The organism is Streptomyces sp. NPDC054783 (assembly GCF_053611725.1).
Map to the genome: position 1 here is coordinate 1 of NZ_JBSHAY010000034.1, position 87,664 is coordinate 87,664.

General features: G+C 71.3%; 62 protein-coding genes. 47 read left to right on the forward strand and 15 right to left on the reverse strand.

Annotated features, from left to right (window positions below; genetic code table 11):
* From ACWGJ5_RS38140 to ACWGJ5_RS38150, 3 genes are all read left to right on the forward strand, one after another.
* A partial coding sequence (locus tag ACWGJ5_RS38140) for a 3-dehydroquinate synthase II (RefSeq protein WP_453314206.1) occupies positions 1 to 441 on the forward strand: 441 nt, incomplete at its 5' end.
* Positions 442 to 544: 103 nt separating this feature from the next.
* Complete coding sequence (locus ACWGJ5_RS38145) at positions 545 to 1,855, forward strand: aspartate kinase (RefSeq protein WP_453314207.1); 1,311 nt, start codon at positions 545 to 547, stop codon at positions 1,853 to 1,855.
* Between the two features lie 16 nt (positions 1,856 to 1,871).
* Positions 1,872 to 3,104, forward strand: a complete 1,233-nt coding sequence (locus tag ACWGJ5_RS38150) for a cytochrome P450 (RefSeq protein ID WP_453314208.1) — start codon at positions 1,872 to 1,874, stop codon at positions 3,102 to 3,104.
* A 360-nt stretch (positions 3,105 to 3,464) separates the two neighbouring features.
* On the opposite strand, the gene ACWGJ5_RS38155 is transcribed toward ACWGJ5_RS38150, so the two are convergent.
* Positions 3,465 to 4,115, reverse strand: coding sequence for a ScbR family autoregulator-binding transcription factor (locus ACWGJ5_RS38155; protein ID WP_453314209.1), 651 nt, complete (start codon positions 4,113 to 4,115; stop codon positions 3,465 to 3,467).
* A gap of 167 nt (positions 4,116 to 4,282) precedes the next feature.
* Here ACWGJ5_RS38155 and ACWGJ5_RS38160 point away from each other — a divergent pair, with 167 nt between their 5' ends.
* On the forward strand, positions 4,283 to 5,332 hold the full coding sequence (locus tag ACWGJ5_RS38160; protein WP_453314210.1) for a ScbA/BarX family gamma-butyrolactone biosynthesis protein: 1,050 nt from the start codon (positions 4,283 to 4,285) through the stop codon (positions 5,330 to 5,332).
* A gap of 84 nt (positions 5,333 to 5,416) precedes the next feature.
* Here the strand turns inward: ACWGJ5_RS38160 and ACWGJ5_RS38165 are convergent, their stop codons facing one another.
* Positions 5,417 to 5,977, reverse strand: a complete 561-nt coding sequence (locus ACWGJ5_RS38165; RefSeq protein ID WP_453314211.1) for a TetR family transcriptional regulator — start codon at positions 5,975 to 5,977, stop codon at positions 5,417 to 5,419.
* A 121-nt stretch (positions 5,978 to 6,098) separates the two neighbouring features.
* On the opposite strand from ACWGJ5_RS38165, the gene ACWGJ5_RS38170 reads away from it, so the two are divergent.
* A complete protein-coding gene (locus tag ACWGJ5_RS38170; protein ID WP_453314212.1) occupies positions 6,099 to 7,304 on the forward strand; it encodes an acyl-CoA dehydrogenase family protein in 1,206 nt (401 codons plus the stop codon).
* On the forward strand, positions 7,301 to 8,002 hold the full coding sequence (locus ACWGJ5_RS38175) for an HAD family hydrolase (RefSeq protein WP_453314213.1): 702 nt from the start codon (positions 7,301 to 7,303) through the stop codon (positions 8,000 to 8,002). The genes ACWGJ5_RS38170 and ACWGJ5_RS38175 overlap by 4 nt, the downstream gene beginning before the upstream one ends.
* Before the next feature lie 358 nt (positions 8,003 to 8,360).
* Here ACWGJ5_RS38175 and ACWGJ5_RS38180 read toward each other — a convergent pair whose 3' ends face one another.
* The 4 genes from ACWGJ5_RS38180 to ACWGJ5_RS38195 all read right to left on the reverse strand — a co-directional run bounded on the left by ACWGJ5_RS38180 (position 8,361) and on the right by ACWGJ5_RS38195 (position 11,945).
* Positions 8,361 to 9,362 (reverse strand): amidohydrolase family protein, encoded by a 1,002-nt coding sequence (locus ACWGJ5_RS38180; protein ID WP_453314214.1) that lies wholly within the window; start codon positions 9,360 to 9,362, stop codon positions 8,361 to 8,363.
* Positions 9,245 to 9,796, reverse strand: coding sequence for a DUF6308 family protein (locus ACWGJ5_RS38185; RefSeq protein WP_453314215.1), 552 nt, complete (start codon positions 9,794 to 9,796; stop codon positions 9,245 to 9,247). Before ACWGJ5_RS38185 ends, ACWGJ5_RS38180 begins: the two co-directional genes overlap by 118 nt.
* Before the next feature lie 190 nt (positions 9,797 to 9,986).
* Positions 9,987 to 10,889, reverse strand: a complete 903-nt coding sequence (locus ACWGJ5_RS38190; protein ID WP_453314216.1) for an RNA repair domain-containing protein — start codon at positions 10,887 to 10,889, stop codon at positions 9,987 to 9,989.
* A gap of 168 nt (positions 10,890 to 11,057) precedes the next feature.
* On the reverse strand, positions 11,058 to 11,945 hold the full coding sequence (locus ACWGJ5_RS38195; protein WP_453314217.1) for a squalene/phytoene synthase family protein: 888 nt from the start codon (positions 11,943 to 11,945) through the stop codon (positions 11,058 to 11,060).
* Between the two features lie 1,059 nt (positions 11,946 to 13,004).
* Here ACWGJ5_RS38195 and ACWGJ5_RS38200 point away from each other — a divergent pair.
* Both ACWGJ5_RS38200 and ACWGJ5_RS38205 read left to right on the forward strand, forming a co-directional pair.
* Entirely contained in the window at positions 13,005 to 14,051 is a 1,047-nt protein-coding gene (locus ACWGJ5_RS38200) for a pyridoxamine 5'-phosphate oxidase family protein (protein ID WP_453314218.1), read from the forward strand.
* 464 nt (positions 14,052 to 14,515) lie between these two features.
* Complete coding sequence (locus ACWGJ5_RS38205; protein WP_453314219.1) at positions 14,516 to 15,124, forward strand: SMI1/KNR4 family protein; 609 nt, start codon at positions 14,516 to 14,518, stop codon at positions 15,122 to 15,124.
* Between the two features lie 74 nt (positions 15,125 to 15,198).
* Here the strand turns inward: ACWGJ5_RS38205 and ACWGJ5_RS38210 are convergent, their stop codons facing one another.
* From ACWGJ5_RS38210 to ACWGJ5_RS38220, 3 genes are all read right to left on the reverse strand, one after another.
* Positions 15,199 to 19,491 (reverse strand): golvesin C-terminal-like domain-containing protein, encoded by a 4,293-nt coding sequence (locus ACWGJ5_RS38210; protein WP_453314220.1) that lies wholly within the window; start codon positions 19,489 to 19,491, stop codon positions 15,199 to 15,201.
* Positions 19,492 to 19,714: 223 nt separating this feature from the next.
* A complete protein-coding gene (locus ACWGJ5_RS38215; protein ID WP_453314221.1) occupies positions 19,715 to 19,951 on the reverse strand; it encodes an ABC transporter permease in 237 nt (78 codons plus the stop codon).
* 489 nt (positions 19,952 to 20,440) lie between these two features.
* Positions 20,441 to 20,713 (reverse strand): hypothetical protein, encoded by a 273-nt coding sequence (locus ACWGJ5_RS38220; protein ID WP_453314222.1) that lies wholly within the window; start codon positions 20,711 to 20,713, stop codon positions 20,441 to 20,443.
* An 821-nt stretch (positions 20,714 to 21,534) separates the two neighbouring features.
* Here ACWGJ5_RS38220 and ACWGJ5_RS38225 point away from each other — a divergent pair.
* Positions 21,535 to 22,347, forward strand: a complete 813-nt coding sequence (locus tag ACWGJ5_RS38225) for a DUF427 domain-containing protein (protein ID WP_453314223.1) — start codon at positions 21,535 to 21,537, stop codon at positions 22,345 to 22,347.
* A gap of 54 nt (positions 22,348 to 22,401) precedes the next feature.
* On the opposite strand, the gene ACWGJ5_RS38230 is transcribed toward ACWGJ5_RS38225, so the two are convergent.
* Positions 22,402 to 23,535 carry an FAD-dependent oxidoreductase gene (locus ACWGJ5_RS38230; protein ID WP_453314224.1) on the reverse strand — a complete coding sequence of 378 codons (1,134 nt, stop codon included), beginning with the start codon at positions 23,533 to 23,535 and terminating at the stop codon, positions 22,402 to 22,404.
* 620 nt (positions 23,536 to 24,155) lie between these two features.
* Between ACWGJ5_RS38230 and ACWGJ5_RS38235 the strand changes: the two genes are divergently transcribed.
* From ACWGJ5_RS38235 to ACWGJ5_RS38250, 4 genes are all read left to right on the forward strand, one after another.
* Positions 24,156 to 24,488: a hypothetical protein gene (locus ACWGJ5_RS38235; protein WP_453314225.1), complete on the forward strand. Its 333-nt coding sequence runs from the start codon at positions 24,156 to 24,158 to the stop codon at positions 24,486 to 24,488.
* 475 nt (positions 24,489 to 24,963) lie between these two features.
* Positions 24,964 to 26,610 (forward strand): PucR family transcriptional regulator, encoded by a 1,647-nt coding sequence (locus ACWGJ5_RS38240; RefSeq protein ID WP_453314226.1) that lies wholly within the window; start codon positions 24,964 to 24,966, stop codon positions 26,608 to 26,610.
* Between the two features lie 255 nt (positions 26,611 to 26,865).
* Positions 26,866 to 28,221 carry a diaminopimelate decarboxylase gene (locus ACWGJ5_RS38245; RefSeq protein WP_453314227.1) on the forward strand — a complete coding sequence of 452 codons (1,356 nt, stop codon included), beginning with the start codon at positions 26,866 to 26,868 and terminating at the stop codon, positions 28,219 to 28,221.
* A gap of 9 nt (positions 28,222 to 28,230) precedes the next feature.
* Positions 28,231 to 28,437, forward strand: a complete 207-nt coding sequence (locus ACWGJ5_RS38250; protein ID WP_228625797.1) for a hypothetical protein — start codon at positions 28,231 to 28,233, stop codon at positions 28,435 to 28,437.
* 65 nt (positions 28,438 to 28,502) lie between these two features.
* Here ACWGJ5_RS38250 and ACWGJ5_RS38255 read toward each other — a convergent pair whose 3' ends face one another.
* A complete protein-coding gene (locus tag ACWGJ5_RS38255; RefSeq protein WP_453314228.1) occupies positions 28,503 to 30,761 on the reverse strand; it encodes a SpoIIE family protein phosphatase in 2,259 nt (752 codons plus the stop codon).
* A 402-nt stretch (positions 30,762 to 31,163) separates the two neighbouring features.
* Here ACWGJ5_RS38255 and ACWGJ5_RS38260 point away from each other — a divergent pair, with 402 nt between their 5' ends.
* From ACWGJ5_RS38260 to ACWGJ5_RS38290, 7 genes are all read left to right on the forward strand, one after another.
* Positions 31,164 to 32,750 carry a Na+/H+ antiporter gene (locus ACWGJ5_RS38260; RefSeq protein WP_453314229.1) on the forward strand — a complete coding sequence of 529 codons (1,587 nt, stop codon included), beginning with the start codon at positions 31,164 to 31,166 and terminating at the stop codon, positions 32,748 to 32,750.
* A 200-nt stretch (positions 32,751 to 32,950) separates the two neighbouring features.
* Positions 32,951 to 33,937 (forward strand): hypothetical protein, encoded by a 987-nt coding sequence (locus ACWGJ5_RS38265; protein WP_453314230.1) that lies wholly within the window; start codon positions 32,951 to 32,953, stop codon positions 33,935 to 33,937.
* 50 nt (positions 33,938 to 33,987) lie between these two features.
* Entirely contained in the window at positions 33,988 to 35,835 is a 1,848-nt protein-coding gene (locus ACWGJ5_RS38270; protein WP_453314231.1) for an HSP90 family protein, read from the forward strand.
* A gap of 2 nt (positions 35,836 to 35,837) precedes the next feature.
* Positions 35,838 to 38,771 carry a hypothetical protein gene (locus ACWGJ5_RS38275; RefSeq protein WP_453314232.1) on the forward strand — a complete coding sequence of 978 codons (2,934 nt, stop codon included), beginning with the start codon at positions 35,838 to 35,840 and terminating at the stop codon, positions 38,769 to 38,771.
* A gap of 172 nt (positions 38,772 to 38,943) precedes the next feature.
* On the forward strand, positions 38,944 to 39,276 hold the full coding sequence (locus ACWGJ5_RS38280; RefSeq protein ID WP_453314233.1) for a hypothetical protein: 333 nt from the start codon (positions 38,944 to 38,946) through the stop codon (positions 39,274 to 39,276).
* A 1-nt stretch (position 39,277) separates the two neighbouring features.
* Positions 39,278 to 40,306, forward strand: coding sequence for a hypothetical protein (locus ACWGJ5_RS38285; RefSeq protein ID WP_453314234.1), 1,029 nt, complete (start codon positions 39,278 to 39,280; stop codon positions 40,304 to 40,306).
* Positions 40,303 to 42,024, forward strand: a complete 1,722-nt coding sequence (locus tag ACWGJ5_RS38290) for a hypothetical protein (protein WP_453314235.1) — start codon at positions 40,303 to 40,305, stop codon at positions 42,022 to 42,024. Before ACWGJ5_RS38285 ends, ACWGJ5_RS38290 begins: the two co-directional genes overlap by 4 nt.
* Here the strand turns inward: ACWGJ5_RS38290 and ACWGJ5_RS38295 are convergent.
* Positions 42,005 to 43,708: an APC family permease gene (locus ACWGJ5_RS38295; protein ID WP_453314236.1), complete on the reverse strand. Its 1,704-nt coding sequence runs from the start codon at positions 43,706 to 43,708 to the stop codon at positions 42,005 to 42,007. The two genes, ACWGJ5_RS38290 and ACWGJ5_RS38295, sit on opposite strands and share 20 nt — an antisense overlap.
* A 386-nt stretch (positions 43,709 to 44,094) precedes the next feature.
* Between ACWGJ5_RS38295 and ACWGJ5_RS38300 the strand changes: the two genes are divergently transcribed.
* From ACWGJ5_RS38300 to ACWGJ5_RS38400, 21 genes are all read left to right on the forward strand, one after another.
* Positions 44,095 to 45,879, forward strand: a complete 1,785-nt coding sequence (locus ACWGJ5_RS38300; RefSeq protein ID WP_453314237.1) for a peptidoglycan-binding protein — start codon at positions 44,095 to 44,097, stop codon at positions 45,877 to 45,879.
* A 30-nt stretch (positions 45,880 to 45,909) separates the two neighbouring features.
* The gene (locus ACWGJ5_RS38305; RefSeq protein WP_453314238.1) at positions 45,910 to 46,203 is read left to right on the forward strand and encodes a hypothetical protein; all 294 of its coding nucleotides are present in this window, start codon (positions 45,910 to 45,912) and stop codon (positions 46,201 to 46,203) included.
* Positions 46,204 to 46,593: 390 nt separating this feature from the next.
* Entirely contained in the window at positions 46,594 to 48,441 is a 1,848-nt protein-coding gene (locus ACWGJ5_RS38310) for a phage tail sheath family protein (RefSeq protein WP_453314239.1), read from the forward strand.
* Between the two features lie 25 nt (positions 48,442 to 48,466).
* A complete protein-coding gene (locus tag ACWGJ5_RS38315) occupies positions 48,467 to 48,991 on the forward strand; it encodes a phage tail protein (RefSeq protein ID WP_453314240.1) in 525 nt (174 codons plus the stop codon).
* Positions 48,992 to 49,051: 60 nt separating this feature from the next.
* Entirely contained in the window at positions 49,052 to 49,756 is a 705-nt protein-coding gene (locus ACWGJ5_RS38320) for a T4 family baseplate hub assembly chaperone (protein ID WP_453314241.1), read from the forward strand.
* Entirely contained in the window at positions 49,749 to 50,534 is a 786-nt protein-coding gene (locus ACWGJ5_RS38325) for a hypothetical protein (protein WP_453314242.1), read from the forward strand. Before ACWGJ5_RS38320 ends, ACWGJ5_RS38325 begins: the two co-directional genes overlap by 8 nt.
* Positions 50,531 to 51,148 (forward strand): DUF4255 domain-containing protein, encoded by a 618-nt coding sequence (locus ACWGJ5_RS38330; protein ID WP_453314243.1) that lies wholly within the window; start codon positions 50,531 to 50,533, stop codon positions 51,146 to 51,148. The genes ACWGJ5_RS38325 and ACWGJ5_RS38330 overlap by 4 nt, the downstream gene beginning before the upstream one ends.
* 21 nt (positions 51,149 to 51,169) lie before the next feature.
* The gene (locus ACWGJ5_RS38335) at positions 51,170 to 53,188 is read left to right on the forward strand and encodes an AAA family ATPase (protein ID WP_453314244.1); all 2,019 of its coding nucleotides are present in this window, start codon (positions 51,170 to 51,172) and stop codon (positions 53,186 to 53,188) included.
* Between the two features lie 32 nt (positions 53,189 to 53,220).
* The gene (locus ACWGJ5_RS38340) at positions 53,221 to 53,565 is read left to right on the forward strand and encodes a hypothetical protein (RefSeq protein ID WP_453314245.1); all 345 of its coding nucleotides are present in this window, start codon (positions 53,221 to 53,223) and stop codon (positions 53,563 to 53,565) included.
* Positions 53,562 to 60,047, forward strand: coding sequence for an eCIS core domain-containing protein (locus tag ACWGJ5_RS38345; protein ID WP_453314246.1), 6,486 nt, complete (start codon positions 53,562 to 53,564; stop codon positions 60,045 to 60,047). Before ACWGJ5_RS38340 ends, ACWGJ5_RS38345 begins: the two co-directional genes overlap by 4 nt.
* Before the next feature lie 402 nt (positions 60,048 to 60,449).
* Positions 60,450 to 61,100 (forward strand): CIS tube protein, encoded by a 651-nt coding sequence (locus ACWGJ5_RS38350; RefSeq protein WP_453314247.1) that lies wholly within the window; start codon positions 60,450 to 60,452, stop codon positions 61,098 to 61,100.
* Positions 61,101 to 61,105: 5 nt separating this feature from the next.
* The gene (locus tag ACWGJ5_RS38355) at positions 61,106 to 61,471 is read left to right on the forward strand and encodes a hypothetical protein (RefSeq protein WP_228625756.1); all 366 of its coding nucleotides are present in this window, start codon (positions 61,106 to 61,108) and stop codon (positions 61,469 to 61,471) included.
* Positions 61,464 to 62,609 carry a hypothetical protein gene (locus tag ACWGJ5_RS38360; RefSeq protein ID WP_453314248.1) on the forward strand — a complete coding sequence of 382 codons (1,146 nt, stop codon included), beginning with the start codon at positions 61,464 to 61,466 and terminating at the stop codon, positions 62,607 to 62,609. Before ACWGJ5_RS38355 ends, ACWGJ5_RS38360 begins: the two co-directional genes overlap by 8 nt.
* Before the next feature lie 10 nt (positions 62,610 to 62,619).
* A complete protein-coding gene (locus ACWGJ5_RS38365) occupies positions 62,620 to 63,132 on the forward strand; it encodes a phage baseplate assembly protein V (protein WP_453314249.1) in 513 nt (170 codons plus the stop codon).
* Positions 63,133 to 63,159: 27 nt separating this feature from the next.
* Positions 63,160 to 63,492: a PAAR-like protein gene (locus ACWGJ5_RS38370; protein WP_453314250.1), complete on the forward strand. Its 333-nt coding sequence runs from the start codon at positions 63,160 to 63,162 to the stop codon at positions 63,490 to 63,492.
* On the forward strand, positions 63,489 to 63,962 hold the full coding sequence (locus ACWGJ5_RS38375; protein WP_453314251.1) for a GPW/gp25 family protein: 474 nt from the start codon (positions 63,489 to 63,491) through the stop codon (positions 63,960 to 63,962). The genes ACWGJ5_RS38370 and ACWGJ5_RS38375 overlap by 4 nt, the downstream gene beginning before the upstream one ends.
* A complete protein-coding gene (locus ACWGJ5_RS38380; protein WP_453314252.1) occupies positions 63,959 to 67,162 on the forward strand; it encodes a putative baseplate assembly protein in 3,204 nt (1,067 codons plus the stop codon). The genes ACWGJ5_RS38375 and ACWGJ5_RS38380 overlap by 4 nt, the downstream gene beginning before the upstream one ends.
* Complete coding sequence (locus tag ACWGJ5_RS38385) at positions 67,159 to 71,052, forward strand: putative baseplate assembly protein (protein ID WP_453314253.1); 3,894 nt, start codon at positions 67,159 to 67,161, stop codon at positions 71,050 to 71,052. Before ACWGJ5_RS38380 ends, ACWGJ5_RS38385 begins: the two co-directional genes overlap by 4 nt.
* Entirely contained in the window at positions 71,049 to 73,247 is a 2,199-nt protein-coding gene (locus ACWGJ5_RS38390) for a hypothetical protein (protein WP_453314254.1), read from the forward strand. The genes ACWGJ5_RS38385 and ACWGJ5_RS38390 overlap by 4 nt, the downstream gene beginning before the upstream one ends.
* A 65-nt stretch (positions 73,248 to 73,312) precedes the next feature.
* Positions 73,313 to 74,800 (forward strand): DUF6519 domain-containing protein, encoded by a 1,488-nt coding sequence (locus tag ACWGJ5_RS38395; protein ID WP_453314264.1) that lies wholly within the window; start codon positions 73,313 to 73,315, stop codon positions 74,798 to 74,800.
* A gap of 11 nt (positions 74,801 to 74,811) precedes the next feature.
* The gene (locus tag ACWGJ5_RS38400) at positions 74,812 to 75,657 is read left to right on the forward strand and encodes a peptidoglycan recognition protein family protein (RefSeq protein WP_453314255.1); all 846 of its coding nucleotides are present in this window, start codon (positions 74,812 to 74,814) and stop codon (positions 75,655 to 75,657) included.
* 16 nt (positions 75,658 to 75,673) lie between these two features.
* Here the strand turns inward: ACWGJ5_RS38400 and ACWGJ5_RS38405 are convergent, their stop codons facing one another.
* Positions 75,674 to 75,904, reverse strand: a complete 231-nt coding sequence (locus ACWGJ5_RS38405; protein WP_453314256.1) for a hypothetical protein — start codon at positions 75,902 to 75,904, stop codon at positions 75,674 to 75,676.
* A complete protein-coding gene (locus ACWGJ5_RS38410; protein WP_228625738.1) occupies positions 75,901 to 76,536 on the reverse strand; it encodes a ParA family protein in 636 nt (211 codons plus the stop codon). The genes ACWGJ5_RS38405 and ACWGJ5_RS38410 overlap by 4 nt, the downstream gene beginning before the upstream one ends.
* Positions 76,537 to 76,770: 234 nt before the next feature.
* Here ACWGJ5_RS38410 and ACWGJ5_RS38415 point away from each other — a divergent pair, with 234 nt between their 5' ends.
* A complete protein-coding gene (locus tag ACWGJ5_RS38415; protein ID WP_453314257.1) occupies positions 76,771 to 78,516 on the forward strand; it encodes a TIGR03767 family metallophosphoesterase in 1,746 nt (581 codons plus the stop codon).
* A 403-nt stretch (positions 78,517 to 78,919) separates the two neighbouring features.
* On the opposite strand, the gene ACWGJ5_RS38420 is transcribed toward ACWGJ5_RS38415, so the two are convergent.
* On the reverse strand, positions 78,920 to 79,945 hold the full coding sequence (locus ACWGJ5_RS38420; protein ID WP_453314258.1) for a LacI family DNA-binding transcriptional regulator: 1,026 nt from the start codon (positions 79,943 to 79,945) through the stop codon (positions 78,920 to 78,922).
* A 481-nt stretch (positions 79,946 to 80,426) separates the two neighbouring features.
* On the opposite strand from ACWGJ5_RS38420, the gene ACWGJ5_RS38425 reads away from it, so the two are divergent.
* The 5 genes from ACWGJ5_RS38425 (at position 80,427) to fusA (ending at position 87,639) form a co-directional block, all read left to right on the forward strand.
* Positions 80,427 to 82,016: a sugar ABC transporter ATP-binding protein gene (locus ACWGJ5_RS38425; RefSeq protein WP_453314259.1), complete on the forward strand. Its 1,590-nt coding sequence runs from the start codon at positions 80,427 to 80,429 to the stop codon at positions 82,014 to 82,016.
* A complete protein-coding gene (locus ACWGJ5_RS38430) occupies positions 82,013 to 83,107 on the forward strand; it encodes an ABC transporter permease (protein ID WP_453314260.1) in 1,095 nt (364 codons plus the stop codon). Before ACWGJ5_RS38425 ends, ACWGJ5_RS38430 begins: the two co-directional genes overlap by 4 nt.
* 67 nt (positions 83,108 to 83,174) lie before the next feature.
* On the forward strand, positions 83,175 to 84,182 hold the full coding sequence (locus tag ACWGJ5_RS38435; protein ID WP_453314261.1) for a substrate-binding domain-containing protein: 1,008 nt from the start codon (positions 83,175 to 83,177) through the stop codon (positions 84,180 to 84,182).
* 100 nt (positions 84,183 to 84,282) lie between these two features.
* On the forward strand, positions 84,283 to 85,281 hold the full coding sequence (locus tag ACWGJ5_RS38440; protein ID WP_453314262.1) for a nucleotidyl transferase AbiEii/AbiGii toxin family protein: 999 nt from the start codon (positions 84,283 to 84,285) through the stop codon (positions 85,279 to 85,281).
* Positions 85,282 to 85,581: 300 nt separating this feature from the next.
* Positions 85,582 to 87,639, forward strand: coding sequence for an elongation factor G (gene fusA / locus ACWGJ5_RS38445; protein ID WP_453314263.1), 2,058 nt, complete (start codon positions 85,582 to 85,584; stop codon positions 87,637 to 87,639).
* Positions 87,640 to 87,664 lie beyond the last annotated feature (25 nt).

An 87,664-nucleotide genomic window follows, 5' to 3' on the forward strand; every position in this document is an offset into this window, starting at 1 on the left:
CTGGGTTCGTATTCGAGTGGTCTGATGCTCGTCAGCAGTGAGACGCACCCGTTGCCGTATATGCCGACTCGTCCGTTCCGGGTGAATGCGGCTGCGTTGTCGACGTACACGCTGACTCCGGGTAACCGGACTCAGTATCTGTCCGAGCTGCATTGTGGTTCGGAGATCCTGGCGGTGAGCACGGATGGCAGTGTGCGGACGGTGATTGTGGGCCGGATCAAGATGGAGTCCCGTCCGATGCTGCGGATCGAGGCGCGTACGTCTTCTGGTCAGTTGGTGGACATGGTGGGTCAGGACGACTGGCATGTCCGGGCGCTCGGTCCGGGCGGCAGCGTGCACAACTTCACCGAGCTGCGCAAGGGCGACATCATCCTCGGTCACACCATGACCGACCAGCGGCACGTCGGCTACGCGATCCACGAGTTCCTCCACGAGCAGTAGGGCCCGAGCCGCTGACGCGGTCGCCCGGGGCATCGGCCCGTCAGCGAGGCGCTCGACCGACGTCCTCCACGTCCCATGGATCTGAAGGAAGAGAGTGCGTGAGATGGCGCTCATTGTGCAGAAGTACGGCGGGACCTCGGTGGCGACACCGGAAAAGGTCGTTGCTGTGGCCAGACAGATCCGCGCGGCGCGGGCGGAGGGGCATGAGGTCGTGGCGGTGGTGTCCGCCATGGGTGGTGCCACCGACGAACTGCTGCGTCTGGCGGCGGCGGTGACGGATCGTCCCGATCCGCGTGAGCTCGACGGTCTGCTGTCCACGGGTGAGGCCGCCTCCGCCGCGCTGTTGTCGATCGCGTTGAATTATGAGGGCGTGGCCAGCGGGTCGTTCAGTGGTGCGGAGGCGGGCATCCGTACCGATCAGCGTCATGGCCGGGCGGGGATCGTGGGGGTGGACCCGGGGCGGCTGCGGGAGGATCTCGGCAAGGGGGTGGTGCCTGTTGTCGCGGGTTTTCAGGGTGAGGCGGTTCTCACCGGGGCCCGTACCACGTTGGGCCGCGGTGGTTCGGACACTACCGGGGTTGCGCTGGCCGCCGCGCTCGGTGCGGATTACTGCGAGATCGTCACGGATGTCGCCGGTGTCTATACGGCCGATCCCCGTGCGGTGGTCGGGGCCCGGCGTCATAGTGTCCTGTCCTACGACGAGATGGCCGAACTCGCGGTCAGTGGTGCCAAGGTGCTCGCCGCGGATTCCGTGGATTACGCCCGTACCCACGGTGTCTGTCTGAAGGTGCGCTCCAACCGCACCGCGATCGGCCCGCAGACCTGGATCGGCCACAGCAGGCACGCCGCGGCCCAGGCCTCCGGCGAACCCGAGGCGCTCGCCGGCGACGTCCCCGCGATCGCGGGGGTGGCGAGTCAGGGCAACCTGGTGCGCTGCGTGCTGCGGCGGATCACCCCGGACCACGCCATGTGCGTCCTGCGGGGCTTCGCCGAACGCGACGTCGAGGTGGAGCTGCGCCGCTACGGCAACCTCGGCACCGAGGAGGTCGGCGACCTGTCGATCGTCCTCCCTGCGGACACCGTGGACACGGCGCGGACGCTGCTGGGCGACGGCGGCCACGGCACCCGCTGCGAGGAGGTGCACTGGACCGCGAACCTGGCCAGGCTCTCGGTGGTCGGCCTCGGCATCGGCCGGCGCGGCGACGCGCCGACCCGGTTGCTCGAAGCCCTGCGCGCGGTCGGCGCCGTCGGTACCGACCTCCACGTCACCTCCAACCGGCTCAGCGTCCTGACCGGCGAGAGCGGCCTCGCCGAGGCCACCCGGGTCGTGCACGACGCCTTCGTGGCCGGGCCGCCGACCACCGACCGCAGGTACCTGAGCGACGCTGTGCCCGCGCTGGCCGTGGCCGGCTGAACCCGAGGCATCCGACATGGAATTCGATCCCACATCCGACGGTCAACTGGCCGATCCGTACCCGGTCTTCGCGTGGATGCGTGCGCAATGCCCGGTGCTCCACGATGGGGACAGGGACCTATGGGTCGTCACCCGGCACGACGACGTGATGCGGGTGCTGCACGATCCCGGCACGTTCTCCTCGGAGAGCGCGGTGCGGGTCACCGCGGGGCCCGAGTCCGACGAGGTCAAGCAGGTCATGGCGGAGGGCTGGTCGCTGACGCCGAACCTGACCGAGAGCGACGGTGAGGAGCACACCCGGCTGCGGGTGGCCGTCAACCGGGTTTTCACCCCGAGGCGGGTGGCCGAGCTGGAGCCGTTCATCCGGGCCACCGCGCAGGAGCTGATCGGCCGGTTCGCCGCTGCCGGCTCGACGGACATCATCGAGAGCTATGCGTGGCCGCTGCCGCTGGCCGTCATGGCGCAGATCCTGGGGATCCCCACCGAGGACGTGCCGCGGATGCGTCAGTGGAGCCACAACTGGCTGAAGCTGTCCGTCGGCACGGGTCCGCAGGCCGAGCGGGCCGAGTGGGCCCGCGACGTCGTCACCATGCAGCACTACGTGATGTCGCTGCTCCAGGAGCCGGGCCGGGTCGTTGGGGGCGGGCTCATCTCCTCCCTGGCGGCCGGCACGGACGAGCACGCGCTCGACACGGTGGAGCTGATGCGCATCGTGATGAACCTGATCATCGCGGGGCACGTCACGGTCACCCGCGCCATCGGCAACGGCCTGGTCACCCTGCTGGAGAGCCCGGACCAGCTCGCGGCCCTGCGTACTGGTGGGGCACCCGTCGAGGCGATGGTCGAGGAGATCCTGCGGTACGAGTCCCCCGTCCAGGGCCTGTTCCGCACCGTGACCCGGGAGACCGAACTCGGCGGCAGGCACCTCGTGCCCGGGGACCGCGTGATGGTCCACTTCGGCTCCGCCAACCGGGACGGGTGCGTGATCGGGGACCCGGACGAGTTCGCCCTGCGCAGCAGGCCGGGCAGGCACCAACTGGCCTTCGGCCGCGGCATCCACGCTTGCCTGGGCGCCTCGCTGGCCCGCCTCCAACTGCGGATAGCCATTCCGCTGCTGTTCGACCGGCTCCCCGGACTCCGGCCGGGGCCCGCCGACTCCCGCACCCGCGAACGGCTCGTCATCGCCCGCGGATACGACGAGCTCCAACTCCACTGGGACGTCGCAGAAACGCCGGTGACGACGTCATGACTGCACAGTAGGAACCACCTGTCGCCGCCGGAGCTCGCCGAGTTCGGCGTCGCCGAGGCGATCAGCCTGCCGGAGCGCAACAACGTCCCACACCACATCCCGGTCGGCGCCCATTGAACCACCCGGCTGCCCCGTACCCCCCCGGCGGGGCGGCCGGGTTCCCCACCGCACCGAAGAACAACGGCACGGCAGCACACGGCACACCCGACAGAGCAGGCCCGGGACATCCGGGTCTGCTCCGTGCTGTTCGGCGGGCCGGGCGCGGGGAGTGCGGTGGAACGCACGGATCCCGCCGACCGGAAGGCGCCCGGTGGCCGGCGGGGTGGGGGTTCGGATCAGACGGCGGGGTGGGGGTGCGGATCAGACGGCGGTGGAGTGGCCGGGCAGGACGGCGTCGACGATCTCGCCGACGCGCTCCTTGAGGTCCTGGCGGTCGCTCTGGACCCAGGAGATGTGCTGGGCACCGAAGAATGCGGAGATCAGGATGCGGGCGTAGCTCTCGGGCGACAGTCCGGGTCGCAGCTCGCCGGCCTCGTCGGCCTGGGTGAGCAGGCCGGTGAGCAGGGTCTCGAAGTCGACGTACGGCGCCGGCAGGGTGGCCCCGATGTAGGAGCGCTCGATCTGCAGCCGCGCGCCCGCCTGGATCACCCGGTCGTCCCGGAAGGCGGTGGCCGTCCGTTGCAGGGCCTCCACGACCGTCCTGAGCGGCGAGAGACCGAGCTCGAGCGCCGGGTCGACGATCAGCGGCAGTCGGCGGTAGAACTCCTGCACCACGGCCTCCGCCAGGGCCTCCTTGTTGGCGAAGTGGAAGTAGATGGCCCCCTTGGTCAGCCCGGCGTGTTCCGCGACGTCGAGGATCGTCACGCCCGGGAAGCCCTTCTCGGCGAAGACCGCGGCGGCGGACTCCAGCACGGACTGCCGGGTCTGGAGCGCCCGGTCCTGCTTGAGTCGCGCTCCCTTGGCGTTCGTCACCGCGTGGTGCTCGCCTCTGCTTTCCTGACGTGTGGCCACTTGTGGATCTCCTTGTGCATGCGGCTGAGCCCTCGGACTGTGTCAGGCCACCCCGCGGCCGGACAGGACTGTTGAGAATACCTTCCCGAAGGTTTATTCTACTCGGGCGAACAAGACACCACGCCGCAGTGGTTGCGGCGTGTGCTAGCTGACCTCCGGGGGACGTTATGCGAGCAAGTCACGATCCGCTATCCGGTCAGACCGACAGTTCCGCACACACCTCTGACGATCCCGGTCATCGGCTCAGTTACCAGCAGACCGTTCCGCGCCACCTGGTCCACCGCGCAGCCGTCTCCGAGGTGTTCCTCACCGACGCCCGTCCGCTGGGCGACGGCCGGTTCCTGGTCGCCGCCCAGTGGCCCCGGGACCATGCGCTGTACTACCCGGCCGGTGACGGCCACGTCGATCCGTTGCTCTTCGCCGAGACCATCCGCCAGTCCATGGTCTATCTGACGCACGCCTATTACGGCGTACCGTTCACGCACTGCTTCGTCGGCAGCGATTTCGACTTCGAGATCACCGAGCCCGAACTGCTCCGGGTCGGGGCCACGCCGCTCCAACCGGTGCTGCACGCGCGCTGGACAGATCTGGGCAGCCAGCCGCCGCACCGGACGTCGCTGCGCGTGGACGTGGAGCTGTCGATCGCCGGGCGAGCCTGCGGCCGCGGTTCGATCTCCGCGATCGCGCTGGACACGAAGCGGTACCGGGTGCTGCGGTACCGCGGGGCGGGTGCCGCCACCGAGCCCGGGGCGCAGAACTGGGCGAGGCCGGGGAACCGGCTGCCCGCCGCGCGCGTGGGCCGCCTGCGGGGCAGGGACTGCGTGCTCGAGCAGGTCACGGCCGGCGAGCGGGCCTGGCAGATGCGCGCGGCGCTGGACCACGCCGTGCTGTTCGACCACCCGACCGACCACATTCCGCTGATGGTCCTGTTGGAGGGCTTCCGCCAGCTCGGGCACCTGCTGATGCGGGAGTGCGCTGCGGGCGGCTGGCCGGAGGGGCCCGTGCCCGTGCTGACGGGCGTGCAGGTCTCCTGTGTGGCCTTCGCCGAGCTGTACGCCCCTGTCGAGTTCCAGATCCACGATGACTTCGGCCGGCCCGGGGAACTGCGGGTGGACGCCGTCCAGGCCGGCCGCCGGGTGGCGACCGCCGAGATGGCCTGGGCTCTTCCGGGGGTCGCGGAGGAGCGGGTGCTGGTGCCCGGGGCCGCCAAGGCCTGACCTGCCGGGGCGCTCGGTGGGCATGCGCCGGGCACCCCGGTCACTGCTCCGGGCCGGACAGGTCACTGCTCCGGGCCGGACAGGTCACTGCTCCGGGCCGGACAGGACGGGAATCAGTTGCCGGATGTCGTCCACCTGGCGAACCAGCTGTGCAGCGTCAGGCCAGCACGAGTTCACCCAGGCGCCCAGCAGAACCACCACCGCGAGATCCGCCACACGTTCGGGCTGGTCGGCGTGGACCGCGAGCTGCCGGGCGATCTCGCGGATGTGTTCCAACACCTGAGGCGTCTCGCCGTTGCTCCAGCCCTCCTCCAGTACCAGTCGGAGGCCGGCCCGCACGCGGGGATCGGCCTCGATCTGCTCGGCGACCGCGGTGACCAGCCGGCCCAGCCGCACCGGGGTTCCGTCGGCCGCCTGCGTGGCCGCCGCCAGCACCTCGGCGAGCACCTCCTCCAGATGCGCCACCAGCGCGTCGGCGAGCGCCTGTTTGGACTGGAAGTGCCCGTAGAGGGCGCCTTTCGTCAGGCCCGTCCGATCCGCTACCCGCTGCAGATTGGCCAATGCGAACCCTCGCTGCAGGAACTCCGACGCGGCAGCATCGATGATCAGGTCGTGCGTGCGCAGTGCGCGAGCCTGGCGGACCACTCGTTACCTCCGAACCGAGAAAATCACGCTGCAAAGATACCTCCATGAAGGAATTTTTACACCCGTTTCGGTCCTTCATCCAGTTGCCGACCGGGTTGCCGACCGAGAGAGGCACACGAGCATGACCGTCATCGACGTTCCAGCGCCAGCGGCGGCTCCAGCACCGGCGGTCGGGCCGCCGCCCGTCCCACTGGCCCGTGTCACCGCCCTCGCCGCCATCGAGGCCGGCGCGGCGGACGAGGCCCGCCGGCTCTCTTCCGTCGTGACCGGGGCACTGACCGGCGCAGGCTTCGTGCGGCACTTCGTACCCAGGCGCTGGGGCGGGACGGAGGGCACCTACCGGGAAATCGTCGACCGGACGGCGGCGCTCGGCGACGCCTGCGCCTCGGCCGCCTGGTGCGCCGGCCTGTACGCGGCGCACGGCCGCTTCGCCGCGTACCTGCCCGAGCCGGGGCAGCGCGACCTGTGGGGATCGGGCCCGGACATCCGGATCGCGGCCGGCCTCATGCCGCCCACCGGCACCGCCGTCCCCGTTGACGGCGGCTGGCGGCTGGACGGCGAGTGGGCCTGCGTCAGCGGCGGCGATCACGCCGACTGGGTGCTGCTCGCCGCCCTGGAACAAGCCCCCGATCCCGCGGCCCGGTCGCGCGAGGCCGGCCGCTCCGCCCCGCCCGCCGCCCGGGTGTGCGCGCTCCCCGCCCGGGACATCACGCTCCTCGACACCTGGAACTCCACCGGCCTGCGCGGAACGGGCAGTAATACCGTGACGGTGGACGGTGCCTGGGTGCCCGGCCACCGCACCCTCCCGTTCGCCGACCTGCTCGTGGGCCGGCCCGGACCAGGGCGCGCCCGCTGCCACACCGTACCGGCCATGCTCGGCGGCCCTTCGCTGCTCGCCGCGGCCGCCATTGGCGCCGCCCGCCACGCTCTCGCGGCCTGGACCGACTGGGCCACCGGGCCTGCCCCGCACGGCACGCCGCTGGAGACCGACGCCGCGGCCCGGTACGCGCTGGCCCGCTCCGCCGCCGAGACGGATGCGGCCCGGCTGCTGCTGGAGGCCGCCGCAGACCGCGCCGACAGCACCGATCCCGCTGACGCCCCGGCCCTCGCGCAGGCCGTCGCCAGCAACCGCCGCGACACCGCCGTGGCCACCGACCTGCTGGTCACCGCCGTCGAGCGGCTGTTCCGCACCGGCGGGATCCACTGCCGCGAGCGCGGCGGCGAACTCCAGCGCTGCTGGCGGGACGTGCACACCATCGCCGCGCACGGCGCGTTGCGCCTCGAACCGGCGGCGGACGCCTACGCCGCTGCGGTGGCCGGACGGTGACGCCGCCCTGTCGGCGGCCGGTCGGCACCGGCTATCTGGTCTTCGCCGACGTGGACGAGACGGTGATCCGCCGCAGGAGCCCCCTGGAGTTCCTCGACCACCACTTCGCGGAACGCCATGGCCGGGCGGGCCGGCGCTATGCGGCCGCCGTCTGCGCCGACCTGAACGCCGCCGTTGCGGCCGGGAGTTCTCGGGAGGAGGTTAACCGCCGCTACTACGTGGCCTGGCGCGGGGAGCGCCTCGCGGACGTCCGGCGCTCCGGGCGCGACTGGTACCTGCAGCGCTGCGAGGAACCCGGGTTCTTCGTCGGCGAGACCGTGGCCGCGCTGCACCGCCACCGCGCGGCCTCGGCCGAACTGGCCCTGGTCTCCGGCTCGTTCGCGGCGCTCCTGCACCCGCTCGCCGAGGAACTCGGCGCGGCCCACGTGCTGGCCGCCGAGCCCGCGATCGAGAGCGGGGTGCTGACCGGGGAACTCGTCGGACCCCCGATGATCGGGGAGGGCAAGCGCCGGGCGGTACGCGCCCTGCTCGCCCGCCGTCCCGCCATCGACCCGGGCGACTGCCACGCCTACGGCGACCACGTCTCGGACCTGCCGATGCTCCAGGAGGTCGGCCACCCCACGGTCGTGGGCGGTTCGCCCGAACTGCTGGCGCTGCTGCCCGGCGCGAACCGGCTCGGGGAGCGCGTGGGAGTGTGACGGGGGCGTGCGGTCAGGCTCCCGGCAGCTGGTCGACGCGGGCGAACCTGTGGCCGCGGCCGACATGAGCCGGCTGTAGCACCGCACGACCGCTCCCGGCGGCCCACGGCGTACCTGAGTCGTGGGCCCCGCCGCACATCATGGGATCGGCCAACTGCGGGCAGCCTGCTCACCACCCGCTGGTGCGGCTGCTGATCCCCGCGCAGCTCGAAGATCCGGGTGTGCGGGCGGCTGGCTGCCCGGCGACCGTCCTCGCCCCCGACGTTCGCTACCGCTTCGTCATCGGCACGTCCACCCTTACGACTGCGCCCGACCACGCTGTTGGCAGGGGTCGACCGTCACCCCCGTAGAGTCCCTTTCACAGTCCGAACAGCGATGCCGCGTTGTCGTGGCATACGGCCCGCAGCCACTGCTGTCCGAGGTCCAGGCGTTCCAGGGCGTGGAGCTGGTGGACGTAGGGGTAGGGGATGTTGGGGAAGTCGGAGCCGAGCAGGACGCGGTCGCCAAGGCCGGCGAGCCGGGGCAGCGCATGGCGGGGGAACGGCATGAAGTCCTCGGCGAAGTCGGTGAACGTCATCGTCGTGTCGAGCCGTACCTGGTCGTACCGTTCGGCGAGGCCGAGGAACTCCTCGTACTCGGGCATCCCCAGGTGCGCGACGACCAGCCGCAGCCTCGGGTGCCGCGCCAGTACGCGCGCGATCGGTTCGGGACCGGTGTGCTTGCCGGGCGCGGGTCCGGAGCCGCAGTGGATCACCACGGGAATCCGCGCCTCGGCCAGCAACCCCCAGGCCCGCTGGAGAAGTTCGTCGGCCGGGTCGTAGGCCCCCACCTGTACATGCGCCTTGAACACGCGCGCGCCCGCTTCGACGGCCTCGCAGACGTACGTCTCGACACCCGGCTCGGGGTAGAGGGTCGCGGTGTGCAGACAGTCGGGGGTTCGGCGGGCGAAGTCGGCCGCCCATCCGTTCAGCCACCGGGCCATGCCGGGTTTGTGCGGGTAGAGCATCGCGGTGAAGGCCCGTACGCCGAACTCCCGGAGCACGGCCGTGCGTTCCGCCTCCCCACTCCGGTAGGAGATCGGCCACTCGATGCCCCCGATCAGTGGTCCGCTCGTGTCGAAGTAGTCCCAGACCTTGTGCAGGACACGCTCGGGCATGAAGTGCGTGTGGACGTCGACCAGCCCGGGCAGACCGAGCCGGCCCCAGAAAGCACGGACCTCATCGGCCTGTTCGCCGTCCGAGGTCACGTCCTCACTCGTGGTCCCTGGCACACCCGTGGCTGCACCCGGCCTCGGTGATCCGGCACTGTCGGGTTCGGTGGAGCCGGCAGCGGCGAGGGGTGCCTTGCGGTGATCGTCCATGCCGCCCACGATCGACCTCGGTGAGGGAGCGGGTCCACCCCCGGCCGCAGTGGGCGGGTGAGGGATGCGTCACCCTGGCCGCGGCGGTGAGGTGCCGTATACGGCCTCCGCCCCCGTGCCCTGACGATCCAGGTCGACGGCCCCACGGGACCACCCGTTGAGTCGGCAGGGCGACACCGGCTGTTCCGCCGTGCGCGTCGGAGATGCCCGCCGGCGCCCGTGTCCGTCGTGGCCGGGAGGACTCGGATGTCGTGGACCGGGATCAAGTGGGGCCCCTTGCGGGCCAGGAGCATGCCCGCGATCCCCGGGCCGCTGCCGGCAGGCTTCTCCGCCACTGCCCAGGCGCTCGAAGTGCGCGCCAGAGCAGGAGAGGTCGCCGCTCGAGCGTCGGCGAGTGACGTACGCGACGAGCAGGTGCGCTGCCCTCTCGTCATCCCGTACACCGGCTGGGACCCGTGCGCGCCCGACAGCGACTACCGCGGCTCAGCGCCGGGGCCAACTGCTCGGCGAGCCCGGGCTGGTGGGGTGGATCCGCGAGCACGGCATGCACGTCAGCGGCGGCTCGGGCACGCTGCCCGTGCGACCTGCATCCCTGGCGGCGCATCGCCCCACCCGGCTATGGCCTCACCTGTCGGTGATCGTGGAGAGCCATGCCGTGTCCTCCGGGCCAGGCGCTTCGAGGCCGGGTGCGGTCAGCCGGCGGACCTCGCCCGTGCGCAGGGCGACCGTGGCCCGTGGCCGCATCGGCCCGTGACCCCTGCGCGAGAGCAGGACGAGTTCCCAGACCGTCGCCGTCATGGCCTCGAGCCGGGTGGCGCAGTCGGCGCCGACTCGTCGCGGATCCCGGGTCCGGCCCAGGGACAGATGTGGGGTGAAGTTCTTGGTGAGCCCATGACGGCGCGGGAACCGCTGCTGCAGTTCGTGGTGCAGGTCCGCCCACGGCGCCTGGCCGGCCGCCGTCGGGTCGAGCCACACGGCGAAGTACTCCCTCTGCTGGAAAATCCGCACCCCGTCCAGCCGGGCGGTGAAGACCGGCGTCTCGGCCGTCGCCGCGGCGAGCAGCGGGGCGGCCCGCTCGAAGTCGGACTCCGGCACGAAGCCGAAGAGGACATTGACGTGCGGCGGCCAGCGGTGGATCTGCGGATCGTAATCCCGGCGGATGTCCTGGATCGGCGGCCACAGCTCCGCCGGCGGGATCCAGGCCACCGCCGTGCGGGCCGTCGGGGACAGGCCGAGGACGCCGACGGGTTCTCCTCTGTCGAAGCTCGGGTCCGCCTGCGGGTTGCGCACCCGCCCGGCCCCCGACGCGTCGATGCGGTCCACCCCCGTGGCCCGGTCCCAGACCACCTCGCCGTCCGCCTCGATGAACATCACCCGGTGCCACGGGATGTCGCCCCCGGGCACGAAGGAAGGCAGCGCGATGCGTTTGAAGGCGCCCCCGCGCTGGCTGATCCCCAGCACGAACCGGGCCGGGTTGAACCGTGGGTCCCAGCGGACCCGGTGGTAGATCTCGTCGCTGGTTCGCATCACGCCTCCACTCCCGCCGCCACACCTCCTCCTCCAGGGTGCGCCCACCCTGTCCTCGACGGTTGCACCTCACTCGTCGCGACCCATCAGGTGCGGTCCGTGAGGGAGTCGGTGTGTGCCGAGGCGGGTCGTCTCGTCAGCGGCACGTTCAGCGGCGCGCGATACCGGTCAGTACGGGCGCGCGAGAACGCGTAGCGTCCTGCCCAGCGGCGGGTTCGCGGAACCGCGCAGCACCCCGGCGCCCCGTGCGAGCACGGCTTCCGCCGTGAGCAGTTCGATCTCCACCAGCGCACCCGCGAGCCTTCGGCCGTCGGCCAGGGCCACCGCCGGAAGCTCCCTTGCGGCCAGCAAGGCGGCGCGTGCGGTGGTGACCTGCTCGGCTATCAGCTCTTCCAGGGCCGAGCCGCCGGCACCGGCGGCCATGCCGTCCATGGTGACCCCGAACCGTTCCATCGTGTCGACCGGGATGCCCACGCGTCCTTCCCGCGCGTCCTCGGCGAGGTCGTTGACGAAGTCGAGCCGCTGACTGCCCTCGATGAAAGTCCGGCATGCGGCCCGGTACCGCAGATCGTCGCCTTCCGGTGTGAGCAGTCCCGCGACGAGCATGAAGGCGGGGTACGAGTAGGCGTCCACGTATGCCTGGAAGTCGGCCTCGGTGGCGAAGCCCGCGAAATGCAGTTCGGCCGTGGCGGTGTCCAGGTACGTCTCCACGATCTCGTGCAGCTGCGGATGGGCGGCCACGGTGTGCACGAGTGCACGGAGCAGCGGGTTGTCACTCGTCCCCGTCCGCACCGCCTCACGCACCTGCCGCTCCCAGGTCGCCCACGCCGTCTCGCGCTGCGGCAGGGGGCCGGTGTCCAGGAGGTTGTCCCCGTGGTGCATCACGGCGGTTGCCGCCACCACGTGCGGCAGCAACGGCCGTGGCAGCAGCAGCCTGGCCGCCAGGTACGCGGTGCGCCGGAAGCGTCGTACCAGCTGCCGCTGACGGTTGTAGTCCTCACGCAACCCCGGCTCCCGGACACCGGCCGCGTCCAGGCTCTTCGTCCACCCTCGCATGGGTTGATCGTAGGGCGCGGACGCGTCACTCCGGCACCGTCCGAAGACCGCCTCGGACAGGTTGCGGAGCTGTTCACCAGAACCGAAGTGCTGCCGCGGCGCTGCACGGACACCGACGCCGCCGGGCTCGCCGCCCGCGTCGCCGAGGTCGAGCGCGCCGTCCGGAGCCTGCAGGGCCGGTGGCAGGGGCTGGGGGCCGGTCCGGGACGGGGCATGGCTCGCAGCGCAGCAGGAACCGGTTGCACAGAACCCATATCGCCCTTTGGCGAGCAAGGGGGCGGGCGGCTCGAAAGCGGCGGCGGCCGAGATCGGGGACCGCAACGGTGTCGTCGGCGCAGGCGGGGGCCACGTTCATTGCGTCGGCGCGGGCGCGGTCGGGCGCACGGTGTCGTGGGTGACGGACCAGGCAGCACCCGAGCTGTCCTCCCCTCCGGTACGGCGATCACGGCGATTACGGCGATCCCTCCGGTACGGCGATCACGGCGATTACGGCGATTCGTGACCGACCGCCGGGAACCATGATCTTCCCGGCTGCGGACAGTGCCGCATGAATCGGGGGTTTGCGGATGCGCCGGGGAGCGGCCCCTTGTGCATCCATCCCCGCCGGGTATGGTCTGAGACCGGCTCGGCCAGGCGGTCGTGCACTGTTGAACCGTGAGGATGTGTCAGCCCGGGGCGGAAAGTCGGCCCGTGTGGCTCGGACTTCCGGCTGTCTGCCCGCGGAGGTGGCATGGAGCGACAGGCTGCTCACCGGGTGAACCGGGGCCTCGACTCCCACACCGGCCGCTGTCGGCGGCCACGGCGGAGTCGGGATCCGCGGCGGTCTCCGACGGCTTGGCGAGGGGGACGGACGGTGAGCTGCCCGGCGCCGTGGGACGGTTCGCCCCGTGGCATCGCCGTGACGCCGTCCGCCCGGACCCCCGGTCATGCTCCACAGCGGGCCCGACACCTATGCGCGGGTCGGGATCCCTCCCGGCGGTCACAGCACGACTCCGTCGTAGGACTGGTCGCGGCCGCGCCCGGCCACGGCACCAGCGCCTGAAGGAGACACAGAGGAACGTGGACGGTCACCTGAACCTGGACGGGCATCCCGGCCGCGACCGGAACGAGGACCCGGGCCGAGAGCCTGTCCCGGGCCCTGCCGTGGGGCGGCGTGGTGGGACGGAGTCAGGTCCCGAGGGGAGGGCCGCGGCGCCCCCGGGCGTCGACACCGGGCCGCCGCAGGACGGGCAGGACGGGCAGGACGGGCAGGACGGGCAGGCGGGGCAGGACGGGCAGGACGGCGAAAAGGCGGCCGCGTCCGGGGCCGAGGGGGCCGGCCTGGTCCGTGACGGCGACGGCGCTCCGATCCAGCACCAGAGGGTCCACGTACCGGACGCCCGCCGCGTCCGGCCCTCCTCCCACCCCGACCGCCCGGGCAGTGACGGCGAGCACCGGCTCCAGGAGCGCATGGGCACCACGGACCGTGCCGCCAAGTTCTACGACGAGCAGGTGCTCGACCGGCTCAACCGGCGGATGCGGGAGTTCGCGGCGCGGCAGGAGATGTTCTTCCTTGCCACCTCCGACCGCCACGGGGAGTGCGACAACACCTTCCGGGCCGGCCCTCCCGGCTTCGTCCAGGTCTTCGACGACAGGACGCTGGCCTACCCCGAGTACCGCGGCAACGGCGTCCTCGCCAGCCTCGGCAACATCCAGGAGAATCCACACGTCGGCATTCTCATGATCGACTTCCTTGGGGACCGGATCGGCCTCCACGTCAACGGCCGGGCCCGGGTCCTCTCCGACGAAGAGATGCGCCGCGAACGCCCGGACCTGCCGGTCGACCCCGCCCCCGGCCGCCGGGCCCGGCTGTGGGTGGAGGTCACGGTGGAGGAGGCGTACATCCACTGCGCCAAGCACATCCCGCACCTTCGGAAGGTGCCGGCACGCGGGGACCGCGCATGGGGCACGGACGACACCAAGCGCAAGGGCGGTGACTTCTTCGGCGCGGCGGCCGAGGCAGCCGACCGCGCTCCGGACGAGCGTCCGCGCCGCGAGGCCGGCGACCCCCCGTCAAGGGCATCGGCCCCGCCTCACGCCGCCCGGTCGGCCGGAAGGGCCTGGTGACCGGAGTCGCCCGTGCGCGAACACGACCGTGTCGTCGAATCCCCTCGGACACGGAGTTGCCCAACTGCGCCCTGCTTCTTGGGCGTTGGAACGCTCGGCGCTCTGCCGCTCGGTCCTGAACGGCCGCCGGGTGCTGGTGCCGAATCTCCGTCGACGCATGGCGGAGCGAGGGGCGCAGCGGTCGACAGGGATTCAAGGGCGCCGGCGAGCAGCGCCTGCCCGATTCCGGCCGCCCGGTTGTGCTCCCTGCTGGTCGCTGTCGGACGGCAGTGGGCAAGCGGGCAGAACGTCCTGCACTGCTCGATCAATTGTCAGCGGGGCGGTACGGGTGCGGCGGCCCGAGGCCAACCGGACACAGCGGTCGGGACGGTCGTGGGCCCGGGCAACCGCCGTCACAGGCCGACCGGTCACAGCACGGCTCCGGTCGCGGCCGGTGAAGCGGTGCACATGGTATAGAGGTAATCATGGGAACCGATATACCTGGCCTTGCCCAACTGTGGCGCACCTTCGAGAACTGGCTGGCCGAGCACGCTCCCGGGGACTATGAGTCCCTGCTGCCGGGTTGTTCGGAGGAAGATATCAAGCGCCTGGAAGCCGGCCTTGGCTTCTCCGTCCACGAGGACGTGAGGACAACCCTCGGACTTCATAACGGCGTGACCATGCGGAGCGCCAGTACCGAGCCGGGAGCGTTCCTTCTCGGCTACAGCCTCCTGGACGTCGACGGCATTCTGGCAGCCCACCGGGATCTCGTCTCGATGGTGGAGGATGCGCGTGAGGAGGGCGAAGAGGATCTGGTGGTCGGTCACATCGCCGACAGCAAGTGGGTTCCTCTTGCTCAGAACATGTCCGGTGACCTGCTGTTCGTGGACCACCGGTATCACTGTGCGGGAGAGCTGGGGGAGATATCGTTCGGTGATCCCGAGTACCGGATGTTGTGGCCGCGTATGGATCTCATGATGGCAGATCTGTGCAGCTCGGTTGAGACCCGGACTCCGGTAACGGCCGTGCCCCGCGTCCCTTCTGTGCATGAAGGGCGAATGCTGGAGTGGCATGTCCGATCGGCTCAGGGGTAACCCGTAGCGGGTATGGGACGGCCCGCTGGATGTGGAAGCATCCAGCGGGCCGCTTGTGCGAGTTGGTCCTCAGGTCAGCTGATGTCGCAGATCTGGCTGAGATCGCAGGATTCGTAACCGGTGTTGACGTAGTACGCGTCGGAGTCCAACAGTCTCACCCCAGTGGTGAACCGGCCGAGCTTACCGCCGGCCGCCGTGTTCTGGGAGGTCGTGATCGCGGCCCGTCCGCAGATCTCGTTCCATGTCGGATAGGCGTAGTTCTCGTCGAGCTTCAGCGTGTAGGTGCCGTTGGTGTTTTTCACCGCGTACATCTGCACGCACGACTTGCCCGAGGCCAGCGTCATGCCGCCGCTCTCGCGTGACTTGGCAAAGGGGTATTCGTCGCAGCTTCTGCCGATTGCCTTCGGGTTCGGGTTCCACTCGGCCACCGCAAGCATGCACATCTTGTCGCGGTTGTCCTTTGCGGCCGCGTCATCCGCGAGGCGGTGAAGCGGCTTGTTGTACTTCTTGCTTCCCGGGTGGGATGCCAGCTTCTCCTGCATAATATAGTAGTAAGCCGCGGCGGCCGGGTACTTGTCGCGTTCGAGGTACATGGTCGGGGCAACCTTGGGGAAGACGCACCCGGTGTTTCCGCCGACCTTATTGTCGCAACGGATGGAGAAGGCATTGTCTTTCCACTCGTTGTTCGCTGTGGCGGAGGCCCCAGGGGCGCTCCAGCTGGTGTTCCAGTCCAGACCCAGCGTTGCCTCGCCTCCGGCGACCTTGTTCCAGCTGTAGGTGTCGGTCCGGGAGGCTGTGTGGGCGTCCCCTTGCGTCCAGGTGGTGCTGCCGCTCCAGGCGCCCGGCGGGGATGCGGTGCAGTCGCTCATGGCCCAACAGTCCTCGAAGTACGTGTCCAGTGTGGCGGAGGGCACGCCGACCAGGTCCGGCAGGGAGAACTCCGTCCAGGTGGTGAACTGCTGCGAAGTCGGGTTGAGCAGGATCTCCTGGACGACCTTGACGTTTCCGCCGCCGATGACCTCGCCGTCACTGTTCGTGGCCTTGAGGGCGTAGCCGCCTCGCAGACAGCCTTGGGTGCGTGTGTACTGGAAGTCGGATCCGGGAGCGGTCTTGCACCAGGGAACCGGCTCAGAGCTTGCCGTGGGGCTCTGGGTGGATTTCGGTGAGGCCTTTCCGGTCGGGCTCTTCGGCAGCTTGCTCCACGGCCGGTAGGGGCCTACGCAGAGCTTCACTCCGTGACTGCTCCTGGAGCAGGCGTTGGTGTCACCGCCCGCGCCGGTGGCCCGCTGGGTGTTCCTGACGGTGGCGGCGGTCAAGCCTTCGGGTGTGGGTGCCGGGGCATCTTCGGGCTTTTGAGCCGTGACGTCGTCGACATCCGGGGTGTTTGGGTTCTCCGCCGGGAAGTCGATCTCGGGCATTCCGCTGAAGTCGCCAGGCACGAAGGCGACCGCGCCCCAGGCCACGTCCTTGTCGGCGGTGCCGTTCGCCGTGGAGTTGGACAGCTGCACCTCCGGCGCCTGGTCCTTGAAGTTGTAGGCGCCCAGGGACACCCACTGGTTCGACTCGTGGGCGCCTTGGTCGATGGTCTTGGTGACGGTGCCGAAGGGTGTGATGATCTTGTAGGTGGCGTTGGAGACCTGCGCCCCCGTGTCCGGGACGTGTGCGTAGACCTTGGCCCCGCCGCCGGAGACGGCCGAATTCAGCTTCCAGTCACCGAGGACGGTCATGCTTCCGGCGTCGCCGCCGAGATGGTCGCCGTCGCGGGCGTGGGCGTACCAGAAGTGACCGCCGTAGCCGCCACCGACCTGGTGCAGGTCGGCCTTCGCGTTGAAGTGCGTGCCCAGGGTGTCCGCGTAGAACGTGAACTGGAAGCTGCCGGAAGAGGTGATCTGTCCGCAGTCGCTCCACGTCTCCGTTCCGTTCGGCACCGAGGCCACCACCTGTGCGCCGCTTGGTGCACCGGAGCAGACCGGGGCGCCGTTCTTCAGGCGGTAGCCACGCCCGGGCTCCGGGATCAGGGTCTGATACTTGATCAGTTCGTGCCCGCACTCGGTGGCGCAGTTCGTCTTCCACGTGGCGTTCGGCTTGTTGAACCAGAACTGCGCGTAGCACTCTTCGGTGCCGCAGTTGGGCGGGGTGGCCGGGTCGCAGTTGTTGTCGCTGTTGCAGAAGGTGCTGAGCGGAGGTGAGACCTGGCTGCGTGCGGCCGTGGTGTTCCACCAGGCCGGCCGGAAGCCCGCCGAGGAGAATCCGGACTCACCGGGCCAGTCCTGGCGGCCGTCGGTGGCGTAGGAGTAGCCGGTGTCGATGGACCAGGCGGCCCAGCCCATCACCTTCTCCTCGTACGGCCAGTCCTGCGGGTGCGCGGCGTCGTGGTTGGCTTCGGTGCCGTCCACGTCCGTGTCCATGAAGGGGTGACCCCAGCTCTTCTTGTAGAGGGGGTTGGCGGGGTTGTTGTACCAGCCGAGCCCCCAGTGTCCGCCGTGTTTCGAGGCGTCGGAGGGCGGATTGAAGCCGAGGTTGTAGTTCCAGACCGCGGTGAACCAGTTCTCCACGTAGGAGGGGTCGTCGTTGTTGACGGTGATCTTCTGGCCGTCCGTGTGGACCTCGTTCCACTTGTCGGCGAGGATCTTCAGGGAGGCGGCGATGTTGGTCGCGTAGTCGATGGCGACTGCCTTCTGCAGGGTGGGCGACAGGCTCGTCTCTCCGGGCTTCTCGTGGCCCTTGAGGCGCATGCCGTCGGTGACCTGACCGACGCCGTAGCCGCAGTCGGACTTGTCCCAGTTGATGTTCCAGTACGAGTCCGGGTTCCCCGGATCGATCTGGTGCCCGTAGTAGCCGTCGACGGCCGCGAGCGGGTTGCCCATCTGCCCGGGGATGGAGCCGGATTCGGCCTGCCACAGGTTGGATTCCTGGGCCATGATGCCGAGCATCACGTTGGCCGGGATACGCGCGTCCTTCGGGCCGGTCAGTGTGGGGACCTTGAACAGGCCCTGCGGGTCGATCGTGCTCATCCCGGTCTGGCTGCGGTAGCCGCCCTGGCGGAGGTAACTGGCGTGCAGATCACCGCGTATGGCCATGTCGACGGCCCACTCGACCTGGTTGGGAGTGGGCTGCAGCGCCTGAGCGTTGACGTCGTTGCGGGAGACGGAGCACCAGCGGTCCGGATCGGTCGGGTCGTGCGACACGATGGCCGTCACGGTCCGCGCCGGCTGCAGGTGCCTGCCCGAGCCGGCGCCGGCTGCCGCACGCGCCTTGTCGACCGAGGCGAGGGCGGGGGACAGACCGTTCCCGGCGGTGGCCGGCAGCGCGGGCGTGACCTGCTGGCTGAGCTTCTCGCCGGTGCCTGTGGCGGTGGAGGTCACCGTCATGGGCGGGGTCGCTTTCTGCATGCCCGGTGCCGCCGTTGTGTGCTGCGATGCGGGCTCGGTTCTTGTGAAGCCCTTTCCGGCGTTCTCGATCCGGTCGACGCCCGCGCGCAGCCCTGGGGTGAGGACCGGGTTGACGGCGAGCCGGCCCAGGCTGGAGATGTCCGTGTCCACCGGCGCGTTGATCCGGGTGATGCCGCTGCCCTGCGTTCGTGCGGCGCCGTACGGGTGCCCGACGAGGAACACCTGCGCCGAACCGCCGCGCGCCAGGTCCAGGTCACCCAGCTTGCCGCCGGCGACGACAGCCACCTTGCCGTTCGCGCTCCACAGCCGGGCACGCGCGTGCTCGCTGCCGTCGCGCTCGACGAAGGCGACCTTGCCGCCCTTGACCGGGTGGATGTCGAACGGCACGCCACCGGCCGTGAGCAGGTCCTTGACCTTGCCCTGGCGGTCGAGGCGGACGAGATGGCGGCCGAGGGCACCGATCGCACCGTCCTTGACCGGCACGGCGCTGGTGACCTCGCCCTTGGTGGCCGACTTGCTCAGCGTCCTGCCGGCGGTGTTCACGGTCACGACGCGGGTCCGGGTCGCGGACGGGTCGTTCATGTCGCGGAACGCGGTGAACGCGGCCGTGTGCGTATCGGGATTGCAGGACGGGTCGAAGTACGCCAGCGACGCCGTGAACGGCAGCTTGGTCACCTTGCCCGAGGACAGGTTCACTATCGCCGTGAACGCGCCGCCCTGCATCAGGTCCGGCTTGTTCGTGAAGGTACGCGGTGCGTAGACGACAGCGGCGTGGTCGTGGTCGATCACGCACTGGTTGCCGATCCACGAGTCCGCGGGCATGCCCGGCTCGCTCAGGCTCGCGACCGTCTTCCAGGCGTACGCCTTGGCGCTGTCGGCGACGAGGATTCTCAGCCCGTCGCTGTCCGGGGCTGCCGTGACAGCGCGGTCCTTGCTGGTATTCCAGCCCTTTCCGAGCTTCTTGTCCGGGTCCACGATCCGTCCGGACGGTGCTGGTTTGCCGTGGTCCCGTGCGGGCCCTGCGTGCGGCGCGGCTAGTGCTGGAGTGGACTGTATGAGGCTGCCGGTCAGCGCGGCGCACGTGACCAGGGCGGCCCAGTGTGCGCGTGTCCGTGTTCTGGGTCTCAAGAGAGGTTCTTCCCGTTTGTCGTTGAGGTTCCCGTGCCCTTGTGGGCACGACTCGGCCCGGCCGTGGCAGTCACGAGGCTGTGAACGCCCGGGCGGAAGCTTTCTTCGGGGAGGTTCGGCCGGTGGCGTCGAGGAACTGGGCGAGGATGTGCCGGGACCGTGCGCCCAGGGCGCGGCGCTGTCCTGTCTCACCGGTGCGTTCCGGGACGGCCACGAGGTTCGTGTTCGCGATACCGGCCGCGCCGATGACCGGGCCGACGGCGGCGAGCAGCAGGAACAGCTGACCGGGATCCCGGTTCACGCCCATGCGCAGGCCTTTCTGATCGGGCGGGGGCACGGCGTGCAGGTCTGCGGGGCGATCGGGGCGCAGGGCGACGGGGGCCTCGTGGGCGACAGCGCCACGCGCTGGTGTGTGGCATCGTGCCGGCGGTTGAACAGCCGTCCCTGCCGCAGCCGTGGTTGCGCGGCTTCGACGGCGCCCGCGGAGGCGGCCGTCCCAAGTGGCTCGAACTCGTTGTGCTCGCGGGCGACGTCGTGCACGGTGGTCTCGGCCGCGGCCGGTTTGCTGAACCGGTTGTCGATCCGTGACGCCGCGGTGGCGGCAAACCGCGGACAGCGACGAGGGAGCCGACGCCGAGCGGGGTGCCGAGGGCGGTCAGGGCAGCGCGTGCCGGACGCTGGAGAAGTCGGGCGGTCGATTCGGACGCCGCGTCCCGCCAGTGCAATCGTGATCGCTGGTCAGGGGTGCTCCGGTTACCACGTCGACCGGGGCGCGGTCGGCGGATGGTGTCGCGCATCACGAGAGCACCGCCCGCTGTTCGGGACCGGTGAGGATGCCGTCCTGCCGGCAACCGCCCTCAGGGATCTTCTTGCCCTGATGACTCGACGGCGCCTTCTCCGCCCTGGGAGGCAGTGCCTTACGGCCCGTCAGTACGGCGACCGCAGCCGACGACAGGTCCGGGCCCCGCGGACGCTCCGTGGTGTCCGGAGGCAGTTCGTACCCGTACTCGGCAGCGGCCACAGGGGTGCTGGGCCCATACCGGCGCCACCAGGCACGCTCGATCACCACCGAGTTCTGGTAGGTCTGCGCAGTGGCGCCGCCCGCCCTGTGAGTGGCGAAGGGTGACGAGGGACAGGCGGACAGGATGACGGTCGCCGTACCGGCCGCCGCCGAGGACGCAAGCCGGCGCGGGCGCCTGCCGCTAGGCGTAGTGAGAGGACGCATTGTTGTTCTTCGGCGTCGCGTCCAGGTTGTGGCTGGACGAGCGGCCGTAGGCGTGCGGAATGAACCGAGCCCCGCCCCGTACCGGACGGTCGTGCCGAGCGGCCGGAGCCGCAGCGGCAACCCCGATGCTTCTCAAGCGCGTGAGGCCCCCCTCATGCTGATGCAAGCCAGACGGGGGACAAACGCACAGTGAGGTGCAGGCGTGCTTGGTGTATCCCCGTTGATGGTCAAGCGTCCGCGGAGGCTGGAGTGGTCTGGTCCATCCCGCCGGACGCGACGTCACTCTAACCACGGCATGTGCACGACAGGCAAGTCTTTACTGGGGTATTGGCGGGAAAGCTGCTCGTTGATCGTCTGTCAAGGACGGCATCAGGGATGGTCAACGCTCCTGACTGGGAGGTCGGTGTGACCCAGCGGTGAAGGATGTGGCTGCGAGGGGGGAGGGGGGCTGGCCTGTTTTCGACGGCCACTGTGATCCTCGGCCTGAGGAGCAGGAGGCATCCGTGATCCCGCTTGGCGTCGGCGAGGTTCGAGCATGGCGCCGTCGGTGTCGTCGTGCCTCGGTCGGCACTGTGCCTGTCGGACGACGGCAGCGGTGGCCGTTCGCGCGTCTGCCGGAGAAGCTGGACGTACGGAAGCGGCCGAGCGGACTGAGGTGATCGCCGATGGCGGATGAGAGTGTGGACTACCCGGGTCTCATCGTCCCGGTCGGGCATGTCGAGCCGGTGCCGCGGCGTATCCGTGCGCAGGTCGGCGGCCGGTGCGTATTCGACACCCGGCGCGCGTTGTACGTGTGGGAGTGGCCCGGCTATCCGCAGTACAGCATTCCGCTGCGGGATCTGGCCGAGGGCGTCCTGACCGACGACGGCCGCGCCGGCCGGCTGAGCCCCGGCCCCGCACGGCGGCACTCGCTGCACGTCGGCTCCGAGGTCCGTGAGGGTGCGGCGTGGGTCTGGGGCGAGGGAGCCCCGGAGGTACTCATCGGCAGCGCCCGTTTCCGGTGGGACGCGATCGACGCGTGGTACGAGGAGGAAGAGCAGGTCTTCGTGCACCCGAGGAGCCCTTACACCCGGGTGGACGCGCTGCGCTCGTCCAGCAGCGTGCGCGTCGAGGTGGACGGCACCGTCCTTGCGGACGCGCCGTCCACGGTGAAGCTCTTCGAAACCGGCCTCCCGACCCGTTACTACGTGGAGCGTGCCTATGTCGACTGGACCCTGCTGCGTTCCTCGGAGACGGTGACGGCGTGCCCGTACAAGGGAAGGACCAGCGGGTATTGGTCGTTCGTGAACGGGGCCGCCGTCGTCCATGACGATCTCGCCTGGGCGTACGACTTCCCGACGGTGTCGTGCGCCGCCATCGCCGGGATGGTCGCCTTCTACAACGAGCACGTTGACCTGTACGTGGACGACGACCTGCGCCCGCGGCCCACCACCCTCTCGCGGGCTCAGTGGGACAAGCAGCAGCGGGCACGTTCCTGAGCCGCTCGCCGGCGCCCACGGATCAGGGTGGACGGCAGGTCCGTGGTGGAAGGCCTATTGCGACTGATCCTGTCGGGTGAACGCGGCGATCAGGCCGTGGGCTGTGTTGTCGTCGGAGTCGGACCCGTGCATCTCGGCACCTTCGAATGCAGACTCGGCGCTGCGGGGGAACATGGCGTGCTCGTACTCGGTGAGCGCGGCCTCGATGTCGTCGGGGTACGCGGCGAGAGCCTTGCCGAGTTCGGCGCCGTCGAGCATGGCCAGGTTGGCGCCTTCGCCGTTCGGGGCCGCGAGGTGGGCGGCGTCGCCGAGCAGGGTCACCCCCGGCACCCGGTCCCACCGGTGCCCGGTCGGCAGGGCGTGGAGGGGGCGCAGGACCGGCGTGGTGTCGCTGTCGGTGATCAGCGCGGTGAGCTCCGGAGCCCAGTCGTCGAACTCCGCCGCTATCCGCGCGGTGGCCGCGGCGGCATGGGTGAAATCGATGGCGGCGAACCAGTCCTGAGGCTCGGACAGCCCCACGTAGGCGTGCAGGGTGTCGCCCTTTTCCCGGTGCGCGAAGATCTCCCTGCCCGGCGTGGGCGCGATCATCGACCCGCTGCCGACCGCCTTCGCGGCGGCTGGGTGCCGGGTGTCGGCGTCGAACAGGTAGGTCTCGACCACCGACTTGCCGACGTACTCGGGCGTGGCGGTGGAGAGCAGCGGCCGTACCCGTGACCACGCGCCGTCCGCGCCGACCAGCAGGCTGGTGACGACGGTGCCGCCGCCTGTGAACGTCACCTCGTGGCGGCCGTCGCCGAGGGCACGGGTGCCGCCGGCCTTGTGCCCCCACTTGACGGCGTCGGCCGGGAGCGAGTCGAGCAGGAGCTGTCGCAGCTCGCCGCGTTGCACCTCAGGGCGTCCGCCCGTGCCGTCATCGGCTTTGTCGAACAGGACGGTCCCGTTCGGATCGAGGACCCGCATTGCCTGACGGCCCTCCAGGATGAGGCCCCTGAACTCGTCCATCAAGCCCGCCGCCTCGAGAGCGAGTTGGCCGTTGTAGTCGTGGATGTCGAGCATCCCGCCCTGCGAACGCGCGGCCGGGGAGGGCTCCGCCTCGTACACCGTGGCCGGTATTCCGTGGACGTGCAGGACACGGGCGAGCGTGAGGCCGCCGAGCCCGGCGCCGATGATCGTGACGTCAGTGGTCATGGAGCTTCCTTCTTGATCGCGGACCGCTGGGCGGGCCCCGGGCAGGTCAGGCCTGGAGCGTCGTTCCAGCAGGTCGGGACGATGCGATGTCGGTGGCTGGTGCCGTTGATGTTCGGCGCCAACCAGCTCCAAGGTCCCGGCAGCCACCGACAGATCACCGACAGATCACTGACAGATCACCGGCGACCTCCGACAGCCGGCCGACACAGGCCCGCTCCCGACGTACCGGTGGGGCACGGGGCAGACCTCCAAAGGCTCGTCCGACCGGTCGGCCCAGCACCACCAGACATGCCGACCGGTACACCGCCACGGCGTCCGGGAGGTCCGGCGGCCATCGTCCTCCCGCCGAGAGAGGACGAAGCCGCCGAAGCTCATGGGCCGGCTGCACTCGGGACCGGGCGGAGGGTCGTCGGTCATGCCGCGCACCCTGATGGAGCGACCGCTTCGGCCCGCAGCAACTTGGGTAGGGGGTCTGCCTTGGGCTCGTGTGCCCGTACCTGCGCCGAGGGTCCGCAGGCGTCCGCGCTCGTCCGCTGTCGTACGCCCACGGCGCCGGGCCGGGCCCGGGTGAGGCGCTCGGGACCCGGGCCGACTCCATGGATCGCGAGACGATGCCCACCATGGAGCGCGAGTTCGGACTCGGGCTGCTGTGCGACCTGGTGGAGCGGGCCCGGCATCGTGTGACACCTCACCTCGTCACCGTGCTGGACGAGGCCGGCGGCGGCAAGACCCGCATCCTCACCGAGTTCGCCCGAGCCGTCCAGGAGCATGTGCACCTGACCAGCTTCCAGGTGGGCCGGGCCCCGCTGACCTGGCGGGACAGCACCTTCGCCCTCCAGACGGAGAGGGTCTCCGCAGTGTGCGGGGTGGAGCCGGAGGACTCCCTGCCCGAGGCGCTGGACAAGCCGGCCTGGCCTCCGATGAGCGGGTGCACCGATTACTGGTCTGTCTGAGGATCCGCAGACGGAGCCGGACTCCTGGTGGCACTTCTCGAACGCACCGTACTGGACCGGCCGTTGGTGCTCGTGATCGACGACCTGCACCGCGCGGACAACGAGTTGCACGACTTCGTCAGTGGGTTCGCCGACCTCTCCCGCGTGCCGTTGCCGGTGGTGGCCTCCTTCCGGCCCGAGCTGCTGCAGCGGCGGGCCGACCGGGGCGGCGGCAAGCACCGTTTCACCTCGATGCCTTGGGAGTCGCTGTCGGACGACGCGGTCGACAAGCTCTTGGCCATGGCGTCGGAGCCCGCGGCGCGGGTGGGGCCGCCGGCTACGGGTACCCGCGAGCCACGCACCGACCCCAGGCGGCGCCGGCCCGTTCCCTGGCCCGTAGCCGCGTTCGACGTTGAGTGCACGCGTGGTGTGTGGTGTCGTACCTCCCGACAGCGCGTGCCGGACCGTGCCCGGACGCGCGCGGGAAGGGGGGACCGTGCCGGATCTTCGGGCGTCCTCGGGGTGGAGCGCCGCCGCCGAGTCCCGGGTGACCTTGGAGCAGTTGCTGTCCGTCGTCGGCACCGGAGCCGTGGAACTGGACACGGCACCCGGCGGTCTCGCGGTGGCCGTCACGGGTGTCGCCGTACTTGACGCGCTGGACCCCGGCGTCCGGCCGCGCGAACTGCTGCTCGCCGTCGGTGTGGACGCGGGCTCGGCCCACGCGGTGGACGTGCTGCGCCGGGCCGGTGAGGCGGGCGCCGCGGGTGTGGTGTTCGGGTCGGACCGACGTGGCGGGGCCGCGGAGGCGCTGCGCTCGGCCGCCCGGGAGACCGGTACGGCGGTGCTGTTCCGCACCCCCTGGTGCTCCTGGGCCCAGCTGGTCGGTGTGCTGCGGGCCGGGCTCGCCTCGGCCGGGGGCCCGCCGCTGCCCGCCGCCCCGGACCTCGCCCCGGGCGACCTCAACGGACTGGCCGACGCGGTGGCCGCCCTCGTCGGTGGCGCGGTGACCGTCGAGGACACCGAGTCACGCGTGCTGGCGTACTCCTCGACCGAGGAGGACGTGGACGACATCCGACGGCTGACCATCCTCGGCCGCCGCGTGCCGCCCTGGCGCGTCTCGGCGATGCGGGAGGCGGGGTTCTTCGCCGCCCTGTGGGGGACGGACGACGTCCTGTACCGGCGGGCCCAGGGGGAGGATCCCGAGCGCCTGGTATGCGCTGTGCGGGCGGGCGGTGAGGTCCTGGGGTCCTTGTGGGTGGCCGCGGTCACTGGCCGGCCCCTGGCCCCGGACGCGTCCGAGGTGCTGCGCGCGGCTGCCCGGACTGCCGCCGCGCACCTGCTTCACCATCGCACCCGCGGTGCGGACAGCCGTTTGGTGGAGGACGCGGCGCGCGCTCTGCTGGAGGGCCGCGGTTCGCCCGAGGTGCTGGCGGAGCGGGCCGCGCTGCAGGTCCAGGCGCCGTGCGCCGCCCTGGCCGTGGCAGCCGCGGCCGCGGACGGCGACCCGTCCCGGTGGCACGCGCTGCTCGGGCTGCACTGCGCCGCGTTCGGGCACCGGGCCGTGGTGGTACCGGCGGGCGGCCGGCTGCTGGTGCTGGTCAGCTCGCTCGACCCCGACCCGGAGCGGGCCGACGGCGAGGTGGAGCGGCTGGGCACGTCGCTGGTCGCGCGGGCCTCGGCGGCCACCGGGACGCAACTGCGCGTGGGGCTCGGCGAGGTGGTGCCGGGGCTGGCGCTGGCGGCCGAGTCCCGCCGGTCGGCCGAGCTGGCCCTGCGAGCCCTGACGTACGCCGGGGGGCCGCGTGCCGTCGGCCGGACCGCGGACGTCGCGGACACGGTCGGCGTCATGCAGGTCATGGAGGCGCTGCGCGAGGTGCCGTTGGCGCGGGGGACGTCGGTGGCGCGGCTGGCCGCGCACGACGCGGAGAGCGGCGGGCGGCTGGTGGAGACGCTGCGCGCCTACCTGGACCACTTCGGTGACGTGGCCGCCGCCTCGCGTGCGCTCGCGATCCACCCCAACAGCCTGCGCTACCGGCTGCGCCGGATCACCCAGGTCTGCGGGCTCGACCTGGAGAGCGCGGACGCACGTCTGCTGGCGCAGCTGGAGTTACGGCTGCGGGAGAACGGCACAGGGAAGGAGTGAAGGCGGCGCCCCGCTGCCACCCGCGCGCGCGCACCACGGCGGAAGCCGCTTTCGTGTGCGCGCACCAACGTGGGGCACCGCTTTCGTGAGCGCGCACAACGGCGCGGCCCGGAGTGTGCGATCGCCCGGCCCGGCCGCCGTGGCGGCGGCCCTGTTCCTGCCGACGCGACGAAGACACGGCCGGTGCGCGACGAGCAGCCTGGACATCAGCCGGGACTTGGCCCGGACCCCGTAACCGACTCCGGAAGGCTCGTCATGACCGCTGTGTCCCCCGCCGCCGCACGGCGCGAACGCATCCTCCAACAGGCAGTGGAACAGGGGCTGTTGGAACCGGAGGCGTCCCGGCTCGTCGCGTTCGTCGACCTCGACGGTGTGGCCGCGACCGTATCGGACCTGTACGACGCCTTCGCCGACACCCCCGGCGCCCTGCACGCGTTCGCCGCGAAGGCCAACTGCCTGGTGCCGGTGCTGAGGGAGCTGAACGGTCTCGGTATGGGCTGCGAGGTCGCCACCGCCGGGGAGCTGGCCCGGGCGCTGGCGGCCGGATTCCGGCCCGAGCGGATCGTGTTCGACTCGCCGGCCAAGACGAACGACGAGCTTCGGCGGGCGCTGGCGCTGGGGGTGGCCGTCAACGTGGACAGCTTCCAGGAGCTGGAGCGGATCGACCGGATCCTCGAACGCCGCCCTTCCCGCTCACAGATCGGGGTGCGGGTGAACCCGCAGGTGGGTGGTGGCAGCATCGCCGCGATGAGCACGGCCACGAGCACCTCCAAGTTCGGTGTGCCGCTGGCGGACCCGGGCAGCCGCGAGCGGCTGGTGCGGGCGTTCGGCGAGCACCCGTGGCTGACCTGGGTGCACGCGCACACAGGATCGCAGGGCTGCCCGCTCCCCCTGATCGCGGAGGGGGTGGCGCAGGCGGTCGGGTTCGCCGAGCAGGTGGACGCGGTGTACGGAGCCGGCCGGATCGTCGGCATCGACATCGGCGGCGGGCTCCCGGTGAACTTCGCCGGTGATGAGGTCACGCCGTCCTTCGCCGCGTATGCCGGACATCTGAAGAAGTCCGCGCCGCAGCTCTTCGCGGACCGCCGCTACCGCATCGTCACCGAGTTCGGGCGGTCCGTGCTGGCGAAGAACGGGTTCATGGCCGCGTACGTCGAGTACACCAAGACCTCCGGTGACCGGCCGATCGCCGTCACCCACGCCGGTGTCCAGGTCGCCACCCGGACCGTGTTCGCGCCGGACGCCTGGCCACTGCGGATCGAGGCGCATGACGCGTCCGGCCGAGCCAAGCGGGGGCCGCTCGTGCGCCAGGACGTCGCGGGCCCCGCCTGCTTCGCCGGGGACCTGCTGGCCGGCGACCGTGCGCTGCCGCTGCTCGAGCCCGGCGACCTCGTCGTCGTACCGGACACCGGCGCCTACTACTTCTCGACGCCGTTCCACTACAACAGCCTTCCCGAACCCGCGGTGCACGGCGTCCGGGCGGACACGGACGGCCGGATCCGGTTCACGCTCCTGCGTCCCGCACAGGATCCGTGGGACGTGCCCGGGCACGACGGTGTGGCCGTGGCGGACCTCGAACCGGTGGCCGTGCCGGCCCGCGACGCCCGGTAGGGGGCGAGCGTGAGCCGGAGCGAACGCGAGCGGCCCGAGGGGGACGGGCCGCTCCTGACCCAGCGTGCGGCGATCGTGTTCCTGCTGGCCGCGTTGGCCGGTGTCGGCGCCACCGTGCTGGCGGCCCTGGCCGGCGACGCGTGGCCGGTCGCCGTGAGCGTCGGCTGCGGCACCGCGGCCACGGCCGTGCTGTTCTTCAAGGAGATCATCGGCTAGGGGGACGGGCGCCGAAGATTGCCGGGTGGTCTACGCGAGCAGCCGGCGCGCCAGGTGGGACAAGCTCACAGCTTGAGGCCGAACCATGTCGTCTTCCCCTCGTCCGTGGGGCGGACGCCCCAGGCGTCGGCGAGGGCGCGGACGAGGAGCAGGCCGCGGCCGCACTCGTCGTCCGCGGCCGCGACACGCGGCTGGGGCAGGTGGGGGCTGCGGTCGCTGATCTCCACGGTGAGGTCGGTGTCCGTGCGGCACAGGTGCAGGGTGATCGGGCCCTCCGCGTGCTGGACGGAGTTGGTGAGGATCTCGGAGAGCAGGAGGCGTGCGTTGTCCATGCGGTCGGTGCAGCCCCAGGCACTGAGCGTCTTGTCGAGGAAGTCGCGGCCCGCCGGAACGGACTCCGGTACCGAGGGCAGGCCCGTCGCGGCCGTGGCCAGCGGAGCCTCGGGCAACCGGGTCAGCAGGAGCGTGACGTCGTCATGGCCGTCGGCGTCCGGGAGCATGGTCGACAGGACGTGGTCGGCGGCGGCTTCCAGGTCGGGAGCTGTGGCCGCGAGTTTGTCCAGGGTGGCCACCAAGTGGATGAGCTGGTCCTCGATGTCGGTGCCCGGGGTCTCGATCAGACCGTCCGTGTAGAGCACGAGGGTGGCGCCGCGGGCGATCGTCGTGCAGCACTGTTCGTAGATCACGCCGCCGACGCCGAGGGGCGCGTTCACCGGCGTGGGAAGCGTCTGGGTACTTTCACCGGGAACGGTGACAAGAACCGGCAAGTGCCCGGCCGAGCATATGGTCACCTCGCCCGCGTCGGCGGCGATGGTCAGATAGCAGCAGGTGACCAGTTGGTCGGGGACGTCGAGGTCGGCGACCACGGCTTCCATGGCCTGCATCAGCTGCCGGGGCTGCAACCCGGTCTTTGCCAAAGCATGTGCGGCGGACCGGAGTTGGCCCATGACGGCTGCGGCCTCGAGTCCCCGGCCCATCACATCGCCGATCAGCACACCGACCCGGCCGGCGCCCAGCGGGATCAGGTCGAACCAGTCACCGCCGACACCGGCGCCCTGTGTCGCCGGCCGGTAGCGGCTGGCGGTGGTGAGGCCCGGGATGGCGGGCGGGGTGCCCATCAGACTGCGCTGCAGCGTGAGGGCGATGTGCCGCTGCTGCTCGTACAACTCCGTCAACTCCGCCTCGGCACGTTTCCGGTCGCTGATGTCCCGGACGATCGCGCAGGCTCCGACGACCGCCCCGCTGCGAGCGCGGGTCGGCCACAAGGTGACGTCGACGTCGAGCAGCGTGCCGGCTTTGGTGAGGCGCAGTGTCTCGAAGTGCTCGACCTTCTCGCCCTTGCGCAACCGTTCCAGGAGCACGGTGACCTCGTGGTCCCGATCGGACGGTGCCAGCATGGACACGTGCCGCCCCAGCACCTCGGAGGCCGTGAACCCGTACAGCCGCTGGGCCGCGGCGTTCCAGTACGTGATGTGACCGTCGAGCGTCTTGGCGAGGATGGCGTCCTGCGAGGACTCCACGAGCGCGGCGAGTTCGTTGATGCGCTCTTCGGCGGCTTTGCGTTCGCTGACGTCGCGTACGGCGGCGGAGACGAGGAGGCCGTCGGCGGTCTCCAGGGGGCTGAGGCTGATCTCGACGGGGAACTCGGTGCCGTCTTTGCGTAGTCCGTACAGTTCGAGTCCGGCGCCCATGGGGCGTACCTGTTGGTTGTGGGCGTAGGCGTTGCGGTGTTCGGTGTGGTGGGTGCGGAAGCGGCCTGGGACGAGGAGTTCGACGGGGCGGCCGAGGAGTTCTTCGCGGCGGTAGCCGAAGAGCGCTTCGGTCTGGGCGTTGACGAGCCGGATCGCTCCGGCGTCGTCGACGATGACCATGGCGTCCGGCGCCGCCTCCAGCAGGCCGCGGAACCTTTCCTCGGCGGCTTTGCGTTCGCTGACGTCGCGTACGGCGGCGGAGACGAGGAGGCCGTCGGCGGTCTCCAGGGGGCTGAGGCTGATTTCGACGGGGAACTCGGTGCCGTCTTTGCGTAGTCCGTACAGTTCGAGTCCGGCGCCCATGGGGCGTACCTGTTGGTTGTGGGCGTAGGCGTTGCGGTGTTCGGTGTGGTGGGTGCGGAAGCGGCCTGGGACGAGGAGTTCGACGGGGCGGCCGAGGAGTTCTTCGCGGCGGTAGCCGAAGAGCGCTTCGGTCTGGGCGTTGACGAGCCGGATCGCTCCGGCGTCGTCGACGATGACCATGGCGTCCGGCGCCGCCTCCAGCAGGCCGCGGAATTTCTCCTCCGCGGCTCCCGGCGTACCTGTCCGGCTCTCGGCGCTGCACCAACACATAGGCTGTCCCACCACGCCGGCGGGATCGGGTGGAACTGCTCCGGCCAAGCCACTCATTTACGTCCTCGCCCCGGGCTCACGATGAGAACGGTCATCTCATCGGAACAAGGACGGCTCCGCGACGGTATGTCGCTTAGTGGCTGCACAACGGTCGAACGTGTCCGCCGAAGGCGAACCGGTGACCACTCCAAGGCGGCGTCCGCCCGGTCGCACAAGAGCGTGTGGGGCCTCTCGGATGCGGCACGTTCGGTCTGGTCGGCGGCCGACGCGGTTTCACGGCCGGCGCCGGGGCACCGGGCGGTCGCTGCTCCCAGTCGGCTGCGTCACCGCCGCACGTCGGTTACGTTGGTAAAGCACCTGGCCAGAGGGGGGTAACAAGCCGTAACCCACCGAGGACGCTCCATGACCGGCGTGATCGTCGTGCTGCTGCTGGTGGTCCTGGCCACCGCTGTGGCGACCGGTGCCCGGCGCTGGAGCCTGCCCGCCCCCTCGCTCCTCGTGATCGCGGGTCTGGTCGTGGGTCTGATGCCCTGGGTTCCCGAGGTCCGCCTGCCGCCTCACGTGATCAACGTGCTGGTGCTGCCGCCGCTGCTCTACGCCTCGGCCGGGGAAATCTCCGTCCGCGACCTGCGCACCGTGTGGCGGCCCGTGACGGGCCTGGTCTTCGGCCTGGTCCTCGCCTCGGCCCTCGCCGTCGGGTACGTGGCCCATGCGATCACGCCGCTCACCGCCGCGACCGCGTTCATCCTCGGTTCCGTCCTGGCCAGTACCGACCCCGTGGCCGTGACCGCGCTCGGCCGGCGCCTGTCACTCCCACCGGGCGTGCAGGCCATGGTGCAGGCGGAAAGCCTGTTCAACGACGCCACCTCGCTGGTCCTGTACAAGGTCGCCGTGGCCACCGTGGTGTCCGGCAGTACCATCAGCGTGCCCGGGACCGCCCTGCAGTTCCTGATCCTTGCAGGCGGCGGAGCCCTCATCGGGGCGGCGCTCGCCGCAGTGGTGACCCTGATCCGAAGACGGACCGACGACCCCATGCTGGAGACCGTCATCGCGTTGGTCACGCCCTACGCCTCCTACGTCATCGCGGAGCAGTCGCACACCTCCGGCGTGACCGCCGTCATCGTGTCCGGGGTCGTCCTCGGCAGCACCGGCCACAAGCTCGGCGACGCCCCCGTCCGCCTCCAGGTCCGCGCCATCTACGACACCGTGACCTTCCTGCTGGAGAGTGTCGTCTTCGCCCTGATCGGGCTCGAGCTGCCTTCGGCCGTCCGTCATCTCGCGCGCGACGAGCACGGCTGGCCGCTGTGGGTGCCGGTGATCGCCTTCACTCTGCTGGCGATCCGCCTGCTGTGGATCTTCCCGCTGTCCGCCCTGATCCACCACCGGCACAGGGAGAGCGACAACCGCCTCTCCTGGCGGGTTCCGGCGGTCCTGTCCTGGGCGGGGACCCGAGGCGTCATGCCGCTGGCAGCCGCGCTCTCCATCCCCCTGGTCACCCACACAGGGGCGCCGCTGCCGCACCGGGCGCTCATTCTCACGCTCACCACCGGGACCGTCGCGCTCACCCTCGTCTTCCAGGGATTCACCCTGGCCCCCGTCGTCCGCCGCTCCGGCATCGCTCTGGAACCGGAGCACACCGCCCGCGAGGAGGCCCGGACCCGCCGGCACATCGCCCACGCCGCTCTCGACGAGCTCAAGCTGCTCGGCGATCCGGATCAGCTCGCCGATCTGGGCGCCGCCGCCGAGGCCGCCCTGAAACAGGCCCGTCACCAGCTGGAAGCGCGCATCCACCAGGTCGAAGACGCCCACTACAGCGACCCGGACGCCCGCCCCGCCGACGCCTACCGCGAGATACGCCGGACACTCATCGCCATCGAGGCGGCCGAGCTCCATCGCCTCTACGAAGCGAACAAGATCAGCAACGCCACCCGGCGCCGGATCCAGCACGAACTCGACCTCGAAGAAGCCAGCCTCCGCCCCCGCGACTGACGGCCGGCTTCAGCACCCCGCTCATACGCCGATGGGGCACAGGACAAGACCGCGGCAGCGGTACGACTCGAGTTCAGTTGTCCAAGGCGGAGCCGGCCTTGCCGAACCCGCGACCACCCGTGGAAACCCTGTGGAAGCGGTGTCGGTGGTGCCGCCTATGCTGCACCCGAAGATCACGCGGAACCTGGGGAGGGCGCGGCATGTTCGACAAGCTGTTCGGCAGGGGTGGGGGGAGACCGGCGGCGGATCCGTACGCCCTTCCCGTCCCGCGAAGGCAGAAGAACGGGATGTACACGCCGCGCGCGCTGGGAGACGCGCGGGTGCTCGCGCTGGTGGAGGCGGCCGGCGCGGGTGACTGGGCGGCGGTCAGGGCGGCGCTCGACCCCTTCGATCTCGGCCGCGACCATCAAGTCCTCGGTGAGCTGGCGGACCTGGACGGTGTGCAGGACTGGATCGCCCGGGCCGTCGAGGAGGACAAGGAGCACCGGGCGACGGCCCTGCTGATATCCGGGGCGCGTCACATCAACTGGGGCTGGGAGGCGCGCACCCGCGCGCTGGCCGTGGACGTCACGCCGGAACAGTGGCGGGTGTTCCACGAGCGGCTCCACATCGCCGAGGAGCAGCTGTTCGAGGCCGCCGAGTTGCGGCCGGAATGGGTCACGCCGTGGTGCCGCCTCCTCACCTCCGGCCGCGGCATGTCGCTGGGCCCCGCCGTCAACGAGACCCGGCGCGACGCCGCCCTGCGCCGCGACCCGCTGGACCTGGACACCCACGTCGAGTGGGTGTCGCAGTTGCAGCCCCGGTGGGGCGGCGAGCCGGGCCAGGCCCTGGCGTTCGCCCGGGAGGCGTTCGCCGGGGCTCCCGAGGGCCATCGCCTCGGCTGCGTGATCGCCATCGCGCACATCGAGGACTGGGTCGAGTCCGACCGTGGCAACTGCCTCATCACCCCCGAGATCCAGGACGAGTTGCTGGAAGCGGCCGAGCGCAGCATCCTCCATCCCGCCTACGTGCGTCGCCCGGGCTGGCAGCAGGACTTCAACATGTTCGCCATGGCCCTGTCCCTGGCCGCCGAGCGCATCGCGTTGCCGCGCGTCTTCCACGAACTGCAAGGTGCCTACACCTCGTGGCCGTGGAGGTACATGGCGAAGCCGGAAGAGATGTACGCCCGCGCCCGGCGCAACGCCTGAACCCGTCACCCCGCCCGCCGCCCGTCGCTCACCTCACCCCGGACTGCCCGATGACCCTGCCCGAAACCCCGTTGAGCCCGGCCGGCGCCGACCGCACCTTCCAGGTGGATCTGCGCGGCCTCGTCGACCTCCTCTCCCACCACCTCTACTCCAGCCCCCGCGTCTACCTGCGCGAACTCCTGCAGAACGCGGTGGACGCGCTGACCGCCCGGCACAGCCTCGAACCGGGCGCCGTCGCCGACGCGTTCGGCATCCGCCTGTACGCCGACGGTTCGGTGGTACGGGTGGAGGACGACGGTGTCGGTCTCACCGAGGCCGACGTGCACACCTTCCTCGCCACGATCGGCCGCAGCAGCAAGCGCGCCGACGGCATCGCCGAGCAACGCGCCGACTTCATCGGCCAGTTCGGCATCGGCCTGCTCTCCTGCTTCCTGGTCGCGGACGAGATCCACGTCCTGAGCCGTTCCGCCCGCACCCCCGACGCCCCCGCCGTGGAGTGGCGCGGCCGCGGCGACGGCAGCTACTCCGTCCGCACCCTGCCCGCCTCCGCCCGCCCCCAGCCCGGCACCACCGTCACGCTGACGCCCCGCGCCGACGCGGGCGAATGGACCCGGCCGCGCCAAGTGCAGGCGCTCGCCCGGCACTTCGGCTCCCTGCTGCGCCACCCCGTGACCTTCGACGGCGGTACGGGCGGCCCGGGCTCGGCCGTCAATCCCGAGCCCGCCCCCTGGGCGCGCACCTACCCCACGCCGGGAGCCCGCTCCCGCGCGCTGGCCGCGTACGGCGAAGAGGTCTTCGGGTTCACGCCGCTGGACACCATCGAGCTGGACCTGCCGGCCGTGGGCCTGAAGGGCATCGCGTGCGTGCTGCCCGAGGCGGTGCCGGCCGGGCGCCGCCACGGCCACCGCGTGCACGTCAAGGGCATGCTGCTGTCAGAGCAGGCCCAGGAGATCCTGCCCGAGTGGGCGTTCTTCGTCCGCTGCGTCGTCGACGCCGAGAGCCTGCGCCCGACGGCGTCCCGCGAGTCCCTGTACGAGGACGACACCCTCGCCGCGGTCCGAGACGCCCTGGCCGAACGGCTGCGCGCGTGGATCGCCCGGACCGCCGCCAGCGACCCGGAGCTCCTCGGCCGCTTCCTCCAGGCCCACCACCTGGCCGTGAAGTCGCTGGCGGTGCACGACGACGAGATCCTGCGGATGCTGCTGCCGTGGCTGCCCTTCGAGACCACCGACGGACACGCCACGCTGGACGAGTTCGCGCGCACCCACCGCACCGTGCTCGTGACGTCCAGCGTGGAGGAGTTCCGGCAGGTCGCGGCGATCGCCTCGGCCGCCGGGCTCGGCGTCGTCAACGGCGGTTACACCTACGACCGCGAACTGGTCCACCGGCTGCCGGAGATCAGGCCGGAGGTCGGCGTCGCCGACCTCGATCCGGCGACACTCACCGCCCACCTCGACCCCGTCGACCGGGAGACGGAACTGGCCGCCGCGGCCTACCTCGCCCTGGCCCGCGACGCCCTCGCCGTCTTCGACTGCGACGTCGCGCTGCGCACCTTCCAGCCCGCCTCCGCCCCGGCCCTCCTCCTCGACAGCCGGGAGGCCCGGCACGAGCGCACCCGTTCCCAGCTCGCCCGCGAGCAGCAGGGAGGCCTGTGGGGTGACATCCTCGGCCACCTGCGTCAGGAGGCCCCGCGGGCCCAGCTGATCCTCAACCAGCTCAATCCGCTGGTCCGTACGGCCGTCACCATCGACGAACCCGAACTGGCCCGCACCAGCGCCGAAGCCCTCTACGGGCAGGCCGCGATGCTGTCCCGGCGCCCGCTCCGGCCCGCCGAATCGAGCCTCATCAACCGCTCCTTCCTCGACCTTCTCGCCCACGCCCTCCGCAAGGACAGCTGACGATGCCGACCGCACCCCAGACCACCGACGAGCTGTACCAGGCGCTACGGGAGAACGACCGGCGCCCCTACGGACGTACCCGCACCGTCACGGCCGAGGAACTGGCCGACGCAGCCGAGCAGTTCGCGGAGCCCGTCCCGCTCGTCGACGCGTTCCTCGCACTCCAGAAGGCGTACAACTACGGCTCCGAACCCAGGAAGTCACCCGTCGTCTTCGCCCGCCTGCTCACCCTCTTCGACGAGCAGCCCGACGTCTTCGACGAGCGCCTGCGCCACCTGCTGTTCTGGCGGTTCAAATGGGTGGCCCACGCCCTGCGCCAGCTGCCCGAGATACCGCTGGCCAGCCTGCGCCAATGGCTGACGGAGATGCGCGACCGGTACGAGAAGGCCGGCCTCGAACTCCAGCCCTACTACGGACAGGCGTACCAGCTCGCCGCCCACGTCGGCGAGGACACCACGCTCGCCTACGAGCTGTGGGCGGGCCGTACCCGCACCAGGCTCAGCGACTGCGAGGCCTGCGAGATCTGCGAGCGCGCTCTGCACCACCTCGCGGCGGGCGACGACGAGCGGGCGCTGCGCACCTGGGAGCCCGTCCTGGCCGGGAAGGAATCCTGCCAGGAGGAGCCCGCCCGCTCGGTCTCGTACGCGCTGCTTCCCCTGCTGCGCACCGGCAGCACCGACCGGGCCCGCGAGCTGCACCTGGCCGGTTACCGTGGCTGCCGCCGCAATCCGTCGATGTCCGGGGAGGTCGGCCGGCACCTGGAGTTCTGCGCGCTGACCGGCAACGAGGCACGCGGTCTGGAACTGCTCGCCGAGAACCGGAGCCTGTTCGACGACGTCGACTCGCCGCTGGACCTCCTCGACTTCCTCACCGGAGTGGAGGTCCTCCTCCAGCGCGTAGAATTCCTGGGCCACGGCGAACTGCCGGCCGCCGGATACGCGGGCCGCACCTGGACGGTGGCCGGACTGTGCGCCGAGGTGCGTGGCCGCGCCGGCGACCTCGCCGCCCGCTTCGACGCCCGCAACGGAACCACGGCCCACACCGACCGGCGCAGCACCCGCCTGGACCGTGCGCCCCTCCTGGACGCACTGGAACTCACCCTGCGCGCCCGCGGCCTCGACGACGTGGCCCCGGCCGCCCCGGCAGCCGCGCCCGCCGCCCGCACGGCCGCCGCCGTTCCCGAGCCGCTGCCCGAACTCATCGCCCGGGCACGGGGGTTGGACGAGCAGGGGCATCCGGACGCGGCGGCCTGCTGGGCACGGCTGCGCACGCTCGTCGCCGCCCCCGACTACGCCCACCCCGACGACCCGGCCGTGGGACCGCTCGTACAGCTGCGCGCGGACCTGCTGGCCGACGAGGCGGGCCGGGCGGGCGAGAAGGACGGGGCCGACGAAGCCGCCGCCCTGTACGAGGAGGCCGCGAGCCTGTACGACGAGGCCGGAGCGCCCGGTCACGCGGCGCTCGCCCGCGCCTGCGTCCTGCTCCCCGCGGGCGGGATCCCCGCCGATCATGCCGACGGAGCCGAGGCGAAGGCCGCCGCGCTGACCGCCGCACACGCGGCCCTCGTCCGACTGCACGAGGAGACGCCCGGCCTCGCCCCGTACCAGGAGGCCCGCATGCTACGGCTGCGGGCGACCGCGCTCGGCCTGCGTCTGCAGACGTCGGGGGACGAGGAGCATCTCGCGCCGGTCCTCGCCGAGGTGGACCTGCTGCTCGCCTTTGCCACCCGACACGACATCGCCGGACAGGTCTCAGGCGCCCTCATGCTGCGGGCCAGTACGTACGCCCTCTCCGGCGATCTGCCCACCGCGGTCACGGAGACCGACGCCCTCCTCGACCGGCTGAGGGCGCACGGCCCCGCCTGGCACCTGCCCCGCACGCTCGGCCTGCGCGCCCGGATCCGGCTCGGCCTCAGGGACGCGCAGACCGCGCACGCGGACCTGACCGAGAGCCTGCGCCTGGCCGCCGACTGGCCGTCCGCCACGGTCGACACCGCCCGCCTGCACGGTGATCTGGCCGAGGCCTGCCTGCACCTGGGCCGCCCCGACGAGGCACTGCGGCACCTGACACGCTCCGCGGAGCTGGAACTGCGCCACGGCAGCCGGACGGACGCGTTCTGCTCCTACAGCAACGCCGCCCAGCTCAGCCTCGACCTGGGCCGCGTCGAGGACTGCATCGCTCTGCTCGACTCCCTCCTGGCCGAACCGGACGTCGCCGCCGGTGAGCTGGACGACCGGCTCGTCGCCCAGCTGCGCCTGACCCGCGCCCGCGCGCTGCACGCGGGCGCGGACCTCAAGGCCGCCACGGCGGAGTTCGCCGCCCTCGCGGCCGAGTCGGCCGGCTGGGACGACGACCCCGGGAGCCACGCCGTGATCGCCGCGGAGACCGCCGTACTCCTCGCCGAATCCGGCGAGTTCGGCCGGGCCCGCGAGGCCGCGAACCAGGCCCTCGCCGCCCACGTCCGGGTCCCGCGCTACGAGCAGCTCAGCAGCTGCCTGCGTGAACTGGCCCGCCTCCAGGCCCAGCAGCAGGGTTCCGAGGGCCTGGCCGGCGCCCTCGCCTTCCTCGCCGACGCGGGCAGGATCGCCGATGAGGCCCGCGCCGCGGGGTACGAGGTCCGCGACCGCTCCCTGGAGCCTGCCCTGGCCTACGAACACGGACGGGTCAACGCCTACGCCCGTGAGTACGAGACCGCCCTGGCTGCCCTGGACAAGGCCCTCACCCTGCTCGGCGAACCGGGACCCGACGCGGACCACGCCGGCGAGTGGGCCGAGTGCGTCCGTCTCGCGGGCGCTGTGGAGGGCATCTACCTGGAGCGCCCCGCCCCTGCCCGCAGCCGCCTCGACGCGGCGGTCTCCCGCCTCACTGCCCTTGGCCACACCGAGGAGACCGAGCCGCTGACCTCCCTGGCGGCCCGGCTGCGCGACAAGGGGTGATGCGGCGGGTGCCTTCCCGATGCCGTTGCCGCCGGGCCGGGGCCGGGGCGGGCTGATCACCCCGGGGCGGCTTGCCCCGGTGAGTACGCTGGTACGGGCGTTGACGCGGGGACCTGCGCAACCGGCTTCGGCGTCCTGGTGGTGGACCTGAGTTCGAGGCGGGGGCGTTGGCATGGCTACGAGGATCTCGGTGACCGTCAAGGGGCTGACCGGTCTGGACGATCTGGACCGGATGCTTGAAGAGCTGGCGGCGGAGACCGGTCTGTCGTGGCGCTCGTCGGCCGTCGACCAGGGCAAGGTGCTGACCGGCGGTATCGTCGAGATCGTCCTCGTGGCCGCGGTCGGCAAGGCGACCGAGATGACCGTGTCGGCCGCGGTGGACGCCGTGAAACGGGTTGTCGAGCGCTGGCGCAGCGAGCGGCTGGATCCGCCCGAGACCTCGGTCGGCACCGAGTCCGTACCCGACTCCGCGGCCCAGCCGGCGGCGGAAGGGCTGGACGGCTGAGATGGCGTCCCGTGCGGTGGTCATAGGACCGGCGAGGTACGCCGTCGGTTCGGGGTTGGACAGCCATCCGCCGATCGGCGAGAGCGCGCGTATGTACGGCGAGGTTCTCGCGGGCGACGAGATGTGGGGTGCCGACTGCTGCCGGGTCCTGACCGAGGACGAGGTCCAGACTTCTGACGGCGTGATGAGGGCGTTGCAGGAGGCCGCGGACGAGACGGGTCCCGACGACATCTTCCTGGTGGTGTATGTCGGCCACGGTCAGTACTGGAGTGATGTTCCCGGCGCGCAGGTCCATCTCTCCGTGGGCTCGTCCCACCGGGACAAGCCATGGACATGGCTCTCCAGTTGGTATGTCTACCGCGTCATGCGCAAGGCCAGGGCGAGGCTGAAGGTCCTGATCGCCGACTGCTGTTACTCGAACCTGCTGCCCCAGCTGGGGGAGGAGTCCGTCCTTCCCGGAGTCCTGGGCGCGCTGGACGAGGGCACCTGTGTGTTCACGGCCGTCAAGAACGCCAGTTTCGCACCTGCTGACGGTTGCTCGGCCCTGCCGGGGAATCTCGCCAAGTGCACACCGTTCAGCGGGCATCTGCTGCACATACTGCAAGACGGCACGAAGGACCACAATCACCAGCTCACCATCGGCCTCCTACGGGAGGCGGTGAAGAAGGAGATGGAGAACTGCACAGGTGCCCAGCACCAGGTACCGAGGATGTCGCTGAACGACGCCCGTGACGGCACTCCGCTCTTCACCAACCAGATGGAGCTCAAGAAGCGCGATCCGGTCCCGCAACTCCCGGTCGAGCCCGCGGACTGGGTCAAGACGTTGATGATGGACCGGGACTCCCGCCTCGAAGAACTGCTGAAGGACGAGCGGAAGACCGGCGACGTGGTGGCACTGCTCAGCTCCAGGCCGGACGAGGCCAGCCGGCATCTCGCGCGGCACATCGACGTCAGGGCCAACCAGGCGTTCAGCTCGCCCCATGCCTTTGCCCGCTACTGGAACCAGGTGGAGAAGGCACTGCGCGTATGACGGAGGGCCAGAAAGCCGCGGGCTCCGCCAGGGCCAGGAGTTCCGAGGGTGACGGTACGGCGGAGCCGTGGGGTTTTGGCTATGAATGGGTGACCAAGTGCTCGGTCGCCGCCTTCAAGGAGCGCATGCAGGCCATGCGGGAGGGCGAGCGGCCCGTCACCGAGAGCAGCGAGAAGCCCCGGCCCGCCAACGCGATCAGGGCGCTGCACGCGTTCGCCATGCTCAGCACCATCGACCGGCTCATCGAGTGCGCGGTGAGTTTCGACTACCGGGACGCCGTCAACATGGTGGCCACGGCGGCGCTGAGCCGGAACATCATGCACGCCGCGGAACTCGCCATCCGGCAATGGGATGCCGAGCGTGCCGGTGAGGGCGGGCACCCGCGGCTGACGGACGGCGTCATCCACGACATCGCCTGCCAGCGCACGGTGCTCGACGTCGCCGTCTTCGTCCGGGAGTGCCGTCGCGCCGGGAAGAGCGAGCTGGTGGACAAGACGCTGCGCGTGTTCACCACACCGAGTTCGGGGCGGACCAACCTCGACAAGGCCCTCCTCTACATCGCGCTCCGGGACGAGAGGTGCGCGGAAGAAGCCGCCGAGCTCCTCCGTCAGACCCTCGTCGCGATCACCGAGCACGTACATGTGCCGCCGCAAGTCTCGTACACCATTCCCAGGGAGTTCCAGGATCTCGCCGGCGCGCTGCACCAGCTCAGTCCCTCCGAGCGGATCCTGGAGGAGTGGGTCGACGCACAGTTGCGGATTCCGGATCACGTACCCGGGACGAGACGGATCGTCGCCCATCTGATCGCCACCCGGACCGACAGTCCCGACACTCTGGTGGAGCATGTCGGCACCCGGCTGTCCCAGCATGACATCGCGGAGATCTGCGGCCAGTTGGCCAGGCAGGGGGCCGCCGAGAAGTGCGTGCTGATCCGCGAGCACGCCGCGTCCCGCGACAACGTGGAGCACCTGGCGGAGATCGTCATCGCCTGGCACCGCTCAGAGGCCCTCACCAGGACGACCAAGGACCTGCTCGCCGACATCGTGGCCAGGGGGACGGCACGAGCGGCCGGGCCGCGTTCGCCGGTGGAACTCGACTACCTGGACACGGTACTGGGCAACTTCAACGCCCAGCCGGAATGCAGGAGGCTGCTTCGCATCGCCGCCGCGGTGCACACCGACGGCCGCTCCGGAGCCGATCTGGCCGGTCTGCTGGTCAGGATCGAGCGGCCGAGGGACCGCAACCGTGCGGCGCAGACGATCGCCCAGCGACTGGCCGCGCGCGTCCTCGAACAGGGCGCCGACGCCGGGCTCTTCGTCGAGTACGTCACTGGGCTGCGGGGCCACGGCCGCGCCGAGGCCGTCGATCTGGCCTGCAAGGAACTGGCGGACCCCTCCGACCCGGTCGGCGTGATCCGGGGTTCGGGTGCGGTCATCGCCGAGATCGCCGCCTGCCTGTACGGCGCGGCGCTGCCCCGCGACGGCTGGGACCTGCTCGAACGATGCCTGGAGAACGAGCAGCGTGTCACCCCTCAGGACGTGGCGCTGGTCGTCGACCGGCTGCGCACCAGCACCATGGAGGAAGAGGACAGGTATTTCCTGCTCCGTGCCACGGTGGGCCGCTGGTCCGACGCGAACCGCCGGGAGGAGGCGGTCGGGGAGCTGCGTGGCAGGGGATTCGAGGCGGAGGCCACGGAAGTCATTCGTTCGCTGCGCTAGCGGCCGCGGCGGGTCGGCCGGTGCCCGGAGTCGGCAGCATGGGCGCCACTTCGGCCATGTGGCGTCTGGACGCGTCGACCAGGCCCTCGAAGGCGGCGAGCGCCGCGGCGACGGCCAGGAAGCCCCCGAGGAGCTTGGGGAGCACACCGACCGAGGAATCGCCCAGCAGCGTCAGCAGCGTCAGCACCGCGAGATGACCGATCAGCCAGAGCGCGGCCTGGGCGGCGGGGCTGGTGCGCCAGTGCCGGAACAGTGTCACGTGCACCTTCGCGTCGTACATCCGGCCGAAGGCGGGCAGCCACCGGGCGAGGATCGGCAGGCACAGCAGCAGGGCGCAGCCCACCGTGAGTGTCGCCATGCCCCGCCACAGGGGGGCCCAGCCCGCCCCGTAGAGGATCAGTGCGATCAGCGCGAAACCGGCCCGCGCCAGGACCTCGCGGACGCCGCGCCGCAGGGGGGACCAGCCGGTCAGGTGGTCGCGGAGCGACACGAGGACGACGCCCGGGACGGCGTAGACGACCAGTGTCAGGACTCCGGTGATCGCGACGAGGGAGCTCCAGCTGCCGCCGACCGCCAGTAACGCGATGCTCGCGACGAAGAAGTCGACGACCAGGACCAGCCAGTACACGTCGTACCGCCGTTTCAGGGACGCCTTGCGGGCGGTCTGCAGCCCGCGGTGCGTGAGATGGGCCCGGCTGAGCGCTGCCACCTCGCGGGTGAGCGCATGGGCGAAGACGAGCCCCGCGCCCATGGGTGAGATCACGGCGCCGATCCTGAGCAGCCACCAGAGCCACCACAGGGAGAGGGCGTAGGCGAACTGGGCATAGGGCGACGGCTCGGTGCCGGCCGGATTCCAGTAGGACGCCTGATACTTCGTGAAGACGACCTGCAGCGATATGTACAGGACCATCGCCCCGCTGATCGTTCCGAAGACCGCCCTGCGGAGTCGGGCCGCCTCACCGATTCCCCGACCCCACCGCTTGATGTTCCCGGCGAAGTCCAGCGGTCCCTGGAAGCCGACGTAGGCGAAGATCACGCCGCTGCCGACGACCGCTGCCAGGGCGGCGCCGGCACCTTTTCCAGTGCCGCCACCCGCGTGGGGACTGCGGTGGTCGAAGCCGGCCGCGATCAGCAGTGCGACGGTCAGGACGGGGATGACGACCTTCACCACCGTCAGCCAGGAGTTGATCCTGAAGAAGATCCGCGGGGCCACCAGATTCACCGCGGAGATCGCCGCCATGAACACCAGGGCGTAGCCCCAGCCTTTGAGGGTGAGCGCCTGGGAAGAGTCCAGGAGCCCGTGGACCTTCCAGGACAGGCCCCTGGTCATCGCGACGGCCTCACTGGAGAGGTTGATCGCGTAGAAGATCCACAGGCCGGCCGCGACCACCGTCGCCACCAGCGCGCCGCTGCTCTGCAGCGGCAGGAATATCAACCCGCCGGTCTTGGGGGCGACGGTGCCCAACTCGACCATGACCGCGGCGATCAGCAGCATGAGCAGGCCGCCGAACACCCAGGCCAGGTAGGCGTCCGAACCGGCCCGGCGGAACGCGTCGTCCGCTCCCAGCAGCCAGCCGGAACCGATCATGCCGCCGGCCGCCAGGCCGACGAGGTGGAACACCGACAGCCGCCGCTGCTCGTCCTCGTCCTCGGCGCGCACCGGCGGTCGGCCCTGAGGTCTCACTTCCCGGACACTCATCCGTCCTGTTCCCCCGCGTAGCGTCGGCAGATCCTCACGCACAGTGGCGAACAGGGTACTGGCCGGTGCGGGCCGGGGATACGGCGTTCCGTCCCGCACCCACCTGTTGTGTCAGAAAGGACTCTGGTGTCGAACTCGCCTTCGCCGGACAGAAGTTGTGCCATGTGTCGACGCCGGCGGCCACCGAACCCCGGCCGTCTCCTCGCCCACGTGGAAGAGATGTGAAGACCGCCCGAGCGGACACATGAAAACCGATGAAAGTCCTGAGGGCTGCGTGACGTTGGGGCTGGGGTGCGGCTTTACTAGGAGTTACCCGTGGACCATCGCCAGGCAGAGGCATGGTGGGGATCCGGGTAACGGGAGGACTGTCGATGGCTTACGCCAAGGGGTATGACGTGTCCGACTTCCAGTCGGGCATTCCGGGGGACGCGGGCTTCGTCTTCATCAAGGCGACCGAGGGAGCGCACACCGAACAGAGCGGCTACAAGCGGAAGTTGGCGGACGCGCGACGCCGCGGACTGGTCGTCGGGCACTACCACTTCCTGCACGCGGAGAACCCGGTGGCGGACGAGGTGGACCACTTCTGCCGGGTGGTCGGCCATGTGCCGCAGGGCGAGCTGCTGGTGCTGGACTTCGAGCCGTACGGCCAGAACGTGAGTGACGCGCACGCGACCCAGGTGAAGAACCAGTGGCTGGCAGCGGTGAAGCGGCACTACCCGGACAACCGGGTCGGCCTCTACGCCAACCGCGACTACTGGTTCCGGACGGATGACAACGCGGGCGACTTCCTCTGGATAGCGGACTACGTCACACCGGGCGCGCCCAGGATCCGGGCTCCGTGGAAGTTCCATCAGTACACCGAACGGCCGATGGACATCGACGTGTACCACGGCACCATGCAGCAGCTGAGGGAGTGGGCGGGCGCCGCGGCGTCGAAGCCGGGCCCCGCGCCACGGCCGCAGCCCAAACCCACACCGCATCCGAAACCCCAACAGCCCTGGCACGGACTGGAGTTGGTACGGCGCGCCGAATGGGGTGCCCGACCCTGGCGGGAGCCGAACGGGTCGATCCCGTACCACGAGCCGCGCAAGGGCGTGAAGGTCCACTACCTGGGCACGTCCTACACCTTCGGTCCGCACTCCACCTGTGCGGCCTATGTGCGACGCATCCAGAACGGGCACATGGACTTCGACAAGTGGTCCGACATCGGCTACAGCTTCGTGGTCTGCGAGCACGGCGTGGTCTTCGAAGGCCGGGGACTGGAGCGACGCAACAGCGCCAACGGGAACGTGCCGCTCAACGAGGCGCACTACGCCGTCTGCGCGCTGGTCGGATCCTCCGGGTCCACCACGCCCACCTGGGAGCAGCTCAACGGCCTGCGGGACGCGATCGAGTACTGCCAGAAGCACGGCCCGGCGGGCCCGGAGATCAAGGGCCATCGGGACGGGTATGCCACCGCCTGTCCCGGCCCGACGCTCTACGCGTGGGTGCGCGAGGGAGCGCCGCGGCCGTCGGGCTCGGGCACCAGCCCCGAGCCGCAGCCCAAGCCGCAGCCGAAACCGCAGCCCAAGCCGCAGCCCAAGCCACAGCCGAAACCGCAGCCTGAGCAGCCGACACGCCGTCAAGTCACCCTCGGCGGACTGCGCTACGGCTTCGGTGCCAAGGGCATGCACGTCACAGCAGTCGGCCGCGCGCTGGTCGGCGCCGGGTTCGGCAAGCACTACCACGAGGGCCCCGGCCCCGAGTGGACGGATGCCGACACCCTCAACTACGCGGACTACCAACGCAGTCAGGGCTACTCCGGCGCCGACGCCGACGGCGTCCCCGGCGAGCGTTCACTGCGTGCCCTGCTGCACGGGGCGATCCCGCTGGCCACGGTCGTGCACGGCAAGGTGGTCGACTCGGCGCGGCGCGACCCGGGCGCCCCGCAGGGCGCGACCAGCAACCCGGACCACGTCCTCACCGTCGAACTCGCCCTGGCCGACGAGGGGTTGCTCGACCGCACATGGGTCGACGGCTCCTTCGGCACCAAGTCCGTCGCCGCCTACTCGGAGCTCCAGAAGCGCTACGGCTACACCGGGATGATGGCCGACGGCATCCCCGGCAAGGACTCGCTGACCAGGCTCGGCCACGCGCACGGCTTCGCCGTCGAGTGACCTTTTGCCGCGAATGACTGAGGAACCGTCATGTACCAGATAGCCCTGTCCCTCTGGCGTACCTTCGTGCCCTACCTGGTGGCCTTCGTCGTGCTGCAGGCCGCCCGGTTGGGCATCCACCTGAACAACGCCACCGTGAACTCCGCGCTCACCACCGGCTTCGGCACGGTCTACTACGCGGTCTTCCGCGTGCTCGAGCACCGCTACGGCGCCCGCTGGGGCTGGTTCCTCGGAGCGGCCAAGCCGCCGTCCTACGCACCCGCGGGTGCTGCCGCCTCCAGCAGCCACGCGATCGACTACACCAAGCTCCCGGAAGGGGGCTGATTCCCCATCAACTGGCTTCGATCCAGGGACAGTTGTGAAGAAAGTTGGGTCGAGGCGTGCAGATATCAGTTCCCGGTCGGAAATGAGCAGGACTGGCCGGATGGAGTCCTTGACCGGTGCGCAATCGGACCGTGAGACTCGTTCTGCACTCAGGCACCAGGGACTTCATGCAGTACCAGCGCAACGCCTCCGCGGTACAGGTGCCGTGGAGGCTGCGACGGGGGAATCAGGTAACGGCCGCACTGGGCCTCTTCCAGTGCTCGTGTACATGTCGTGACTCCGCGCTCGTTCGGCGGCGGTCACAGCGCACCGCGCACCGACCGTCGGTTCGCGCGTGTCTTCCTCCTTCTTCTTCATGTCCCCGGGTGCGACAAGGGAATGGAGGGGGAATTGACGACGACACCGACCTATCCCGGCGTCTACATCGAGGAACTGCCGAGCAGCGTCCGTACGATCGGCACCGTGACCACCTCGGTCACCGCCTTCGTGGGCCGCACCCGGCGGGGACCGGTGGACCGGCCTGTGACCATCACCAGCTTCGCCGACTACGAGCGGCAGTTCGGCGGCCTCGACCCGCAGAGCCCGGTCAGCTACGCCGTGCAGCAGTTCTTCGTCAACGGCGGCACGGTCGCCGTCATCGTTCGCGCGGTGGCGGCCGGCACGGGCAAGTCGGCGACGGTGACGCTGCACTCGACCGAGAGCAGCACCGAGACCCCGGTCCTGGAGGTCACCGCCGAGCAGCCCGGCGCCTGGGGCGCGGGCCTGCGGCTCCTCGTGGACTACGACACCACCGCTCCGGACAGCACCTTCAACCTGCGGGTCTTCGACGTCACCGGCGGTGTCAACGAGTTCTTCTCCGGGCTGTCGGTCAAGGCCGGCGACTCCAACTTCGCCGAGACCGTGGTCAACGACGGCTCCGACGCCATCAGGGTGAAGGTGCTCGCCGAGCAGCGCCCGGACCCGGTGGGCACCGTCTCCAAGCCCTTCGCCGCCACCCTGCCCGACCTCACGCAGCAGATCGAGGTCAAGATCGGGAGCGTCCGGCGCACCTTCCGCATCTACGACGCCGAGCAGGACGGCAAGGCCCCGGTCACCGTCACCGACCTCGCCCTACTGCTGGAGCGCAAGCTGCGCGCGCTGCCGGACGCCCCCGGCAAGCGCGTCTTCACGGGGACCACCGTCACCGCCTTCGGCAAGCGCCTGCAGATCGTGGCCGGTTCCACCGACCCCGCCGACTCCGTGCGCTTCGTCGGCGAGGCCGCCAACAACCTCGGCCTGGAGGGCGGCGTCAACCCGCCGGTCTTCGCGCTGGCAGGCGGCGAGGACGGCGGAGCGCCAGGCCCGACCGACCTCATCGGCAGCGAGCCGGAGAAGAGCGGCATGCAGGCGCTGCGCGACGTCCAGGACGTCAACCTCCTGGTGCTGCCCGAGATTTCGGCCTACCCGGACATCGAGGACCAGCTCACCGTGCTCTCGGCGGCGCAGGCGCTGGCCGAGGAGAAACGGCTCTTCGTCATCGCCGACGCCCCGCAGACCTGGTCGAGCGTGGACGCGGCGCGGGCCGGTCTGTCCGCCTTCGACCCGGTGCGCAGCGACCACTCGGCGCTCTACTTCCCGCAGGTGGAGCTGACCGACCCGCTCACCGGCCGACTGCGCTCCTTCCCGCCGTCCGGCAGCGTCGCCGGGGTCTACGCCCGCACCGACGCCGCGCGCGGGGTGTGGAAGGCGCCGGCCGGGACGGAGACCCCGCTCTCCGGGGTGCGGGCGCTGGGCGTCAAGCTCACCGACAAGGAGAACGGGCTGCTCAACCCGCTGGGGCTGAACTGCGCGCGGACCTTCCCCGTCGTGGGCCCGGTGGTGTGGGGTGCGCGGACGCTGGCGGGTTCGGACGTGCTGCAGTCCGAGTGGAAGTACGTCCCGGTGCGGCGGCTGGCGCTGTTCATCGAGGAGAGCCTCTACCGCGGGCTGCGATGGGTGGTCTTCGAGCCGAACGACGAGCGGCTGTGGTCGCAGATCCGGCTCAACGTCGAGGCCTTCCTGCAGAAGCTCTTCCAGCAGGGGGCGTTCCAGGGGACGACTCCGCGCTCGTCGTACTTCGTCAAGTGCGACAGCTCGACCACCACACAGGCGGACATCGACCGCGGAGTGGTCAATGTGCTGGTCGGCTTCGCGCCGGTGAAGCCAGCGGAGTTCGTGGTCGTCCAGATCGAGCAGATGGCCGGGCAGTTCGAGGCATAGGTTCAGGGGTTAGGAAGCAGCTTTCATGGCCGAGTTCACCGTCAATCCGCAGCGATTCGACCCCTACAAGAACTTCAAGTTCCTGGTGGTCTGGGACGGCCGGGTGGTCGCCGGCATCAGCAAGATCAGCCCGATGAAGCGGACCACCGAGGTGGTCAAGCACCGCAACGGCGGCGACCCCAGTTCGCCGCGGAAGTCCCCGGGCCGCACCGAGTTCGAGGCGATAACCCTGGAGCGCGGGGTCACCCACGACCCGGAGTTCGACCGCTGGGCCAACAAGGTCTGGCAGGTCGGCGCCGGTCCGGGCTCCGAGGTCTCGCTCGCCGACTTCCGCAAGGACCTGGTCATCCAGGTGCTCAACGAGGCCGGACAGGTGGCCGTCGCGCACAAGGTGTTCCGGGCCTGGCCGAGCGAGTACCAGGTGCTCGGCGAGTTGGACGCCAACGCCAACGCGGTCGCCATCCAGAGCCTCAAGCTGGAGTGCGAGGGCTGGGACCGGGACTGGTCGGTCCCGGAGCCGCAGGAACCCACGTACACCAACCCGGCATAGCCGACTGTGCTTTCGCAACGTTCGGCCGGCGCATCCGTCGACTCGGCCACCCTGTTGGCCGTGTGGGAGGCGGGGGTGGCCGCGGGGTACGCCAAGCGTGCCCTGCTGCTGCACTCCGCAGCCCGGCCGGCGGCGGACAGCGAGGAACTGCTGTCGGTCCCCGTCGGGCGCCGCGACACCGATCTGTTCGCGCTGCGACGCGAACTCTTCGGGGAGCGGCTGGAGGTGCGCGTGACGTGCCGTGACTGCGGCGAGGAGATGGAGTTCGCGCTAGGGGTGCAGGACGTCATCGGCGCCGGTACGGCCGAGGTCGCGGACGGACCGCTGGCCGTCGAGGCCGACGGCTGGACGGTGCGGTTCCGGCTGCCGACGGCCGGGGACCTGGCCGTCGTGGAGGCATCGCCTTCCGCGGATGCCGGTGCCGATCTGGTCGCCCGGTGCGTGCTGCACGCCGAACGTTCCGGAACCGAGGTGGCGGCCGACGCGCTGCCCGAGCACGTGCGGCAGCGCGTCGCCCAGGCCGCGGCCGAGGCCGACCCGGGGGCCGACGTCCGGCTCAACCTGGCCTGCCCGGCCTGCGGTCACCCGGCCACCGCCGAACTGGACATCGCCTCGTACCTGTGGGCCGAACTGGACGCCTGGGCGCGGGACACCCTGCAGGACGTCCACCTGCTCGCCGGCCACTACGGCTGGAGCGAGAACGAGATCCTGGCGCTCAGCCCGCTGCGGCGCCGCTACTACCTGGAGCTGTGTGCGGATGCCTGACCACTTCGACCGCCTGGTGGGGCGGACCGCTCCCGCGGCCGCGCCCTCCGGCGGCGCGGACGGCGCGGCGGACACCGGTGTGGTGCGGGTGCGCCCGCGCCTGCCGGGCCCGTTCGAGCGCATGGACGCCCTCGGAGCGCGTGTCGACCCGTTCGCACCGGACTTCGAGGAGCGCGAGCCGGCTGATCCCGCGCGACGAGCCGACTCAACGACCGTGCGCTACACGGCGGTTGAGGCAGCACCGCGTCGCGACCTGGCGCCCGTCCGGCCTGCGGTCCGGCAGCTGCCGTCGGCGCTGCGCGAGCAGACCGCTCCGCAGCGCGGAGTGCTGATTCCCGCCGCCGTACCGCAGCCCGCCCCCGAACCGTCCGTCGGCCCCGCCCGGCGGTCCGCCGCGGAGGACGGGCGCGGTGACCCGTCGCGACGAGCGACGGACTCCGGGCGGCCGACCGCGGAGACGGCGGTCCGACGCGAGTCCTCCGTGGCTCGGCAGGACACCGCCCAACGCCCCGTCGCCGCCGTTCCCGCACAGACCGCCCGCCCCGCGGCCCGCCCGGCCGCCCCCGTCGCCGGACGCCAGTCCGCCCGCGACACCACCGGGCGGCGCACGCCCGAGCGGACCGTGCACATCAGCATCGCCCGACTGGAGGTCCGCGCCGCCTCACGCGGTGGCGCGGTCGCAGCTCCGCGCCCGTCCGAGCGCGCGCAGCGGTCCGGTCGTCCGTCGCCCGTGCTGAGCCTGGAGAAGTACCTGTCCCGCGGGGAGGCCCAGCGATGAGCAACACCCTCGCCGTGGCCACGGTCACCGAGGCACTGCGCCAGCAGATCGCGCAGTCGCTGGCGCCCGACATCCCGTTCGCCGTCGACGTCGGCGCACGCAAGCCGCCGACGGACCCGCCGGCCGAGCCGACGATCACCGTCTTCCTGTACCAGGTGACGCCGAACGCCTCGCTGCGCAACATGGACGCGCCCACCCGAGCGGCCGACGGCACCGTGCTCACCCGGCCCTCGGCCGCCCTCGACCTGCACTACCTGATCAGCTTCTACGGCGACGAGGCCGAACTGGTCCCGCAGCGCCTGCTGGGCTGCGTGGTGCGCACCCTGCACGAGAACCCGGTGCTGTCCAGGGCGATGATCGAGGCCGCCGCCGAGCAGCCCTACCTCCAGGGCACCGACCTGGCCGACTCCCCGCAGCGGGTGCGCTTCACACCCACCGCCCTGGACATCGACGACACGTCCAAGCTCTGGGGGATGCTCTACCAGAACAACACCCCCTACGCCCTCTCCCTCATCTACCAGGGCATCGCCGTGATGATCGACGGCCGTGCGACACCGGTCGAGCCCAAGCCCGTCAAGACCCGCACCGTGCACGCCGTGCCGGAAGTCGGCTGAGGCGGGAGCGGAGTCACGGCCATGGGAGGGGAGAAGGCGAAAGTGCCCGGCGGCGGCGATCTGCACCACAAGGCGCTGTCCGTGGCGGTGGAGGCGGTGCTGGCCCGCCTGGACGCGCACGCGTCCGGACGCGAGGGCGGCGGCACCGCCGGCTCCGGGCTGCCCGCCTGCCCTGAGCCGGAGCCCGGCAGCGCCCTGGACACCCTCTGCTCCTGCTTCGGCCTGAGCCCCTTCGAGCGCGACATCCTCGTCCTGGCCGCCGCAGCCGAGCTGGACTCCACCACCGCGAGCCGGTGCGCCGCAGCCGGCGGTGAACCGGCGCGGCCGTACCCGACCTTCTCCCTCGCCCTGGCCGCCCTGGACGACGCCCACTGGAGCGCGCTCGCCCCGGTCGGCCCGCTGCGCCGCTGGCGGTTGCTCGAACTCGACGACCGGGACGGGTCCGTGGCCCTCACCGCCTCGCGGCTCCGGATCGACGAGCGGATCCTGCACTTCCTCGTCGGTGTCGACTACCTGGACGTCCGCCTGCACGGGCTGCTGAGCCGGATTGCCACGCCGACTGAGGACCTGCCCCCCGCGCACGAGGGCACCGCACGTGAGCTGTCCGCGTGTTGGGCCGCGGCCGAGCTGGACGCGCTGCCGCACGTAGAGCTGGTCGGGGCCGACCGGCAGACCCGCTGGGAGATCGCCGCCGCCGCGGCCCGGGAGTCCGGGCTCACCCTGTACGCGGTCTCCGCCGAGGACCTCCCGACCGATCCCGGCGACCGAGACCAACTCGCCCGGTTGTGGCAGCGGGAGGCGGTGCTGCTGCCCGCGGCGCTGCTGGTGGAGTCGCACGACGGTGCGTCGGTCTCGCTGGGCGAGGCGCCGTCCGGGCTGTCCGCCCGGGACACCTCGGCCGCCGTCGACGCCCTGACCGCCGGGCTCGCCGTACCGCTGGTGCTCTCCGCCGACGACCCGCGTCCGGCGACCGCTCGCGCCCGCGCCGAGCGGGTGACCGTTCCGGCGCTCGGCGTGGAGGAACAACTGGACGTCTGGGCGGAAGCGTTGGGCGATCTGCCGGATGTCACCGAGATCGGACTGCGCGGGCTGGTCGCCCAGTTCTCGCTGCCCGCGCACGTCATCCGCTCGGCGGCCACCTCGGTTCGGCGTTCGTCGGACGACGGCGAAGGCGGCAGCGATCCGACCCAACTGGCGTGGCGCGCCGGTTTGGTGGAGGCCCGCATGGCCCTCGACGAGCTCGGCCGCCGGGTCGAGCCGCGCGCCGGCTGGGACGATCTGGTGGTCGCCGAACGACAGCGGGCGACCCTCCGCGAGATCGTCGCCCACGTACGCCGCCGGGGCACCGTCCACCAGGAGTGGGGTTTCGAGAGCGTGCTGCGCCGCGGACTCGGCGTCACCGCGCTCTTCGCGGGCGGATCCGGCACCGGAAAGACGCTGGCCGCCGAGGTGATGGCGGGCGAGCTGGGCGTGGACCTCTTCGTCATCGACCTCTCGCAGGTCGTCAGCAAGTACATCGGTGAGACGGAGAAGAACCTCCGCCGGGTCTTCGACGCGGCCGAGCGCGGCGGCGCCCTGCTGCTCTTCGACGAGGCCGACTCGCTCTTCGGCAAGCGCAGCGAGGTCAAGGACAGCCACGACCGGTACGCCAACCTGGAGGTCAGCTACCTCCTGATGCGCATGGAGGCCTACCGCGGCCTTGCCGTCCTCACCACCAACATGAAGAAGGCCCTGGACAACGCCTTCATGCGACGGATCCGCTTCGTCGTCGACTTCCCCTTCCCCTCCGTGCCGGAGCGCGCCGAGATCTGGCGCCGCGTCATACCGGACCGGACGCCGACGGAGGGCCTGGACCCCGAGCGGCTCGCCCAACTCACCGTCGCCGGCGGTTCGATCCGCAACATCGCGCTGGCCGGTGCCTTCCTCGCCGCCGAGGAGGGCAGCCCGGTGCGCATGCGGCACATGCTCGCCGCGGCGCGCACCGAGTACCTCAAACTCGAACGCTCCCTGACGCCTTCGGAGGTGGACGGGTGGGTCTGAACGGCGTACATGACATACACGGCGTACCGGACGTGGACCGCGTGACTGCGGACAAGCGGCAGGCGCCCCTCCCCGCCGCGCCGACGGCGATCCGCATCGACATCGGTGAACTCGCCTTCGACGGCTTCGTCTTGACCCCGCGTGACGCCGAGCGCGTCCGCGAGGCGTTCCACGGCGAGCTGGACCGGCTGGTCCGCGAGCGCGGAGTCCCGGCCGCCCTGCTCGCCGACGGCGACCGCGCACTCGACCTCCTCTCCGGGCTGCCCGAGCTGCCCGCCACCGGCAACCCACGCCGCCTCGGCGAGGCCCTCGCCCGCGCGGTCCACGCCGGCCTGTCCGGTGCCGGTGCCGCGAACGACCGCAGGGGGCGCCGTTGAGCAGCACCCACGCGCCCGCGCAGAGCCGCCAGAGCAGCAGCGGCAGCAACAAGCAGAAGGCCCGCAAGCCGCAGCGCTCCGCCCGCACGCCCGAGCCCAAGGAGATCATCAGCGGGGCCGGCCACCCCCTCGACCCAGGCATCCGCAGGGAGCTGGAGGCGCGCCTCGGCCACGACTTCAGCCGCGTCCGCGTGCACACCGACGAGGACTCCGCCGCGCTGGCCGACCTGGTCGGCGCCGACGCCGTCACCGTCGGCCAGGAGATCTTCTTCCGCAAGGGTGCCTTCCGCCCCGGCACCGAGGACGGCCGCCGCCTGCTCTCCCACGAGCTGCTGCACACCGTCCAGGCGCCCGACCAGCCCGGGCGGCTGCGCGCAGGCCGCGACTTCGGCGGCGTCAGCCTGCCGACCGACGCCGTCGAGCAGCAGGCCGAACAGGGCGCGCGCGGCACGGACACGGAAACGCCCGAGGTGACCCGCGATGCCTCCGCCACGCCCGGCTGGCTCCGCTACGCCCGCGTCGACGCCGACCGGCTCCGCAGCGAACGCCTGGACCCGGCGACCCTGGTGGACCGGCTGACCGCCGGCATCCTCCGCTCCCTGCGCGGCGACCCCACCGACTCCTCCGGCCGCGTACGCAAACAACTGGTCCGGTTCGCACCGGAGTTGGAGCAGGCGGTGCTCGCCAGGCTCGAACTCCGTCTGCCGTCCTCCGACTACCAGCGCGTGCTCGCCCTCGCCGAGCAGACCTCGCACCTGCCAGAGGGGGTGGACACCCCGCTCGCCCCGGTCCCGGTCACGGACACGGTCGACCGGACCGAGGCCGAGCACGACCAGGACGACGCACGGGAACGCGATCACCGCGAGACCGAGCAGGAGGACCGCGAGGACGCGGCCGAGGGGCGTCGCCGCGAGCACCGGCGCCCGGACGGTTCCTCCCGGGAGCCGGAAGAGGGCCGGGGCCGGCAGTGGCCCGAGCAGGAGCAGCAGTACGAGGAAGAGCACCCGCAGCAGCGCGACCACCAGGAGGAGCTGAAGAAGCGCAAGCCCTCCAGGCAGCGCAGGCGCGCAAGGCAGGACTCCCAGCAACAGGGCGGGACTTCCTCCTCCTCGTCCGACACCGGGGCCGACGCCTCGGCGTCCTCCGAGTCCTCGGCATCCTTCGGGGCCACCGCCGGCCAGTCCGCATCCGCCCGGCCCGACGCGGCCACCGGGGACCAGGCGCAGGCAGCCCAGCCGGGTCAGGACCAGGCACAGGGCACAACCGCCGCCCAGCAGCAGGCCGACGGCCAGGACGCCCAGGACAGGAACCGCAAGGACCAGCAGGATCGGCAGGCCCAGCAGGATCTGCAGGACAAGAAGGACCAGCAGGCCCAGCAGCAGAAGACCGAAGAGAACAAGGACCCCAAGGACAAGCCCGCCGCAGCGAAGGCCGAGGGCTCGCCGGAGCACGAGCGGAACTCCGCGGCCAAGCAGCCCGTCGCCGGCAGCAAGCCGCACAACCCGGACCACCTGCCCACCCCGCAGCCCGGTCCCGTGCGCCCGGAGGAGGTCGACAAGACCGCCGAGGACCGCGACGGCTCGCTCGCCCGCCACGGCGTCCTCGAGGACGACGAGGAGCACGGCGAACATCCCGAGCAGGAGCAGCCCGAGGGCCTGGAGCCGGGCGCCGACGGCGAGGTCGACGGTCCGCACGGCGGCGAGAAGCCGGGCGCCACCGGTGCGGCGGAGACCGCGCTCAAGCCGGAGGACTTCGTCCCCTCCGCCGACCTCGACGTCTCCGCCGTCCCGACGGCCGACCGGATTCACCTGCCCGCCGACGGTTCCGCCCCGGGCCCCGCCGAGGTCCCCGGCTTCCCGGCTCCGCCCCCGACCAAGGCGGAGAAGGTCCAGGCTGCGCGCGAGAGCGAGCGCGAGGACGACGAGCCCGCCGAGCCCTCCACCGCGACGGCCCCGCCCGCTCCGGGGCGCCGTACTCCGCAGTCGGCCCCGCAGCCGGGCCCCGTCGCGGAGAACGAGGCCGGGGACCGTACCGGGCACGACCTCCAGACCGAGAAGCCGGCCGAGCAGGAGGTCGGCCCGGACCCCGAGCACGCCCAACCCGCCGCCGACGCCTCCCCGGCCGCGAAGCCGGAAGCCGAGACGGACCGACCTGCGGACGGTACGTCAGCACAGGGTCTCCAGAGCGAGGAGGGCGCCGCCCCCACCCCCGCCCAGCAGGAGAGCGCCACCGAGCACAACGAGCGCCAGGAGGCCGAGCACGGCCCGGCCCCCGCGACCCCGGCCTCCGCCCGCGCCTCCGCACGGCCCGCATCGGCGCTGCACTCGCCCCAACCGGCGGGCGCCCCACAGGGATCGGGCCACACCGTGAGCCCGGCCCCGGGCCGCGCACCTGTCCCCGTCGCTGCCGCCGCCGGCCCGGCCGGCGCATCCGAGCCGTCGGCTGCGGTCGCGGGACCGGGAGCCGGGCCCGACGCTGCCGCTCCGGCCCGCGCCGCCGCGAAGTCCCCCGCCCTCGGACCCGCCGACCAGCAGTCCGACGCCCCGGGCGCCCTCGGCGCCCAGCCCGCTCCCGGCGCCTCGCTCGAACCGGGTGGCGGCGCCTGCGCGGGTTCCCCGCAGCCCAGCACCGAGGCCGACAAACCCGAAGGCAGCGGCGGTGGTTGCGGAGGCGGAGGCGGCGGCGCCCAGGAGCAGAAGAGCCCGGCCCCGCCCAACGTCTCCGACCAGGAGCCGCAGGCCGCTCTGGGTACGGCCGCGAGCGTGCCGCCGGACCAGACGGTCACCGTCCTCGACGGCGCCGACGGAGCGGTCGACCACTCCATCGGCCGGCAGCAGGCCCAGCTCAAGGCCGCCCCACCGACCGCGCAGCGCCCCTCCGGCGCGCCCCAGACCCTGTCCGGCAACCCGCCGGAGGAGGCCGTGGCCCCGCAGGTGTCGGGCCAGCTGGAGCGGGTGGCCCCGCCCGGACAGGGCGAGCAGCAGAAGGCCGACGGCCGGCAGGTCGAGGGCCAGAACCCGGCCCAGCAGGTCCAGACCCCCAACGTCCCGGACACCAACGCGGGCCAAGCCGACGCGCACGACGTCCAGAACATGCAGGACGCGGTCAACGACGTCCCCTCCACCGACCCCGGGCTGAACGTCACCGTCGGCCCGGCCCCGCAGGTGCAGCTGACAGGCGACGCCGACCCGAAGCTGACGGACCAGCAGGCCGGCAAGTACAACGACAAGACGTCCGAGATCCAGGACACCGGCCGCCAGGACGCGGCCAAGCCGCTGGGCGAGGACCACATCTACCCCGATGTCCCCCAGGAGACCCTGAAGGGCAACGTTCCCGGGGGCGCCGGCGGCCAGGGCGGCGGTGGTCAGGGCAAGGCCGGTGCGCAGCTGAAGCCCGGCGAGGCGACCGTCGTCCAGCAGCAGCGCGGCCCGCAGATCAAGCAGGCGATCGGCCAGGGCCAGGGCCAGGTGGGCAGTGCCCAGGCCAAGAACAAGCAGCAGCAGGCCGACGCGCGCAAGCAGAACCAGTCGGACATCGACAAGGAGACCGAGGACAACGCCAGGAGGCAGACCGACAAGCGCGGCGAGGTAGGCGTCCAGGCCAAGCAGGCGCGCGACGACTGGCGCTCCGAGCAGGACGAGAAGATCGCCGACTCCGACAAGCAGGCGGATCAGTCGCACTCGGAGAACAACCAGAAGATCCTCTCCAAGCGCGACGACAGCAACAAGCAGGTCAAGGACCGGCAGACCAGCGACAACAAGAAGATCCAGGACAACCGTGAGCAGGCGCAGCAGAAGGCCCGGGACGAGAAGGAGAAGAAGAAGCACGAGTCCTCGGGCTGGTTCGGCTGGATCACGTCCAAGATCAAGGATGCCTTCAACGCCCTGCTGTCCGCGGTAACCAAGATCTTCGACTTCTTCCGCAAGCTGGTCAACGACATCATCGACGGCTTCAAGAAGTTCGCGGACTCGGTCATCGACACCTGCCGCAAGCTTGCCGTGGCACTGATCAAGGTCGTCGCCGATGCGCTGATCAAGATCTGCGACGTCCTGCTCGCCGCGTTCCCGGCGTTGCGTGACAAGTTCCGCAAGGCCATCGAGGCCCTGCGCGACGCCGCCATCGCGGCGGTCAACGCCCTGGCCGACGCGCTCAAGGCAGCGGTCAACGCGCTCCTCGACGCGCTGGGCGCCGCACTCAACGCGCTGCTGAAGCTGGCCGAGGCCACCCTCAAGGCCATCATCAACCAGGTCCGGGCGGCGGTCGAGGCCGCGATCAACTTCGTCAAGGCGGCCATCGCCGCGCTCGGCCAACTCGCGGCGCTGATCGCGGACATCGCCCCGGACCCGGGCGGCTGGCTGCACAAGATGGGCGCCGCCGCGATGGACGGCATCCAGCATCACCTCTGGGGCGCGATCAAGACGGCGGTGAAGGCCTGGTTCGACCAGAAGGTCGAGTCCATCGTCGGCTTGACGTCCACCCTCCTGAACATCCTCGTCAAGGGCTGTATCTCCCTCAAGAAGATCGGCCAGATGGCCTGGAAGGCGATCATCTCCGCCCTCCCGATGATGCTCGCGCAGATCATCATCGAAAAGGTCATCTCGATGATCGTGCCCGCGGCCGGGGCGATCCTGACGATCATTCAGGGTCTCATGGCAGCCTGGGGAACCGTCAGCAAGATCATCGCCGCCTTCGGCAAGTTCTTCGCCTTCCTGAAGGCGGTGAAGGCGGGCCCGGCCGCCTGCCTCTTCGCCGAGGCGGTCGCAGCGGGTGTCGTCGCCCTTCTCGAGTTCGTCTCTCAATACCTCCTCTCCAAGCTCAAGGGCGCCGGAAAGGCGGTCGGCTCCAAGCTCAAGTCCCTGGCCCAGAAGATCATGAAGGCCCTCGCGAAGGCCGGCAAGGGCGCCAGGAAGGCCGTGGGCACCGCGGTCAACCGCGCCCGCACGGGCCTCCGCAACGCGATGTCCTCAGTCCGCGAACGCTTCCCGTCCCGCCGCCGCCCCGCCGAGTCCCCCCTCGGCGAGCATCCCCACGAGCGCCCGGGCGAGCCCCATGCGACGCCCCGTCATCCGGAGGAGGAGCGTCCCCAGACGCACCACCCCGAAGAGCGGCCGACCGACACCAAGCGCCCGGCCGAGCACGAGGACCCCAAGTCCACGAAGCCCCACGAGCAGGAGCCCAAGCCGTCCAAGCCCCACAAGCCGGAGGAGTCGAAGAAGCCGAGTGAGCCCGAGAAGCCGAAGGAGCCTTCGCGGCCCCGCCGTCCGGTCTCCCGCGTAGGCCAAGCCCTCAACCGCGCCAAGGGAGCCGTCAAGGGCGCCCTCGCCAAGGCCCGCAACGCGGCTCGCGCCTTGGGCCGCAAACTCAAGAACAGCAGGCTCGGCAGCGCCATCCGCAACGGCGCACACAAGGTCTACGACGCCTACAAGCGCAAGCGCGACCAGTTGCGCGACTGGTGGAACAAGCGTAAGGAGCAGCGCAGGCAACGTCACGAGGAGCGCGACAAGCACGAGAATTCGCCTCAGTCCAAGCTTGAGCGTCTCGAGCGTATCGTTTCCCGCATTCGACCCGCGCTCGGAGGACTCCTCAGAAAAGGCATTTTCGCGGCCGTCCTCCGGCCGACCCTGTCTGCCATGCAGCGATGGTACAGGCTGACCTCGCTGGATATGAGGGGAGCCGAGCGCGGCGGGATTTGGGCGGTTCTGAATCCCGAAAAGAAATCCAACGAATGGGCCCGGCGAGGTGACGGTGAACTTGTCGACCCGTCCGAAGTTGGACAGGACGAGCAAAATAAGAACAGAAGTAAAAAGTCTCAACGAAACCAGCAGAAGAGCGAAAATCCGCAGGGTCAGCCGGATCCTGTCGACCCGCACGAGGTGCACAAGCATGCAAGTGATGCCCTTGCAAGGGCAAAGGCGGACGGCAAGCCCGGCTACCAGATCGAGATGCTGAATAACGTATTGAGTAGGGCTGCCGATGCAAAAATGGCCATTGAGGACAAGGAGCTTGGATTTACGAGGGAGGAGATCGAAGAGGAGCGTCGGAAGCTGGAAGCGGCGATGGAGGACTACTCCAAGCACTTCAAGCGGAGCGACGTGGATCCGAAGGCTGCGCAGAAAGAGCGGGAGGATCAGGAGCATCGGCGAAGGGTCGACAATGCTCATCATATGCCACCCCGTGAGTATAGTGGGGGAAAGCATTGGAAGGGGAAGACGGATGAAGCCCGCAGGAATGCCAGCAGGAATGGCGGGGCCGGTCAATTTAGCGCGAGTTTGACGGAAGCGGATGTGAAGAAGCTTGAACGGGAGGCGCATCTGACCGGGACAAGAGTCACATCTCAAGGTTCGGTGTACGGCTGGAAGAAGTTTGACTTCCAGATCGGATGGGATAATGGAGAGCCGGCTTACTGGCTTCGCGCGGAACTGACCGACCTCGATAATGAGACCCCGACTATTCATTCGCACCCAAGAAAAGAGATGGGCTAATATGATTAGAATGATGCCCTTGAGGATTCCTTCGGGGTGGGTGGTTGTCTTCAATAAGTTTGTAGAACTTCCGGCCTTGGCGGAGCTGGCGCCAGGGGATAGGGATGCCTATCTAAGTCAAGATCTCCTTTCGATGATGAAAATGGCATACTCTGGGGACGGTTGGCGGACTCAGGTAAATTCATTGATCATCGACCTCGGATGGTATACCCCTGGCGGGTCCGGCGGTTTCTATCGACTTTGCGTCCTCAGAGGGTCCTGGGATGATGTGTTGATTACTGTTGAAGATGTCGACCAGTATGCCATCAGGGATTGTATCGATCTAATCTTGGAGCGCCTTTCCAATGGGGTTTCCGTGGATGATGTAGCCTCCGAAATAAACCAACTCAGTGGTGGACAGCCATGACCGGATATGCGGACATACCCAAACCCATCCGCTCCGGCCTGGTCATCATCGACCCCCAGCGCGGAACGCCCAAGGAGATCATCGTTCTCCAGTTCAACCCGGACAGCCTGGAGCGGAGCATCGCGCCGCAGGCGGCCGGGGCCGACAACCAGTCGGGGGACCGGACGGAGGCGTTGCGGCTCAAGGGGCCGGCCGTTGAGACGTGGAAGTTGACCGCGGAGATCGACGCGACCGATCAGTTGGATGTGGCGGCGCCGAACGGGATTCATCCGCAGCTCGCCGTGCTGGAGATGCTGGTGAGCCCGTCGAGCGCCAGTCTGCGTCAGCTCGAGGCGCTCGCGGCCCGCGGCACGTTGGAGATCACCCCGGTCGAGGCCCCGCTGACGCTCTTCACGTGGGGCAACAAGCGGGTCGTACCCGTCAGGCTCACGGAGTTCTCGATCACCGAGGAGGCGTTCGACGTCGACCTCAACCCGATCAGGGCTCAAGTGGCGATCACACTGCGTGTTCTGACGGTCAGTGATCTGCCCGTCAGCAACCGGGGGTACGAGCTCTACCTCGCGTACCTGGCGCAGAAGGAGCGGCTGGCAGGTCCCCGGCGACTCAGCGCGCTGGGTCTCAGCGGAAGCGGACTGGGAGGGGTCTGATCACCATGGCGTCGCTGGAGAACCCACTGGACGCGGTCGCGCTCGCACAGGCGACCACCGCCTATCCGCGGTCGAGCCGCTACTACGGGCTGGGCACCGCCCGGTTCACGGAAGCGGACGGTCACGAAGTCACCTATCTGCGTCGCCGCCTGCTCCCCGCCCCGGAGGGCATGGCGGACCTGACCACCCACACCGTCAGCACCGGCGACCGCCCCGACCTCCTCGGCGCCCGCTACCTGGGCAACGCCGAGCAGTGGTGGCGGATCGCTGACGCCAATCCCGTACTGGATCCACGGGAGTTGACCAGTGAGCCGGGCCGTCGGATCCGCATCACGCTGCCCTCGGGCGTGCCCGGAGGGGCGAATGGCTGAGAACGGTCCGATCACGACCGGGCCGATCCATCTGACGCTGATGATGGGCCCACAGCTGGCCGTGCCCGTCGCGCAGGAGGTCGCGGACTCGCTCCTGTCCGTGCAGGTGACGGTGGCGTCGGGGCAGCGCAGCGGCTTCCAGCTGGCGTTCGACCTGGCGAAGGACAGCCTGATCAGCAACATTCTGCTGCCCGGCGGCCACTTCGATCCCAAGACGCGCGTCATCCTCACGGTCACGGTCCAGGGCACCCCCACCGTGCTCATGGACGGTGTGATCATTCGTCAGGAGGTCGGGATCTCCAACCAGCCCGGCCAGTCGACGCTCACCGTCACCGGCGAGGATCTCACCGTCCTGATGGACCTGGAGGAGCGCGCCGCCGTCCCGTACCCGGCGATGTCCCCGGCCGCCCGCGTGCACGCGATCATCGCCCAGTACGCGCAGTACGGGATCACCCCGCTGGTCGTCCCGGAGCTGATCCCGCAGACGCCGATGCCGACGCAGCGTGTGGACTTCCAGAAGGGGACCGACCTCGCCTACGTCAACCAGCTGGCGCAGGCGAACGGTTACGCCTTCTACCTCGACCCCGGACCCGTTCCCGGGCAGAGCCGCGCCTACTGGGGGCCGGAGGTCCGCCTCGGTGAGCCGCAGCACGCGCTGAACGTCAACATGGACGGGCTGTCCAACGTCGACCAGCTGACCTTCGCCTTCGACGGCACGGCGCGGGAGCAGCCGGAGGCGCGCATTCAGCTGCCGGCCACCCGCGTCTCCTCCATCCTGCCGGTGCCCGAAGTGAGCATCCTGCGGCCGCAGCTGGCCCAGCGCCCGGCGCCCGCGCTGAAGAAGACGGTGATCGCGGACACCGCCAAGAAGGACAGCGGGCAGGGCATCGCCGAGGCGCTCGCCAAGGCGGCGGAGTCCGCCGACGCCGTCACCGGCTCCGGCCAGCTGGATGTCGTCCGGTACGGATACCTGTTGCGCGCCCGCGAGTTGGTCGGCGTCCGCGGCGCCGGCATCACCTACGACGGCCGGTACTACGTCAAGTCAGTGACCCACAACCTGCAACGGGGCTCGTACACGCAGAACTTCACCCTTGCTCGCGAGGGGCTGATCGCGCTCGAGCCGACGGTCGTCCCCTAGGAGACAGAGAATGGCTGCTGAACCCACCCGCTACCTCGGCAAGTACCGGGGCACCGTGGTGAGCAACGCCGACCCCATGCGCGTGGGCCGACTGCAGGTCCAGGTCCCGGACGTGCTCGGCGACGTGCCCTCGACCTGGGCCATGCCGTGCTTCCCGCTGGCCGGCCCCGGGATGGGGCAGTTCCATCTGCCGCCGGTGGGCTCGGGTGTGTGGGTGGAGTTCGAGCAGGGCGACCCCAGCTACCCGATCTGGACGGGGTGCTGGTACGGAGCGGCGCACGAGGTGCCCGAGGACGCGGTCACCGCCACCAACAATCCGAACGTGGTGCTCCAGACGCCCGGCCTGCGCCAGATCGTCCTCTCCGACGAACCAGGCGGAAAGGGCATCACCCTCAAGCACCCCTCCGGCGCGTCGATCGTCATCGACGACACGGGGGTGCACATCAGCAACGGTCAGGGCGCGGTGATCTCCCTCGTGGGGCCGACCGTGACCATCAACAACGACGCGCTCAGCGTCACCTGAATTCCGACGGGGGAAGGCCAAGTTCACGTGTCCGGAAATCTTGTCACCATCGGTGCCACGGTGATGTGCCCGCACGGCGGTCAGGCGAACGTCCTGCCCGCCCAGTCGCGGGTGCTCGTCGACGGCAGCCCGGCCGCCACCGAGGCCGACGTCTACACGGTGACCGGCTGCACCTTCACCGCCGGTGGAAATCCCCACCCCTGCACGACGATCCGCTGGACGGGGGCCTCCGCACGCATCCGCATCAACAACTCGCCCGCCCTGCTCCAGGACTCGACGGCGCTCTGCAACACGGCCGCCGGCGCGCCGCAGGGCCCGCCGAACGTCACCATCGTGCAGCAGCGGGTGGTGGGACGATGAGCCCGCGCAGCCGCCGAACCGCGGCAGCGGGCGCGGCCGCCCCGGCCGGAACCCACGCCGAGCGCGTCATCCAGCTGCCCGCTCCGCAGCCGTACCCGTCCCGCACGGACATCGCCTTCCCCTTCCATGTCGACAACCGCGGCCGCACCGCGGACACCGACTACGACGGGCACGTGCGGGACATGATCGAGCAGCTGCTCTTCACCAGCCCGGGGGAGCGGGTCATGCGCCCCGACTTCGGCTGCGGGCTGCTCGACCTGGTCTTCGCGCCCAACAGCCCCGAGCTGGCCTCGGCGCTCCAGCTCTCCGTCCAGGCCGCCCTGCAACGCTGGCTCGGTGACGTGATCGAGGTGGACGCGCTCGACGTGGTCAGCGAGGAGAACGTGGTGCGGGTGCACCTGGCCTATACGGTCCGGCGCACCGGGACGCGCCGTACCGATGTGTTCGAGGGGAGCGGGGGAGCCGCGTGAGCAGCGCAGACTGCCGAACCGACCAGCGCCGCGGAGCCGTCCGTGCCGCACGCCTGCACGGCGTGGACGAGGTGGAGGCGAGCGACGACGGCCGTACGCTCGTCGTCACCTTCCTCGGCAAGGCACCGGGTCATCTGACACACCATCACATCCGCATCGAGGGCGGCCGCCGCATCCGGGACATCCGCGCTCTGGCGGTCGAGATCGTCCGCGAGGACGACCCCGAGCTCGACGACCGGATGTTCGTCACCCTGGACAAGGCGGGGGACACGTCGCCCTACCGCCTCCGCGTCGTCGAGACCGACGCCTTCGGCCGGCCCGGGACACAGCCGCGCCGGGGCTTCGACGTCCGCTACGCCGCCGTCCAGTTCACCTTCACCCAGGGCGGGCCCAGCCCGTACGACTGCGGGGAGGACGAGGAGGACTGCGCCCCGAAGTACGCCCGTCACCCGGTCATCGACTACACCGCGCGCGACTACGACAGCCTGCGCCGGCTGATCCTGGACCGGATGAGCCTGACCGCGCCCGGCTGGGTCGAGCGCCACGCCCCGGACGTCGGCACGGCCCTGGTCGAACTGCTGGCCTACACGGGCGACCAACTCTCCTACCACCAGGACGCGGTGGCCACCGAGGCGTATCTCGCAACGGCCCGCCGTCGGGTCTCGGTCCGCCGTCACGTCCGTCTGATCGACTACGCGATGCACGACGGCTGCAATGCCCGTACGTTCGTAGCGCTGCAGACAGACCGCCAACTGACGCTTCCCAAAGGCGAGTACCGCTTCGCGGCCATCGACGTGTCACGTCTCGGCCCGCAGGAGCGCCCCGACTTCGGCACGGTCGTCGCGGACGAGGACCTGGACGCCCTCGCCGACCTGCCCGTCGGCCTGGAGGTCTTCGAACCGCTGAACCCGGGTGCCGACCTCGCTCTCCGCCCCGAGCACAACGAGATCCGCTTCTGGACCTGGGGCGAGGAGGAGTGCGTCCTGCCCAGGGGCGCCACCTCGGCGACGCTCATGGACACCCCGAAGCGCGGGCTCAAGCTCAAGCCCGGCGATCTGCTCGTCCTGGAGGAGGTCCTCGGCCCGCGCACCGGAACGCCCGCCGGCGCCGACCCGACGCACCGCCAGGTCGTCCGCCTCGCGTCGGTCACGCCGGGTGAGGACGAGCTCTACGAGCAGCCCGTCCTGGAGGTGACGTGGAGCCAGGGCGACGCCCTGACCTTCCCGTTGTGCCTGTCCGCCCGCGGCGGACTCGACTGCGCACTCATCACGGACGTCAGCGTCGCCCGCGGCAACGCCGTCCTGGTCGACCACGGCCGTTCGCTGACCTTCTGCAACGGCGCCCCCGAGCGCTTCGCCGTCCCGCCCGCGCCCGCCGAACTCAGGCCCTGCGGTCCCACCGCCTTCGGCTGCTCCGACGAGCGCACCCAGGGCAGCCCCGCCGGCGAGGCGGTCCACGCCCTGCTCGACCAGACCCGCCGCGGGCGGCCGATGACCCCGGACCAGGTGCGCGAGCTGGAACCGCTCCTGGGCGCGGACGCCGTCGCCCGCGCGGGCATATCCGTCGTCCTCGCCCCCGGCACCACGGTCGAGGAACGCGTCCAGCCCTCCACCGCCGACGCCCAGGCCTCGGCCCTGGAGACGCTCCTCGCCCAGTCCACCTACCCGGCGATCGCCCCCCGGTTCCGCCCGCTCCTGCGCCACACCCCCGTCACCCAGGCCACCCCCTACCCCGACCCCGCTCGTATCGCCGCGGGCCAGGCCGCCCGTCTGGCAGCCATACCCACCCGGCTGCGCGAGCGGATCGAAGAGCTGTGGCGCCGCGCCGAGGAGGGCGAGCCGCCCACCGAGGGCGAGGTCGACGAGCTGACCCTGGTCTTCGGCGCCCCTACGATCCGGCGCCTGCACATCGACGAACACCCCGGCCGGGCCCTGCGCGAGCTCTACGACCGCCGGACCCGCCTCCTCGCCGGCAAGCTCCGCCGCCTGGAGGTGCTCACCGCCCGCGCCCACGCGGGCACGGTCCTCAACCGCTACGTGGCCTGGGAGATCGCCCAGAGCTGGGGCGAGCGCTACGCCGCCGAGCTGGAACCGGGCGACCCGGTCCTCGCCGGACCGGCCGCCGACGGCCTGCACCAGGACCCGCGCACCGCGCTGCCCGCCGTCCGCGCCCAGGCCGGCGACGGAGTGTGGACTCCCCGCCGCGACCTGCTCGCCGACGGCCCGCGCGGCCACCACGTGGTCGGCGAAGTCGAGGACGACGGGCGCCTGGCCCTCCGCTTCGGCGACGGCAAGCACGGCGCGCCGCCCCCGCCCGGCGCCACGCTGGAGGTCGCCTACCGCGTCGGCAACGGCGCATCGGGCAACGTCGGCGCCGAGGCGATCAACCACCTCGTCGTCTGCCGCGGCAGCGACGACAACGGCCGCGGCGCGCGTTCCCGCCGAGCCGCCTTCGAGGCGGTCACGGCGGTCCGCAACCCGCTCCCCGCCGTCGGCGGCACCGAGCCCGAGGCGGTCGACGAGGTCCGCCGGCTCGCCCCGCTCGCCCCGCACCGCGAGCTCAGGCGCGCCATCACCCCCGGCGACTACGCGGCCCTGGCCGCACAGGTCCCGGGCGTGCGCCGGGCCGCCGCCGAACTGCGGTGGACCGGCAGCGGCCAGGAAATGCACGTGGCCGTCGAGGCGGTGCAGCGCCCAAGAGCCACGGTGGCGGGAGGGCCCGCCGGAGCCGTCGACTTCCCCGAGCCCGGCGAGGCACTGCTGCAGGCCGTCGAGCACAACCTGCTGCCGTACCGCCGCATCGGCCACGAGCTCGTGGTGCGCCCCGCGCTCCAGGTCCCGGTCGACCTCGCGCTGTCGGTCTGTGCGGACCCGGCCCACCAGGTCGGCCACGTGCTGGCCGAGGTGCGCCGGGTGCTGGGCAACCGCCGGCTGCCCGACGGCGGGCTCGGCTTCTTCCACCCGGACGCACTGACCTTCGGCGAGCCGGTCCGGGTCAGCCGCCTGGTCGCCGCCGTGGCGGCCGTACCCGGGGTGCTCAGCGCCAAGGTGACGCGACTGCGGCGCCTCTTCCGCACCGACCAGGGCGAGTTGGCGGCCGGGTTCCTGCCGGTCGGCGCGCTCGAAGTCGCCGCTTGCGACAACGACTCCGCCCGGCCCGAGAACGGCCGGCTCACCATCGAGATCGGAGGTGGCCGATGACCGGCAACCCGTGCAACTGCGGTTGCGATCGCGGCGGAGCCGACCCGGCGACGCCGGTCGAGGTGTTCAACCCGCCCGGCCTGGACGCGGTCCGCTACCGGGTGGGGGAGTACGGGCGCTTCGTCTCCGCGATGCTCGACCGGCTCTCCGGCCCGGCCTACCCCGCCCTGCGGGGCCTCACCGTGCGCACCCCGGACGACCCGGCGATCGCGCTGGTCGACGCCGCCGCCGTGGTCGGCGACGTGCTCACCTTCTACTCGGAGCGGATCGCCAACGAGGGCTATCTGCGCACCGCCACCGAGGAGGGCTCGCTCGCCCTGCTCGGCGGCCTGGTCGGCCACAAGCCCCGTCCGGGCGTCGCCGCCGAGACGTATCTGGCGTACACAGTGGACCGCGATCCGCGCAGCGGCCAGGAGACCACGGTCGTCGTCCCGCGCGGCACGCGCTCGCAGAGCGTCCCGGGCCAGGGCGAGGAGCCCCAGTCCTTCGAGACCGTCGAGGACCTCACCGCCCGCTGGTCCTGGAACGAACTCAAGGTGCTCCAGCGCCGCCCCTACCAGCTGTCGGCGGCCCAACTCGCCAAGCGCAAGCGGCTGTTCGCCGCCGGGACGACCAACAACATCAAACAGGGCGACCAGCTGCTGTTCATCTTCAGCGCCGACCGCGCCGCCGACCGCAGCCAGCGCGTGCTGCTCACGGTCCCCGGCGTCAGTGTCGACCGGGAGAGCGGAACCACGGCCATCGGCCTGCCGCAGGCCTCGCTGCCCTCCCTCCAGGGCATCAAGGCCGAGCTCACCCGCTGGATCACCGACGGCGGAGAGCACAACCCCAACCCCTGGCCCGAACACAGCCGTATCGTCAGCGACTTCGACGACCAGGTGCTGGCCCCGCTCCGCGGCGAGCTGGACACCCTCGACACCCCGCCGAAGCTCGCCGACCGGCTGACCCGGACCCTCGCCCGGCTGCGCGAGGCCAAGGCCTACGGACAGGACTACCGGGACGTCTCCGACTGGTTCGAGGCCCTGGACACCGAACTGACCCGGCTGCGTGCGCAGGCCCTCGGCCTGCAACCGCCGCAGCCCGCCGCCGGTACGGGCACACACACCGCCGCGGCGGCGGCCCTGCCAGGCGTGGCATCGGCCTCCGGGGCTCCCGGCAGCGAGCCGGGGGACTGCCCCGCCGATGCCATCGACCCGGCCCTGTCCGGGCTCGGCCCGCTGCTCTCCGCCCTGCGCACCCCGCCGGCGAGCCTCCCCTCGGACGCCCGCGCCCTGTCCCGCGATCCGGAGCGCAGCTACGCCCCCGGCTCCGACCTCGGCGCCGGGCTGCTCACCGCGCTCGATCCGCGGCTGGATGACGGCCTCTACTCCGCCTGGGCCAACGTCGACCTCGGTGCACCCCTCGCACTGCTCGACGCCCAGGCCATGCGGGTCACCGGGACGCCGTTCGGCGCCACCGCCCCGCTCAAGCCGGTCTACGACGGGACCGGCCGGGTCGTCCGCTACACCGACTGGCCGCTCACCGGCTCCAAGCTCACCGGCATGCGCGTCGACTACGACACGGACGGCGCCACGCCCCGCCGCGCGGAGTTCAGCTACGTCGAGGCCGGCGGATCGGTGAGCATCAACTTCACCCTCCCCGGCGACGACGGCACCCACGACTTCGGCCCCGGCCGGATCGAACTCTCCACCACCGGCAACGAGTCGGCGCTGCGCCGGGCCCTCGAGGCCGGCCAGGAGCCGGGTGTCACCGCACGCCTGCAGGCCCACCTCCCGGAGCGCGACCTCTTCGTCTCCCGCCCCGGCGACGACGGCCGTATCCACGTCACCATCACCGCGACCGGCACCACCGACGAGGGCGACGGCAACGGCCCCAACCCGCCACTGCCCCAGCCGCTCGACTTCCACCTCGCACCCGGCGACCAGCCGACGGGCACCCAGGGCGCGTACCAGATCACGGTGAAGCGATCCGCCGACGACGGCCCGGCCTCCGTCGAGGTCACCCTCGCCGCCCAACTCGGCCTGACCGCACGCAACGTGCTCGCGCTCGACGCGGTCTACGAGGGCATCGCCCCCGGCAGCTGGGTCGCCGTCGACCGCCCCCGCAAGGGCGTCACCGGCGGCGTCCCCGGTGACCCCAGGCTCTCCAGGGTCATCACCCGGGTGAGCGGGGTGCGCGTGCTCTCCCGCGCGGACTTCGGCATCACCGGCAAGGTCACCGAGCTGACCCTCGAGGACCCGTGGCTGGACGACAAGGACACCCTGCTCTCGCACATCCGCGACACCAGCGTCTACGCCCGCGGCGAGAGCTTCCAGCTGGCCGACGAGCCGCTCACCGACGACGTCGGCGGCGACCTGATCGACCTCGCCCAGCTCCACCACGGCCTGGCTCCCGGCCGCTGGATCGTCGTGTCCGGCGAACGGACCGACATCCCCGGCACCCCCGGCGTGCACGGCAGCGAGCTGGCCATGATCTCCCAGGCGGTCCAGGCCGTGGACCCGGCCCTGCCCGGCGACACCGTCCGCACCACCCTCATGCTCACCGCCCCGCTCGCCCACCGCTACCAGCGCTCCACGGTGACGATCTACGGCAACGTGGTCCGCGCCACCCAGGGCGCCACCCGCGACGAGCCGATCGGCAGCGGCGACGCGAGCAAGGCCGGCCAGAGCTTCGTCCTGTGGCAGGCCCCGCTCACCTGGCTGGCGTCCGACACCCCGGAGGGCGCGGCGAGCACCCTCCGCATCCGCGTCGACGGAGTCCTGTGGCACGAGGTGGACACCCTGGCCGCGGCCGGCCCGCACGACCGCGTCTACACCACGAGCACCACCGAGGACGGCCGGATCCGGGTCACCTTCGGCGACGGCATCCACGGCCGCCGCCTGCCGAGCGGCCACGAGAACGTCCGGGCCACCTACCGGACCGGCATCGGCAGGTCCGCCAACGTCGCCGCCGGCAGGATCACCCAGCTGGCCACGCGCCCGCTCGGCGTGACCGGGGTGACCAACCCGCTGCCGGCCACCGGCGGAGCCGACCCCGAGGGCGCGGCGGGCGCCACCGACACACGCGCCCTCACCCGCGGCTTCACCCCGCGGCGCCGCCAGGTCCCGCTGGCCGTCTCGGCCCTGGACCGCCTGGTCTCCGTCCCCGACTACGAGGACTTCACCCGGGCCCGGGCCGGCATCGGCCGCGCCAAGGCGGCCCAGCTCTACGACGGCCGACGCCAGTTGGTGCATGTCACGGTCGCCGGCGTGGACGACATCCCGATCGCCCCCGACTCCGGTCTGCTGACCTCTCTGCGCGCCTCGCTCGCCGAGTACGGGGACCTCCGGCTGCCGGTGCAGGTGGCGGTCCGCGAGAAGGTCCTGCTGCTCCTCGCCGCGCAGGTGACGGTCGGCCGGGACTACGACTGGGAGCAGGTCGAGCCCCTCCTGCGTTCCGCCCTCCTCGCGCGCTTCGGCTTCGACGCGCGCGAACTGGCCCAGCCCGCCTACCTCTCGGAGGTGCTGGCCACCGCCCACTCCGTCCCCGGCGTCGACCACGTCGAGGTCACCGCCTTCACCGGCGTCCCGAGCGACCTCTCCCCGCAGGGACTGGAGCGACTCGGCGACCGACTCGCCGCACCCCAGGACGTGGTGGCGGCGCAGCCCGCCCGCCACCACGTCGAACGCCACCGGGTGACCGGCCCGGCGGAGGAGACCCTGACCGACATCGCGGCCCTGTACGGCATCTCCCTCGTCGAACTGCTCCGCCTCAACCCCGACCTCACCGGAACCCAGCCCCTGGGGGCGGGCCGCAGCGTGGTCGTCTTCCGCGGGATCCGCCCGGCGCAGCTCGCCGTGGTCTCCCCGGACCTGCCGGACACCCTGATCCTCAAGGAGGCCTCCGCATGAGCCGGGACCCCGACGGCCTGCTCGACCTGCTCCCGGACTGGTACCGCATCCGCGACACCGAGTCCGGCGAGCCGCTGCGGGCGCTGCTCGCGGTCATCTCCGAGCAGATCGACCTGATCCGCACCACCGTCGAGCGGCAGTACGACGACTGGTTCGTGGAGACCGCCGCCGACTGGGTCCTGCCCTACCTGGGCGACCTCGTCGGGTACCAGGTGCTCCCCGGCTACCAGGACACGCTGAGCACCGACCCCGGTCTGGCCGCCCGCCTCGCCCCGCGCCGCGACGTGGCCGACACGGTCGCGAACCGCCGCCGCAAGGGCACGCTGGCCGTACTGGAGGAGATCTGCGCGGCCACCGCCGACTGGCCGGCCCGCGCGGTGGAGTTCTCCCGGCTCCTGGCCACCAGCCAGCCGGTGCGCCTCTTCCGCGCCGACGAGACGTCCGCCGACCGCCGCCGCCTGCGCCGTGGCCGCCTAGCCGACCTCCGCGACGGCGCCGCCCTCGACCTGCTCGGCAGCCCCTTCGACACCTCGGCTCGCACCGCCGACGTACGCCGCGCCGCCTCGACCCGCCGCCAGGGCGGGGTCACCCCGGCCGGCGTGGGGCTCTTCGTCTGGCGGCTCAAGCCGTACGCGATCTCCCGCGGCCCGGCCTACTGCCTCGACCGGGCCCGCAACCACTACACCTTCTCCATCCTCGGCAACGACACCCCGCTCGTCACCCTCCCCGAGCCGGAGCCCTCGGCGACGCACATCGCCACCGTCGACAACGTCCCGGGTTACATCACGCGCCGTCAACTCACCGGCCGGCTCAGCGACTTCTACGGCCCGGGCAGGAGCTTCGCCATCTGGCGCGACGACGACTTCAGCCCCGTCCCGCTCTCCGACATCGTGGTGGCCGACCTCTCCGGCTGGCACTACCGGCCCAAGTACGGCCAGGTCGCCGTCGACCCCGAGCTCGGGCGGATCGCCTTCGGCGCGCGCTCGGCGCCCACGCGCGGCGTCTGGGTCAGCTATCAGTACGCGTTCTCCGACGACATGGGCGGCGGCCAGTACCCGCGCGACCGGTTCACCCCTCCCGAGGCCGCCGTCTACCGGGTCGGCCCGGGCTGCCGTTTCGAGCGGATCACCGACGCCTACGAGCAGTGGCGCACCGACAAGTCCGCGGGCACGACCGGGTGCGAGGCGATCATCCAGATCACCCACAGCGGCGCCTACCAGGAGCAGTTGGACTTCGCCCTCGACCCCGAGGACCGCCTCGAACTGCGCGCCGCCGAGGGCACCCGCCCGGTGATCCGCCTGCTCGACTGGTACGGCAACCGCCCCGACGCCCTCAACGTCCGTGGCACCGGAGGCACGTCGGGCGACAGCCGGGGCGGCCGCATGGTCCTGGACGGCCTTCTCGTCACCGGCCGCGGCGTCAACGTCACCGGCCCGCTGGGCGAGCTGGTCATCCGGCACTGCACCCTGGTCCCGGGCTGGTCGCTCACCGACCACTGCGCACCGCACTCGCCCGAGGAGCCCAGCCTGGTCCTCGACCGCACCACGGCCTGCGTCCAGATCGAGCGGTCGATCCTCGGCACCATCCAGGTCGTCGGCGACGAGGTCGACGACGACCCGCTGCCGATCCACATCGCCGACAGCATCCTGGACGCCACCGCCTCCGGCCTCGAGGCGCTCTCCGCCCCCGACTGCCGGCACGCCCACGCCGTCCTGCACGCCTACCGCACCACCGTGATCGGCGAGGTGCACACGCACGCCGTCGAGACCGCCGAGGACTGCGTCTTCACCGGCCGGATGAACGTCGCCCGCCGCTCGGTCGGCTGCCTCCGCTTCAGCTACGTGCCGCCAGGCTCGCGCACCCCGCGCCGCTACCGCTGCCAGCCGGACCTGGTCCGCGAGGCCGTCCGGGAACTCGTCGAGAGCGGCCGGACGGCCCCCGCGGACGCCCCCGCACTGGCCGCCGCCGAGACCGACCGGGTCCGCCCGCGCTTCACCAGCCTGCGCTACGGCACCCCGGCCTACGGCCAGCTCGCCCACGGCTCTGCCCCGGAGATCGCCCGAGGCGCCGCCGACCGCTCCGAGCAGGGCGCCTTCCACGACCTCTTCCAGCCGCAGCGCACGGACAACCTCCGTGCCCGCCTGGCGGAGTTCGCCCCGGCCGGCACCGACGCGGGCGTCTTCTTCGTGACCTGACACCCGCCAACCTCCAGACGCAGACTTCCCACCGGCGCACCAGCACAAGAAAGTTGAGGGGGACCATGTACGGCGACTTCTCGCGCCTGACCCACCAGCCCGGAAAGCACTACTCCGCGGTACTCACCCAGCAGGGCCGCGTCCAGCTGGACGCCGACGCCAATGAGCAGGCGGCGATCGAGCTCTTCCGCTCCCGCACCCTGGCCCGTGACCTGATCGGCCGCGACGGCGGACCCGCCGAGCTTCCCGGCCACGGACCCTCCGAGGGCCCCGGCTTCAAGATCACCTATGTCAAGGGCACCCACGACGACCTCACCATCGGCGCCGGCCGCTACTACGTCGACGGCATCCAGCTCGACGCGACGCGCCCCCAGCCGCCCCTGGCCGTCCCCGCCGGCGGCCTGCTGCCACTGGACGACGGGTCGGCAGGCGCGGACAGTGACGGCGTCATCCCGTCCCCCACCCCCGCGACCTGGACCTACTGGAACCAGCCCGACGCCTACCGCAACCCCGAGCTGGACGGCGACCAACTCCCCCCAGCCTTCCCCTTCCTGGCCTACCTCAAGGTCTGGGACCGCAGCGTCACCGCCGTCGAGGACCCCGAGATCGGCGAGGTCGCGCTCGGCGCCGCCATGCCGGACACGGCCGCCCGCGTCAAGACCGTCTGGCAGGTGCTCACCCTCCCAGCTGAGGACCTGGACGTCCGCGACGGGGGTGCGGGAACTGTCCGCGAAGCCTTCGACCACTGGGTCGCCGCCCAGCGCTCCACCGCCCGCCTGGCCGCCCGCGCCGAGCGGCCGGAGGGAGCGGCGGACGAGCCCTGCCTGGTCCGGCCCGACGCCCGCTACCGCGGCCCGGAGAACCAGCTCTACCGCATCGAGATCCACCAGGGCGGAACGGCCGAGCGGGGCGCGACCTTCAAGTGGTCGAGGGAGAACGGCAGTGTCGCCTTCCCGATCGCCGAACTGGACGGCACCTGGGTCGCGTTGTCCACCCTCGGCGACGACGACAAGCTCACCCTGGACGTCGGGGACCGCGTCGAGGTCTGCGACTCCGCCTACATCAGCCGCGGCGAACCGGCGCCCCTGCTGAGCGTCGAGGAGATCGACCTCCCCGGCCGCCGGGTCCGCCTCTCCGCCGAGCCCCTGCCCGGCATCGGCGCGCTGCCCGAGCGCCACCCCTTCCTCCGCCGCTGGGACCACGCCTCCACCGGCACCCCCGGCCACCGCCCGCGCACCGACGGCGGCGCCCTGCCCGTGGAGGAAGGCACCTGGCTGGAGCTGGAGGACGGCCTCCAGGTCTACTTCAACGCCGGCGGCTCCTACCGCTCCGGCGACTTCTGGCTGATCCCGACCCGCACGGTCACGGGCGCCGTCGAGTGGCCGGCCAACTCCGCCGGCGACCCCCTCCTCCAGCCCCCGCTCGGCATCGACGTCCACTACGCCCCGCTGGCCTGGATCACCGGCGAGAACTCCCTCACCGAACTTCGCCGTGTCTTCCACCCCCTGGCCACGCCGCTCTCGGACGCGCACGTGGACCCCCAGGAGAACTGAGGAGAACCGACGTGCCCCTCTGCCCCTTCGCCTCGGTCCGACTCCTCGCCCGACCCGAGCCGCCTTCACCCCTCCACCCCACCCAGATCATCGTCCACACGGCGAACGCCACCCTCCCCGCTGCGGACGTGCGCTTCCGTCGGCCCGGCGCCCGCGGCTGGAGCCATTTCGGCGTGTCCGCCACCGGAAAGATCACCCAGTGGCTGGACACGTCCACCCCCGCCGACTCCGCGTACCGCGCCAACCTCCGCTCCGACGGCACCGGCGCGGTCACCATCACGACAGAGGGGCACGTCTCCGAGCCCTGGACGGACGCCCAGCTGGACGCCCTGGTGCGCCTCCACTGGTGGCTGATGCGCACCCACGCCGCCATCGCCCACCGGGCCTGCCGCACCCCCGCCGACCCCGGCCTGGCCCACCACACCCTCCTCGGCTCGCCGGGCCCCTGGACTCCCATTCCCAAGTCCTGCCCGGGCCCGCGCCGCATCGGGCAGTGGGAGGACTCCCTCCTCCCGCGCGTCCTGGCGCCGTACGGCATCTCCGTCTCCGACATGCGCCCGCGCCACGAGCGCGCCGAGGAGATCGTCCAGGAGCTCCTGTCCCTGTCGATCGCGACCCCCACCGCCACGGCCGCCGATGAGTCGCCCCCGGCCCCGTCCTCGGCGACGCCGCCGGAGCAGCCGCCCACGGCGGCCGACACAGCACCACAACCAGGTGCGCAGGACTCCGCGGCGTCGGTGCAGCCCCGCCAGCACCACCCCGTCCGCGAAGTGCTCCGCGACTTCTTCCTCCCCGACTCCGCGCCCCACGCCCCCCAACCGTCCGCACCACCGTCCGCCACCCAAGAGGAGGTCTGACGCGACGAACCCGACGCTACCGGTCCTGCCTCAGCGGTCGTAGGACTGCCTCGCTCGCGCGCACGAGTGCGGACAGCGGTTGTGCGGCCCAGCCGGTGAGGTCACGGGCAAAGGCGAGGTCCAGCTCGATGGTCACCTTGAGGTAGCGGGTGTCCAGCCGGGTGACTCGGGTGGGAGCGGGGGCGGGGGCCGTCGTGTCCGGCCGGCGCTGCAGTGCGGCTCGATAGGCGTCCTTGCGCTGGTTCATACCGTGTCCTGGCGGCTGATGAGCTCCTCGGCGAGATCCATGTACGCGGTTCCCTTCACCTCGACGGGGCTGCCGAAGGACTGGGAGTACAGGTCGAGCCGCGGGATGTGCGTGGACAACACGTCGAAACCCCGCTCGGTGAGGGCTTCGCGGGCGTCGGCATCTGGACCGGTACGCGTGGCATCGGGACGATTCGTGCGGTTCAGCAGGACGGCGGCGCGGGCCGGGAGGGAGCGCAGGGACTGCATGTCATCCATTTCGCGGTCGATGGGCGCCATGCGGTCCAGCTCGATCGGGGCCGGGGTCACGGGCACGATCCACTCGCTCGCGTACCGCATGACGCCCCGGGCGATGTGGGCGTGGTCCTCCAGCTGCGGCGCGTCGAACACCACTGCCCGCCGGTTGTCGAGGAAGTCGTTCACCCGCCGGTGTACGTCGCCCACGGGAAGGGCGAGCACGGGGAACGGAAAGCCGCCCGCCAGCTCGCTCCAGCGCAGCGCCGAAGAGGCGGGGTCGCTGTCCACGAGCAACGGTGACAGGCCCGACGCGTGCAGCGCGTGGGCCAACCAGACGGCGCTGGTCGTCTTCCCCACACCGGGTTTGAGGTTCACGAATGCATAGCTCAGCGGCACAGCAACCGACGCTAACGGCTGAACGTCGAGGACTGGTGTTGACGCGGAGCCGCCGTGCACGGTTCACCCGGCGGCGCCGGTGAATCATTCCGGCGGGCTAACCTCGTTTCTTCTGTTTCCCCTCCGTTTCCCACCACACTCTGGACACACGCCTACTCGTCGGTAAGGCTGGCGCGGTGGAGGCGTCCGGCTCTCGGGCGTGAGGGCCAAGTGCCGTCAGGGACAGGGGGATTCATGGGCGGGATCAGTCGGCGTCGGTTCGTGACCGGGATGTCCTCGGCGGCCGCGACGGCCGCACTGTGGCCGGTGCTGACACCGGGCCGAGCGCTGGCGCAGGACGAGGCCCTGGCGGCCACGGCGGCGCGAGCCGTTCGGATCGACGGAACCACCCTCGAACAGGCGGCGACGCCCGTCGGCGACGGGGCGTACAAGCGGCTGGTGGCGGGCCCCGGCTGGCCCCTGGTGGTGCGCGCCGAACTGGCCGGCGCGGCATCCGGGCGGGACGACCGCCGCACCGGGCTCGCCTCCTTCGTGCAGTTCACCGACCTGCATCTGACGGACACCGAGTCACCGGTACGCTTCGAGTACCTGGCTCGGTTCATCGACAGCGCGCATCGCCCGCAGGAGACGCTGACCGTGCGGGGTGCCGCATCGCTCGTCGAGCGGGTCAACGCGGTGCGTCAAGGCCCTTACACCGGGCTGCCGTTCAGCCTGGTGATGGCCACCGGTGACAACACCGACAACCACGAGCGGATCGAACTCGACTGGTACCTGACCGTCATGAGCGGCGGCCGCATCACCCCGAACAGCGGCGACCTCGCGCGCTACGAGGGCGTGCAGAACTCCGGCAACGCGCAGTACTGGAACCCCGAGTCGTCCCTCCAGGACGCCTACAAGGCCAAAGGGCTGCCGCAGATCCCCGGTTTCCTGCCGGGCGCGATCCGCCCCTTCGACGCACCCGGCCTGAGCGTCCCCTGGTACACCACGGTCGGCAACCACGACGACAGCATCGAGGGCAGCCTGCCCGACCTCGGCCTGCTGGGCGACCTGTACACCGGCTCGCGCAAGGTCGAGGGCTGCGACGATGCGACCGCCGCCAAGCTGGCGGACGCCCTGCTGCACGACCCCGGCGAGGCCGTGATCCTGCTGAGCGGGCTGCTGGCCGACGGCGGCTCCCTCCGCACGGTCACCCCCGACGAGCGTCGCCACCCGTTCACGCCCACCGAGTTCGCCAGGGCCCACCTGAACCCCGCGTACACCGGCGCCGGACCCGTAGGCCACGGATTCACCCAGGACTCGGTGGGAAGCGGGCACCTCTACTACACCTTCGATCTCGCCGACGGCGTCCTCGGCATCAGCCTCGACACCACCAACCGGGCCGGATTCGCCGACGGTTCACTCGGCACCGGGCAGCTGAACTGGCTGGAGTCGGTCCTCAAGGCGCACAGCGGCCACTGGTACGACAGTGACGGCAGCGTGGTGCGCGGCGGATCCGGCAACCGCCTCGTCGTCGTCTTCAGCCACCACACCAGCGGCACGATGGGCAACCTGCTGCCCGACCCGTACCACCCCTTCGAGGGCCGTCACGGCGGCGACGAACTGGTCGCGCTGCTCCAGCGCTTCCCGAACGTAGTGGCCTGGGTCAACGGCCACACCCACACCAACCGGATCATCCCGCACGGCCACACCGTCCCCGAGCGCGCCTTCTGGGAGATCAACACCGCCTCCCACGTCGACTACCCGCACCACGCCCGGATCATCGAGATAGCCGACAACCAGGACGGCACGTTGTCGCTGTTCACCACGCTCATCGAGTCGGCGGCACCGTACGCGACCGACTTCACCGACACGTCCGACCGCGGCCTGGCCGCCCTCTACCGCGAGCTCGCCTACAACGACCCCTACGCCACCCCCGCCACCCGCATCGGGACAGCTGCCGACCACAACACGGAACTGCTGCTGACCAAGCCCGCGAGGTAACGGCCGCCCGGCCGATCCACTGCCCCGGCATCACCCCCCTGGCCGCCGGCGTCCTGCTGCCCGTCCCGGTCCACCGGTACCGCACGCGCGCGGGTCAGATGACCCGTTGCACGTCTCACGGCCTGCTGGAGCAGACTGCCCGGCACCACGCCTGGAACTACGGCCGTCGTCTGCGTGAGGCGATCCTCGCGTCGGTTCTTTCGGAACCCGGGACCGCGCGGGCCCCGTAGACCAAGTCCGTTGCCGACAGCACGGCGACGGCCTCCGACCCGGCGAAGCTCGGTTTCACAGCTCGAGCCGCCCTGAGACCCTGCTGATCCGGGGCCTTCCCGCTGTTCAGGGCGTGCAGCGCACGTATCACCCCGGAGTGCTCACCGAGCGGTGCCCGGCGCGCCGACTCGGCTCACGTCGGCCCCGCCGTGGTCTGCCCCACCTGGAGGGAACTGCGCAGCACCACGGTGCGCAGCGGCCGCTCCTGGCCGGCGATCCGGTCCAGCAGCAGGCCGGCCGCCGTCCACCCCAGGTCGTACGAGGGCACCTGGACCGTGGTCAGGCCGGGCCGCACCAGCGGCGCCCAGGGCACCTCGCCGAACGACACGACACCGATCCGCGGGGGGTGCAGGCCCGCCTCGCGCACCGCCTGCAGCGCCCCGACGGCCATCAGGTTGTTGGCCGCGAAGACCGCGTCCGGCGGCTGCGGCAGCGCGAGCAGTTCGGCCATGGCCCTGTGCCCGCCCTCGGCCTTGAAGTCGGCGTGCCGGGTGTAGTCGCGCAGCGGGTTCGCCTCCTCGGCCGCAGTGCCCGGGTCGTCGGCCAGGAACTCCCGGAGTGCCCTGCGGTGGCCGGCGAGCCGTTCCTCGGCGGTGGAGGCGCCCCGCGGGCCGGTGATGCACGCGATCCGCCGGTAGCCACGGGCCAGCAGGTGTGCCGTGGCGGCCGCGCCGCCTTCCTCGTTGTCCACCAGTACGGCGTCCACTCCCGCCCCGCGGGGGCGGCGGTCCACCGCGACCACCGGTATGCCGCGGCTCTGCAGGGCGGACACGTCGGTGCGGCCTCGGGACGCGGCGGCCACGATGACGCCCGCCATCCGCTCGGCGATCGCGATGTCCAGATAGCGCCGTTCCTTGTCGAGGTCCCCGTCGGTGTTGCACAGCACCACCGAGAAGCTGGTCTGCTGCGCGGCGTCCTCGACGCCGCGGGCCAGCGCCGTGAAGAACGGGTTCTCGATGTCCGGGATGATCAGTCCGACGAGGCTGCTGCGCCGCATCCGCAGCGAACGGGCGACCCGGTTGGGGGCGAAGCCCAGCTCGGCCGCCGCACGCCGGACCCGCTCGGCTCGCTCCGGCGTGACGCGGCCCCCGTTCAGGACCCGGGAAACCGTGGCAGGGGAGACCCCGGCGGCCTCGGCCACGTCGTTGATCGTCGTCATGGTCCTCCGACCTCTTGCCCGACCCGTACAGGACTCTTGACACCCTCGGAGGCCAAACCCTACGTTCCCCTTGAAAAGGATTTCAAGGTTTCGCCCAGGGACGCCCGCCGCTGCACAGCGGCCTTCCCTGAACGTCCTGCTTCTGCCGGAGGAGTATGGCGTGCGGCTCCAGAAATCGATTTCTCCCTCGCTTTCTCTGCATCATCGGAGGCCACCCCATGGCACGCATCGGCCTGCTGCCCCGCTCATCGCGTCCGGGCAGGTCGGCGGCATCGAGCCGGCGGTCCTCGGCGCTGTGCCGGGGCACGAGCCGACGGCCCGCCCGTCCGCGGCCTCCTGACGGACCCGTTGGCCGTCCCGGTCCTGCTCACACGCCTGCGTCCCCGGCCTGCCGCCGGGGATGTCCGAAAACGATTCCTACTACGTCACCTGTGCACCATGGGAGGTCCGCCATGACGCGGATGAACGCGGACGGCGCGGCATGAGCGCCGCGCCGCCCGCCCTGCTGCGAATGCGCGGCATCGGCAAGGAGTTTCCGGGCGTCCGGGCGCTCAGCGACGTCGAACTGACCGTCCACCCGGGCGAGGTGGTGGCGCTGCTCGGCGAGAACGGCGCCGGCAAGTCGACGCTGATGAACATCCTCGCCGGGGTGCACGCCGACCACGAGGGCACCATCGAGATCGACGGCGAGCCGGTGCGCATCCACTCACCGAAGCACGCCCAGCAGCACGGCATCGCGATGATCCACCAGGAGCTCAACCTGGTGCCCGAGCTGTCCGTGTCCGACAACGTCTTCCTCGGCCGCGAACTGCGCACCGCCCGCGGCACCCTGGACCGCGCGGCCATGCACGCCCGCACCGCCGAGCTGCTGGCCGACCTCGGACTCACCGTGCCCCCAGGGCGGTTGGTCCGCGACTGCCGCATCGCCGAGCAGCAACTCGTCGAGGTCGCCAAGGCGCTGAACGGCACCCTGCGGATCCTGGTGCTGGACGAGCCGACGTCCGCGCTCGCCGAGGCCGAGGTGGAGCGGCTGTTCGCCGTCATCCGCCGGCTGGCGGCCCGCGGTGTCGGGCTGATCTACATTTCCCACCGGCTCGAGGAGCTGGCCGAGATCGCCGACTCGGCGACCGTGCTGCGCGACGGCACCTTCGCGGGCCGCCGCCCGGTCGCCGGCACCGACCGCGCCGAGCTGGTACGGCTGATGGTCGGACGGCCGCTGGGGGAGCTGTTCCCCAGGGCGGCGGAGCAGCGGTCCGACGGCCCGCTGCGGCTGCGCGTGCGGGGCCTGACCACGACCCCCGCGCCCGCGAGCACCCGTACGCCGCTGCACTCGGTGGACTTCGAGGTGCGAGCCGGGGAGATCCTCGGTGTCGCCGGGCTGATGGGTGCCGGGCGCAGCGAGGTGCTGGAGGCCCTCTTCGGGGCCGGCGACCGGGTCCGGGGCGAGATCACGCTGAACGACCGCCCGTACAGCCCGCACACCCCCCGTACGGCGATCCGCCGGGGCCTCGCGCTGGTCGCCGAGGACCGCAAGGCGCAGAGCCTGGTGATCGGCAACACCGTACGGTTCAACACCACGTTGGCCGCCCTCGACCGCTACCTCAGGCCGTGGCGCACCGTGGACGCCCGCCGGGAGAAGGCGGCCGCGGCCGGCAAGGTCGCGGAGCTGCGCACCAAGACCCACAGCCTGGACGCCGTGGTCGGCACCCTCTCCGGCGGCAACCAGCAGAAGGTGGTGCTGGCCAAGTGCCTGCTCACCGAGCCGTCGGTGCTGCTGCTCGACGAGCCGACGCGGGGCATCGACGTCGGGGCCAAGGCGGAGATCCACGCCCTGATGGACGCCCTCGCGGCCCGGGGCACCGCGATCATCGCCGTCTCCTCCGAACTTCCGGAGCTGATCGGCATGTGCGACCGGATCGTCGTCCTCTGCGAGGGGCGGCTGACCGGCGAGTTCCACCGCGACCCGGCCCACGGGCCGGCCGCGACCCAGGAGGCCATCCTCACCGCGGCGATGGCACGGCAGAACGTTGTGGCCGGACCACCGGCGGACGGAAACGGGGCAGAGAAATGAGCAAGACACTCCCACCGGCCCGGGACACCGCCGCCGGCACCGATGAGCACCTGCGAACGCTGCGCGAGCGCCTCTCCCGGGCCCTGCCGTCGCTCGGCTCCCTGCAGAGCTACATCGGCCTGCTGCTGGTGGTCGCCGTCGGCATCGTCACCAAGGGCCAGATCTTCTGGAACCAGGACAACCTCACCAACGCCGTCACCGCCTTCGCCTCCCGCGGCATCCTCGCGGTCGGCGTCACCCTGGTCATCCTCACCGCGGGGATCGACCTGTCCGTGGGTTCGGTGCTGGGCATCGGGTCCATGACCGCGGCGATGCTGCTGGTCCACCACGGCCTGTCGCCCTGGGCGATCGTCCCGCTGTGTGCGCTGGTGGGTGCGTTCTTCGGCTTCCTCAACGGGATCGGCACCACCTGGCTGCGCATCCAGTCCTTCGTGATGACCCTGGCCATGCTCTCGGTGGTGCGTGGCATCGACCGGCAGCTGAGCAACAACGTTGCCGTCGGCGTGCAGTTGGTCGACCCCCACGGCCATCTCACCCCCAAGGCCGCCGCGTTCGCCGCTCTGGGCACTCCGGGCCACACCCTGATCGCGGGCGTCGGCTACCCGGTCATCGCCTTTGTCGCGGTCTGTGTGCTGGTGCAACTGCTGCTCTCCAGAACCCGGTTCGGGCGGCATGTGTACGCCGTGGGAGGCAACCCCACCGCCGCCCGGCTCTCCGGCGTCAACGTCAGCCTGGTGATCATCACCGTCTTCACGCTCTGCGGGCTGCTGGCCGGCTTCGCCGGTCCCATCGACGCCGCCTACAGCGCCTCGGCCGACCCGCTGGCCGGCACCTCCTACGAGCTGGACGCCATCGCCGCGGCCGTCATCGGCGGCACCAGCCTGGCCGGCGGCAAGGGCACCATCACCGGCACCGCCGTCGGCGCGCTGATCCTGACCCTGCTCGACAACATCCTCGGGCTCAACGCGATCAGCGACAACATGCAGATGATCATCAAGGGGCTCATCGTCGTCGTGGCGGTCGTGCTCCAGCGTCCGGGCTTCCTGCAGCCCCTCGTCGAGCCGCTGCGCCGCCTGCGCGCCCGCGCCTGACTTCCCCCGCACCCCCGCTCACCCGCACCCCCGCTCACCCTCACCCTCACCCATGCAAGGAGTTCCTGTGTCCGCTGTGTCCCTGAGCCGTCGCACCGCCGTGGCCATCGCCGGCGCGGTCGCCACCGTCGCCGCACTGACCTCCTGCGCCGCCCACGCGCCGAAGACCGCCGCCGCCGGCTCGAGCGGCGGCAAGAAGGAGTTCGTGGTCGGCTACTCCCAGTCCAACAACGCCGAGCCGTACCGCGCCCAGCTCAACGCCCAGCTCCAGTACTTCGTCAAGAAGTACCCGGACCTGAAGCTGTTGCCCATCAGCGACGCCCACCAGGACAGCGCCACCCAGGTGAGCCAGGTGCAGAACTTCATCCAGCGCAAGGTCGACGTCCTGATCCTCTCGCCCAACGAGCCGGCCCCGCTGACCGCCGCGGTGCAGCAGGCCTGCAGCGCGCACATCCCGGTCATCGTCCTGGACCGCACCGTGAACACCGACTGCTACACGTCCTTCATCGGCGGCGACAACTACAAGATCGGCACGATGGCGGGCGAGGCGGCGGTGCAGGCCCTGCCGCACGGCGGCAACGTGGCCGAGCTGCAGGGCACCCTGTCCGACCAGCCGCAGATCGACCGCGACAAGGGCTTCAGAGACGCCGTCGCCGGACACCACATCACCATCGTGTACCACCAGGAGGCGAAGTGGCTGAAGGCCAACGCCACCGCGATCACGCAGCGTTGGCTCGACCAGAACAAGAAGATCGACCTCGTCTACGGCGAGAACGACGACATGGCCCTCGGCGCCGTCCTCGCCGCCCGCGGCGCCGGCAAGGCCGACGGCATCAAGTTCATCGGCATCGACGGCCTCGCCATCCCGACCGGGGGCATCCGGGCCGTACAGCTCGGCCAGATGTACACCACCTTCATCTACCCGACCGGCGCCGAGCAGGCGGCGGACACCGCCGAGGCCATCGTGCACGGAAAGACCGTCAGCAAGAAGCAGACCCTGCAGACCACCAGGATCACCAAGGACAACGCCGCGGACGTGTACAAGCAGTACGACATGTCGGCCAAGGTGGGCTGAGCCCGTCCGCCCCTCGGACCCCGGCAGGAACCCATGGCCCAGGCCATGGGTTCGCTCACCTGCCCCGCCGTTGTCAGTGGTGGCCGTTACGGTCTGCCCCGTGGACGCACTGCGCGCGGCGCTCGATCACGTGCTGGGCCTCATCGCGGACGCTCCCTGGAGCGCAACCCTGGCCCTGCGCGGAAGCATGGTCATGCCTGCCTGGGTGGGGGATGCGGCTCGTCAGCCGGCCGATCTGGACTGGGTGGTGCTGGAGGACCCCGTCGGGGTCGACGCGCTGGACCCGTATCCGTACGTCGACCGGCTGGACATCGTGCAGCAGTGGCCCGAGGCCGCCGGCGGCGCGGCACGGTACGAGATGTGGACGTACGAGGAGTTCGACACCGGAGGGCAGCGGCCGGTGCTCCCGCCCGAAGGGCTGCACTGGCTGCATGAGGAGGACGCGGCGGACACCGGACCCCCGTACGCCGACCTGCTCGAACGCGTGGCCCGGCGCCCCGAGGCCGCCCCGGGTCTGCTCCTCGACGCGGACAACGCGCGCGTCGACGGCACCTGGACCTACGCCGAGTACGACACGCCGGGCGTGCGCCTGCTCATCCCCTGGCACGCGGACGGCCAGCCGCCCGGCGAGGTGCGGCTGGACTTCGCCCGCGACGAACGGCTGCCCGAACCCCCGGTGTGGACCCTGATACCGCGCGGCGACGGCGGAAGCCCCGTCCCGGTGCGCACGGCGAGCCGTGAACTGTCCCTGGCCTGGAAGCTGCTGTGGCTGCACACCGACAGCCGGGACGGACGCCGCGCACAGGGCAAGGACCTGTACGACGCGGTCCTCCTCGCCGAGGCCGAGGACACCCTGCCGCTCCCGCCGCGCCTGCTGCGGAAGGTCTTCGACCGGGCGGCGACATCCGTGGACCCGCATGCCCTCGATCCCGCCGCGGTGCTCCGCTGGGACGTGGACTGGACCGCGTTCCAGGAGCGGCAGCCCGCCGTGCGGGGCACCGCGGAGGAATGGCTCTGCCGCCTGGCCGGGGCGCTGGCTCCGCTCACCGCCAAGCTCACCCCTCCGGCACGTCCGGACGGTCGCCGTAGCCGAAAATGACGTGCCCCGGCCGCCTCCCTCTCGTACCGTCATCCCGTACCGAGCGCCGCCACGACCGTACGGCGGTGCCTGTCGTCCGACACAGAGGGGAGCCCGGCCGTGCGCGCACGCACCGCTGTCGTCGCTCCCCGTTCCCGGTACGAGGTGATCCTCGTGTCCGGGTGGTGCCGGTGCCCGCTGCGCGGCCGGCACCGGACGCCCGTGACGCCCCGCTGAACCTCGGACGCACGGGTAATCGCGCTGCCCTTTTCCCGATGCAGGCCTCGACGTCAGGCCTGATCCCCAGAAAGGCCCTGGGCCGTGCGCACGAACACCACCACCCTCGCCGCGATCCGCAACCTCGGCATCCTCGCCCACGTCGACGCCGGCAAGACCACCGTCACCGAGCGGATCCTGTATGCGACGGGCACCACCCACAAGCGGGGTGAGGTGCACGACGGCACCACCGTCACCGACTTCGACCCGCAGGAACGCGACCGCGGCATCACCATCTTCGCCGCCGCCGTCAGCTGCGCCTGGGACGGGCACCGCATCAACCTCATCGACACCCCCGGCCACGTCGACTTCGCCGACGAGGTCGAGCGCTCACTCCGTGTCCTGGACGGGGCGGTCGCCGTGTTCGACGCCGTCGCCGGGGTCGAGCCGCAGAGCGAGTCGGTGTGGCGGCAGGCGGACCGGCACGGTGTGCCGCGCATCGCGTTCGTCAACAAGATGGACCGGGCGGGCGCCGACCTGGACCGGGCCGTCGACTCCATCCGGCAGAGACTGCATCCCGTACCGCTCGTCGTCCAGCTTCCCATCGGCGCGGAGAACGGGTTCACGGGCGTGGTGGACCTCGTACGGATGCGCACGCTGGTCTGGGCCGACGGCGCGGGTACGGCCGTGGAGGGGCCCGTGCCCGAGTCGCTGGGCGAGGAGGCGGTACGGCGGCGCCGGGCGCTGGAGGAGACCGTGGCGGAGCTGCACCCGGCCGCCCTGGAGGAGTTCTGCGACCGCGGGGCCCTGTCCACCGGCACGCTCGCCGCCACCCTGCGCGACCTCACCCGCACCGGGGACGGCGTGGTCGTGCTGTGCGGCTCCGCGTACCGCAACCGCGGCGTCGAACCGCTGCTCGACGCGGTCGTGGCCTATCTGCCCTCGCCGCTGGACGTCTCCGCCGTACGCGGCGTCCACGAGGGGACCGGGCAGGAACGCGCCGCCGACCCCGAAGCGCCGTTCTCCGGGCTCGTGTTCAAGGTGAACGCGGGCGCCACCGGGCGGCTGGCCTATGTGCGCGTGTATTCGGGCACCGTCGAGAAGGGGGACACCGTGTGGGATCCGGGCACCGGGCGCACCGAGCGCGTGGCGCGCATCCTGCGGGTCATGGCGGACCGGCACGCCCAGCTGGAGAGGGCGGTCGCCGGTGACATCGTCGCCCTCGCGGGTGTGAAGTCGGCGCGGGCCGGCTCCACGCTGTGCGACCCCGGGGCCCCGCTGCTCCTGGAACCGCCGGTGGCCGCCGAGCCCGTGGTGTCCGTCGCGGTCGAGGCCCGGCGCGCCACGGACACCGGCCGACTGGCGGTGGCGCTGGCGCGGCTGGCCGAGGAGGACCCCTCGCTGGTGGTCCGCACCGACGCCGAGACCGGGCAGACCGTGCTGTCCGGGATGGGCGAACTCCACCTGGAGGTCGCGGTGGAGAAGATCCGCCGCGACGGGGGACCGGAGGTCGCCGTGGGCCGGCCGCGGGTCGCCTACCGCGAGACGGTCGTCGAGGGCGTGACGGGGTTCGTGTTCCGGCACGTCAAACAGGACGGCGGGGCGGGGCAGTTCGCCCATGTCGTGCTCGACGTGGAACCGCTCGGCCCCGAAGTGGGCGTCACCGGGTTCGAGTTCCGCTCCGCCGTGGTCGGCGGCCGTGTGCCGCAGGAGTACGTGCGCGCGGTCGAGGCCGGATGCCGGGACGCGCTCGCCGAGGGGCCGCTGGACGGGCACCCGGTGACCGGGCTGCGGGTCACGCTCACCGACGGCTCCACCCATGTGAAGGACTCCTCCGACACGGCCTTCCGCACCGCCGGCCGGCTCGGGCTCCGCCAGGCCCTGCGCGCCTGCGCGACGGCCCTGCTGGAGCCGGTCGCGGAGGTCACGGTGACCGTGTCGGAGGACGCCGTGGGCTCGGTCCTCGGCGACCTGTCCGCCCGGCGCGGCCGGGTCGGCGGTTCCGAGACCCGAGGTGGCGTGGCGGTCCTGACCGCGACCGTGCCGCTGGCCGAACTGTTCGGCTACGCCACCCGGTTGCGCAGCCGCACCCAGGGCCGTGGCACCTTCACGACCCAGCCGGCCGGTTACGCCCCGGCGCCGCGGCCGGCGCCGGTCCGGTAGCGGGACGGGGCCCGCGCCACCAGCC

Bases quoted from the DNA above. Each gene is read 5' to 3' on its own strand.
- ACWGJ5_RS38145 (WP_453314207.1), top strand. From the start codon at position 545: ATGGCGCTCATTGTGCAGAAGTACGGCGGGACCTCGGTGGCGACACCG.
- ACWGJ5_RS38150 (WP_453314208.1), top strand. From the start codon at position 1,872: ATGGAATTCGATCCCACATCCGACGGTCAACTGGCCGATCCGTACCCG.
- ACWGJ5_RS38160 (WP_453314210.1), top strand. From the start codon at position 4,283: ATGCGAGCAAGTCACGATCCGCTATCCGGTCAGACCGACAGTTCCGCA.
- ACWGJ5_RS38170 (WP_453314212.1), top strand. From the start codon at position 6,099: ATGACCGTCATCGACGTTCCAGCGCCAGCGGCGGCTCCAGCACCGGCG.
- ACWGJ5_RS38180 (WP_453314214.1), bottom strand. From the start codon at position 9,362: ATGGACGATCACCGCAAGGCACCCCTCGCCGCTGCCGGCTCCACCGAA.
- ACWGJ5_RS38185 (WP_453314215.1), bottom strand. From the start codon at position 9,796: ATGACGAGAGGGCAGCGCACCTGCTCGTCGCGTACGTCACTCGCCGAC.
- ACWGJ5_RS38190 (WP_453314216.1), bottom strand. From the start codon at position 10,889: ATGCGAACCAGCGACGAGATCTACCACCGGGTCCGCTGGGACCCACGG.
- ACWGJ5_RS38195 (WP_453314217.1), bottom strand. From the start codon at position 11,945: ATGCGAGGGTGGACGAAGAGCCTGGACGCGGCCGGTGTCCGGGAGCCG.
- ACWGJ5_RS38205 (WP_453314219.1), top strand. From the start codon at position 14,516: ATGGGAACCGATATACCTGGCCTTGCCCAACTGTGGCGCACCTTCGAG.
- ACWGJ5_RS38215 (WP_453314221.1), bottom strand. From the start codon at position 19,951: ATGGGCGTGAACCGGGATCCCGGTCAGCTGTTCCTGCTGCTCGCCGCC.
- ACWGJ5_RS38225 (WP_453314223.1), top strand. From the start codon at position 21,535: ATGGCGGATGAGAGTGTGGACTACCCGGGTCTCATCGTCCCGGTCGGG.
- ACWGJ5_RS38230 (WP_453314224.1), bottom strand. From the start codon at position 23,535: ATGACCACTGACGTCACGATCATCGGCGCCGGGCTCGGCGGCCTCACG.
- ACWGJ5_RS38235 (WP_453314225.1), top strand. From the start codon at position 24,156: ATGGAGCGCGAGTTCGGACTCGGGCTGCTGTGCGACCTGGTGGAGCGG.
- ACWGJ5_RS38245 (WP_453314227.1), top strand. From the start codon at position 26,866: ATGACCGCTGTGTCCCCCGCCGCCGCACGGCGCGAACGCATCCTCCAA.
- ACWGJ5_RS38255 (WP_453314228.1), bottom strand. From the start codon at position 30,761: ATGTGTTGGTGCAGCGCCGAGAGCCGGACAGGTACGCCGGGAGCCGCG.
- ACWGJ5_RS38260 (WP_453314229.1), top strand. From the start codon at position 31,164: ATGACCGGCGTGATCGTCGTGCTGCTGCTGGTGGTCCTGGCCACCGCT.
- ACWGJ5_RS38265 (WP_453314230.1), top strand. From the start codon at position 32,951: ATGTTCGACAAGCTGTTCGGCAGGGGTGGGGGGAGACCGGCGGCGGAT.
- ACWGJ5_RS38270 (WP_453314231.1), top strand. From the start codon at position 33,988: ATGACCCTGCCCGAAACCCCGTTGAGCCCGGCCGGCGCCGACCGCACC.
- ACWGJ5_RS38275 (WP_453314232.1), top strand. From the start codon at position 35,838: ATGCCGACCGCACCCCAGACCACCGACGAGCTGTACCAGGCGCTACGG.
- ACWGJ5_RS38280 (WP_453314233.1), top strand. From the start codon at position 38,944: ATGGCTACGAGGATCTCGGTGACCGTCAAGGGGCTGACCGGTCTGGAC.
- ACWGJ5_RS38285 (WP_453314234.1), top strand. From the start codon at position 39,278: ATGGCGTCCCGTGCGGTGGTCATAGGACCGGCGAGGTACGCCGTCGGT.
- ACWGJ5_RS38290 (WP_453314235.1), top strand. From the start codon at position 40,303: ATGACGGAGGGCCAGAAAGCCGCGGGCTCCGCCAGGGCCAGGAGTTCC.
- ACWGJ5_RS38300 (WP_453314237.1), top strand. From the start codon at position 44,095: ATGGCTTACGCCAAGGGGTATGACGTGTCCGACTTCCAGTCGGGCATT.
- ACWGJ5_RS38305 (WP_453314238.1), top strand. From the start codon at position 45,910: ATGTACCAGATAGCCCTGTCCCTCTGGCGTACCTTCGTGCCCTACCTG.
- ACWGJ5_RS38315 (WP_453314240.1), top strand. From the start codon at position 48,467: ATGGCCGAGTTCACCGTCAATCCGCAGCGATTCGACCCCTACAAGAAC.
- ACWGJ5_RS38325 (WP_453314242.1), top strand. From the start codon at position 49,749: ATGCCTGACCACTTCGACCGCCTGGTGGGGCGGACCGCTCCCGCGGCC.
- ACWGJ5_RS38330 (WP_453314243.1), top strand. From the start codon at position 50,531: ATGAGCAACACCCTCGCCGTGGCCACGGTCACCGAGGCACTGCGCCAG.
- ACWGJ5_RS38335 (WP_453314244.1), top strand. From the start codon at position 51,170: ATGGGAGGGGAGAAGGCGAAAGTGCCCGGCGGCGGCGATCTGCACCAC.
- ACWGJ5_RS38350 (WP_453314247.1), top strand. From the start codon at position 60,450: ATGACCGGATATGCGGACATACCCAAACCCATCCGCTCCGGCCTGGTC.
- ACWGJ5_RS38355 (WP_228625756.1), top strand. From the start codon at position 61,106: ATGGCGTCGCTGGAGAACCCACTGGACGCGGTCGCGCTCGCACAGGCG.
- ACWGJ5_RS38360 (WP_453314248.1), top strand. From the start codon at position 61,464: ATGGCTGAGAACGGTCCGATCACGACCGGGCCGATCCATCTGACGCTG.
- ACWGJ5_RS38365 (WP_453314249.1), top strand. From the start codon at position 62,620: ATGGCTGCTGAACCCACCCGCTACCTCGGCAAGTACCGGGGCACCGTG.
- ACWGJ5_RS38375 (WP_453314251.1), top strand. From the start codon at position 63,489: ATGAGCCCGCGCAGCCGCCGAACCGCGGCAGCGGGCGCGGCCGCCCCG.
- ACWGJ5_RS38385 (WP_453314253.1), top strand. From the start codon at position 67,159: ATGACCGGCAACCCGTGCAACTGCGGTTGCGATCGCGGCGGAGCCGAC.
- ACWGJ5_RS38390 (WP_453314254.1), top strand. From the start codon at position 71,049: ATGAGCCGGGACCCCGACGGCCTGCTCGACCTGCTCCCGGACTGGTAC.
- ACWGJ5_RS38395 (WP_453314264.1), top strand. From the start codon at position 73,313: ATGTACGGCGACTTCTCGCGCCTGACCCACCAGCCCGGAAAGCACTAC.
- ACWGJ5_RS38405 (WP_453314256.1), bottom strand. From the start codon at position 75,904: ATGAACCAGCGCAAGGACGCCTATCGAGCCGCACTGCAGCGCCGGCCG.
- ACWGJ5_RS38415 (WP_453314257.1), top strand. From the start codon at position 76,771: ATGGGCGGGATCAGTCGGCGTCGGTTCGTGACCGGGATGTCCTCGGCG.
- ACWGJ5_RS38420 (WP_453314258.1), bottom strand. From the start codon at position 79,945: ATGACGACGATCAACGACGTGGCCGAGGCCGCCGGGGTCTCCCCTGCC.
- ACWGJ5_RS38425 (WP_453314259.1), top strand. From the start codon at position 80,427: ATGAGCGCCGCGCCGCCCGCCCTGCTGCGAATGCGCGGCATCGGCAAG.
- ACWGJ5_RS38430 (WP_453314260.1), top strand. From the start codon at position 82,013: ATGAGCAAGACACTCCCACCGGCCCGGGACACCGCCGCCGGCACCGAT.